Source organism: Chromobacterium vaccinii (assembly GCF_001855275.1).
GTDB classification, from domain to species: Bacteria; Pseudomonadota; Gammaproteobacteria; order Burkholderiales; family Chromobacteriaceae; genus Chromobacterium; species Chromobacterium vaccinii.
Genome location: NZ_CP017707.1, coordinates 1,908,383 through 2,017,982 on the forward strand (window position 1 = coordinate 1,908,383; position 109,600 = coordinate 2,017,982).

Below are 109,600 nucleotides of genomic sequence, written 5' to 3' on the forward strand. Positions count from 1 at the left end.
AGCGGCCGATGTCGGCGAACAGGCGCTCATAGCTGATGTCCTCTCCGGTGGCCCGGGCGAACTCCTCGTGGATGAACGGCGACTGGCTATGGGAGATCGGGTTGCCGATTACGGCGTAACGGTCGGTCATGTCCGGCTTTCCAAAATGCGATATGTTTTGTGCGGCCAAGGAACCGCCGACAAAGGCTCCCGGCGCGCCCTGAAACCGGGCGTGCGCCCATCGGGAACGCGCTGCGCGGCGCGCCATGGCTTTGTCGGCAGATCGAAGCTGCGGGTTCACCCCACACTTTGCCGCTTAACGCCGCAAACTTCAACCGCCTCGGACAAGGGAACAATCAGCCCTGCACCCACGGCAGGCCGCGCCAGCGCCAGCCGCCGACCGAGTTGCGGTGGCCGTCGCCGTCGCGGTCGCCCTCGAAGCCTTCCAGCACGTTGTACACCTCGCTGTAGCCGTTGTCCGCCGCCAGCCGCGCCACCTGGTCGGAACGGGCGCCGGAACGGCAGATCACCAGCAACACAGCCTCCGGGTCGACCTGGTGGGTCAGCTGGGCCAGAAAGTTGGGATTCGGCTCCATGCCGGGATAGCTGCGCCATTCGATGTTCACCGCGCCGGGCACGGTGCCGACGAATTGCCACTCGGCGTGGCTGCGCACGTCCAGCAGTACCGCCTTGGGCAGGCCTTGCATCAACTCATAGGCCTCGTCGGGCAGCACGGCTCCGCTGTAGGACAGGCTCAACTGTTCGGCGCGCTGGTGCGCAGCCTCCAGGATCAGGTTCATTCTGCTCATCTGTTTTCCTCCTGCAACATTCCGGGCTTATGTTGGCGATTATCGACCCACCCGGCATGGCTGGCAAATTGCACCATATCGGTGCGCCGCCCGGACCGAGGCACCAGATTGGTTCAAGTCCAGTCATTCCAGCCGGCTGGATAAGCCAAAGCGGCTATGACACAATGCAGCAGCAGCGTTTCAGAGGCTGGCACGCTTCCTGCTTACCGGGACGTACCAAAATTTTCACGCACTTGCCCTTGGGTGCACGTTGCCTTCCAGGAGATAAAACATGGCAGTAGCCGACGTAGTCAAACTGATCCAAGAAAACGACGTCAAATTTGTCGATCTGCGCTTCACCGACACCCGCGGCAAAGAACAGCACGTCTCCATCCCGGCGCATGTGCTGCTGGAAGACGCCGACGAGTGGTTCGAGCGCGGCCACGCCTTCGACGGCTCCTCCATCGCCGGCTGGAAAGGCATCCAGGCTTCCGACATGCTGCTGATGGCCGACCCGGCCACCGCCCGCCTCGACCCGTTCTTCGACGAGCCGACCGTGTTCATGCACTGCGACGTGATCGATCCGGCCGACGGCAAGGGCTACGACCGCGACCCGCGCTCCATCGCCAAACGCGCCGAAGCCTACCTGAAGGCATCCGGCCACGGCGACACCGCCTACTTCGGCCCGGAGCCGGAATTCTTCATCTTCGACAGCATCACCTGGGGCGCCGACATGTCCGGCTGCTTCGTCAAGATCAAGGCCGAGGAAGCCGCATGGGCGTCCGCCGAGGAATTCGAAGGCGGCAACATGGGCCACCGTCCGGGCATCAAGGGCGGCTACTTCCCGGTGCCACCGGTGGACTCCTCGCAAGACATCCGCTCCGCGATGGTGCTGCTGCTGGAAGAGCTGGGCGTGCCGGTTGAAGTGCACCACCACGAAGTGGCCACCGCCGGCCAGAACGAGATCGGCACCAAGTTCAGCACGCTGACCCAGCGCGCCGACTGGACCCAGATCCTGAAGTACGTGGTGCACAACGTCGCCCACAGCTACGGCAAGACCGCCACCTTCATGCCCAAGCCCATCGTCGGCGACAACGGCTCCGGCATGCACGTCCACCAGTCCATCTGGAAAGACGGCAAGAACCTGTTCGCGGGCGAAGGCTACGCCGGCCTGTCCGACACCGCGCTATACTACATCGGCGGCATCATCAAGCACGCCAAGGCGCTGAACGCGATCACCAACCCGGGCACCAACTCCTACAAGCGCCTGGTGCCGCACTACGAAGCGCCGGTGAAGCTGGCCTACTCGGCCAAGAACCGCTCCGCCTCGATCCGCATCCCGCACGTAGCCAGCCCGAAGGGCCGCCGCATCGAAGCCCGCTTCCCGGATCCGCTGGCCAACCCGTACCTGTGTTTCTCCGCGCTGCTGATGGCCGGCCTGGACGGCATCCAGAACAAGATCCACCCTGGCGACGCCGCGGACAAGAACCTGTACGACCTGCCGCCGGAAGAGGACAAGCTGATCCCGACCGTGTGCGCCAGCCTGGACGAGGCGCTGGCCGCGCTGGACAAGGACCGCGAGTTCCTGACCCGCGGCGGCGTGTTCTCCAACGAGTGGATCGATGCCTACATCGAGCTGAAGATGCAGGAAGTCAACCTGGCCCGCATGACCACCCACCCGGTGGAATTCGCGATGTACTACTCGCTGTAAGCAGAAAACGCGTCAATCGGAACGGCAGCCCAGGCTGCCGTTTTTCTTGCTCTCGCATAAATGACGCGACGGCCCGATTTGCTTATCATGCAAGGGCGATCCACACCCTGTATCCGGACGATGAAGACATTCGCACTCTGCCTGCTGCTCGCCTGCGGGGCGGCCCAGGCGGCCACCATCTACAAGTACGTCGACCCGCAAGGCAACGTCACCTACACCAATGTGCCGATTCGCGGCGCGCAGCCGATCAAGCTGAACCCGCTGTCCTCCTATCCCAGCCAGCGCGCCAAGAACAACGGCGCTTCCGCCGGCAAGCCCGCCGCGTCCGGCGGCTATCCCAATGTGGACGCCGACACCCAGAAGCAGCGCGACGGCGGCCGCAAAAAGATACTGGAGCAAGAGCTGTCCAACGAAGCCAAGGCGCTGGACGCCGCCAAGAAGGCGCTGGCCGACGGCAAGGCGGTGCGGCTGGGCGACGAGGCCCGCAACTACCAGAAGTATCTGGACCGGGTGCAAAAACTGCAGAACGAAGTCACCGACCGCGAAAAGAACGTCCAGGCTTTGAAGAAGGAGCTGGGCCTGCCATAGCCATGCGCACCATTATGGTGCACACTTGCGCCAGGATGCGCGCCCGCGCCCCGCGGCGCGGTCCTACGGGCTGGCGCGCTTATTGCTGCGTTCAGCGCGACACCACCATCCAAGCCATCCCATGACGATACCCAGCTTTGCCGGACTGGAGCTCCTGGACACCCCGGTGCTGATCTGCGACGCGGACGCCGCGCTGCGCTTCGTCAATCCCGCCTGCGAAAACCTGCTGGCGCTGGGCAGCCGCGAATTGCTGCGCCATGCGCTGCCCGACCTGTTCCAGCCCTGCCCCGAGCTGGTCCAGGCGCTCGCCACCGCGCTCGGCCAGGGCGCCAGCTACATCGAGCACGACCTGGAGCTGAAGCCGCTGCACAACGACGCGGCGCTGCACGTGATGCTGTCGATCACGCCGATCGATGTCGAAGGCTGCCAGGCGCTGATCGAGCTCAGGCCGCTGGACCAGCAGCTGAAGATCGCCAACGAAGAGCGCTCGCTGATGCAGCACCAGGCCAACCGCGAGCTGATCCGCAATCTGGCGCACGAGATCAAGAACCCGCTGGGCGGCATCCGCGGCGCGGCGCAGTTGCTGGAGCACGAGCTGGCCGACCGGCCGGAGCTGAAGGAGTACACCGAGGTGATCACCGAGGAGGCGCTGCGGCTGCAGACGCTGGTGGATCGGCTGCTGGCGCCGCACCGCAGCCACAATCGCGGGCCGATCAACATCCACGAGGTGCTGGAGCGGGTGCGCAGCATCGCGCTGGCCCAGCATCCGCAAGGCCTAACCGTGGTCCGCGACTACGACACCAGCCTGCCGCTGCTGTCCGCCGACAAGGAACAGCTGATCCAGGTGGTGCTCAACATCGTCAACAACGCGGTGCAGGCGCTGCGCGGCCAGGGGCGCATCACGCTGCGCACCCGGGTGGCGCGGCAGATCACGCTGGCGCGCAAACGCCACCAGCTGGCACTGAAATTGCAGATCGTCGACGACGGCCCCGGCATTCCCGACGACATCCGCGACCACATCTTCTACCCGCTGGTCACCGGCCGCGCCGAAGGCACCGGCCTGGGGCTGACCTTGGCCCAGGCCTTCGTCCACCAGCACGGCGGCAGCATAGAGTTCGACTCTCGGCCGGGCCAGACCTGCTTCACCGTGCTGCTGCCCTTCGGCGGCGAAGCCGGATAACGACAAAAGAACACGAGGAGAAACGCCATGGCCAAGCCGGTCTGGATCATAGACGACGACAAGGCGATACGCTGGGTGCTGGAAAAGGCGCTGACCCGCGCCGGCATCGCCTTCGACAGCTTCGCCAGCGCCGACGACGCGCTCAATGCGCTGTACGACGACAAGCCACAGGCCATCATTTCCGACATCCGCATGCCGGGCACCGACGGCCTGAAATTCCTGGCCAAGGTCAAGACCGAGCATCCGCAGCTGCCGGTGATCATCATGACCGCCCACTCCGACCTGGACTCCGCGGTGTCGGCCTTCCAGGGCGGCGCCTTCGAATACCTGCCCAAACCGTTCGACATCGACCAGGCGGTGCTGCTGATCGAGCGCGCGCTAGCCGAGAGCGAGGCGCAGGACGCCGGCGCGGATAGTCCGGAAGCGATGCCGGTGCTTCTGGGCCAGGCGCCGGCGATGCAGGACGTGTTCCGCGCCATCGGCCGGCTGGCCCAGTCCAACGTCACCGTGCTGATCACCGGCGAATCCGGCACCGGCAAGGAGCGGGTGGCCGAGGCGCTGCACCGCCACTCGGTGCGCGCCGGCAAGCCCTTCATCGCGCTCAATACCGCGGCGATACCGAAGGATCTGCTGGAGTCGGAGCTGTTCGGCCACGAGAAAGGCGCGTTCACCGGCGCGCTGGCCACGCGTCGCGGACGCTTCGAGGAAGCCGAAGGCGGCACGCTGTTCCTGGACGAGATCGGCGACATGCCGACCGAGCTGCAGACCCGGCTGCTGCGGGTGCTGTCCGACGGCCATTTCTACCGCGTCGGCGGCCACACGCCGATCAAGGCCAATGTGCGGGTGATCGCCGCCACCCACCAGAATCTGGAACAGCGGGTGCGCGACGGCCAGTTCCGCGAAGACCTGTACCACCGCCTCAACGTGATCCGGCTGCGGCTGCCGCCGCTGCGCGAACGGCGCGAGGACATCCCGCTCCTGGCCCGCCACTTCCTGGCCAAGAGCGCCGCGCAGCTGGGCGTCGAGTCCAAGCGCCTGTCCGAGGCGGCGATGGCGCTGATCCAGCGCAGCGCCTTCACCGGCAATGTCCGCGAGCTGGAAAACCTGTGTCAGTGGATTTGCGTGATGGCGCCGGGCCAGACCGTCGAAGTGGCCGACTTGCCGCCGGAGCTGCGCGAGCCGCAAGCCGAGGCCGCCGCATGCCCGGACGGAGACTGGAACCGGATGCTGGAGGAGGAAATCCGCCGCCGGCTGCGCGCCGGCGACGTCGGCATCGTCGACGAGCTGACCCGCCGCTTCGAAACCACCTGCATCCGCGCCAGCCTCGGCCATACCGGCGGCCGCCGGGTGGAAGCCGCCCACCTGCTGGGCTGGGGGCGCAACACGCTGACCCGCAAGATTCAGGAGCTGGGATTGGAGCGTGGCAGCTAGCACAGTCGATTGTTAATCAAACAATGATAAAACAATCAGAATATTTTCAATTAATTTTGATAAAATGGGCAGACCTATTCCCAGTTCGAATATCCGATGTCCCGTCTGCCCATCGCGCTGGCTTGTCTATGCCCTCTGTCGCTGTCCGCCGCGGAACCGCTGCGCGTCGGCATCAGCGACGCGCTGACCAGTCCCTATATGATCGAAGACCCGGCGGCCGACAGCCCGCCCCGCGGCCGGGCCATCGACTTGGCGCGGAGCGCGCTGCGCCGCTGCGGGCTGGACGCGCGCTTTTTGCGCCAACCGGGCAAGCGCCTGGTGCAGAACCTGGGCCTGGACCGGCTGGACGGCGCGCTGCTGCTGTCCTACCAAGCTCCTCGCCGCGGCCTGATGGCCTACCCGATGCGCGACGGCCAGGCGGACCCCAGCCGCCGCATGGCCACCTTCGACTATGCCTTCTACATCCGCGACGACAGCGACCTGAGCTGGAACGGCGCCCGGCTGCGCGGCCTGGAAGGACCGGTCGGCATCAATCGCGGCTGGTCCATAGAACGGGATCTGCGGGCGCTAGGCCTGCGGGTGGAAAACGGCAACGCCATCGGCGACAACTTCGCCAAGCTGCAAGCGGGCCGCATCCAGGCCTACGCGGTGCATCGGCAAGCCGGCGACCTCTACCTGCGACATCATCCGGAACTCAAGATCCGCCGGCTGTCGCCGCCCCTGCTCAGCAAAACCTATTACTGGGTGTTCAGCCGCGGCTACGCCCACCGCCACCCGCGGCAAACCGAATGCCTGTGGCGGCAATTGCCGCGGCTGCGCGCGGCCTATCTGCCGGATAACGGCTAAACGCCGCGGGCCAGCTCGCGCGCCCAATCCAGCCGGCCGTCGCCGGGCTCGCGGTCGCGCGCGTCCAGCGCAGCCTCCGGCACGAACCAGCACACCTCGAACAGCAAGCCGTCCGGGTCATGGCCGTACACGCTCTTGTGCACGCCGTGGTCTTCTTCCATGCCCAACTTTCCGATCTCGGCCAGATGGTCGCGTATCCGCTTCAGCTCCTGGATGGTGTCCACCTCCCAGGCCAGATGGTACAGGCCGGCCTTGGGCTGATGGAGAGCCGGCGTCTCGCCGCTCGGGCTGAACGGGCCCGAGCGCTGCTGGCCCAGATTGAGCTGGAACAGCGCCAGATCGTGGTCGTTGTCTGAATGCGCGGCCTGCGCGAACACCGCGCGGCGGGAAGCGGCGTCGCCCTTGGGGCGAAAGCCCAGCACATCGCGGTAAAAAGCCGCGCTGCCCGCCACGTCGCTGACGTAAAACACCGCGTGGTTGAGTCGTTTGATGCCCATCTGTCACCTGAATTCTGGATTGAAAAAGCCCGGCGCGGCCCAAGCCATGCCGCGCGGCATGCATACGAAATCCCGCCGGCCGCGTTTAAGCCAATCATGCCACGATATGGCCGATGGCCGTACACTGGCCCCATCCACTTTCTGCAGGAGTCTCTCCATCATGAACACGCGCCGCGCAGGATACGGCTTCTCTCTGGGCACGCTGATCGCGGTCGCCCTGTCATGGTCGGCCAATCATTCCATTCTATGGGCGATCATTCACGGTTTCCTGAGCTGGCTGTACATCGCCTACTACCTGCTGACCCACGCGTTGCGCTGAACCCGCCGGGACTCAAGGCTCCTTGCTGCGGCGCGGCGCTCAGGGCAGCGCTTCGTACACCTCGGCCAGCACCCGGCCATCCTCGCCCAGCATGTGATGGCTGCGCCCGTAATGCCGGTCGCAGCAGCGGCGGTAGGCGATGGCGCCGCTGGCGGCGAACAGCCCGGGCAAGGCGAAATACTGTCGGCCGGAGAACGACGGACGGATGCCCGCCCGCGCCAGGATGCTGCCGAACGGCAGGTCAGACTCCACCAGCTGGCGCTTCAGCCGCGGCTCGAACGCCAGCAGTTCTATCCTGATCCAGGCCGCCACGTGGCAGCGCTGCCGCTCGTCCAGCAACAGGATGCTGCGCTCCAGTCGCCGGGCGTCATGCCGCTGCCACAGCCGCCGGATGCGCAACGCGCAGCCGCGGCTGGCCTGCAGCGCGCCGGTCATGTATCCATGGTGGACCAGCGCCTCGCGGCTGCAGGCGCAGATTTCCTCCGGCGGCACCGGCCACGCCTCCCGCCAGGGAATCTCGATGGCCGGCCGCGCCTGCCCGGCGTCCGGCAGGGGCGGCGGGAGGCGAAGCGCCCCGGCGCTGGCCTGATGCAGCCTCACAGGCTGGTGACCATGTGCGAGGAGCAGACTGCGGCGATATCGCCGTCCACGCCGCGGCCGCGCAGCATGCGGGCGGCGGCGATCGCGGCGCCGGACGAAGGCCCCACCGGCTCGCCGCAGGCGGCCAGCGCCTCGCGCGCCGTCGACCAAGCCAGCTCCGACGCCACCGGCACGATGCCGGCCACCGCCTCGCGCCGGAACAGCCGCGTCGGCGCCGGCGGCGCCAGGCCCGGGATATTGTGCGGCCGCCACGGCTCGCCCGACAGCACCGCCGCCTCCGCCGGCTCCACCGCGTAAACCGGCACGCCGGCCGGCGCCAGCGCTTCGGCGATGCCCATCAGCGACGCGCAGGTGCCGGCCGACACCGTCACCGCCGCCAGCCCGGGTGCCTGGCGCAACAGCTCTTCCCCCACCTCCCGGTAATGGCCGATCAATTCCGGATCGCTCAATTGCTCGACCACATGGCTGCCCGGCATGCCGCGATGGGCGTCCAGCAGTTCCTGCAACTGCGGATGCGGGCGGCGCTCCACTTCCGCGCCCAGCCAGCGCGCGTAATTGACCACGCTGTCCGGCGCGCCGTCCGGCATCAGCAACAGCGCCTTGCAGCCTATCTGGCTGGCCGCCCAGGCGACGCTGACGCCGGCGCTGCCGGCGGTCATGATCACCAGCGTCGCGTCGCGGCTTATCCGGCCGGCGCTCGCGCGTTCAAGCAGAGTCTTGGGCAGCGAGCGATGCTTGATCGACAAGGAGGGGTTCAGGTATTCGAGCTTCAAGCTCAGGCCGGGCAGCAGGCCCGGCGCCGGCAGCAATGGCGTCATGGAAAATCCCTCACAGATAGGCATGGACGGGCAGCGGCAGGTCGATGAAGCGCGGTACCTTGACGCCGTTTCCGCTGGCCATCTTGTCCCGTTTCAGCTTCTGGACCAGATCGGACGGCACCAGGCGCAGGCTGGGCGCCACCGCCAGCCGCTGCAATAGCAACTCTCCGACCCGGCGGACGATGTCCGCGCCGCTGCCCGGCCCGGCGGACAGCCACACCTCCACCCGCTGGCCGCCCTGCTCGTCCGGACAGCGAACCACCAGTTCGTTGGTGATCCCATCCACCCGGCCCAGCACGTCGAAGATCAGGTCCGGGTAAACGGTCTGGCCCTGGATCTTCAGTTGGTGATCGACCCGGCCGATGATGGCGCCCAGCCGCGGGCTGCGGCGGCCGCAGTCGCAGGGGCTGTCGTCCAGCCAGCTGGCGATGTCGCCGGTGCCGTAGCGCACCGCGATGAAGCCCCGCGGCAGGGTCAGCGAAGTGACCACCACCTCGCCCGGCTGGCCCGGCGCGGCCGGCAGGCCGGTTTCGGGATCGATCAGCTCGACGTGGACCGCGTCGTCGTTGATGTGGAAGCCGCGGTGCTGCAGGCACTCGTGGCCGACCGAGCCCAGCTCGCTGCAACCGTATTCGTTGAGCGCATCCTTCAGCCCCCACAGCTCCATCACCTTCTGCGCCACCGGCGTCGGCCGGTTGTCGGCGTCGAAAGCGCCGCAGGCGCCGAAATAGGCGTAGTCGGGCAGGCACTCCGGCGCCGGGAAGTCCGCGCCCATGGTCTGCGCCAGCTCCAGCATCACCACCGGATTGCCGACCACGAAGGCCGGCTGGTGGTAATGCACCACGTCCAGAATGCGCCGCGTGCGCTGCGGCGAGCAGCGGAACGGCCCCAGCCCCACTTTCTTGGCCGCCTGCAGCACCAGCGGCCCCAGCGTGAACATGTCGTTGTTGCTGAGCAGATGCAGCATGCGGTCGCCGGGCTTCGCGCCCAGTTCGGTCAGCACCCGCGCCACGCAATCCACCCACACCATCTCTTGCAGCCGATGCACCGGCAGTTCCACCGGCCGGCCGGTGGTCCCGGAAGAGCTGACGACATCGGTGAAATCGCCGTACTCCATCAGTTCGTCCCAATGATTGGACAGGTCCTGCTTGCGGATCACCGGCACCCGGTGATACTCGCCGGCGCGCAGCCATTGCATGATCTGGCCGCGCTCCGCGCCCCAATGGCGCGGATAGAACGGACGCAGCGACGCCTGCTCGACGACGCGAGCAATCCTTGCTACAGGCAACATGGTTCGTTTCCTCGTTGGACTTGCAATCAGACGCCGGCCGCGCGGGCCGGCCACGACGCCGCAGCGGCCGCTAAGTCATGGCGGGCCCCAGGCGGCTGTTCAGATAGCGCTCGCTGACGCGGCGCAGCGGCGTCGGCACGCAGGCCAGCCACTGGTTGAAATGGATGCCCAGCAGGGTGTTGTTGCCGGCCCGGCTGGCCACGGCCTCGGCCAGCGTGGAAAACCGGGGGTTGTCCGGCGCGAGATTTCCCGGCTCGGCCTGGGAGAACGCGTCGCCGCGGCCGTTCCAATCGCAGGCCGCGCCCTGCCCCAGGCCGAAGCCGCGCTCCAAGCCGGCCGCGCGCAAGCGCGCCCGCTGCTGGCGAAAGCCCGAGCGGTCGAAGATATAGCTGTCGATATTGAGCTTCTGGCCGCCCAGCCTGACCTGGGTGACTGCGTGGAACAGCTTGGGCGGCAGGCAGAACAGCACTGGCGCCGGCACCGCGTAGCGCAGGATGCGCTTGTCCAAGGCGACGAAGCGCAGGCCGGCCTCGAAACCGGCGCCGCGCAGCAGCGCGCACAACAGGTCGGCCTGGGCGTTGCAATGCCCCCGCCCCAGCGCAAGCGTCTGCTCAGGCGTCACGCTTTCGAAACCGGTGGTGAAGCCGAAGCGCACCTGATCACGCACATAGTCGTGCAGGGCGACGCAATACTCGCGGTCGTCGGCCGGCAGGGCCTGACGGCGCACCGTTTCCAGCACGCCGGCTATCGTTTTTCCGCTCATGCCCAAGCCCTTCTTCCGATGGCGACGGCGCGCCGTTTTAGCAGCAAGGCCGCGGCGGCCAGCAGCGCGGGAAGAGACAGCAGCGCGAAAAACAGCGGCAGGCTCAGATGGAACTTCAGCAGCGTCGCGCCCAGCAGGGCGCCGGCGATGCCGCCGAAGCGGCCTATCCCCATCATCCACGCCACGCCGCTGGCGCGGCCCGCGGTCGGATAGTAGGCGGCCGCCAGCGACGGCATCGACGCCTGCGCGCCGTTCATCGCGATGCCGGCCAGACAGATGGTCAATGCCAGCAGGCCGTGGTTGTCCAGCGCCTGGCCGATGCAGAACACCAGCGCGCCGGTCAGCAGATAAGCCAGCGCCAGCACCCGGTGCGCGTCGTAGCGGTCCATCAGCCAGCCGGTCAGCGTGCTGCCCAGCAGGCCGCCGAACGGGAACAGCGCGGTCAGCAGCGCCGCCTGCCGCAGGTCCATGCCGCTGTCGCTGATCAGGATGGGCAGCCAGCTGGTCAGCAGGTAGAAGATCAGCAGCCCCATGAAATAGGCCGCCGCCAGCAGCAGCGTGCCAGTCCGGTAATCGGCGGACCAGACCAGCCGCAAGCCCGGCGTCCGGTCTGCCTCGCGCAGCACCAGCCTGTCGCCGTCGCCCAGCCGCACGCCGGGCAGCAGCCGCTTCAGGATGCGGCGGGCTTCGCCGTTACCGCCGCGCAGCAGCAGGAAGCGCAGCGACTCCGGCAGCAGCAGCCACATCGCCGGCAGCAGCAGCAAGGGCGCGACGCCGCCCAGCAGCAACACGCTGCGCCAGCCGGCGTGAGGCACCAGCCACGAAGCCAGCAGCCCGCCGCAAGCCGCGCCCAACGGAAAGCCGCAGAACATGGCGCTGACGATGAAGGCCCGCCGCGGCTCCGGAGAATACTCGGACATCAGCGTCACCGCGTTGGCCATCGCCGCCCCCAGGCCCAAGCCGGTGGCGAAGCGCAGCCAGGCCAGCGCCGACAGGTCGGCGGCGCCGGCCGCCGCGATGCTCATCGCGCCGAACAGCGACACCGCCCCCAGCAGCACGCGCTTGCGGCCGATCCGGTCGGCCAGGGGCCCCGCCAGCAGGGCGCCGGCGGCCAGTCCCCACAGCGCGGCGCTCATCACCGGCCCCAGCTGGGTGCGCGCCACGCCCCAGTCGCGGATCACGGCCGGCGCGATATAGCCGATGGCGGCGGTATCGAAGCCGTCGCACAGCACGATCAGGAAGCAGAGGATCAGGATGCGCCACTGCCGCGCGGAAAAGCGCTCGCGATTGATCAATTCGCCGACATCCAGTTGCCTGGCCGACATCAATTCCTCTCCCATATAATTTTAATTCATAAAAATATATTGATTTCAAATATATGGTGCGCAACAATGCCCGCCGAAGTCAAACGAAATATTCATTTTGGGAATAAGTTAATTGTTTATTTCCTTATGTCATTGATGTCGATCAAACCATAACTCAACCAGGACGCGGCCTACCGCGCAGCTCTGCCATGTCGCCAACAGGAAACAGACCATTTGAAAACCATATCGGCATCCTGACTTTCCCTGAGCCGCTGCGCGCCGAGCTGAAACCCATCGCCCTGGTCCGCGACGGCGAATGCCTGGGCCGGAGCCTGGATCTTGCCCGCCACCCTCTGGCCGATTGGCTGTCGCGGCAGCGCCACAGCGGCTGGCTGCTGGAGTCGATGCTGCCCGAGATTCGCACGTTGGCGATGCTGCTGGCCGCCCGACGCCCGCGCGTCAAGCCGACGCCGGCCCGCCTGAGCGACGAGGCCGATTGGCTGGCCGCCCGCATCTATCTGCTGCGGCTGGAAAAAGTGGAAATGGCAGAAGCGGAAAAAGACATCCTGGCGCGAGCCAACGATAGGCTGCGCGAACTGTGCGGCGCCGGCGCGCCCGCGGCGGCGGCCTGCCCGGCCCCTTCGCCCCAGCCGGCGTGGCTGCTGGCCGGCTGGGCGCCGTTCCAGCAAGCGGTGCGGGACATCGGCGGCGCCGCCGCGATGGCGTCCAACAGCCGCCGGCTGCGCCCGCAATGCCGGCAGCGGCTGGACGCCTTGCTGCCCATGCTGCGGACCGAAGCCGGCCGCTCAGGCCTCCAGCCGCGATAAGCCGGGCAAGGTCGCGAAGCTGCTGTCCCGCACCGTCTGCACGAAATCCTGCATATAGGCCCGATCGGCGTCGTCCTCGCGCAGCGCCGCGTACAACTCGCTGCGCAGCTTCTCCTCCCCCACCTGGCGGGCTACCACGTAGCCGCGCTCCAGATACGGTTGCACCGCCCAGTACGGCAGCACCGCCACCCCGCGCCGGCTGGCCACCAGCTGGATGATGGCGATGGTCAGCTCGGCGGTGCGGCGCGCGGGATTGACGCCGGCGGGCAGCAGCAGCTTGCGCAGCAGGTCCAGCATCTCGTCCGCCACTGGATAGTGGATCAGCGTCTCGGCGGCGAAATCCTCCGCCTTCCACGCCGTTTTCGCCGCCAATGGATGCTCGCGCGCGGCGATGCCCACCATCTCATAGGAAAACAACGGCAGATGGACCACCCCGGCCTGCGGCTCCGCCTCCGACACGATGGCGAGATCGGCGCGGTCGCTGAGCAACAGGCCGACAGGATCGGCGTGAAAGCCGGACACGATGTCCAGTTCCACCGCCGGCCAGTTGCGCCGGAACTGGTCCATCGCCGGCATCAGCCAGTCGAAGCAGGTATGGCACTCCACCGCCACCCTCACCTCGCCCGCCTCCCCCTGGCGGATGCGCGCCAGATCTCGCTCCGCCGCCGCCACCTGGGCCAGCAGATCCCGCGCCAGCCGCAGCAGCCGCTCGCCGGCCGGCGTGAAGCGCAAGGGCTGGGTCTTGCGCTCGAACAGCGTCAGGCCATAGGCGGCCTCCAGCTGCTTGAGCTGATGCGACAGCGCCGATTGCGTCAGGAATACCCGCTGCGCCGCCTGCGACACGCTGCCGGTTTCCGCCAATGCCAGCAGGCTCTTCAAATGCCTCAGCTCCAGCACGCTCATCATCGATTTCATTCATGTTGAACAGCAAAATAATGAGTTTGAATCATACACCGCAATGACAGATGCTTGTTTCATCACGACAAGACAAAACAGGAACGCACGCATGAGCCACCCCACCCACCTGCTAGGCTTCCCCCGCGTCGGCGCCAAGCGCGAACTGAAAACCCTGCTGGAAAACCATTGGAAGGGCGAGCTGGACGAGGCTTCGCTGCTGCAGGGCGCGAAGGAGCTGCGCCAGAAGCACTGGCTGCTGCAGAAAGGCGCCGGCGTCGAACTGAGCCCGGTCGGCGATTTCTCGCTGTACGACCACGTGCTGGACGCCCAGCTCCTGGTCGGCGCCGCGCCGCCGCGCTTCGGCTTCGATGCGGCGACGCTCACCACCGCGCAATATTTCGAACTGGCGCGCGGCAACGCCGCCCAGCCGGCGCTGGAAATGACCAAGTGGTTCGACACCAACTACCACTACCTGGTGCCGGAATGGCGAGCCGACACCGCCTTCGCCGCGCAGCCCGAGCGCCTGCTGTCCCAGATCCGCGAAGCGCGCGCGCTGGGCGTGGCAGCCAAGCCCGCGCTGCTGGGGCCGCTCAGCCTGCTGTGGCTGGGCAAGGCCAAGGGCGAGCCTTTCGACAAGCTGTCGCTGCTGCCCGGCCTGGTTGCCGCCTACCGCGAACTGCTGGCCGCGCTGCGCGCCGCCGGCGCGGAATGGGCGCAGATCGACGAACCCATCCTGGCGCTGGACCTGGAGCCGGAATGGCTGGACGCCTTCGCGCCGGCCTACGCGCAATTGAGCCAGAGCGCACCCAAGCTGCTGCTGGCCACTTACTTCGGCGACGTGTCCGCGCACGCGGCGCTGCTGAAGTCGCTGCCGGTGGCCGGCCTGCACCTTGACCTGGTCCGGGCACCGGAACAGATTTCCGCCTTCCTGCCGGACTATCCGGCCGACAAGATACTGTCCGCGGGCATCATAGACGGCCGCAACATCTGGCGCGCCGACCTGTCCGCCCTGTTCGCCCGCCTGCGGCCGCTGGCGGAAACGCTGGGAGACCGGCTGTGGCTGGCCCCCAGTTGCTCGCTGCTGCACAGCCCCTTCGACGCCGCCGCGGAAACCGCGCTCGATCCCGAATTGAAAACCTGGCTGGCTTTCGCCGTGCAGAAGCTGAACGAGCTGAAAACGCTGAAACGGGGGCTGGAGGAAGGGCGCGCCGCCATCTCGGACGAGCTGGCCGGCAGCGATTTCGCCCGCTCGCAGCGCCAAACCAGCCCGCGCATCCACAACCCGGCGGTGGCCGAACGGCTGGCGGCGTTGCCGGCGAACGCCGACCGCCGCGCCAGCCCCTACCCGGTCCGCGCCGAGCGGCAACAGGCCTGGCTCAAGCTGCCGCCGCTGCCCACCACCACCATCGGCTCCTTCCCGCAGACGCCAACCATCCGCGCCAGCCGCGCCGCGTTCAAGAAGGGCGAGCTGTCCGCCGCCGGCTACCGGCAGGCGATGGAGAAGGAAATCGAGCTGGCGATCCGCCGCCAGGAAGCGCTGGGCCTGGACGTGCTGGTGCACGGCGAGGCCGAGCGCAACGACATGGTGGAGTACTTCGGCGAACAGCTGGCCGGCTTCGCCTTCACCGCCGGCGGCTGGGTACAAAGCTACGGCAGCCGCTGCGTGAAGCCGCCCATCATCTTCGGCGACGTCGGCCGCCCGGCGCCGATGACCGTCGACTGGGCGCGCTACGCGCAAAGCCTGACCGCCAAGCCGGTGAAGGGCATGCTGACCGGCCCGGTCACCATCCTGCAGTGGAGCTTCGTCCGCGACGATCTGCCCAGAAGCGAAGTCTGCCGCCAGATCGCGCTGGCGCTGAACGACGAGGTGCTGGATCTCGAGGCCGCCGGCATCCGCGTGATCCAGATCGACGAACCGGCGATACGCGAAGGCCTGCCGCTGCGGCGCGCCGACCGCGACGGCTACCTGGCCTGGGCCGGCGAGGCCTTCCGCCTGTCCAGCCGCGGCGTGGACGACGCGACGCAGATCCACACCCATATGTGCTACTCGGAATTCGGCGACATCCTGCCGGCCATCGCAGCCTTGGACGCCGACGTGATCACCATCGAAACCTCGCGCTCCGACATGGAGCTGCTGACGGACTTCGGCCGCTTCCGCTACCCCAACGCCATCGGCCCCGGCGTCTACGACATCCACAGCCCGCGCGTGCCGTCCGCCGGCGAAATCCGGGCTCTGCTAGACAAGGCGCTGAAGGTGATCCCGGCCGAGAGGCTGTGGGTGAATCCGGACTGCGGCCTGAAAACCCGCGGCTGGCCGGAGGTGGACGCCGCGCTGACGGCGATGGTGCGGGTCAGCCAGGAGTTGAGGGAACAGCTGGCGCAAACCGCGTAGGCCGCGGCGCGAAAGACGACGCCCCGGCAAAGCGGGGCGTCGGACAGGGACTGGGGCAAGGTTCGGGGTTCACGGCTCGAGCATCCCCGGCGTCAGCATCAGCTTCAGCCTGATCTGCTCATAGCCGCCGCGCTCGCGGCGGTTCAGCCACCATACCGAGCCCTTCTTCACGCTCCACATCTGCTGCTGCTCCGACAGCAGCCGCGCCGCCAGCCAGCCGATATAGGGCTGATGGCCGGCCACCACCACTGTGCGTCCCGCCTCGGGCCAGCCCACGGCCTGCAATACCTCGTCCACGCTCGCGCCGGGGTTCAGTTCCGGCATCACTTCGTAGCTCTTGGCCAGATAGGCGGCCGTCTGCTGCGAACGCCGGGCCTCGGAGGCCAGCAGCAGGTAATCGTCCGGCAGCCTGTCGCGCAGCCAGGACGCCATGCGGCTGGCCTGCTGCTGTCCGCGCCGGGTCAGCGCGCGCGCCAGATCGTCGATGCCGTCCTCGGCCTCGGCGTGGCGCCACAAAATCAGATCCATATCGTTCTCCTTATGACTGCGCGCCGGTCTGTTCCGATGCCGGGCCCTGCGCGCCCCCGCATGCTAACCGAGCCCGAGCGCCCGCACCAGCCATGGCAGCGCCAGCGCGGTGAACACCCCGTTCAGCCCCATCGCCAACCCGGCGAAGGCGCCGGCGGTCTCGGATAGCTGGAACAGCCGGGCGGTGCCGATGCCGTGGGCGGAAACGCCGGTGGCCACCCCCAGCAGCATGTCGTCGTCCCAGCCCAGCAGCTTGAACAGCGGCGGCGCCATCACCGCGCCGACGATGCCCGACACAATGACGAACATCGCCGCCAGCTCGGGCGAGCCGCCCAGGCCGCCGGCCAGGCTCATCGCGATCGGCGTGGTCACCGCGCGGGTGGCCAGCGCCACCAGCACCGGCTGATCGAAGCCCAGCCACCAGCCCAGGCCGGCCGCGCTGATCATGCCGACCAGGCCGCCGGCGGCGATGCTGGCCAGCAAGGGAAACGCCGCCTTCTTCAAGCGCGCCAGATTGCCGTACAAAGGCACCGCCAGCGCCACCGTCGCCGGCCCCAACAACAACTGGATGAAACGGGCGCCGTTCATGTATTGCGGATAGGTGCTGCCGCTCAGCAGCAGCCAGGCCAGCACGAACAGCACGCCCAGCAACACCGGATTGGCCAGCGGATGGCCATGCCCGCGCCGATGGCCGGCCAACGCCAGCCGGTAAGCCAGCAAGGTGACGAAAACGCCGGTCAGCGGCGAGTCCAGCCAGGCCGCCGTCAATGCCGCCTCCCCCGCAGCAGCAGTTTCAGGACCAGCCCGGTGGCCAATAGCGTGGCCAACGAGGAAGCCAGCATGATCAGCGCCAGCTCCCAGCCATGCGCGCGCAGCATCGGCGCGTAGGCCAGCAGCGCGCCGCCGGCCGGGATGAACAACAGCGACATGTGGCTGAGAAAGCGAGGCGCCTCGCGCTGCAGGGTCTCAGGCACCGCGCGGCGCAGCCACAATGTGGCGAACAGCAGCAACAGGCCCATCACCGGGCCCGGCATCGGCCAGCCCATCCAGCGCACCAGCGCCTCTCCGGCCAGTTGGTAGCCCAGCAGCCACAACAGCAGGTCCAGCATACGCCCTCCCCTCCAATGCACGAAAAACCTGCCCGCAATCTTTTTCCGGCAACGGCCGCTTGCCGCCCGCGCATGCCCCGCCGGCCGGGTTGCGCCGCTCGACAAATACCGAGCACAGGCTCTGAGCATGATAACGGCAAGTTCCCGCGCCGGGTATCGCCGCAGGCGACAAGCCCCCGCGGCTTTTGGCATAATGCGCGCCATGGTAAACGATGCCCTGTGGCGCGCCGCGCCCCCCGCCCTGCCCGACTCCCTTCTGGACTGCCTGACCGAGCCCGCCTCGCTGAGCCTGCGGCTGCAGGCCGGCGGCCGTCGCTTCGCGGTGACCGTGCTGAGCCAGGGCGAGGACCGCGTCCAGGCCGACGAAGCCGAAGCGCTGGATTTGGCCGAAGGCGAGCCGGCATACGCCCGCCACGTGCTGCTGACCCTGGATGGCTCGCCGGTGGTGTTCGCCCGCAGCGCCGCCCGTCCCGACTGCCCGGCCTGGCTGCCGGTGCTGCGGCGCGGCAGCCGCTCCCTGGGCCTGACGCTGTTCGGCGAACTGCCCGAGCTCGTCCGCGAGCCGCTGCGCTACGCGCGGCTGGCCGACGGCCATCCGCTGGCCGCCGCCGCAGGCCGCGTCCAGCCGGCGGCCGGCTACCCGGCCCGCCGCTGCCGATTCCAGCTGGGCGGCTCCCCGCTGCTGCTGACCGAGCTGTTCCTGCCCGCCTTGGAGGATTTCCTGTGATCTCGATCGCCGCCGTCCGCGACCGCTACGAAAACTACCGGCAACTGATGCGCTGGGACAAGCCGATCGGCACCCTGCTGCTGCTATGGCCGACGCTGTGGGCGCTGTGGATCGCCACCCATGGCGCGCCCCACCTGTCCATCATCGCCATCTTCTGCCTGGGCACCTTCCTGATGCGCTCGGCCGGCTGCGTGATCAACGACTATGCCGACCGCGACTACGACGCCCACGTCGCCCGCACCAGCCAGCGCCCGTTCGCCCGCGGCGCGGTCAGCAAGAAGGAGGCGCTGCTGCTGGCCGCCCTGCTGGCCATACTGTCTTTCCTGCTGGTGCTGCCGCTGAACAATCTGACCAAGCTCCTGAGCGTGCCGGCGGTGCTGATCGCGGCCAGCTATCCGTTCACCAAGCGCTTCTTCCCGATGCCGCAGGCCTATCTGGGCGTGGCGTTCTCCTTCGGCATCCCGATGGGCTTCGCCGCCGAAACCGGCGAAGTGCCGCTGCTCGCCTGGCTGCTGCTGCTGGCCAACCTGTTCTGGGTGGTGGCCTACGACACCGCTTACGCCATCGCCGACAAGCCGGACGATTTGAAGATCGGCATCAAGACCTCGGCCATCACCATGGGCGAGTACGACGTCGCCGGCGTGATGCTGTGCCACGCCGCCTTCCTGGCCCTGATGTGCGGCATCGGCATCCACCTGGAGCTGGCCTGGCCCTACTACCTGGGCCTCGCCGCCGCCGTCGGCCTGATCGCGCAGCAATACTTCGAGATCAAGAACCGCGACCGCGCCAAGTGCTTCAAGGCCTTTCTCGACAACAACCGCGTCGGCGCGGCGGTGTTCGCCGGCGTGGTATTGAGCTACTGGCTGGGCTGACAGACTGGCCCATATGCCATTTACAATAAATTACGCATCCGTCAGCATCATGGGATGAACTTCGCCAGCCGGCGCGGCTCATAGCAAGGCCGGGCGTCAGCCCGGCGCCATAGCTTGGCTTTCCAATACCAATAAGCGTCTTCCTGGAAGGTAAATACCATGAAAAAACTGCTGACCGCTCTGATCGCTGCCGCTTTCGCCACTTCCGCCTTCGCCGCGCCGGCCGCTTCCGCCCCGGCCGCCGAGAAGAAAATGGAACACAAGGCCGAGCACAAGAAGCACCACAAGAAAAAAGCGCACAAGAAACACGCCTCCGGCGCCGCGCATCAAAAACACAAGGCAGCCTCCGCCGCCAAGTAAACCGCCCCTGGCGCGAAAAAGCTCCCGAAAGGGAGCTTTTTTCATGGGGCCGGCCAGCGCCTTCAGCGCACGCGGAATGGCAACAGATACGCCGCCTTGCCCGCCTTCAACTCCACCTGCCAGTCGCGGCTGCCGCTGACGCACATCGGCAGGATCGCCCGGGCCTTCCATCCCTCGCCGTCGCGAACGAAGGTGTAGCGGTTGAAGCCCATGTCCATGTCCGGCATCGTGAAGTCGGCGGTCGGCGCCGCCTCCGCCGCCACGCCGTCCAGCCGGATCTCGAAAGGCTGGCCGTGGGACGGGCGGGCGGAAAAACGCAGCGCGCCGCCGCCCGGCAGCGCGCAGGCGCCGCGCTCGATGTCGCATGACAGCGCCTGTGCCGCCGGAGCGGCCGGCTGCCTGTTATGCAGATACCAGTAGTAGATCAGGCCGAATTTGACGGCCCCGAAGGCCAGCAGCGCCGCGCCCAGGATCAGCAGCTTGCGCTGCTTGGCCGTCACCGCCACGCCCCCCGCATCAGCGCCACGCCATGGGCGCCGCGCAGGCGGGCCAGATCCAGATCCTCGACGCTCATGCCGCCCAAGGCGTACACCGGCAGCGGCACGCCGTCGGCCAGGCAGGCGGCGAAACCGTCCCAGCCCAGCAGCGCAGCGCCGGGATGCGTGACGGTGGGCGCCACCGGACTCAACAACGCGTAGTCCAGACCCAGCTCGCCGGCGCGCGCCAACTCGTCCGCGCCGTGTATCGACGCGCCCACCCAGTCGAACGCAGGCCGCTCCGTCAACGCGGCCAGGCGCGCGCCTGTCAGGTGCACGCCGTCCACCGGCCAGCCGGCCAGCCAGGCCGGATCGGCGTTGACCACCAGCTTGCCGCCGCGCGGACGGATGATGGCGGCGGCGAGGGCGACGAAATCGGCCAGCTCCTCGCGCCCCATCCCATGCTCGCGCACCTGCACCATGCCCCAGTCGCGCTCGGCCAGCCTAGCCAGCTGCGCCTCGACGCCGATCTCGGCGGCGCAGGTGATCGCATAGCAGGCCGGCAGTTCCAACGATTTCAGTATCGGCCCGTTGGCCGGCAGCATCGGCGCCACCGTGTAGCGGCCCGGCCGCTGCCAGGCGAAGGACTGCGCCTCGCGCGGCTGCGGCTCGCCCTGCCAATCCCAGATGCGGAAAAATCGCAGGTGGACCGAGGCGTGCTCGTAATGGTGGATCTTGGTCAGCCACGGCGTCGCGGCGGTGACGACGATGCCCATTTCCTCGTGGAACTCGCGCTTCAACGCCTCCAGCGGCGTCTCGCCCGGCTCCACCTTGCCGCCGGGAAACTCCCAGTAACCGGCGTAGGGCTTGCCCTCCGGGCGGCTGCCCAGCATGAAACTGCCGTCCGGCCGCATCAGCGCGCCGGCTACCACGTCTATGATCTTGTCGCTCGTCATGTCTTCAATCTGTGTATGGGCGCATGCCGCCCGGGTCATTTCCTGCCGGTCTTCTTGGCCAGTTTCTGGCTGCCCGCCCAGTGGCAGGCGAACTGCCAGGCCACCCGGCCGGAGCGGCTGCCGCGCGACAGGCTCCACTGCAGCGCCGCCCGCTCGGCCTTATCGCCGCACTTCAGGCCGAAATGGCCCAGCCATTCCTTGACCGCCGCCAGGTAGGCGTCCTGGTCGAACGGATAAAACGACAGCCACAGGCCGAAGCGGTCGGACAGCGACACCTTCTCCTCCACCGCCTCGCCGGGATGGATCTCGCCGTCATGCAGCCAGCCCTCGCGATTCTCGCTCATCTGCTCCGGCAGCAGGTGGCGGCGGTTGGATGTCGCGTACACCAGCAGATTGTCGCAGCGGCGGGAGAGGCCGCCGTCCAACGCGCTCTTCAGCGCCTTGTAGCCGGCGTCGCCGTGCTCGAACGACAAGTCGTCGCAAAACAGGATGAAACGCTCCCGCCGTCCGACCAGCAGTTCCACCAGTTGCGGCAGATCGGCCAGATGTTCGCGGTCGATCTCGATCAAGCGCAGGCCGTCGCGGCCGAACTCCGGCAGCAGCGCCTTGACCAGCGATGACTTGCCGGTGCCGCGCGCGCCGGTCAACAACACGTTGTTGGCCGGCAGGCCTTCGACGAACTGGCGGGTGTTGGCCAGCAGTTGCTCGCGCTGGACGTCCACGCTGGCCAGCCGGCCCATCTCCACCGAATGCGGCTCATGCACCGCCTCCAGCCAGCCCGCAAGGCCCTGGCGATGCCAGCGGAAGGCCTGCGCGCTCCAGTCCGGCTCGCGCCGCTGCGGCGGCAGCATCGGCTCCAGCCGGGACAGCACCGCCTCGGCGCGGCACAGAAAATCCTGCAGGGCGTCCATCATGCGTTCCTTTCTGCCGATAAGAAAACAGCCTGCCACAAAGGCGGCAGGCCGTTAAAACATTACATAAGCCAGGCGTTTTGTCGGCCGCGCCCCAATCAATCGCGCAACGAGATCACCGGCCAGCCATGCTCCTCGGCATAAGCCCGCAGCTTGTCGTCGGCGTCCACCGCCACCGGATTGTCCACCAGCTTCATCAGCGGCAGGTCGTTGTGCGAATCGCTGTAGAAGAAGCTCTCGGCATAGCTGTCCCAGCTCTCGCCGCGCTCGGCCAGCCACTGCTCGATGCGGGTGATCTTGCCTTCCTTGAAGCTCAAAACGCCGGTCGGGCGGCCGGTGTAGTTGCCGTCGCCATCCTGCTCCAGCTCGATCGCGATCAGGTGCTCGACGCCCAGCTCGCGGGCGATCGGTCCGGTGATGAAGCGGTTGGTCGCGGTGATGATGACGATCTGGTCGCCCTCGGCGCGGTGGGCGGCCAGGCGTTCGCGCGCCCTGTTGGGGATCAGCGGCTTGATGTGGTTTTCCAGATAGTCGGCGTGCAGCTCGTCCAGCTGATGGCGCGAGAAGCGCGTCAGCGGCGCCAGGATGAACGCCAGATACTCGTGCATGTCCAACGTGCCGTTCTGATACTGGCGGTAAAAATAGCTGTTGCGCTCGTCGTACTGGGCGGCGTCCAGAATGCCGCGCTTGATCAGGAAGCGCGGCCATTCGAAATCGGAGTCGCCAGCGATCAGAGTGTGGTCGAGGTCGAACAGGGCGAGCCTGCGTTTGGCGGGAGTGGCTGTCGTCATGATTCCGGAGTGGCGGTTTGCAAAACGTTTTTCACCAGCGGCACGGTGATCGGGCGCCTCAGCGCCAGCGAGTAGCGGTCCAGCATGTCTATCATCGAGATCAGGCTGGTCAGGTCGCGCCGCCAGTGGGTGAGCAAGTAGCGGTAGACGTCGTCGGGTATCGACAGCTGGCGGTTGGCGGCGTGGCTGCGCAAGGCGGCCAGCTTGTCGTCGTCGGACAAGGCTTTCACCTCCAGCACCAGGCCCCAGCCCAGGCGGGTGCGCAGGTCGTCGCGCACCGACAACGCCACCGGCGGCTTGCGCCCTGCCATCAGCAGCCGCCCCTCCCCGCCCTCCTTCAAGGAGTTGTAGAAGGAGAACAGCATGATCTGGTCGTCCGGCGCCAGGTCGTCGACGTGGTCCACCGCGATGAAGCTGGCCTCGCGCGCGAAATCCGGCAAGTGATCGCCCTTGCCGTCCAGATAGATGGCGGCGCGCCCCAGCCGCTCGGCGTGGGCGATCCAGGCCTGCAGCAGATGGGTTTTGCCGCAACCGGGCTCGCCCCATAAATAGATGAAGCGTTCGCCTTCGGTGGCGGTCAGTGCGGTGATCACTTCACGGTTGCGCTCGGCCAGGAAATTATCGAAGGCCGGCAGCGGCGTAGGCGTGAGATCGAGTACGAGCTGGTCCAAAGTTTGCTGTGCTGCGTTGCGTGCTGACATCAATAAGCACGATTTTACGACGATACGGCCCGCCGTTGGAACCGCCATTTTCCCGGACAAGATTGATGACATCGGCAAATCGAGGCCGCAAAGGAAAAAGCCTGTCCGCCGCATCAGCCTTTTTGCCGATTTTCAGTTAAAATACAGTGCTTTCGCACCGGCGAAAGCTTGATGTAAAAATATTTCAAGTTTGCAGAAAGCGAGATTATCTTGAACACCACGTCCCTCAGTTACCGTGATGCCGGCGTAGACATCGACGCCGGCGACGCGCTGGTCGAAAACATCAAGCCTTTTGCCAAGCGCACCATGCGCCCGGAAGTTCTCGGCGGCATCGGCGGTTTCGGCGCACTGGTGGAAATCTCCAAGAAGTACAAGGAGCCGGTGCTGGTTTCCGGCACCGACGGCGTGGGCACCAAGCTCAAGCTGGCTTTCGACTGGAACCGCCATGACACCGTCGGCATCGATCTGGTGGCGATGAGCGTCAACGACATCCTGGTGCAGGGCGCCGAGCCGCTGTTCTTCCTCGACTACTTCGCCTGCGGCAAGCTGGACGTGGCCCAGGCCACCGAGGTGATCAAGGGCGTCGCCGCCGGCTGCGAACAGGCCGGCTGCGCGCTGACCGGCGGCGAAACCGCCGAGATGCCGGGCATGTACCCGGCCGGCGAGTACGACCTGGCCGGCTTCGCCGTCGGCGTGGTGGAGAAGAGCAAGGTGATCAGCGGCCGCGACATCGTCGCCGGCGACGTCGTGCTGGGTCTGGCCTCCAACGGCGTGCACTCCAACGGCTACAGCCTGGTGCGCAAGATCATCGACCGCGCGCAGCCGGAGCTGGACGCGCCGTTCGACGGCGACAAGACGCTGCGCGACGCGGTGATCGCCCCGACCCGCATCTACGTCAAGCCGCTGCTCAAGCTGATGGAGACGCTGCCGGTCAAGGGCATGGCCCACATCACCGGCGGCGGCATCACAGAGAACACCCCGCGCGTATTGCCGGACAACACCGTCGCCCAGATCGACGCCGCCAGTTGGCAGCTGCCGAAACTGTTCCAGTGGCTGCAGCGCGAAGGCAATGTGGACATCCAGGAGATGTACCGCACCTTCAACTGCGGCATCGGCATGGTGGTGGTGGTGGCGCCGGAACACGCCGAACAGGCGATGGCGCTGCTGCGCGAAGCCGGCGAAACCGTCTACCGCATCGGCCAGGTGCGCGAGCGCGTGGGCGACGAGCACCAGACCCAGATAGCCTGAGGCTTTTCCGCAAGTAGCGCCCCGCGCCGCTGGCCCCGCCGGCGGCGCTTGTCGTTTATCGCCGGGCGGATTGAACCAAGCCGGCGCAATCGCAACGAACAGGAATGGCAAGCCATTCCGGACAAGAGCCATGAAAAACATCGTCATCCTGATTTCCGGCCGAGGCTCCAATATGCAGGCCATCGTCGACGCCGGCATTCCAGGCGCCCGCGTCGCGGCGGTGATCGCCAACCGCCCGGACGCGGCCGGCCTGGCCTGGGCGGCCGAACGCGGCATCGCCACCGCGGCGCTGGACCACAAGGCCTACGCCAGCCGCGAGGCCTTCGACGCCGCGCTGGCCGAGGCCATCGACGCCCATGCGCCCGATCTGGTGGTGCTGGCCGGCTTCATGCGCATCCTGACCGAAGGCTTCACCCGCCGCTACGAAGGCCGGATGCTCAACATCCACCCGTCGCTGCTGCCGGCCTTTCCCGGCCTGCATACCCATGAGCGGGCATTGGAAATGGGCTGCAAACTGGCCGGATGCACGGTACACTTCGTCACCGCCGAGCTGGATCACGGCCCCATCGTCGCCCAGGGCGCGGTGAGCGTGCTGGACGGCGACACGCCGGACAGCCTGGCCGCGCGCGTGCTGAAACTGGAACACCAGCTGTACCCAGAAGCGGTGCGCCGCTTCGCCGCCGGCGAGATCGCCGTCGTGGACGGCAAGGTGGCCGGCGGCCCGGGAGCCGCCGCCAGCCTGCTGTCGCCCGTACCCTCAAGCAAGGCCTAAATGACCCGTCGCCGTCTGCTGCTGATCGCTCTTGCCCTGTCGTTGCTGCTGCACCTCGCGTTGCTCGGCTCCGACTTGCTGCCTGCGATCAGCGCGCCGCCGGCGGACGAGCCCAGGCTCGAGAAGATAGACGTCAAGATGCAGGCGATGCGGCTGGACGAGACGCCGCCGCCGCGCGATCCGGCCGCCGCCGGCGTGAGCCTGCAACCGGCTGAGACGGCGAAGCCAAAACCGAAACCGAAACCCAGGCCGGCCCGCAAGCGCGAAGCCTCCAAGCCGGCGGAGCAGGCCAAAACGGATGCCTCTGCCCCGGCGGCCAAAACCGCCTCGGCGCCCCAAGCCAGCTCCGAACCCGCGGCGAAAGCCTCGCGGCAAGCAGCGGCGGAGCAGGCCTCCAGCGCGCCGGTCGCGGAAAGCGCGCCGCGCGAGAACAGCGCGGACAAGGCCGGCCTTATCCACCCGGACGCTCCGCTGCGGCAGTTCCCCGCCGCCGCCAAGATCCGCTACCAAGGGTACTGGAACAGCGCGATGCTCGGCTTCGGCGATCTGGACTGGCAGCGCAGCCAGGGCCGTTACCAACTGGACATCACGGTCAGTCCTTTCATCGGCCCCAAGCTGCGCTATCTTGCACTAGGGACGATAGGCAAGTCGGGGCTGCGGCCGGACAGCATGCAGTCATTCCGCGGCGGGGATCTGAAAGAGGCCGCCCGCTTCGACTACGACGCCGGCCTGCTGCGTTACGGCAGCGGCGAAGACAAGCAACTGCCGCTGAAGCCCGGCGCGCAGGACGCGTTCAGCCTGGCTTTCCAGCTGGCGCTGAAGGGCGGCGATCTGGGCCATGCGCCGATACAGATCACCACCGCCAAGAAGGTTTACGAATACCCGATGGCGCCGAACGGCGCCTTCGACTACGACACCGGCGCCGGCAAGATGCGCGTGATCGTGTTCCGCGCCCAGGGCGACGGAGACTTCACCGAATTTTGGCTGGCCCCGGATTTCGCCAATTTGCCGGTGCGCATCATTCGCGCCGACAAGGACAAGCGGATCGAGCTAAAAGCGATCCGCGTGGATGTGAACGGCAAGCGGCAGTGGGAATTGCCGCCGCAACCGACGATACGGAACAAGAATGCACATTAGCCATAGCCAACTGAAACACCTGGAAACCGTCATCGGCCAGATGACCCGCTTCGACCGCCCGGCCGACGCCGTGCTGTCCGCCTATTTCCGCGAGCACAACAAGCTGGGCAGCGCCGACCGCCACCTGATCGCCGAGACCGCGTTCGGCGCGTTGCGCCGCCTGATCCAGCTGCGCGCGCTGATCGCGCCGGAAAAGGCCACGCCGCGCCGCCTGGCGCTGGTGGCGCTGATGAAGTTCAACAAGCTGAACGTCAAGGAGCTGACCGAGGCCACCAGCGCCGGCGAGCGCGAATGGCTGGGCACGGTCAAGGGCAAGACGCTGGAAGACAGCCTGGAAATCCGCGCCGAGCTGCCGCAGTGGGTGATCGAGCGCCTGGGCGAGCAAACGCCGGAAGCGGTGGAGGCCCTGGGCCAGGGCCTGATGTCGATGGCGCCGCTGGATCTGCGCGTCAACACGCTGAAAATGAAGCGCGAGGAACTGCTGGACCGCCTGAACGCCGACGGCATCGCCTGCGAAGCCACGCCGTACTCGCCGCTGGGCATCCGCCTGAAAGACAAGCCGGCGCTGTCCAAGCACGAGCTGTTCAAGGCCGGCGCCTTCGAGGTGCAGGACGAAGGCAGCCAGCTCTTGGGTCTGATCACCGGCGCGCGCCGCGGCGAAATGGTGGTGGACTTCTGCGCCGGCGCCGGCGGCAAAACGCTGCTGCTGGGCGCGCAGATGTCATCCAGCGGCCGCCTGTACGCGTTTGATGTTTCTGAGAAGCGTCTGGCCAACTTCAAGCCGCGCCAGGCCCGCTCCGGCCTGTCCAACGTGCACCCGCAGCTGTTGGCGCACGAGAACGACTCCAAGGTGAAGCGCCTGGCCGGCAAGGCCGACCGCGTGCTGGTGGACGCGCCCTGCTCCGGCCTGGGCACCCTGCGCCGCAACCCGGACCTGAAATTCCGCCAGAACCCGGACAGCGTGGCCGAGCTGAACGCCAAGCAGACATCCATCCTCGCCTCCGCCGCGCGGCTGGTGAAGAGCGGCGGCCGCCTGGTCTACGCCACCTGCAGTCTGCTGCCGCAGGAGAACCAGGCCATCGTCGAAGCCTTCCTGGCCGAGCACGCCGATTTCAGGCTGGTGAAGATGGACGAGGTGCTGGCCGAGCAGAAGATCCCGCTGCAATGCGGCGACTACCTGGAGCTGAAACCGCATCTGCATAACACCGACGGCTTCTTCGCCGCAGTCCTGGAACGCAGCCAGGCCTAAGCGAAACAAGGGCTATGAGCCGCGGCCCGCTTGCCCTGCGCAGGCGGGCCGCGCTCGTATTCGAGGCTCGTTCGGAGTACATTAGACAAGAATGATTTTAAAACCGGCATTTCATGCCGCCCAGGAGCCGCCCGCCCGATGCAGGACCACCTACCCCGCCGTTCCAGGCGCCAGCGCGTCAACCGCCGCCTGCGCTATCTCTACCTGTCCGCCGCGCAATGGCGGCGCCAGGTGCCAGTCTGGATCGCGGCCATCCTGATCGGCCTGGTGGCCTATGTCTTCGCCCAAGGCAGCCACTGGTCGCACGACCTGTTCTTCAAGGCCTACGACGCGTCGCCGTACTGGAGCCTGCTGATCACCCCGGCCGGCCTGGCGCTGGCGATCTGGATCATGCACCGCTTCTTCCCCAGCTCCGCCGGCGGCGGCATTCCGCAGTCCATCGCGGCGCTGGAGCCCGGCATGCACAAGCTGCGCGAATACTGCTTCACGCTGAAAGCCGCCTTCGGCAAGGTGCTGCTGACCCTGATAGGCATCAGCTCCGGCGCCACCTTCGGCTACGAGGGGCCCATCGTCCAGGTGGGCGCGGCGATCAAGTACTCATTGAACCGCAAGGCCGCGCAGCGCCACGACGGCGCCGCCCGCAGCTTCATCCTGGCCGGCGCCGCCGCCGGCGTGGCCGCGGCCTTCAACGCGCCGCTGGCCGGCATCGTGTTCGCCATCGAGGAAATGGGCCGCACTTTCGACATGCGCGCCAGCTCCACCATCCTGCTGTCGGTGATCGTCGCCGGCCTCACCACTTTCGCCATCAACGGCAACTACAACTACTTCGGCATCGTCCACGTGGCGATGGACAGCAAGCAGGCCTGGCTGGCCATTCCCGTTTGCGGCGTCGTCGGCGGGCTGATCGGCGGGCTGGCCTGCCGCGTGCTGCTGACGCTGTCGCAACGGCTGCCCGGCCCGCTGCACGGCTGGCGCATCCGCTACCCGGTGCGCTTCGCCGCAGGCTGCGGCCTGGCGCTGGCCGTGATCGGCATCATCAGCCACGGCAGCACCTTCGGCACCGGCTACTTCCGCGCCCGCGACATCATCGAGGGCCACGGCGCGGCGCTGCAGGACTACGGCGTGCTGAAGCTGATCAGCATGTTCGTCAGCCACATCAGCGCGGTGCCCGGCGGCATGTTCGCGCCGTCGCTGGCCGTCGGCGCCGGCTTCGGCCTGAACATGTCGCAACTGATGCCCTTCCTGCCGCAGGCCATGGTGGTGCTGCTAGGGATGGTGGGCTTCTTCGCCGGCATGACGCGCGCGCCGATGACCGGCTTCGTCATCGTGATGGAGATGACCGACACTTCGGGCATGATCATCCCGCTGATGGCCACCGCGCTGGTGGCGGCCTCGGTGTCGCGGCTAGTGACCCGGCGCGCGCTGTACGAGGGCCAGGTGCGGCTGTTCCTGCCGCAGTGGCAGACCAAGGCCGGCCAAATTGACCAGCCTGCCGCCCGCACGTAAAATAACTTATTGAAATGATCGGGTATTTCCGGCGGAAATAGCGCCGGCCAACAGCAAGGATTCAATACATGTCGATTCAACAAGATATCCAGCAGACCGTCGCCGACAACTCGGTGGTGCTGTTCATGAAGGGCTCCGCCCAGTTCCCGCAGTGCGGCTTCTCCTCGCGCGCGGTGCAGATCCTGAAGGCCTGTGGCGTGGAAAACTTCCTGACCGTGGACGTGCTGCGCGATCCCGACATCCGCCAGGGCGTCAAGGATTTCTCCAACTGGCCGACCATCCCCCAGCTGTACGTGAAGGGCGAATTCGTCGGCGGTTCGGACATCATGTACGAGATGTTCCAGAACGGCGAACTGCAGGACCTGCTGAAAGACCTGTAAGCTTTTCCAGCAACCCGGCCCTGGCCGGGTTTTGCGTTTTGGAGGCCATCCGCGTTAGAATGATGCCCCATACCATCCACGGCAGCCTTGCGGCTGCCGCTGTCATATGTATTGAAAGCTGTTTGCCGCGCCCGGCAAGCAGCTTTTTGCCAAGGTAGGGAGCCGAAATTGAACATCACCATCGTTGATCATCCGCTGGTACAGCACAAGCTGGGCCTGTTGCGCGAAGCCGATACCAGCACCATGAAGTTCCGCCAGCTGACCCAGGAACTGGCCCGCCTGCTCGCCTACGAAGCCACTCGCGACTTCGAGCTGGAAGCCGTCACCATCGACGGCTGGTGCGGCAAGATCGACGTCAAGCAGATCAAGGGCAAGAAAGTCACCGTGGTCCCCATCCTGCGCGCCGGCATCGGCATGCTGGACGGCGTGCTTGACCTGGTGCCCTCGGCCAAGATCAGCGTGGTGGGCCTGGCCCGCAACGAGGAGACGCTGGAGCCGGTGTCCTACTTTGAAAAATTCGTCGGCAACCTGGACGAGCGCATCGCCATCATCATCGACCCGATGCTGGCCACCGGCGGCTCGCTGATCGCCACCATCGACCTTCTGAAGCGCAATGGCTGCAAAACCATCAAGGCCGTGGTGATGGTGGCCGCGCCGGAAGGCGTGAAGATCGTCAACGACGCCCACCCGGACGTGCAGCTCTACGCCGCCTCGCTGGACAGCCACCTGAACGAGCACGGCTACATCATCCCCGGCCTCGGCGACGCCGGCGACAAGATCTTCGGCACCAAGCAGGCCTGAGCGCCATGCATTCCGATCAGCCGCCCGTTGCTTCCGCAGCCGGCGGCTTTTTTGCAAGCCCGCAAGGATGAAGGATGAACGTCATGGATGACCGCTACGCCGCGATAGACGCTGACTTTCTCGCCCGCTTCCCGGGCGGCTTCCAGGACCCGGACTGGCAGACGCTGGCGCGCAGGCACAAAAGCTACGCCAAGGCCGAGGCGCTGTGCCAGAGCGAGCTGGCCCGCGACAAGCTGGACGCGGCGCTCGCCAGCGGCAAGCTGGCCGACGCCACACACACCTGCCGCCAGATCGTCTCGCTGGCCACCACGGTCAGCACTTTCGAGAAGATCGCCTTCCGCAACTACATGGACAACCGCGACCTGAACCTGCCCTTCATCCAGGCCTTGCGCGATGTGCTGCACGATTTCAGCCCGGACAGCTTCGCCGCCTATGTGGACACGCTGGCGATGGCGCGGATGGACCCCAAGGCCAATGCCGCCAAGTGGCCGATCGTCAGCTGTTTTCTGGCTTGCTTCGATCCGCAGCTGCATGTCTGCGTCAAACCGACAACGGTGAAGAAAGTGGCGGCGCGGCTGGGCGTGGACATCCATTACCAAGCCAAGCCCAACTACGAATGCTATCAAGCGGTACAGCGGATGGTGCTGGATTTCCGCAGCCGCAGCATGGTGGCCGCCGATGTGGACAACACGCTGGCGCAGGCGGTGATGTATTGCGCCGTGTGAAGCCGACAAGATTACAAAACGAAAACAAGGAAGAATGATGCTTCAACAACTCAAGCTGGCGGTGTCCGGCGCCCAGATCCTGTTCGTCGCCTTCGGCGCGCTGGTTCTGGTGCCGCTGCTCACCGGCCTGAATCCGGCTATGGCGCTGCTCGGCGCCGGCCTCGGCACCCTGCTGTTCCAGGCCTGCACCGGCCGCCAGGTGCCGATTTTCCTCGGTTCCTCCTTCGCCTTCATCGGCCCCATCATCTACTCCATCCATACCTGGGGCCAGGGCGCGACCATGTTCGGCCTGTTCGCCGCTGGCTTCATGTACTTCGTGTTCGCCGCGGTGGTGCGCTGGCGCGGCATGGCGCTGGTCAACAAGCTGCTGCCGCCGGTGGTGATCGGCCCGGTGATCATGATCATCGGCCTGTCGGTCGCCACCGCAGCCTCCGGCATGGCGATGGGCCAGGCCGGCGGCAAACAGGTGCTGCCGTATGAAACCTCGCTGCTGCTGGCGGCCATCTCGCTGGCCACCACCATCGTGGTATCCATCTACGCCCGCGGCATGTTCAAGCTGGTGCCGATTCTGGCCGGCGTCGTCGTCGGCTACATCGCCGCCGCCTTCCTCGGCGCGGTGGACTTCGCCAAGCTGGCCGCCGCGCCGTGGTTCGCCGCGCCCGCCTTCCACAGCCCGGAAGTCAACTGGGCGGCGGCGGCCTTCATGCTGCCGGTGGCCATCGCCCCGGCCATCGAGCACATCGGCGGCGTGATGGCCATCGGCGGCGTCACCGGCAAGGACTACACCCGCAGCCCTGGCCTGCACCGCACGCTGGCCGGCGACGGCCTGGGCGTGTGCGTGGCCGGCCTGATCGGCGGCCCGCCGGTGACCACCTACGCCGAAGTGACCGGCGCGGTGATGATCACCCGCAACTTCAACCCGGTGACCATGACCTGGGCGGCGGTGTTCGCCATCTGCATGGCCTTCTTCGGCAAGTTCAACGCGCTGCTGCAGTCCATCCCGATGCCGGTGATGGGCGGCATCATGGTGCTCTTGTTCGGCACCATCGCCTCCATCGGCCTGAAGACGCTGATCGAGGCCAAGGTGGACCTGATGGAGCCGCGCAACCTGGTGATCATCTCGGTGGTTCTGACCGCCGGCATCGGCGGCCTGACGCTGAAACTGGGCGACTTCGCGCTGGCCGGCGTCGGCCTGTGCTCGCTGCTGGCCATCATCCTGAACCTGATTTTGCCGCGCCAGGCGGCCAGCCACGACGGCATCGTCGAAGGGCAAGACATCTAGCGCAGCCTCAGCACATCAACATAAACTATTGGATTTAAAAATCTTTCACAACTGATCACACGTCAAAGTGTCTGACAAGGTCTACACTGCAAATCAGCGTCGCGGCCTCATGCCGCGGCGCGGTAGACCGTAGCCAAACTGCTGCCCAAACCAGCCTCACCTGCCCACAGCGGCTTGACGCGGCCTGATTCCAAGCCAAGAACAAGGAAGAAAGCCATGTTGAAAACCCTCGTTGTCACCGCTCTCGCGCTTTTGACGCTTTCCGGCTCCGTGATGGCCGGCGATGGCCTGTCCGTGATGTGGGCGATGCGCGGCAGGATGGACGCCCAGCTGCACGGCCAGCCCGCGCCGATGATTCCGCAGAACAATTCCATCCCGTCCAACAGCTGATCGCAGTCCCGCCGCCGGCCCGCCGGCGGCATTCTCAAACGTACAGCTCTCCCCGCTCCACCGCCAGCTCCAAGCGCTGGATGAACCACTGCATCGCCCGCCCCGGCTGTTCCTGCTTCCAGGCGAAGCACATCGGCGGGAAGCTTCCGTTTTCCTCCTCGGTTTTTTCCACCAGCTCGCCGCTGGCCAGATGGGCTCGCACGTGCGAACGCGGCAGGTGGCCGGTGCCCAGTCCCGCGACGATGGCCTTCAGTTTGGCCTGGCTGCTGTGCACCGTCAGCACCTGCTGTCCTTCCAGCAGCCCGCCGGTCCGCGCCGGCAGGCGGCGCGAGGTATCGCCCACCGCCACCGCCCGATAACGCCTCAGCGCGTGCGGCGGCACCGGCTCCGGCTCCGCGGCCAGCGGATGGCCGGCCGCGGCCACCAGCACGAAATCGTAGTCGCCGATATTGCGGGTGAAGTAATCGCCGGGCGGCGGCTGGTTGGGCGCGCCTATCACCAGGTCGGCGCGGTCGTCGTACAACGCGTCCCAGATGCCACCGAAGCTTTCGCGGATGAAATGCAGGCGGGTGTCGGACTGCAGCCGGTCGAAATCGACGATGGACGGCAGCAACTGCTCGAAGCCGATCAAGTCGCCCACCACGATGCGCAGCCGGTCCTCCCAGCCCTGCGCCTGCTTGCTGACCCTGAGTTCCAGTTGGCGCGCCGCATCCAGCAGGTGGCGGCCGTCCTTCAGCAGCCGCTCGCCGGCCGGCGTCAGCCGCGCCCTATGGCCGCTGCGGTCGTAAATGGCCACGCCCAGGCCCTGCTCCAGCTTCTGCACGGTGTACGTCAGCGCCGACGGCACTTTGAACAACGCCTCGGCCGCCGCGGCGAAGCTGCCGTGCTGTTCGATCGCATCCAGCACCTGGATCGCTTCCAGAGTCAGTTTCATTGCCATACCTGATTCAATTTTTTTGAACGTATTGTTCGGTTCTTTCCGATTTTATCGCAGAGATGTCCGTCCTAGAATGGGATCCGTAACAAGAAGCCAGCGATACTCGAAATAAGACATCAATATTTTTGATGCATAAGCGAAAGCTGGCAATCCACACACTGAAAGGAAACCACCATGCTGAAGCAAACCGCCATCGCCGCCCTGTCCCTGATCCTGCTGTCCGGCGCCGCCATCGCCGGCGAAGGCAACGACAATATGAAAGCCATGCGCGACCGCATGGATGCCCAGCTGCAAGGCCAGTCCCAACAGCAAGTGCAGCAACAGGCTCCGGCCCAGAAGTAATCGCCGCCTGCCGGCAAGAAAAAAGCGCCGTGGACTAGAAGGTCCACGGCGCTTTTTTTATTTCAGTTCAGGCTCGGTCGCCTCGCAAGCGGCCCATCAGCAAGGCATCGTGATAGGCGCCGTTGCGGAACGAGTGCGCGCGCAACCGCCCCTCCTCGACGAAACCGAAACGGCGGTACAAGGCCTGCGCCGCCAGGTTGTCGGGATAGACCGTCAATTCGACCCGCTCGAAGCCTATCCAGTTGTCGGCCAGATCCAGCAAAGCCGCCATCAGCAGCTTGCCGACGCCGCGCCCCTGCCAGCCGCGGTGAACGACGATGCCGAGGCCGGCGATATGCGACAGACGCTCATCATCGAGACGCCACAACCCGGCGCTGCCGACCATCTTGTCCCCGTCCGCTTCGCAAACCAGTTGATAGCGGCCGGCTCGCAGCAGGCCATCCATTCTCGCCCCCAGCTTCCACTCCGATGGATAGGGCAGTTGCAGCGTATTGCCGTAGACGCTGGCGTCTCCGTAAAGCTCGCTCAGGTCCGCCGCGTCGCCTGGCTCCAGATGGCGGATGCGGAATTCGCTCATCGCTCCCCCTCCCCTCGCAAGCGCGCCATCGCCAACACGTCGTGGTAGGCGCCGTCGCGCAGCGCGTAGGCGCGCATCCTGGCTTCCTCGACGAAGCCGAACTTGCGGTACAGACGCTGGGCGCGGGCATTGTCGGAAAACACCGTCAGCTCGACGCGGCGCAGGCCCAGCCAGTCGTCGGCCTGCTCCAGCGCCGCCGCCATCAGCAACGAGCCTATGCCCTGGCCATGCAGGCCGGCGTCGACGCCTATGCCCAGCTCCGCCGCGCGCAGCCGGCGCTCGCGGCCCGACGGTATCAATCCGGCCCAGCCCCGCGCCCGGCCGTCGCCGTCGACCGCCACCAGCACGACCCTGCCGTGCTCGTTTTTCTGCAGCCACTCGCGCCGCTTGCTCAAGGATGGCCAAGGCAGGCCCAGCATGGCGCCGAACACGGCGGGATCGCCGAACATCGCGTTCAAGGCCTCGGCGTCGGACGGTTCCGCATGGCGGATTCGATAGCCGTTCATGACTCAGCCCTCCGCGGCCAGTTCAGCCGGCCCATCACCAGCACGTCCTCCAGCTTGCCGGCGCGCAGCTGCTCCTGGCGCAGCCGGCCCTCGTACTCGAAGCCGAACTTCTCGTACAGCGCGATGGCGCGGGCGTTGTCGTGAATCACCTTCAACTCGATGCGGATCAGCCCCAGCCAGTTGTCGGCCAGATCGACGACGGCGCGCATCAAGGCCCCGCCGACGCCCTTGCCCTGCCAATCGTCGCGCACCACCAGGAACAGGTCGGCGCTGTGGCGCACCCGCATGCCTTCGTTGACGATCAGTCCGGCCGAGCCGACCACCTCGCCATCGGCACAGGCCGCCAGTTGATGGATGTTGGCCGGCCGCTCATTCAGCTGCTTCTCGGTGACGGACAGCGGCTGGTGCGGCAACTGCAAAGTATCGGGATAAACGCCCGGCGCGGTCTTGATGCGGTGGATGGCGGCGGCGTCGGACGGCTCGACGGAACGGATCAGGTAGGACTGGGACATGATGGTCTCCTGGGAGCCATGGCGGGCAGGCTCTGAGTTGATGGGCACAGGCGGGATCGCCGCCAGGCCCGGCAGATCATCATGCCAAATAACTATTGTGCATTGCAATATAATTTTTATGCAGACAAGTAATGCCCCGGCGTCTCCCCGAAGCATCGACGGAAGGCGACGATGAAGGCGCTGCTGCCGGCATAACCCAACTCCGCCGCGCAGTAGCTGACCGACCGCCCCTCGGCCAGCAGCGCCCTGGCCCGCAGCATGCGCAGCCGCTCGCGCCACTCGGCCACCCCCATGCCGGTTTCGGCGCGGAAATGGCGGATCAGGCTGCGCCGCGACATGCCGATGCGGCCGGCCCAGCGTTCCAGATCCCAATCCAGAGACGGGTCATCCAGCAAGGCTTCCGCCAGTTTGCGCAGCGCCGGATGACGCGGCCAGGCCAGGCTGGCTGGATAGGGCTCGGCCCAGGCCAGCTCGTCCGCCAGCACGCCGATCAGCCGCCGGGCGGCGTCCGCGCCGGCCTGCTCCGGCCACGCGCCCAGCCGCTGGAACACGCCCTGCAGCAGCGGCGAGGCCCGCCACACGCGCAGGTCCGGCGGCAGATCCGGCAGCCAGGCGGCATCCAGTTGCAGGCTCCAGCCGCGCAACTCGCCATGATAATGCGCGCCATGCGGCATGCCGGGCGGAATCCAGCCGACGCAGCCGCCCGGCAGCAGGACCTGCCGGCTATCCGCCTCCAGCTCCAGCGCGCCTTCGCTGGCCCATGCCAGCTGCCCCTCGACGTGGGCATGGCCCGCGGTCTGATCGCCGGCGCCGCGCCGCAGCGCCGCCACCGTCAATCCCGGCAGAATGGCTCGCTCCATATTGGCCCTTTATAGATATCTATTGGCACTATATTGAAAGCAGGCCAATCCCGCCAGCGCGATACTGGGCGCTCATTCCACGCAAGGAGTTAGCCATGAAGCACGTACAACACACCGAAGCCCTGTCCGCGATCAATCGCAAAGTCATCGCCGACGGCGAAACGCTGCCGGCGGTGAAGCTGCGCGACGGCAGCACGGTGCAAACCGGCACCGTCGCGACCATGCTGGTCAACATCGCCGCCTACAACCAGGGTGAGCGCGGCGAAGTGGAGCGCCAGCTGGAACTGGCGGTGCCGACACTGTTCAAGGTGGGCCTGTTCGATCTGTTCCCGCCCGAAGAATGGATCCGCGCGGGCAATCCCGGCCGCCAGCTGGTCGGCGAAATGGCCAGCCGCTGGCAAGCTGGCCAATCTGACAACACATAAGCATATTTTCGCGCCGCTCCAGCCCCTCGCCTCCGCTTTGGCGTTAAGCTGTAGCCTCGAATCGACAGGAGCGGAACATGCTGATGCAAAGACAGGAAGCCGGCCTCTTGGTGGTGGACATCCAGGACAAGCTGCTGCCGGCGGTGCATGATGCGGAAGGGCTGCTGGCGCGCAGCCGCTGGCTGATAGGCGTGGCGCGCGACCACGGCCTGCCCATCGTGTTTTCCGAGCAATATCCACGCGGTCTGGGCGGCACGCTGGCCGCGCTGCTGGAGGCCGCGCCCGGCGCGCAGACGGTCGACAAGCTGCATTTCTCCTGCGTGGCTGCCGACTGCCTGCCGCCGGCATTGACGGAAAAGAAACAGATCATCGTCTGCGGCATGGAGGCGCACGTCTGCGTGCTGCAGACCGTGCTGCAGTTGTTGGCCGTCGGCAAGCGGGTCTTCGTCGTCGCCGACGCGATCTCCAGCCGCAAGCCCGCCGACATCGAACTGGCGACGGCGCGGATGCGCGCGGCCGGCGCGGTCATCGTCAGCCGCGAGATGGTGCTGTTCGAACTGCTGGAAAAATCGGGCGGCGACCATTTCAAGGCGATGAGCCAGCGCTACCTGCTGGGCGATCAGCCCTAACGTCTGCTCGCGCTCTTTTAAAACGGCCCCAAACGCAAAAGCCCGCCGGAAACGGCGGGCTTGCTCATGGAAAGCGCGGATCGCGCCAGCGGGCTTACCAGATGCCCTTTTCCACCTTGCCGGCCAGTTCCGGATACTTGTCCGCCTTGAACTCGGGCGCGGCGACGCCGGCCTTCAACTGGCGCTGGTAATCGCCCAGCACGGTGAAGAAGTAGCGCGACAGCAGCACGATGGCCACCAGGTTGATCAGCGCCATCAGGCCCATCGCCAGATCGGCCATGTCCCACACCAGCGGCAGGCTTGCCAGCGCGCCGAACAGCACCATGGCCAGCACCACCAGGCGGAAGCCCAGCAGCGCGCGCTTGTTGCTGCGGATGAACTCGACATTGCCCTCGGCGTAGGCGTAGTTGCCCAGGATCGACGAGAACGCGAACAGGAACATCGCCACCGCCAAGAAGGACACGCCTATCGGGCCAAACTGCGACTCGACCGCCTTCTGCGTCAGCGCCACGCCGCTCAAGCCCTGGTCGTGCACGCCGGACAACAGGATGATGGCCGCGGTGGCGGTGCACACCACCATGGTGTCGATGAAGACGCCGAACATCTGGATCGCGCCCTGGCTGGCAGGGTGCTTGGAAGTGGCCGTCGCGGCGGCGTTCGGCGCCGAGCCCATGCCGGCCTCGTTGGAGAACAGGCCGCGCTTGATGCCCAGCATCATCGCCTGGCTGACCGCGTAGCCGGCCACGCCGCCGGCGGCCTGCTCCAGGCCCAGCGCGCTCTTGACGATCAGCGCCACCAGGCCCGGCAGCTCCGCCGCGTGGATGGCCAGCACGTAGAAGGCCATCAGCAGGTAGATCAGCGCCATCACCGGCACCAGCCATTCCGCCACGCGCGCCACCGAGCGCACGCCGCCGAAGATCACCGGCGCGGTCAACAGCACCAGGCCGATGCCCACCGCGTAGCGGTTCCAGCCCCAGGCGCCTTCCGTCGCGGCGACGATGGAGTTGGCCTGCACCGCGTTGAACACCAGGCCGAAAGCCAGGATCAGGCACAGCGCGAACAGCACGCCCAGCCAGCGCAGGCCCAGGCCTTTCTGGATGTAATAGGCGGGACCGCCGCGGAAGGTGTCGTCATGGTGGCTGGTCTTGAACAGCTGGGCCAGCGTCGACTCGACGAAGGCGCTGGACATGCCGAGCAAGGCGGTCAGCCACATCCAGAACACCGCGCCGGGTCCGCCGGCGGCGATGGCGATGGCGACGCCGGCGATGTTTCCGGTGCCCACCCGGCTGGCGAGGCCGGTGGCGAAAGCCTGGAACGGCGAGATGTCATTCTTGCTGACATGGCCGCCGCGGCCGCCCATCATTTCGCGCCAGCCGCGCGAGAACAGCCTCAGCTGCAGCAGGCCGGAGCGCAGCGAGAAATACAGGCCCACCGCCAACAGCAGGGCGATCAGCACCTTGCCCCACAGCACATCGTTGACGGCATTGATCAAAGAATGAAGCAACTCCATGGTTTTCCTTGTTGTCCTGAGCGTATCGGCGTCCCCGGCGCGAAGCCGCGGGACAGTCTCCCGGTCTGACGCCGGGTGAAATCATTGCGAGCGGCCGCAGGGCCCCCGTTTCATGCTGCGCCTAACGAAGTGGAAGGACAGGCAGGCCGGCGAAGGGCCGCGCGCGGAATGGCTCGAGTGGGGGGAAAGTCACACTGGCAGGGATGTCAGCCGCATCATTCCGCCCTGGGTGGGCGGGAATGCGCAAAAATCTAGCAATAAAGTTCCCATGCTGACAATCAAAAATAAGTAAACGAATTGCAAACAGACTGCCTGAAAAATGTATTCGGGGGAACGCTTGGCCGCCCTATCCAACTGCTAAGCTGAAGCATTCGGCCCGAATCCGGCCTTCCGGATGGCCCGCCGACACAGGAATCGAGGCTCGGATGAAGTCCCTGCTCTGGTGCGTGTTGCTATTGGCCGCCGCGGCCGCCCTTGCCGCCGACAAGCCGCCCTGGCGGCTGGCGGCGGACGCCAATTTCGAGCCATACAGCTATCTGTCCGACGATATGGAGCCCCAAGGGCTGGACGTGGAACTGGTCAGCGCGGTGATGCGCGAAACCGGCCAGCCTTTTCGCATCAGCCTGCTGCCCTGGGAACGGGTGAAACAGCAACTGGCGCTGAAGGAGGCCGACGCCGGCTTCGTGTTCACCGGCACCGCGGAACGCCGCGCGCAATACGATCTGGCCGGCCCGCTGCGCAAGGGCCAGACGGTGTTCGTCGCCATGAAGCGCAACCCGCTGCCGGATTGGCGCGGCCTGGACGATCTCAAGCCCTATGTGATCGGCCAGGTGCGCGGCTACAGCTACGACACCGAATTCGACAAGGCCCCGCTCACCCGCGACGACCACGCCGGCTCGCCGCGCCAGCTGGTGGCGATGCTGCTGGCCGGCCGGGTGGACGTCATCGTCGGCGACAAGGTGCAGCTGATGTACTTCGTCCAGGAGCGCAGGGCGGGCGGCCTGGTGAAAGTGCTGCCCAGGCCGCTGGTGGAGATGCCGCGCTACGTGGCCTTCGCCAAGGGCGATCCGCGCGCCCGGCAGTTCGAGGCGGCGCTGAAGCGGCTGCAGCAAAGCGGCGCGCTGCAGCCGATATTCCAGCGCTGGGCGCAGTGAGCGCTAGCCGCGCGCCGGCAACAGATCCAGCCTGTCGGTGCACAGGCTGTCCACGCCCCAGGCCAGCAGGCGGAGGGCATCGGCCGGATCGTTGACCGTGTAGCACAACAGCTGGTAGCCGGCGGCCTTGATATCGCGGGCCAGTTGCTCAGTCAGGGTCTGGTGGTCGCAATGCAGCGCCACGCAATCCAGCTCCGCCAGAATGGCGCGCCAGTTAGCCGGAATCTCCTCGCACAGGAAGGCGCGCGGCAGCGCCGGCTCGACGGCCTGGGCCGCGCGCAGCGCGTCGATCTCGAACGAGGACAGCAGCGGCGGCGCCGGCGCGCCGGCCCACAGCCGCGCGGCTTCTTGCGCCACCAGCCGGCCGGTTTCCTCGAAGCGCCCCGGGCAGGGCTTGATCTCGATGTTCAGCAGCATGCGCTGCGCCCGGCAGTAGGCCGCCACATTGGCCAGCGTCGGCAGCGCCTCGCCGGCGAAGGCCGCGCCCTTCCAGCCACCGGCATCCAGCTGCGACAGCTCGGCCATGGTCTTGGCCCGGGCAGCGCCCTTGCCGTTGCTGGTGCGGTCCACAGTGTCGTCGTGCAGCAGGAAGCAGACGTTGTCGGCCGACAGCTTCACGTCGCATTCGGCGGCGCGGTAGCCGTAGCGGACGCCCTCCCGAAAGCCGGCGACGGTGTTTTCCGGCGCCAGCGTGCCGCCGCCGCGGTGGGCGACGACCTCAGGATACGGCCAGGCTTGCTTGGGATGCTGCGGCATGCTCGATTCTCCTCTGTGTTTCCGCGTCGAACAGGTGCAGCGATTCGGCGCGCACCGTCACCTCCAGCCGGCTGCCCGGCTCCGGCCGGTGGCCGTGAGCCAGCCGCGCCGCCACGTTCTGCCCGGCCAGCAGGCCGTAGACATAATTATCGGCGCCCAGCATCTCCACGCTGTCCACCCGCAGGCTCAGCGCCTCGCCGCCCTCGCCCGCCGCGCGCAGATGCTCGGGGCGGAGGCCGGCCTTCAGCCGGCGTCCCGCCAGCGCCGGATTCGCCGCCGGCAGGGGCAGCGACACGCCGTCGCCCAGCAGCAGCCGCTCGCCGCGCGCGTCAGCCTGCGCGTCGAACAGGTTCATCCCCGGCGAGCCCATGAAGGCGGCGACGAAGGCGGTGGCCGGCCGGTCGTAGATATCGTCCGGCGCGCCGATCTGCTCGATATGGCCCTTGTTCAGCACGATCACCCGGTCGGCCAGCGTCATCGCCTCCACTTGGTCGTGGGTCACGTACAGGCTGGTAGTGGCCAGCCGGCGGTGCAGGCGCTGGATTTCCAGCCGCATCTGGCCCCGCAGCTTGGCATCCAGGTTGGACAGCGGCTCGTCGAACAGGAATACCGCCGGCTCGCGCACGATGGCGCGGCCCATCGCCACGCGCTGGCGCTGGCCGCCGGACAGCTCGCGCGGCCTGCGCTGCAACAGCTGCTCCAGCTCCAGCACCGCCGCCACCTTCAGCACCCGCTCCATCACCTCAGCCTTCTTCAGGCCCTTGAGCTTAAGCGCGTACCCCATGTTCTCCGCCACCGTCATGTGCGGATACAGCGCGTAGTTCTGGAACACCATCGCGATGTCGCGGTCCTTGGGCTCCAACTGGTTCACCAGCCGCTCGCCGATGCGGATCTCGCCGTCCTCGGTGCTCTCCAGCCCGGCCACCATCCGCAGCAGCGTGGATTTGCCGCAACCGGACGGGCCGACGATGACCACGAACTCGCCGTCGGCGATCTCCGCCGAAATCTCTTCCAGCACCCGGCGCTCGGCGCCGGGATAGCGCTTGGCGATATTCTTCAGACTCAGTTTTGCCATTTGGCGCTCTTTCTCATTTCTCGTTGTCCACCAGGCCCTTGACGAACCAGCGCTGCATGCCGATCACCACCAGCAGCGGCGGCAGCAGGGTCAGCAACGCGGACGCCATCACCAGGTGCCACTGCACCGCGCCCTCGCCCAGCATGCCCTTGATCGCGATCACCGAGGTGGACATCGCCGGATCGTGGGTGACCAAGAGCGGCCACAGATACTGGTTCCAGCCGTAGATGAAGGTGATCACGAACAAGGCCGCGATATTGGTGCGCGACAAGGGCAGCACCACGTCCACCATGAAGCGGATCGGCCCCGCGCCGTCCACCCGCGACGCCTCCATCAATTCCTTGGGCAGCGTCATGAAGAACTGCCGCAGCAGGAAGGTGGCGGTAGCGGACGCGATCAAGGGCAGCGTCAAGCCGGTATAGCTGTTGATCAGCCCCATCTTGGTCACCACTTCCACTGTCGGGAAGATGCGCACCTCCACCGGCAGCATCAGCGTGGCGAAGATCAGCGCGAAGCCGGTCTTGCGGAAAGGGAAGCGGAAATAAACGATGGCGTAGGCCGACAGGAAGGAAATGACGATCTTGCCGACGGCGATCAGCATCGCCATCACGAAGCTGTTCCACAGCGTGCGCGCCAACGGCACCGCCAATCCGCCGCTGCCGTTCCACAGCACGGTGTAAAGGTTGGTCCACAGCTGGCTGCCGGGCAGCAGCGACAGCGGCACCCGCGTCACCTGATCGGCGTCCTGGCTGGCGGCGGCGAACATCAGATACAAGGGGAAGGCCACCACCAGCATGCCCGCGATCAGCATCGCGTGGCAGAACAGGTCCAGCCCTTTGCGGTTCTCCACCATCAGTACTGCACCTTTCTTTCCACGTAACGGAACTGGATCAGCGTCAACAGGCCGACCACCGCCATCAGCACCACCGACTGCGCGGCCGAGCTGCCCAGATCCAGGCCTTTGAAGCCTTCAAGGTATACCTTGAGGATCATGGTCTCGGTCGACTTGCCCGGCCCGCCGCCGGTGGCCGCGTCGATCACTGCGAAGGTATCGAAGAAGGCGTACACCAGGTTGACCACCAGCAGGAAAAAGCTGGTCGGCGACAACAGCGGGAACACCAGGTCGCGGAAACGGCGCAAGGGGCCGGCGCCGTCTATCGCGGCGGCTTCGATCAAGGACGCCGGTATCGCCTGCAGGCCGGCGTAGAAGAACAGGAAGTTGTAGCTGATCTGCTTCCAGGCCGAGGCCAGCACCACTAGCAGCAGCGCCTGGCCGCCATTCAATGCGTGGTTCCACTCGTAGCCGGCCTCGCGCAGCAGATAGCTGATCCAGCCCAGGCTGGGGTTGAACAGGAACAGCCACAGCACCGCCACCACCGACGGCGCGATGGCGTACGGCGCGATCAGCACCGTCTGGTAAATGCGGCGGCCGCGGACGATCTGGTTGGCCATCACCGCCAGGATCAGCGCGCTGCCGGTGCCCAGCAAGGTCACCAGCGCGCTGAACAGCAGCGTGGTCTGGATGGTGCCCAGATACAGCCGGTCATGAAACAGCAGGCTGAAATTGGCCAGGCCGACGAACTGGCTGTCCAGGCCGAACGGGTCCTGCTGCTGCACCGACTGCCACAAGGCTTCCAGCGCCGGCCACAGGAAGAAGATCAAGGTGATCGCCAGCTGCGGCGCCATCAAGGCGAAGCCCAGCCAGCGATTGGAAAAATGAATGCGATTCTGCATGCGTGGACTCTATCGAGAAAAACGGGCGGCCTCGCGGCGCGCCCGTTTCCGGAGGGATCAGTTGGCGGTTTTCTCGAAGCGGCGCAGCAGCTCGTTGCCGCGCAGCACGGCGCTGTCCAGCGCGGCCTTGGCGCTCTTCTTGCCGGTCCACACCTCCTCCAGTTCCTCGTCCATCACGGTGCGGATCTGCGGCATATAGCCCAGGCGCAGGCCGCGGGTATAGGACTTGGGCGGCTTGTTCTGCATCTGGCGGGTGGCGATGTCGGCGCCCGGGTTCTTGTCGTAGAAGCCCTGCTTGCGCGACAGATCGTAAGCCGCGGTCACCACCGGCAGGTAGCCGGTGTCCTGGTGCCACTTGGCCATCACTTCCGGCGACACCAGCATCTTGAAGAATCGGGCCACGCCCTTGTACTCGGCCGGGGACTTGCCAGCCATCACCCACAGGCTGGCGCCGCCGATCAAGGCGTTCTGCGGCGCGCCCTTCACCGCCGGATCGTAGGGCATCATGCCCATGCCGAAGGCGAACTTGGCGTTCTTGCGGATATTGGCCAGCGAGCCGGAGCTGCCGGTCATGATGCCGCATTCGCCGCTATAGAACTTCAGCGTGGCCTCGTCCTTGCGGCCGGCATAGCTGAAGGTGCCGTCCTTGGCCATCTTGGCCAGGAATTCGATGTGCTTGACCTGGACCGGTCCGTTGAACTGCAGCGTGGCGTTGCTGCCGCCGAAGCCGTTGTCCTGGCTGGCGAACGGCAGGCTGTGCCAGGCGCTGAAGTTCTCCAGCTGCACCCAGCCCTGCCAGCCGGTGCTGTAGCCGCAGCGCATGCCGGAAGCCTTCAGCTTGGCGGCGGCGGCGGCCAGTTCGGGCCAGGTCTTGGGCGGCGCGTCCGGCAGGCCGGCCTTCTTGAACGCGTCCTTGTTGTAGTACAGCACCGGGGTGGAGCTGTTGAACGGCAAGGACAGCAGATGGCCGGTCTTGGCGTCGCTGTAATAGCTGGCTACCGCCGGGATGAAGGCTTTTTCGTCCAGCTTCTCGCCGGCGTCGGCCATCACCTGGTATACCGGCTTGACCGCTTTCTTGGCCTGGATCATGGTGGCGGTGCCCACTTCGAACACCTGGACGACGGCGGGCGCGTTGCCGCTGCGGTAGGCGGCGATGGCCGCGGCCAGAGACTCGTCGTACTGGCCCTTGTACACCGGCACCACCTTGTAACCCTTCTGGCTGGCGTTGAACTGGGCGGCGATGGCGTTGACGCGGTCGCCCAGCGAGCCTTCCATCGAATGCCAGAACTGGATTTCGGTGGCGGCCTGCGCCGGCAGGGACAAGGCCAGCGTCAGCGGCGCGAGCGCGGCGGCGCGGCGTAAGGCGGGGAACAGGGCTCGGGACATCGGCTTCTCCATTTATCGTTATGGCGGCTGGCATTCACGCGGCGGATTGTGGCCGGACAAAATGACAGTATCGTTACAATAATATGACATTAAATTTGCATCAAGACGCAAAAAAGGAATGAAGACGCAAAAAAAGCGCGCCGACATGGCGCGCTTTTTTGTTTTTCCCTCTCAACTACTGGTAGCTGAGCTTGTCGGCCTTGCCCCAGAACACCCGGTAGGCGAAGGCGGTGTAGCCGATGATGCAGGGCAGCACCACGATGGCGCCCCACAGTATCACCCACAGCGCTTCCGGGTCCGCCGCCGCCTGCCAGATGGTCATCCGGCCCAGCACCACCTCGGGAAACACGCTGTAAGTCAGGCCCCAGAACGACAGCAGCACGATGCCGACGCTGGCGGCGAACGGCAGCCAGCAGAAGCTGTCGTTGCCGGCGGCCTGGCGGCGGGCCAGCCTGGGCAGACAAGCGATCAGCAGCACGAACAGCGCCAGCGTGCCCAGCGGCAGCGGCAGCAACAGCAGGAATTGCGGCAGCGCGAACCACTTGGCGGCGATGGCCGGGTTGGCCAGCGGCGTCACCAGCGACACCGCCACCACCGCGGTGCCGGCGCCGTACAGGCTCAGCTGCGCCCAGCGTATCGCCTTGGCCTGCAAGCCGCCATGGGCCTTCATCACCAGCCAGCAGGCGCCGAGCAGCGCGTAGGCCAGCGCCAGGCCGATGCCCACCACCAGCGAGAACAGCCAGGAAGTGGAGGTATCGGCGAAGCCGGTCAGATAGCGGCCCAGCATCACGCCCTGGGCCAGCGCCGCCAGCATCGAACCGCCGGCAAAGGCCGCGTTCCACCACGGCTTGTGCGGGTCCTGCGCCTTGACGCGGAAGTCGAAGGCCACGCCGCGCAGGATCAGCCCCACCAGCATCGCCAGCACCGGCAGGTACAGCGCGCCGAACACCACGCCGTGCGCCAGCGGGAAGGCCACCAGCAGCAGGCCCGCGCCCAGCACCAGCCAGGTTTCGTTGGCGTCCCAGAACGGCCCGATGGACGCGATCATCAGATCCTTTTCCTCGTCGCTGGCCAGCGGCAGCAGGATGCCGACGCCAAGGTCGAAGCCATCCAGCACCACGTACACCAGCATCGCCAGCGCCATCAGCCCGGCGAATACCGCCGGCAGGTAATAAGCCTCGCTCATGCCAGTTTCTCCTTCAGTTGGGCGGCGGCCGCCAGTTCAGGCGCGCCGGCCTTGCGCGCCAGGTGGAACAGCACCGAGACATAGGCCACCAGCAGCAGCGCGTACAAGGTCAGATAGGTGCCAAGCGAGGTGAACAGCATGGGCGCGGTGGCCGCCCCCGCCGCCTGCGCGGTGGTGAGGATGCCGGTCACCAGCCAGGGCTGGCGGCCGATCTCGGTGACGAACCAGCCGGCCAGCGTGGCGATCCAGCCGGAAAAGGTCATCGCCACCAACAGGCGCGCCAGCTTGGGATTCAGTTCGCCGCGCTTCTTCAGCTGCCAGGCGGCCAGCCACGACGCCAGCAGCATCAGCCCGCCCATCGCCACCATCACGCGGAAACTCCAGAACACCTTGGCCACCGGCGGATGCTGCTCGAACTCGTTCAAGCCCTTGATCTCGCCGCCCCACTGGTGGGTGAGGATCAGGCTGCCCAACTGCGGCACGCCGATGGCGTAATCGTTGCTGCGGGTTTCGGCGTTGGGCAGCGCGAACAGCAGCAGCGGCACGTCCTTCTCGGTATGCCAGATGCCTTCTATCGCCGCCAGCTTGGCCGGCTGGTGCTTCAGGGTGTTGAGGCCATGCATGTCGCCGACGAACATCTGCAGCGGAATCAGCAACGCGGCCAGGAACACGCCGGTCTTCAAGGCCACCATCATGCCGCGGCCACGCTCGCCGCGCAGGTAGCGGTAGGCGGACAGGCCAGCGATCAGGAAAGCCACGGTCAGGCCGGAGGCCAGCAGCATGTGGGTCAGCCGGTACGGCATCGACGGGTTGAAGATCACGTCAATCCAGCTGAGCACATGGGCGCGGCCGTCGCGCATCACGTGGCCGGTCGGCGTCTGCATCCAGGAATTGAGCGCGATGATCCAGAACGCCGACAGCGTGTTGCCGCCCGCCACCAGCAAGGTGGACAACGTGTGCACCTTCTCCGGCACCCGGCTCCGCCCGAACAGCATGATGCCGAGGAAACCGGCCTCCAGGAAGAAAGCAGTCAGGATCTCGTAGGCCAGCAGCGGACCGGCGATATTGCCCACCGTCTGCATATAGCCCGGCCAGTTGGTGCCGAACTGGAAGCTCATCGTCACGCCGGACACCACGCCCAGCGCGAACGACAGCGCGAAGATCTTCACCCAGAAGCCGTAGGCGTCCATCCAGCCCTGGTCGCCGGTCTGGCGGAAACGCACCTTGAAGAACAGCAGCACCCAGGCCATCGCGATATTGATGGTGGGAAACAGGATGTGAAAGCTGATATTGGTGGCGAACTGGATGCGCGCCAGCGTGACGGGGTCGATTTCAGTCATCATTCGGCGTGCTCCCGGTCATGATCGCGGTTGCCCAGGCGGGACAGGGATTGGGTGAACTGCAGCACCTTCTGCACTTGCGAGCCCAGCTTCATCAGCCGCTGCAGGGTTTCCACGTCCATGTGCTGGATGTCGGAGAACCAGGTGGTGACCAGTTCGATCAGCTGGTACATCTCCTTCATCCTGGCCTGCGCGTGCTGCTCGGCCTCGCTGGCCGGGCTTTCCATGATGGCGCCGCGCAGCATGGTCAGCGTCGGCTCCACCTCGCGCTTCTTGCGCTCCTCGGCCAGGGTTTTGAAGATCAGCCACACGTCTTCCGGGGTGGAGAAGTATTCGCGGCGGTCGCCGGGAAAGTGCTGCAGCTTGACCAGCCGCCACGACTGCAGCTCCTTCAGCCCCATGCTGACGTTGGAGCGGGAACAGCCTATCGCCTCGCCGATCTCGTCGGCGTTCAGCGGTTTTTCCGATACGTACAACAAGGCGTAGATCTGGCCGACGGTGCGGTTGATGCCCCAACGGCTGCCCATCTCGCCGAAGTGCAGCACGAAGGCCTGCACCAGAGGTGGAATATTCATGACATTCTCAACTTTCAGGAATTTCTGAAACTTTGATATGAATCATAGTTGCCGAAGATAGTTCGGGTCAAGATGAACAAAGTCTGATCTGTAGGCTTGACCACAAGACATCGTCATGAGGAAGGCCGCAAAAAAGGCCATGCATGGCATGGCCTTGATCGTGTAAACCGGCGCCTTGATGCCATTGGCAACACGCCGAGCCCACGTTTCAGCGGCAGGCCGCGCGCGCCGGCCTGGCTTGATTGGCGGCGCTCCTCAACCCGTCCGCCGGACTCCCGATGGCACTCTTCTGCCGGATGCCCGCCTCGCAAACAGCGCGCCGCCGCGCCATCCTTCGAACAGGTTTCGACAATGCCAGCCGCCGGCGCAAACCGGAGCCGCTAAAATGAATCGGGGTTGTCGAAGCTTACCTCTTCGACAACCCCGTTCAAGGGCGGCTTTGCCGCTCTCATCCTCCCCTTTGCAGACTGGCGCGCGGGCCTCCCGACCCTGCTCACAGCTCCGGATGCATAAAGCAAACGGCGTGCCAGCCTGCATTGCATTTGAAAACATCGTTTCAAACAAGCATATCAAGATCTTGCGTCAAAAATGGCACCATTACGGTGCAATATGAATTGAAAACGCACCAATATGAAACATTCGTTAACACTTGCTGTCAGTTTAATGAATGCCGTCCACTAGAACTGTCATCTTTAGCCCTTATTCTAGACGGACAGGCAACACACATAACAAGGAGAATGACCATGACCCCGTTCCAGGACCTGCTGCAAACCCTGCCAGCCACCGACGGCATCGAAGCCATCGTCTTGCTCAACCCGGAAGGCGAAGCGATGCACCGGCTGGAAAACCTGCCCGGCACCGCCGGCTCGCTGCGCGTCTACCACGCGCTGGTCAAACGCCATGGCCACATCGACCGCAAGGCCGCGCGCGAGGGGCTGGAGCTGTTCGCCGAACACACCGCCTCCGCCCGCGCCCATCCCGGCAGCCATCCCAATATCGACCGCCTGCTGGCCATCGCCGAACAAGGCGCGCCCGGCTTGCGCGCCCGCGTGGTGCTGAAGACGGAAGACTGAATCACCGCAGCGCCATCAGCCCGAACCCCGCCGCGATCGACACCGCGGTGCTCACCAGGCCCGGCACGATGAAGCTGTGGTTGAACACCCAGCGCCCGATGCGGGTGGTGCCGGTGTAATCCATCTCCACCGCGGCGATCAGGCTGGGATAGCTGGGCAGCACATAGACGCCCACCACAGCTGGATAAATGGCGATCAGCACCGGCGCCGCGATGCCCAGCGACACCCCCAGCGGCATCATCACCTTGGTGGTCGCCCCCTGGCTGAACAGAATCACCGCCATCGTGAACACCGCGAAGGCGAACAGCCACGGCGCCGATTCGATAATGCCGACGATGTTGTGCTTGAACAGCGGCAGATTGGCCTGGATGAAGGTATCGCTCATCCACGCCGCGCCCAGGATGGTCACCGCCGCCACCGCGCCGGAACGGAACATGCTGCCGGACACCATGGCCTGCAGATCGGCCTTGCACGCCAATACCGCCAGCGCGGAATAAGCCAGCATGCACATCTGGATCACATCCACCATCGCCACCGGCTCCATGCCTTTGGCGCCGGGCCAGGCCGGCCGCAGCTGGGGCATGGCGGCCAGACATACGATCAGCGCCACGGTGAACAGGAAACCGTATACCGACCAGGCGGCGGTGCGCGGCAAAGCCTCGTCCGAGCTGGCTTGCGGCCGGCTGACCCGCCCTTCTTCCAGCCTGCGGCGGTAGACCGGATCGTCGGCCAGCTCGCAGCCGTAGCGCAGCATGACCGCGCCGCCCGCCAGCGCGCCCAGCAGCGTCGCCGGGATGCTGATCATGATGATGTCGGTCAGCGCGACACCGTGCGGCGCCAGCACCGTGGCCAGCGCCACCGTGGCGGCCGATACCGGGCAGGCGACGATGGCGTTCTGCGACGCCACGGTCAGCCCGGCCAGCGGCCGTTCCGGCCGGATGCCGGTCTTCTCGGCCACTTCCACCACGATGGGCATCAGCGCCAGCGCGATGAAGCCGGTGCCGGCGAGGAAGGTGGACAGCCAGCCCACCAGCGGCGCCAGCAGCACGATGTGGCGGGGATTGCGCCGCAACAGCCGCGCGGCCACGCCCACCATGTAGTCCAGCCCGCGCGCCGATTGCAGCGCCGCCGACGCGGTGATGACCGAGATGATGATCAGGATCACGTCTATCGGCGCGTGGCCTGGCTTGAGGCCGAAGGCGAAGGTAAGGATGAACAGGCCGGCGCCGCCGGTGACGCCCAGCCCGATGCCGCCCATGCGCACGCCGAGGAAGATCAGCCCCAGCACGACTACGAGTTGCAGGTATACCATGATGCGACTTTCTGCATTGTCAGGCTCATATTGTCGCAATAAGCCAACATCCGCGGATTGTCCATGATCAGGGTATTCTGATATTCCTACAAATCGCGCGCCATCGCGATCTCGCAAGCGCCATGGCCGGTATCGCCCCAGTGCGCGTCCAGCCGGACAAAGCCCTCGGACGCGTACAGCGCCGTCGCCTCGCCCAGCGCGGCGGTCGTTTCCAGATAACACTGCCGATAGCCCCGCGCTCTCGCCTCGTCCAGCAACAGCCGCAGCAAACGCCGTCCCAGGCCTCGTCCGCGCAGCGCCGCATCGAAATACATCTTCTGCAGCTCGCAAACACCGGCCGAGCCCCCCGCCAGCGGCGCGATGCCGCCGCCGCCGAGCAGCCGGCCGTCGGGGGCGATCACCGCCAGATAGCGCGAGCCCGGCCGGTCGTAAACCGGATGCAGCGCGTCCAGCTGCGGATCGAGAAAGCTGCAGCCCTCCCCCAGGCCGTATTCGGCCGACACCCGCCCGATCAGCGCCGCCAGCGCGCCGTTGTCCGCCACGGCCAGCGGCCGGATCGCGTAGCCGCGCTGCCGGTCGGCATGCAGCAACGCCCGGCGATAGACGCGCAAGCCGTCCTCCAGCGCCGCCCGCTCTGGCGGGTCCAGTTGCTCCAGCACCCGCGCCATGTCGGCGTCCATCGCCGCATGCAGGCGCCGCAGCCAGTCGCGGCCTTGGCCGGTCAGCTCGGCCTGCTTGCTGCGGCCGTCTGCCGGGTCCGCCAGCCAGGCGATCAGCCCGCGCTCGGCCAGCCGCTGCAGCGGCCGGCTGCTGTTGGACTTGTCCACCCGCAGACGGCTGGCCAATTGCTGATTGCTGGCCGGTCCCGCCTCCAGCTCGATCAGCAGATGCGCCTCCACCGGGCTCAGCTCCACCTCGCCGCAGCGGCCGGCCAGCATGCCCAGCTCCCTGACGATGTCGCGCGACAAGGCGCGCAGCTCCCGTTCGTCCATCATGCGTCTCTTTACAGTTGCGATACGCAACCATAAGCGATATAGGTTGCGCTACGCAACCATATTTTCGCCAGACGCGAAAAAGCCCGCCGAAGCGGGCTTTTCTCGAAGATTCCTGAAACAGGAATTAAGCTTCGCCGACCACAACGATCTTGATCGGGGTAACCACGTCGTGGTGCAGGGCGATCTCGATGTCGTACTCGCCGATGGCCTTGAACGGGCCGTTCGGCAGGCGAACTTCGAAACGCTTCACTTCCACGCCGAACGCGGTCACGGCTTCAGCCACGTCCACGTTGGTCACGGAGCCGAACAGACGACCGTCCACACCAGCCTTCTGGGCGATGGTGATCACGGCTTCGTTCAGCTTCTCGGCGCGAACCTTGGCGTCGGCCAGGATTTCGGCTTGCTTGGCTTCCAGTTCGGCGCGGCGAGCGTCGAACTCTTTCAGGTTGGCTTCGGTAGCGCGCTTGGCTTTGCCTTGCGGGATCAGGAAGTTGCGGGCGAAGCCGTTCTTCACGTTGACCACGTCACCCAGTTGACCCAGGTTGGCAACTTTTTCGAGCAGAATGATTTGCATCTTTTAAGTTCCTTTCCCGGTCTTAGTGCTGGTCGGTGTACGGCAGGAAAGCCAGGAAGCGAGCACGCTTGATAGCGGTGGTCAGCTGACGCTGGTAGCGAGCCTTGGTACCGGTGATGCGAGCCGGGATGATTTTGCCGTTTTCGGCGATGAAATCTTTCAGGAGATCAACGGATTTGTAGTCGATTTCCTTGATGCCTTCTGCCGTGAAGCGGCAGAACTTCTTGCGCTTGAAGAGTTGACGAGCCATTTTGACTAACCTTTTACAAATTCAACATATTCGATATTGAGTACCAACCGCGGATTGCGCAGACTGCGCTGGCCGAGGAATCCGGTGACGTTGATCACCTGTCCCGCCAGTTTCCCGGAATGCTTCCGGGCGTCGTCGCCGATCCACACGGCCTGTATATCGCAGGCCACATCGCGTTCGAATCCGCCAGCTGTCTGTCTAGACTGATGCTTGAGCCACATTTCCACTACCGGCAAGCCGGCGGGCGTGTATCTCAGCGCATCCTCGCGTTCAACCGTGACGGTCAATACCAGACGGTTCTGCAAGTCCGTTACCTCTGCCTATTAGGCAGAAGCTTCGGCCTCGGCTGCCGGCTGCTGGGCGTCCAGCAGGTTTTTAGCCTTTTCGTCCTTCATCATCGGGGACGCGTCGGTGATGGCGCGGTCCAGCTTGATGCTGAGGTGACGCAGAACAGCGTCGTTGAACTTGAAGGCGTGCTCGATCTCGGCCAGGGTTTCCGACTGGCACTCAACGTTCATCAGAACGTAGTGAGCTTTGTGCAGCTTTTGGATCGGGTAAGCCAGTTGGCGGCGGCCCCAGTCTTCCAGACGGTGGATCTTGCCTTCGGCGGCCAGAACCATACCCTTGTAGCGTTCGATCATGGCCGGGACCTGTTCGGACTGGTCCGGGTGCACGATGAACACGATTTCGTAATGGCGCATGTGAACTCCTTTTGGCTATTCGTAGCCTTCCGCCATGCGATTGCGAAAGGCAAGGTAGTAAACCGCAGCATTCTACGCACTTTGCCGCGGCCAGGCAAACTTTAGGCGCATTTATTCAGAAACATCAACGCGCTGCGCCGGCAAACCGCGGCGGATTTACAACTTCTTGTCGCGCTTGATATCCACCACCACCCCGTCGCGCAGCGTGACGATGGTGGTGTAGGGAATCTGGCCGTTGGCCAGCCAGGACAACTGGCGGGTGGTGGACACTGTGGTCACGCCGCTGGCGAGCCTGCCCTGATTGCTGTCGCTGCCGTAATCCGGCGCGCCCACCATGGACACGACTTCGGCTTCCAGCATGCCATTGTGCAGCTTGATGTAGGTTTCGAACGGAATCGGCGCCGCGTGGGCGGCGCCGGCGAACAACAGCGCGATACAGGCCAGTTTTTTCATTTCCGACTCCCGGTTAAAGAAACGAAAGCCCGCCAATGCGGGCTTTCTCAAGGCTTTGTTTCAACGCACCTTCTTCACCACATCGATCAGCTCGGTCACCATGCCGGTGGCGTCGCCCTGCTGCAGCGCGCGCGAAACGCAGCCCTTCATGTGGTTCTCCAGCAACTGCAGCGCCACCGCGTCCAGCGCCGACTTCACCGCCGCCACCTGGGTCAGCACGTCCACGCAGTAGCGGTCGGACTCGATCATGCCGCTGATGCCGCGCACCTGGCCCTCGATCCGCGCCAGGCGCTTCAGCAGCGCGGCCTTGCCGGGCTGCACCACGCTGCGCTCGGCCTGCGCCGCCTCATGGCAGCACTCCTGGGGAGAATGTGTATCGCCCATGACGGTTCCTGGATTTTTCATATCGGCATTATCGCCCATCCCATCGCGCTAGGCACGGACATCCAGCGTCCCCATCATGCCGGCGTCCTCGTGCTCCAGGATGTGGCAGTGGAACATCCGCGGCCCCGGCATGTCCTGGCGGAAGCGCAGCCTCACCTTCTGCTCCGGCGGCACGTTGACCACATCGCGCCAGGCGAGGTAGGGCTCGCGCCGCCAGCCCTTGCCGTCATGCCGTTCCGTCACCTGGAACTGGGTGCCGTGCAGGTGGAAGGGATGGTCCATGTCGGCCCGGTTGTCGATTTCCCACTCTTCCACCACGCCGACCTTGCCGGTGAAATCCATCCGGTCCATGTCGAAGGTCTTTCCGTTGATCAGGAACATCGCCGCCGGATTGGCCATATCCTCGCTGAAGACCACGCGTCGCGTCACCGAGGGCTTGAGCAGCGGAATGATCCGGCGCAGACTTGCCGGCAAAGAGGCGGTGACTGCCGCGCTCCCGGCCTCAATGTCCAGCAAGGGCAATGCCTTGTCCTGCTCCGGCCCCATCATCTTGCCGCGCGCGTACGGCAGCGCGACCAGGCCGGCCGGCTTGCCGGCGGCGAAGCGGCCGGTGACGGCCAGCTCGGCGCGCGCGCCCGGCGGCAGCACGAGAGATTCGATGCGGCGCGGCTTTTCGATCAGCCCGCCGTCGGTCCCGACCAGCCAGACCTCGTGCGCCGGCAGCGCCAGCTTCAGCACCCGCGCGCTGGTGGCGTTCCAGATCCGCCAGCGCTGGCGCTCGCCGCGCCCCAGTTCCAGCCTGGGATGCCACGCGCCATTGACCAGCACGAACTGTCCCTCGCGGCCATCCATCTTGTCGGCGTCGCTGTTGGCGGCGATCTTGCCGTCTTCGTCCAACTTGAGGTCCGACAGCACCAGCCAGCGCTCCGGCAGATGGGCCAGCGGATCGTCGCGGCCTCTCACCACGAACACGCCGGCGAGGCCGCGGTATACCTGCTCGGCGGTGTGGCCGTGCGGATGCGGGTGGTACCAGTAGCTGCCGGCGCTGCCGGCCGGCAGAGAGAAACGATAGTCTCGGCCCTGGCCGGGTTGAACCGGATCATGCGGATTGCCGTCCTGGTCGGCCGGAATCGGCAGGCCATGCCAATGCACGGTGGTAGGCTGCGGCAGGCGGTTGTCGAAGCGCAGGGCCAGCGTCTCGCCCTCAGACAACTCGATCGCCGGGCCCGGCACGCTGTCGTTGTAAGCCCAGAACGCCGTCGCCGGCTTGCCGGGCAGCAAGGGCAAGCTCACCGCGGCCGCGGTCAGGCAGCCCTGCAACGCGCCGTCCTTGCGCTCCAGCGGCAGCCGCTTCAGCTCCGGCAGCGGCAAGCCCCTGGCCAAACCCAGGGCCGTCGCATCCGGCGTCGCCTCTCCCATCGCCATCGCCCCGTGGCCGGCATGGGCGGACTCGGCCGCCGCCGGCCTGAGCCACCACGGCGCCAGGGCCAGCGCAGCCCCCCATCGCATCATTTGACGTCTTTGCATCGCGCGCTCCATTCAGAGCCTGTCTAAGGCCTTAAATACCCCCATTGGGTATATTGAACCTAGAGTCGCGGCGATGGCAACAGTTCCGCTCTCTGTGCTTGCGGGCATAAAAAAACGGCAGACCGGGCGGTCTGCCGTTTGTTTGGATCATCTATCCGCTTACTTGCTTACGTGCGGCGCCAGCAGATGCAGCAACTGGGCCAGCACCTTCGGGCTGCCGGCGACGATGTCGCCGGACTCGAACCAGCCCTGCTCGCCGGTGGGGTCGGTGACGATGCCGCCCGCTTCCTGCACGATCAGGCTGCCGGCCGCGATGTCCCACGGCTTCAGGTTCAGCTCGAAGAAGCCTTCGGTGCGGCCGCAGGCGACGTTGCACAGGTCCAGCGACGCGGCGCCTTCGCGGCGCACGCCGGCGGTCTTGCCGATCACATCTTTCAGCATGCCCAGGTATTGGTCGAGGTAACTCTGGTCGGAGACCGGGAAGCCGGTGCCGATCACGCATTCATTCATCATGAAGCGCTTGGAGACGCGGATGCGGCGATCGTTGAGGAAGGCGCCGACGCCGCGCGAGGCGGTGAACAGATCGTTGCGGTTCGGGTCGTAGACCACCGCCTGCTGGACCTGGCCCTTGTGCGCCAGCGCGATCGAGATGGCGTACTGGGGATGGCCGTGCAGGAAGTTGGTGGTGCCGTCGATCGGGTCGATGATCCATTCGTATTCGGAAGAACCCACGCCTTTGGCGCCGGACTCTTCTGCTAGAATCGCGTGCTTCGGATAGGCTTCGAGAATGACGCTGATGATCGCGTCTTCGGCGGCGCGATCCACCTCGGTCACAAAGTCATTGTGCTTTTTCTTCTCTACGCGGATGGCGTCGAGGTTGAGCGACGCGCGCTGGATAACACTGCCTGCGCGGCGAGCGGCTTTAACCGCGACATTGAGCATCGGATGCATTGACGGCCTCTACACTTGAACGATGGGCGGGTGTCCGTCGATGACGCGACACCCGCCGGTAACAATCTGGGTTAAGGAACAAAAAAACCCGACGCCTGGGCGCGGGCTTTTGGTATATGCCCGCTATTTTAATGTGAAAACGCCAATGAATAAACCCCAAGTACCTGATTTTCTGAAAAACATCCGCGTGGTGCTCGCCCGCCCCAACCATCCGGGCAATATCGGCTCTGCCGCGCGCGCGATGAAAACCATGGGTTTGAGCCGCCTGTACCTGGTCGAACCCAAGGTGTTTCCCAGCGACGAGGCCAACACGCTGGCCTCGGGCGCGGTGGATCTGCTGGAAAACGCCGCCGTGGTTTCCACGCTGGCCGAGGCCCTGTCCGACGTCACCGTCGCCTGCGCGCTGACCAGCCGCCGCCGCGAATTGACCACGCCGCTGTCCACCCCGCGCCAGACCACGCCGGAATTGATCGCCCGCGCCCGCGACGGCGAACAGGTGGCCCTGGTGTTCGGCAACGAGACCTTCGGCCTGTCGATCGAGGAAGTCGAGCAATGCAACCGCCTGGTGACCATCCCCGGCAATCCCGACTACTTCTCGCTGAACCTGGCGATGGCGGTGCAGGTGATGACCTACGAACTGTTCAGCCACACCGGCGTGGACGTGGAATACCTGCGCGCCGAGGGCGAGGCGGCGACCCAGAGCGAGGTGGACGGCATGTGCGGCCACCTGGAACAGGCGATGGACGAAATCGGCTACTTCCAGCGCCGCAACAGCGAGCGGCTGATGCGCCGGATGCGCACCATGTTCCACCGCGCCGGGATGTTGCGCGAGGAGATCGACATCCTGCGCGGCTTCTACAAACAGGTGCAGCGCACCGCCTCCGGCCGGCCCGGGGATGCCGACTGAGTCCGGCCTCGCCCTGCCCTACGCGCGCCCGGCGGTGCGCGACCTCGCCTTTCTGCTGACCTCTCCTTCGCCCTGGCTGTGCGGCGCCGATCTGCCGCCGGAACGATTGCTGGGGCCGGACGGCGAGGCGCTGCTGGCCCGGCTGGACCATGCGCCAGCCGAGCTCGAGGCCTGGCTGGCCGCCGCCCCCGCCAAACGGCTGGGACAATATGCCGAACGGCTTTTCTCCTTCTGGTTTCGCCAGGTAAAACACATCGACCTCATCGCTGAAAATCTGAAAGTCATAAACCGGGAGCGCCGGACGATCGGAGAGTTCGACTTCCTGCTGCTGCTGGACGGCGAGCCCTGGCATCTGGAAACAGCCAGCAAGTTTTACCTTTCGCTGGGCGAAACCGCCGACGATCTGGTCGGTCCCGGCCTCAATGACGCCTGGCGTTTGAAAGCGACCAAAACCACAACACAATTGCGGCTTTCCCGCCATTCCGACGCGCTTGCCATCCTGCCGGACGGTTTTCAGGACTGCCGCGCCGCGGCCCGGCTCTGCGGCTGGTTCTTCTATCCGGCGGATCAGTTTCCGCCCGCGCCGCTCAATCCCCATCAACTGCGCGGCTGGCTCGCGCCGAGGGACGCCCCCTGGCCGCGCGCCGGCGGCGATTCGCGCTGGGCCTGGCTGCCCAGGCTGTCATGGCTCGCCCCCGCGCTGCTGTCCGAAGCCGATACGCAGGACGAGGCCACCCTGCGCGCGCGGCTGCAAACGATGCCGGCGCCGCAGTTGCTGGCCGAACTGCGAGCGGTAGGCGGCGGCCTGTGGCGCGAGGTCGCGCGCGGCTTCGCCGTCCCGCCCGGCTGGCCGGACCCCGAGCGTCTTGCGGCGCTGAAGCTCAAAATCTCGCGGACATGAAAAAAGGCAGGCGTCGCGCCTGCCTTGATTGCCGATTCCGGACAGCCTTAGTGGCCGTCGGCGTGCATGCAGCCTGAAATCAGGTTTTTCAGCTCGTCTACCAGCACCAGCTGAATGTGCTTGTGATCGACGGTGATCCAGCCCTGCTGCTGGAACTTGGACAGCGTGCGGCTGACCGTTTCCAGCTTCAGGCCGAGGAAGCTGCCGATCTCTTCCCGGCTCATGCGCAGGATGAAGTCGTTGGCGGCGAAGCCCCGGGTGGACAGCCGCTGCGACAAGTTCAGCAGGAAGGCGGCGATGCGCTCCTCCGCCTTCATATTGCCCAGCAGCAGCATCACGTTCTGGTCGCGCACGATCTCGCGGCTCATCAGGCGGTAGAAGTGGTGCTGCAGGCTGGGGATGTCGCGGGACAGCGACTCCATCCGGGTGAACGGCAGCTCGCATACTTCGCTGTCCTCCAGCGCCACCGCGTCGCAGCTGTGGTTGCTGGAAGAAATGCCGTCCAGCCCCATCAGCTCGCCCGACATCAGGAAGCCTGTCACCTGCTCGCGGCCATCCTGGCTGGCGACACAGGTTTTGAAGAAGCCGGTGCGAATCGCGTACAGCGACTTGAAGGACTCGCCGCTGCGGAACAGGTATTCGCCGCGCTTCAGGCGGCGGCTCTGGCGGATCACCGCGTCCAGCTGGCCCATTTCCTCGCGGTTCAGACCGACAGGCAGGCATAGCTCGCGCAGGCTGCAGCTGGAGCAGGAAATTTTCAGCGTATGCAGGGAGGTTTGGTTTTGTTCAGACATGCTGTATGTGCAAGCCGGCGAAGCTTGACCCTTATCAAGGCGGAATTCACTAATTTTTCGCAAATTTACCAGTCCTCCAGAAGTTTTACCATCCGAATACGACATGAAAACTACCCACCCCTTCTCTCCCGCCCATTTTGTCTTCGATCGCGAGTTGATCGAGAGGCTGGATGGCGCGGGGCCTAGATACACATCCTACCCGACGGCAGATCGTTTTACGTCTAATTTCTCGACGCAAGACTATCTGGACAAATTGCGTCAGCGCCAGATCGGCGCCAACCGCAAGCCTCTATCATTGTACGCTCATATACCTTTTTGCAACACCATCTGTTATTACTGCGCCTGCAACAAGATCATCACCAAGGATAGCGGCAAGGCGGACCAGTATCTGGACTATCTGGAGAAGGAAATCCGCCTGGTATCCGCGGAACTGGGCATCCGGGAAAAAGTGATACAGCTGCACTTCGGCGGCGGCACGCCCACCTTCCTGTCCGATGCCCAGCTTGAGCGGCTGATGGGCATCCTGAGCACCCACTTCGAATTCCTGATCGACGGAGAATATTCCATAGAGATTGATCCGCGCAAGGTAAAACGTGAAACCATGCTGAAATTGGCAGGATATGGTTTCAACCGCGTCAGCGTGGGCATACAGGATTTCGATCCCGCGGTGCAGCGCGCGGTAAACCGGATTCAGACCGAAGAGGAAACCCGCGCGGTGATCGAAGCGGCGCGCGAAGGCGGATTCAAATCAGTCAGTCTGGACCTGATCTACGGCCTGCCGCTGCAAAGCCGCGAAACCATGCGCGACACGCTGCAGAAGGCGCTGGCGCTGGATCCGGACCGGCTGTCGCTGTACAACTACGCCCACCTGCCCAGCGTATTCATGCCGCAGCGGCGCATCAATGAGGCGGATCTGCCGCCCGCCGCGGTCAAGCTGGACATCCTGCAAGACGCGGTGAAGACGCTGACCGACGCCGGCTACGTGTTCATCGGCATGGATCATTTCGCCAAGCCCGACGACGAGCTGGCCATCGCCCTGCGCCAGGGCCGGCTGCAACGCAACTTTCAGGGCTATTCCACCCATTCCGATTGCGACATGCTGGCCTTCGGCGTCTCCTCCATCGGCAAGGTGGGCTCCTGTTACAGCCAAAACGACAAGACGCTGGATGGCTATTACGCGGCGCTGGACCAAGGCCGGCTGCCGGTGGTTCGCGGACTGACGCTGGACAACGACGACGTGCTGCGCCGGACCATCATCCAGAGCCTGATGTGCCGTTTCGCGCTATCGGTGGAAGCGATAGAAGAAATCCACGGCATCAATTTCGCCCAATATTTTGCGGCGGAAATGCCACAGATACGCGAATTCCAGCAACAGGGCCTGCTCTCCTTCGACGGCGACTTCCTGATGGTGGAGCCCCAGGGCCGCTTTCTGATCCGCAATATCGCGATGATCTTCGACCGCCATCTGCGCGAACGCGAAACCCGCGCCCGCTACTCCAAGACCATCTGACCCCCTTCTTGGCGCCGGGCTTTCCCCCGGCGCGCTCCTTCGTTCCGGGCGAGACTGCCCATAAGGCGGGTAGCGGATATTTTTCCCTGTGTGATAAGCAAAATCACTTATACAAAGGGTATGCAAGCGTGCCGGGCGAAAATTGGCGCGGCAGCCCGCTTTCGCAAGGAGCCGCTCCATGTCCACGCCCATCGTCAGGCTGATGCAGCGCCTGAGCTACCCGCAACGCTTCGCCGTGATCGGCGTGCTGTTCGCCGCGGCGCTGTTGTATCTGGTCTACGGCCTGTACCGCAGCAACCAGGACAATATAGAATCCACCGCCAAGGAAAAAGTGGGCGTCGCCTACATGCAGCCGCTGACCGCGATGCTGGCCCAGACCCAGCATAGCCAGGAGTTGGCGGTGCGCGCGGCGCTGGGCGAGGCCCAGGCCAGAAACGACTTTCCCGCCGCCGCCCAGCAGTTGCAAGCCAAATGGCAGGCGCTGCAGGACGCCAACGGCCGGCTGGGCCCGGAACTGGCCAGCGACGCCGCCTGGAAAGACGCCGCCGCCGCCTGGGACAAGCTGAAGGCCACGCAGTCCGTCCAGCCTACACAATGGATCGCCGCCTACGGCAATCTCAGCGACAAGCTGAACAATCTGATCGGCGTCATCAGCGACAACTCCAACCTGACGCTGGACCCGGACATCGACACCTATTATCTGATGGACGCCGCCACCGCCAAGCTGACCACGCTGGTCAGCCATCTGGGCGAAGCCAACGCCATCGCCTCGCTGGCCGAGGCCAACCATCTTCTAGATCCCGCCCAACGCGACCGCCTGGTGGAGCTGCGGCCGCTGATCGCCGAGGTCAATGACGGCCTGGCCAGCGACATCACCAAGGCCGTGGCCTACAACGCCAGCCTGAAGCCGGACATGTCGGCCCAGGCGGACAAGCTGGCGGCGACGCTCAAAAGCCAGCTGCCGGCGATAGACGACGCTGTCGGCGGCAAGACCGGCGCCGCCGGCCTGAAAGTGGCGGGACACAGCGCCGCCGGCGCCGAAACGGTGTCCGTCTACATCTCCGCCGGCCTGAAACAGCTGGACCAGTTGCTGCAGGCGCGGATAGACCGCACCGCCAGCCAGCGCGACACCTATATCGCCATCGGCGTCGCCTCCATGCTGCTGGCCATCTTCCTGTTCCACCAACTCTACCTGTCCATCACGCTGCAGTTGGGCGGAGAGCCGCTTTATGTGCAGCAAGTGGTGGAACAGCTGGCGGCGGGCCGGCTGGACACCCGCATCCATCTTCGCGACCGGGACGACCTCAGCCTGCTGGCGGCGATCCGCCAGATGCGCAACCAGCTGCGCGAGACCGTGACCCAGTTGCTGGACACCTCGAGCGAGGTCAATCGGGCCGCCGACGCGATGGCGCACAGCGCGCAGAGCATCACCGCCGGCAGCGCCCGGCAGAACGAGGCGGCCGCCAGCATGGCCGCGTCGATAGAGCAGTTGAGCACCAGCTTGTCGGAATGCGCGACGCAATCCGAACAGGCCGACCGGTTGTCCACCGACGCCGCCAGCCGCTCGTCGGACGGCAACCGGGTCATCGCCGCCACCGCCAGCAGCATGGACGGCATCGTGCGCGACGTCTCATCGGTGTCGGACACCATCACCGATCTGGGCAAGCAATCCGAATCCATCGCCGGCATCGTCGACGTGATCCGCGACGTGGCCGAACAGACCAATCTGCTGGCGCTGAACGCGGCGATCGAGGCGGCGCGCGCCGGCGAGATGGGCCGCGGCTTCGCCGTGGTCGCCGACGAAGTGAGAAAGCTGGCGGAACGCACCGCGCTGTCCACCACCGAGATCAGCAATATCGTCAACCAGATCCAGAACACCGCGCAAAAAGGCAACGACAGCATGCAGCTGGGCATGAAGGCCATCATGGACGGCCAGCAGCGCGCCCGCGAGGCCGGCACCAGCATGGACAATATCCGCCACTGCGTGGACGACGTGCTGGACAGCATCCACCAGATCACGTCCTCGCTGCGCGAGCAAAGCAGCGCCAGCCAGACGCTGGCGCAGAGCGTGGAGCAGGTGTCGAAGATGTCGGAACAGAACAGCATGGCGGTCAGGGACAGCGCGGAAACCGCAGGAGAGCTGCAGGCCATCGCGCAGCGGCTGGTGGGCCTGGCCGGGCGCTTCAAGGTCTGAAAAGCGGTTCAATGCCTGCTGCGCGCCAGCGGCGCGGCGTTGAGTCCGCCCCCCTCTCGCCATTTGCCTACTCAGCTCCCTAGTTTCGCTGTTCAAACATCTTGAACAGGCGATTACAGCAGCAGAATCGCGCGGAAATCGTTGACGTTGGTATGCGTAGGGCCGGTGATCAATAGATCGCCCAGCGCGGCGAAGAAGCCATAGCCATCGTTGTCCGCCAGCCGCGCGCCGGCATCCACGCCCAACGCCGCCGCCCGCGCCAGCGTGTCCGGCGCCATCAACGCGCCGGCGTTGTCCTCGCTGCCGTCTATGCCGTCGGTGTCAGCCGCCAGCGCGTAAACGCCCGGCAGGCCGTTCAGCGCGATGGCCAGCGAGAGCAGGAACTCGCTGTTGCGCCCGCCCCTGCCCTTGCCGCGCAAGGTCACCGTGGTTTCGCCGCCGGACAGGATCAGCGCCGGTCTGGCCACCGGCGAGCCATGCGCTGCGATCTGACGCGCGATGCCGGCGTGGACCTTGGCCGCCTCGCGCGCTTCGCCCTCTATGCTGTCGCCCAGCAGCAGCACGTTCAAGCCCAGCCGCTCCGCCTCGGCCGCCGCCGCCCGCAAGGCCAGCTGCGGCGTCGCGATCAGCCGGTATTCGGCATGCGACAGCCTGGCGTCGCCGGGCTTGGGCGTCTCGTCCGGCTCCGCCGCCAGCAATGCCGTTGCGGCGGGCGGCAAGGTCAAACCATATTTGGCGACCACCGCGCGGGCGTCTGCATAGGTGCTTGGGTCCGCCGCGGTCGGCCCGGAGGCGATCACCGCCGGATCGTCGCCGATCACGTCGGAAATCGCCAGCGTCACCAGCCTGGCCGGCGCGCAGGCCAGCGCCAGCCGCCCGCCCTTGATCGCGGATAGATGCTTGCGCACCGTATTCATCTCGTCGATGCCGGCGCCGCAGGCCAGCAATTGCCGGCTGACCTCCTGCTTGTCCTCCAGGCTGACGCCATCGGCCGGCAAGGTCAGCAAGGCTGATCCCCCGCCGGACAGCAGGCAGATCACCAGATCGTCGGCTGTCAGCCCGCTCACTGCTTCCAGTATCCGCCGCGCGGCCGCGCCGCCCGCCTCGTCGGGCACCGGGTGCGACGCCTCCAGCACCGCGATCCGTTCGGTCGCCACAGCGTGGCCGTAGCGCGTCGCCACCACGCCGGACCATTCTCCCGGCCACACCCGCTCCAACTCCCGCGCCATCGCCGCTGCGGCCTTGCCGGCGCCGACAACCACGGTGCGCCCTATCGGAGGAGGCGGCAAATGATCGGCCAGCCGTTCCGGCATCGCGCTGGCGACGGCGGCGTCGAACAGGCGGCGGAGCGTGGATTGCGGGTCGAGATCGGACATGACGGGTTCTCCAATGGCGATGACGCCATTCTGCCGCAGCCGGCGGCGGCTGACACCCCCGCCGCCGCGCGTTAGAATGGCGGCGATTCCAACGCCCCGCCTTCACCGGGGCGTTACGCATTTTTCCAGACAGACCAAGAGCAGAGCCCGACACCCGATGAGCACGCCCCAGCACACCCCGATGATGGCCCAATATTTCTCCCTGAAGCGCGACCACGCAGACAAGCTGCTGTTCTACCGCATGGGCGACTTCTACGAGCTGTTCTACGAGGATGCGGAAAAAGCGGCGCGGCTGTTGGACATCACGCTGACCGCGCGCGGCGCCAGCGCCGGCGTGCCGATCAAGATGGCCGGCATCCCCTACCACGCCGCCGAAGGCTACCTGGCGCGGCTGGTGAAGATGGGCGAATCGGTGGCCATCGCCGAGCAGATCGGCGACCCCGCGCTGGCCAAGGGGCCGGTGGAGCGCAAGGTGGTGCGCATCGTCACGCCGGGCACGCTGACCGACGCGGCGCTGCTGGACGACAAGCGCGACAACCTGGTGCTGGCGGTCAACATGGTCAAGGGCGTGCTGGGCCTGGCCTGGCTGTCTCTCGCCAGCGGCGAATTCAAGGTGATGCAGGCCGATGTGGAAGACCTTTCCAGCGAGCTGGAGCGGCTGAAGCCGGCAGAGCTGGTGATCCCGGACGACACCGGCCTGGCCGCCTTCGAAGGCATCTCGACGCCGAAGAAAAAGCTGCCGCCGTGGCAGTTCGACATCGAATCGTCCAAGCTGGCGCTGACCCGCCACTTCGGCACCCGCGACCTGGCCGGCTTCGGCGCCGACACGCTGCCGGTGGCCGTCGGCGCCGCCGGCGCCTTGCTGGAATACGTGAAGTCCACCCAGGGCGTGAACCCGGCCCACATCGCCGCGCTGTCGGTGGAGGAAGCCGGCGAGCTGATCCGCATGGACGCCGCCACCCGCCGCAACCTGGAGCTGACCGAAACCATACGCGGCGAAGCCTCGCCGACGCTGGCCTCCCTGCTCGACACCTGCGCCACCAGCATGGGCAGCCGCCTGCTCGGCCACTGGCTGCACCACCCGATGCGCAACCACGGCAAGCTGGCCCGCCGCCACGGCGCGGTGCGCGCGCTGCTGCCGCGCTACCAGGACGTGCATGCCGAGCTGGACCAGGTATCCGACATCGAACGCATCACCTCGCGGGTGGCGCTCCGCTCCGCCCGCCCGCGCGACCTGTCGGCGCTGCGCGACTCCTTGACCGCGCTCTCCGGCGTCAAGGCGCTGGCGGCCTCGCTGGATTCCGCGTTGCTGAACGAGCTCTCCGGCGTGCTGCCGGTCGATTCGCCGGTGCAAAAGATGCTGGCCGCCGCCATCCTGCCGGAGCCGGCCACCTTCCTGCGCGACGGCGGCGTGATCAACGACGGCTTCAGCCCGACGCTGGACGAACTGCGCGCCATCCAGACCGATTGCGGCGACTTTCTGCTCAAGCTGGAAGCGCGCGAGAAGGAGCGCACCGGCATCACCACGCTGAAAGTGGAGTTCAACCGCGTCCACGGCTTCTACATCGAGGTGTCCAAAGCGCAGTCGGACAAGGTGCCGGACGATTACCGCCGCCGCCAGACGCTGAAGAACGCCGAGCGCTACATCACGCCGGAACTGAAGGAATTCGAGGACAAGGCGCTGACCGCGCAGGACCGCGCGCTGGCGCTGGAAAAGCAGCTGTATGAGACGCTGCTGGACGAGTTGGCGCCGCACATCGCCGAACTGAAGCTGATCGCCCAGGCCGTCGCCGCCTTGGACGTGCTGTCGGCCTTCGCCCAGCGCGCCGCCATCGGCAACTACGCCGAGCCGCAATTCGTGCCCGAGCCCCGGCTGGACATCGTCGCCGGCCGCCACCCGGTGGTGGAGGCCGAGGTGGAACGCTTCATCGCCAACGACACCAAGCTGTCGGCCGAACGCAAACTCTTGCTGATCACTGGCCCGAACATGGGCGGTAAATCCACTTACATGCGGCAAAACGCGCTGATCACGCTGTTGGCCCACGTCGGCAGCTTCGTGCCGGCAGACTCGGCGGTGATCGGCCCGATCGACCGCATCTTCACCCGCATCGGCGCGTCTGACGACCTGGCGGGCGGCCGCTCCACCTTCATGGTGGAAATGACCGAGACCGCCAACATTCTCAACAACGCTAGCGAGCACTCGCTGGTGCTGATGGACGAGGTGGGCCGCGGAACATCCACTTTCGACGGCCTGGCGCTGGCCTGGGCCATCGCCCGCGCGCTGATCGAAAAGAACCGCGCCTACACGCTGTTCGCCACCCACTATTTCGAGCTGACCACGCTGGCCGGCGAATACCCGGCGGTGGCCAACGTGCACCTGTCCGCGGTGGAGCACAAGGACCGCATCGTGTTCCTGCACCACGTCGAAGACGGCCCGGCCAGCCAAAGCTACGGCCTGGCGGTGGCGCAGCTGGCCGGCGTGCCGGGCAAGGTGATCCGCGATGCCCGCCGTCACCTGGCCGACCTGGAAAACCAGTCCGCCGCCCGCGTGCAGCCGGACCTGTTCGCCGCTCCGGCGCCGGCTCCCGAACCGGAACTTAATCCGGCGGTAGACCGTCTACACGAAATTGATCCCAATGAGTTGAGCCCGCGCCAGGCGCTGGATCTGCTGTTCGAGCTCAAAAAACTGGCCAATTGACCAGCTCACTCGAGGAATCGTTTCCTATTATTACTAGATGGTAACGTTCAGAAGAGGAGCAAGTGATGTCGTTTGAAACCACCTCCGCCATTCCCAGCTTGAGCCAGCTGCTTGGCCACATCGGGGACGACGGGTCCATTGCCCTTTCCGATATCCGGGAAAAGGCCAACCTCGAACTGTCCAGCTTCGCCGAGCTGGCGCAAAAGGAATTGAGCCAGTTCGACATCAGCATGCCGCCGGCAATCAGTCTGATCAGCGGTGAAGGCTTCCAGCTCTCGCTGGAAAACCAGCACCCGCATTCGGACGAGATCCAAAATTGGCTGGACGGCAATCTGATCCTGGCGCGCAAGTTCAAGGAAGTTGAAGTGCTGTTCGAATTCGTACGGGCCGCCGAAAGCGCCGGCGAAGTGTTCTCGGAAAGCTCGAACTTCCATATTGGCCTAACCAGCGCGGGTCCGATCGCTTATTTCGAGGATCATCATAACCACTAGCTGTTTGGTCCGTGACCCAAATAGATCGGCGCGCGGCATCGGCGCCGCAACACCCCAGCGGGAAAGCGATAGCTTTCCCGCTCCGCATTTCAGTCCGGCAAACACGGCAATCGCGGTCGGCGCCGCGCAGGCTTCCCTGCGCCAACAGCCATTCCCGCCAAAAAACCGCCCCGTCGGCTTAAGGCTTCTTGCCGCGCGCGAAACGGAAGACAGGGGCTTTTCCCGTCTTGGCACGACTCTGCGCCTGAGGCGCGTTGGTCCGCGGCTTCCCGCCGCGGCCGGCGGACTGCGCCCGCGGCAAATCCTGAAGCGAAACCTCGATCTCGCGCGCCTCGCCGGGCTGCAATCCATCCAGCGCCCATGGACCGATCGCCACCCGCACCAGGCGCAGCGTGGGCAGGCCAGCCTTGGCCGTCATTCGCCGCACCTGGCGGTTCTTGCCTTCGCTGATGATGATTTCCAGCCAGCAGTCGGGCACCGTCTTGCGAAAACGCACCGGAGGATTGCGCGGCCACAGTTCCGGATTGTCGATGCGCCTCACCTGAGCCGGCTGCGTGACGAAATCGCCCAGGTCCACGCCCTGGCGCAGCATTTCCAGCTGCTCGACCTTAGGCTCTCCCTCTACCTGCACCCAATAAGTCTTGGGCAGCTTCCAGCGCGGATCCGCGATGCGGTGCTGCAGCGCGCCGTCGCCGGTCAGCAGCAGCAGCCCCTCGCTGTCGGTGTCGAGCCGGCCGGCCGGGTAGACGCCGGACTGCGCCACGCAGGACTTCAGCGTAGGATGGGTGGGGTGTTCGGAGAACTGGCAGATCACGCCGTAAGGCTTGTTGAGCAGGATGAGCTGGGGCATGCGGACGACACGGCTAAACATAAGGTAGGCGAATGATAGCAAGCCCGGGGCGCGCCGTGATCGATATCATGCGCCGGGCGCCGCCATTCGGCGGTTCGAACAAGCGTTTTATTCGCATCCGAACGTCCATCCGCCAGTTATCAGGCATAAAAGTTTCAGTTACGTCGCCAACCAAGCCGATGAGAAGGGGTATAATTCGCTTTTGAAAATTGCCCAAGAGCCGCCAGACGCCCGCGTCAGGCCGGCCGCCCGCTCCGATGTTCCCCGGGATGTCGTCCGAGCGTTGAACTCTTCGCGCAATCGTTCTGTCGTCACAAGATCAACATGGAGATAGAGTAATGCCAGCAGAACAATCGAAAATCATCTACACCCTCACCGACGAAGCGCCGGCGCTGGCCACCAGTTCTTTCCTGCCTATCGTTCAGGCCTTCGCGGGCTCGGCCGGCGTCCAGGTGGATACCGCCGACATCTCCGTAGCCGCGCGCGTGCTGGCCGAATTCCCCGACTATCTGACCGACGAACAGAAAGCGCCGAATACCCTGGCCGAACTGGGCAAGCTGACGCTGCAGCCGGAAGCCAACATCATCAAGCTGCCCAACATCAGCGCCTCGGTGGCGCAGTTGGCCGCCTGCGTCAAGGAACTGCAGTCCAAGGGCTACAAGCTGCCCGACTACCCGGAAAATCCGGCCAACGACGAAGAAAAGGCGATCAAGGACCGCTACGCCAAGTGTCTGGGCTCGGCAGTCAACCCGGTGCTGCGCGAAGGCAACTCCGACCGCCGCGCGCCGCTGGCGGTGAAAAACTACGCCAAGAAGCACCCGCACTCGATGGGCGAATGGAAGCAGTGGTCGCAGACTCATGTCTCCCACATGCACCACGGCGATTTCTACCACGGCGAAAAGTCCATCACGCTGGACAAGGCGCGCGACGTCAAGATGGAGCTGGTGACCAAGAGCGGCCAGACCATCGTGCTGAAGCCCAAGGTGGCGCTGCAGAACGGCGAAATCATCGACTCGATGTTCATGAGCAAGAAAGCGCTGTGCGAATTCTACGAGCGCGAGATGGAAGACTGCCGCGAGGCCGGCATCCTGTTCTCCCTGCACGTGAAGGCCACCATGATGAAGGTGTCTCACCCCATCGTGTTCGGCCACTGCGTCAAGATCTACTACAAGGACGCGTTCGAGAAGCACGGCAAGCTGTTCGACGAGCTGGGCGTCAACGTCAACAACGGCATGGCAACGCTGTACGAGAAGATCGAAACCCTGCCTGCCTCCAAGCGCGAAGAGATCATCCGCGACCTGCACGCCTGCCAGGAACACCGTCCACGCCTGGCGATGGTCGACTCCGCCAAGGGCATCACCAACTTCCACTCGCCGAACGACGTGATCGTGGACGCCTCGATGCCGGCGATGATCCGCGCCGGCGGCAAGATGTGGGGCGCCGACGGCAAGCCTTACGACTGCAAGGCAGTGATGCCGGAATCGACTTTCGCCCGCATCTACCAGGAGATGATCAACTTCTGCAAATGGCACGGCAATTTCGACCCGCGCACCATGGGCACCGTGCCCAACGTCGGCCTGATGGCGCAGAAAGCCGAAGAATACGGCTCGCACGACAAGACCTATGAAATCCAGGCCGACGGCGTCGCCAACATCGTCGACCTCGCCACCGGCGAAGTGCTGCTGAGCCAAAACGTGGAAGCCGGCGACATCTGGCGCATGTGCCAGGTCAAGGACGCGCCGATCCGCGACTGGGTCAAGCTGGCCGTGACCCGCGCCCGCAACTCCGGCATGCCGGCGGTGTTCTGGCTGGACCCGTATCGCCCGCACGAGAACGAACTGATCAAGAAGGTGCAAACCTACCTGAAGGATTACGACACCAACGGCCTGGACATCCACATCATGTCCCAGGTTCGCGCGATGCGCTTCACGCTGGAGCGCGTGGCTCGCGGCCTGGATACCATCTCGGTCACCGGCAACATCCTGCGCGACTACCTGACCGACCTGTTCCCGATCATGGAGCTGGGCACCTCGGCCAAGATGCTGTCCATCGTGCCGCTGATGGCTGGCGGCGGCATGTACGAAACCGGAGCCGGCGGTTCCGCGCCCAAGCACGTGCAACAGTTGCTGGAAGAGAACCACCTGCGCTGGGACTCGCTCGGCGAATTCCTGGCGCTGGCGGTGTCTCTGGAAGATCTGGGCATCAAGACCGGCAACGCCAAGGCCAAAGTATTGGCCAAGACGCTGGACCTGGCCACCGGCAAGCTGCTGGACGAGAACAAGTCCCCGTCCCGCCGCACCGGCGAGCTGGACAACCGCGGCAGCCAGTTCTACCTGTCGATGTACTGGGCCCAGGCGCTGGCCGCGCAAGCCGACGACAAGGAGCTGCAAGCCCGCTTCGCGCCTGTCGCCAAGCAACTGGCCGACAACGAGCAGAAGATCCTGGCCGAACTGAAGGCCGTGCAGGGCAAAGCGGCCGATATCGGCGGCTACTATCTGCCGGACCCAGCCAAGTGCGCTGCGGTGATGCGCCCCAGCGCCACCTTCAACGCGGCGATCTCCTCCGTGCAGGCCTAAAACCTGGCCCGCAGACCACAAGCCCCCGGTTGTCGGGGGCTTTTTTCATGCCCGCGCTCGCGGCCAATCAACGCCAATCGCCGGCGAGCGCCCGCGCCGCCTCCAGCGTCATCGTCTTCGCCGCATCCGGCCGCTTGCCTCCGCGCCAAGCCATCATCAGCCGCCAATGGCCCAGTTCCGGCTCCTGCAACGGCAATTCCCGCAGCGCGCCCCACTCCAGCTCCTGCCTCACCGCCAGGCGCGGCACGAAGGCCACATAACCGTGCCAGAGGGCCAGATCGCGCGCGGCCGAGGCCGGTTGCGGCAGATGGATGGGCCTGCTCGCCGCGCGCAGCCGCCTCAGACGGCGAACCAGTTCCTCGGCGCCGTTTCCCCAGTTCTGCGGCGCCAACGGATATTCCGCCAATCGGCCAAGCGGTAGTTCCCGTCCCACACCCGCCAACGGGTGGGAAGGAGCCGCCACCGCCACAATCGGCGAATCGCACAATGCTTCCAGCTCCAATCCGGAAACAGCGGGACCTTGCAACACAAAACCGATATCCAGCTCGCCGCCCAGCAATTGCTGCAGGATTTGGGGCGAATGATCGGTATCGCAGCGGATTTCCAGCGGCGCCTCGGCCAGCTTCGCCAGCAAGGGACCAAACACCACCCCAGCCAAAGAAGGCAGACAAGCCACCCGGACTCTCGGCAGCCCTTCCGCCCCGGCCAAACGCTCCCGTCCCTCGGCCAGCGCGTCCAATGCCGCTCGCGCCGCGGGAAGAAAAGCCATGCAGGCCGCAGTCGGCTCCGCGCCGCGGCGATGCCGGCTGAACAGCCTCGCGCCCAGCCGCGTCTCCAGCAAAGCGACTCGCTGGCTGGCCTGCGGCTGCGACCAGCCTCTGCGCGCAGCCGCCTGGCTGAAACTGCCCAATTCGGCCACGTCCAGCAGCAACTCCAGATCATCCAGACTCACAGACATAATAAAAATCCATGGCAAATATTTTAGCCAACGCGTTACATGATAGCTCTCAGCCTCCGACAATGGACTCACTCCCATTCGACGGAAAAAAGAGAAAGACATGCGGCATATCCAGACCGAACGACTGCTGCTGCGCGCCGTCGGCGCCGGCGACGCCGAAGCGCTGTACGCGATCTTCGGCGATCCCGAAACCAACCGCTACAACCCGCATGGCCCCTACCCTTCTCCCGAGCATGCCCGCATGACGCTGGCCGGCTGGACGGAAGAGTGGGAGCGGCATGGTTTCGGCCGCTGGGCAGTCGCCGACAAAGAAGAGCCGAATAGGATCATCGGCTTTGGCGGTCTCAACTACAGCGACTACGGCGGGCAAGACAGGCTGAGCCTGGGCTATCGCTTCGCGCCTTCAGCCTGGGGGCGGGGATTGGCCAGCGAAATGGCCCGGCAAGCGCTGCGCTGCGCGTTCGAGGCCCTGGTCGCGCCTGCCGTGTTCGCCAAGGTCCGTCCGGCCAATCTGCCCTCGATCCGAGTATTGCAGCGGCAGGGCTTCAGCCATCACGGCAGCCTGCGCGACATTCCCGCCGCGCCGGCGTCATTGGTCTATATTTCGCGTGCGCCAGCCAAGTAGGCCGCCACGAAAATGAAAAGCCCGCCATAGGCGGGCTTTGAAATATGCCTTGCAGCCCACCACGCGGCGGGACTGAATCCAGAACTGACTTACGCGTTCTGAATATTGGACGCTTGCTTACCTTTCGGGCCGGACACCACTTCAAAGCTCACACGCTGACCCTCTTTCAGGGTCTTGAAGCCTTGCATGTTGATGGCCGAGAAATGGGCGAACAGATCCTCGCCACCTTCGTCCGGGGTAATAAAGCCGAAGCCTTTTGCGTCATTGAACCACTTCACGGTACCAAATGCCATTTAACTTCCTTGCGAAAAAAAGGCTGGTGAAGCCGACCAACTTAGAGCTTAATAGAGTTTGACAAAATGCTGTGCTGCAAAATGCCAAACAGTTAAGCCAAGCACCAGCTGCATTTCTACGCAAGCACGGCGACGGCGTCAAGTGATTGCGATCTTGAGAGCCCCCTTGAAAAAAAGTCTGGGGGAACCAAAATTGAAGTGAGGCACCGTTTCAGTGAAAGTCGACATGTCCACCTCGGTCAAAGACGATGCCCAGCTTGAGGCGTCACGGGTTAGGGAAAACCCACCCCCGATGTATAAGGTGTTGTTATTGAACGATGATTTTACCCCAATGGACTTCGTGGTGCAGGTTCTCCAACAGTTCTTCTACATGAACAGAGAGAAGGCCACCCAGATCATGCTGCAAGTCCACACGCAAGGTCACGGCGTGTGTGGCGTTTATACCAAAGACGTGGCTGCAACGAAGGTCGAGCAGGTGTTGCAATATGCGAAAGCGCATCAGCATCCGCTTCAGTGCGTAATGGAGGAAAACTGATGATTGCCCAGGAGCTTGAAGTAAGCCTGCACATGGCGTTCATGGACGCACGGCGCAAGCGCCACGAGTTCATCAGCGTGGAGCATTTGCTGCTCGCGATGACCGACAACCCGTCGGCCGCAGAAGTCTTGCGGGCCTGCGGCGCCAATATCGACCAACTCAAGAAGCAGCTGACCGACTTCATCGATGAGCACACTCCCACCGTGCCCGGCGAGGCGGAAGTCGAAACCCAGCCGACGCTTGGATTCCAACGCGTGATCCAGCGCGCGATCCTGCACGTGCAGTCGTCGGGCAAGAAGGAAGTGTCCGGCGCCAACATTCTGGTCGCCATCTTCGGCGAGAAGGATTCGCACGCGGTGTACTACCTGCACCAGCAAGGCATCTCGCGGCTGGACGTCGTCAACTTCATCTCGCACGGCATCACCAAGCAGCGGTCGCAGCAGCCGCCGCAGGAGCCGCGCGACAGCGGCAACAACGACGCTGACGGCGAGGAGCAGGCCACCGGGCCTGGAGGGGCGCTGGAAAACTACACCCAGAACCTCAACCAGATGGCCCGCGACGGCAAGATCGATCCCTTGATCGGCCGCGAGCACGAGCTTGAGCGCACGGTGCAGATCCTGTGCCGCCGCCGCAAGAACAATCCGCTGCTGGTCGGCGAAGCCGGGGTCGGCAAGACCGCCATCGCCGAAGGCCTGGCGCGCCGCATCGTCGGCGGCGAGGTGCCGGAGATCCTGTCCAAATCCACCGTTTACGCGCTGGACATGGGCGCCCTGCTGGCCGGCACCAAGTACCGCGGCGATTTCGAGCAGCGGCTGAAGGCGGTGATCAAGCAACTGACCGAGGACACCAACGCGATCCTGTTCATCGACGAGATCCACACGCTGATCGGCGCCGGCGCGGCGTCTGGCGGCACGCTGGACGCGTCCAACCTGCTGAAGCCGGCGCTGTCCAACGGCAGCCTGCGCTGCATAGGCGCGACCACGTACAACGAGTATCGCGGCATCTTCGAGAAGGACAACGCGCTGTCCCGCCGTTTCCAGAAGATAGACGTCACCGAGCCGACGGTGCAACAGACGGTGGAAATCCTGAAGGGCCTGAAGTCGCGCTTCGAAGCCCACCACGGCGTCAAGTACACGCAATCGGCGCTGTCCACCGCGGCGGAGCTGTCGGCGCGCTACATCAACGACCGCCACCTGCCGGACAAGGCCATCGACGTGATCGACGAGGCCGGCGCCGCGCAGAAGATCCTGCCCAAGTCGCGGCAGAAGAAGGTGATCAACAAGTCGGAGATCGAAGAGATCGTCGCCAAGATCGCCCGCATTCCGCCGAAGACGGTCTCCAGCGACGACAAGAACGTGCTGAAGAACCTTGAGCGCGATCTGAAGAACGTGGTGTTCGGCCAGGAGAAAGCGATCGAAGGCCTGGCCAGCGCGATCAAGATGACCCGCTCCGGCCTTGGCAACCCGCAGAAGCCGATCGGATCGTTCCTGTTCTCCGGCCCCACCGGCGTCGGCAAGACCGAGCTGGCGCGCCAGCTGGCCTACATCCTCGGCGTCGAGCTCATCCGCTTCGACATGTCCGAGTACATGGAACGCCACGCGGTGTCGCGGCTGATCGGCGCGCCTCCGGGCTATGTCGGCTTCGAACAGGGCGGCCAGTTGACCGAGGCCATCAACAAGCATCCGTACGCGGTGGTGCTGCTGGACGAGATCGAAAAAGCGCATCCGGACATCTACAACGTGCTGTTGCAGGTGATGGACCACGGCACGCTGACCGACAACAACGGCCGCAAGGCGGATTTCCGCAACGTGGTGCTGATCATGACCACCAATGCCGGCGCCGAATCGTTGTCCAAGCCTTCGCTGGGCTTTACCCAGACCAAGGCCGCCGGCGACGAGATGGGCGACATCAAGCGGCTGTTCAGCCCCGAGTTCCGCAACCGTCTGGATGCCATCATCCCGTTCGGCGTGCTGGACGAGCAGATCATCCTGCAGGTGGTGGACAAGTTCCTGATGCAGCTGGAACAGCAACTGTCGGAGAAGCACGTCGACATCCACTTCACCGACGAGCTGCGCCGCTACCTGGCGAAGAACGGCTTCGACCCGCTGATGGGCGCGCGTCCGATGGCCCGACTGATCCAGGACACGCTGCGCAAGGCGTTGGCCGACGAGCTGCTGTTCGGCCGGCTGGTGGCTGGCGGCGAAGTCACCATCACCGTGGCCGACGACAAGGTGGAGCTGTTGTTCGACCAGAGCGCGCTGGCGGCGGAACCCGTCTGATCGCGATCAACCTGCCCGCAACAGAAGACCCGGCCATGCCGGGTCTTTTTATTTCCCACGCCGAGGAAAGAAAATCCGGCCTCAGCCGCGCGGATGGTGGCGCGCGTGCAGCTGCTTCAGCCGCTCCCGCGCGACGTGGGTGTAAATCTGGGTGGTGGAGATGTCGGAATGGCCCAGCAGCAGCTGCACCACCCGCAGGTCGGCGCCGTGGTTGACCAGATGGGTGGCGAAAGCGTGGCGCAGAACGTGCGGACTGACCTTGGACAGGCCCTGGCGGCTGGCGTATTGCGAAATCAGGTGCCAGGCCATCTGGCGCGTCATTCCGGCCTTGCGCTGGGTGACGAACACCGCGTCGCACGGGCGCCCGGCCAGCAACAGCGGCCGCGCCTCCTTCAGGTAGCGCAGCAACCAGTCCTGAGCGATTTCGCCGAGCGGCACCAGCCGCTCCTTGCTGCCCTTGCCCATCGTCTTCACCACGCCATCCAGCAGGTTCAGTTGGTTCAGCGTCATGCCCACCAGTTCCGACACCCGCAGGCCGCTGGCGTACAACACCTCCAGCATCGCCCGGTCCCGCAGGCCGAGCGGCGTCTCCGTATCCGGCGCGTCCAGCAGCGCTTCGACGTCGACCTCGGACAGCGATTTGGGCAGACGCTGCCCGCGTTTGGGCGACGCCAGCCTGGCGCTGGGATCGTCGGAGCGGATGCCGCTGCGCAGCAGGTGCTGGCAATAGCGGCGCAGGGCCGAAATCAGCCGCGCGCGGGTGGCCGGCTTCTCGCTGGCCACGCCGGCCAGCAGCGCCCGCTCGAGATCCGCCGGCCCGGCCGCCTCCAGCGTCGCGCCCTGCTCGGCCAGCCTGGCGGCCAGCTTGGACAAATCGCGCCGGTAGGCGGCCAGCGTGTTCTGCGACAGTCCGTCCTCCAGCCACAGCTGGTCGAGGAAGCCGTCGATGCTGTCCTTATCCGAGCTCATGCCGCAGCAGCCATTTCTTGATGTCCAGCGTCTCGTCGCCGGTAGACTGGTTGAAGCCGCCTAGGCCGGCGCTCGCCACAACACGGTGGCAGGGCACGATGACGGGGATGGGGTTGCGGCCGCAAGCGCCGCCCACCGCGCGCGGCGACGACGACAGGTCCCGGGATAGATCCAGGTAGCGACGGGTTTGGCCGCAGGGGATCGCCGAAATCCGCTCCCACACCCGCAGTTGGTACGGCGTGCCGTCCAGCCGCCACGGCACGGTGAAGACATGGCGCGGATCGGCGTAATAGGCGTCCAGCTGCCTCGCCACCTCCGCTTCCAGGCTGCCCGGCTCAGGCGGACGCAAGACCGCGTCCGCCGGCAGGAAACGCAGCTCGCGCAACGCGCCGGCTTCGCTGCGCACGCCCAAGCGCCCGAACGGCGCCGCGATCACCACCCGATAGTCCATTTCCCTTCCCCCAATAAAAAAAGCGCAAGGCCAGGCCTTGCGCTTTGATGATAGCGGCTGTCGCCGGCAGGATTAACCCTGCTTGCGGGCCGGCAGCTTTTCTTTGATGCGTGCGGACTTGCCGGTACGACCACGCAGGTAGTACAGCTTGGCGCGACGCACGTCGCCGCGGCGCTTCACTTCAACGGAAGCCACCAGCGGGGAGTAGGTCTGGAAGGTACGCTCAACGCCTTCGCCGGCGGACATCTTGCGCACGGTGAACGCGCTGTTCAGGCCGCGGTTACGCTTGGCGATCACAACGCCTTCGTAAGCCTGCAGACGCTCGCGGTTGCCTTCCTTTACCTTGACTTGAACCACGACGGTATCGCCCGGGGCGAATGCCGGCAGGGTCTTGCCCAGGCGTGCGATTTCTTCTTGCTCGAGTTTCTGGATCAGATCCATGTTTTACTCCGGTTTTTTACGGATATCTTGTTCCTGCTGGTACTCCGCCAGCAGCCGAGATTCCTGTTTTGTCAAAACGCGGTCTTGCAGCAGCTCGGGCCGACGTTTCCACGTCCGCCCCAGCGATTGCTTGAGCCGCCATTTGGCGATCAGGGCATGATTACCGGACAACAGCACGTCCGGCACCCGCATGCCTCGATACTCTTCGGGTCGGGTGTAATGCGGGCAGTCCAGGAGACCGTCCACAAATGAGTCTTCGTACGCCGATTGGGCGTCATTCAATACGCCCGGCAGCAGCCGGACCACCGCGTCGGCCAGCACCATCGCCGGCAATTCGCCGCCCGACAGCACGTAATCGCCGATCGAGATTTCCTCATCGACCTGGGTGGCGATCAGCCGCTCGTCTATGCCTTCGTAGCGGCCGCACAGCAGGATCAGGCCTTGCCGTTGCGACAGCTCCGCCGCCTTGGCGTGGCTGAGCCTGACGCCTTGCGGCGACAGGTAGACCACGTGGCTGGCTTCGACGCCGGCTTCGCGCTGGCGCGCGCGCGCGGCGTCTATCGCCTGCTCCAGCGGCTCGATCTGCATCACCATGCCGGGACCGCCGCCATAAGGCCGGTCGTCCACCCGACGATAATTGTCGTGGGTGAAGTCGCGCGGATTCCAGGCTTTGAAATGCCAGAGCCCCAAGTCAAGCGCCCGCTGGCTGACGCCAAAGCGGGCAATCGAATCGAACATCTCCGGGAACAGCGTCACCGCGTCGATCTGCATCAGTAATCCAGACCCCAGTCCACCAGGATGCGGCCTTCGGCCGGCACCACGTCCAGCACATACTGTTCCACGAACGGAATCAGCCGCTGCTGGCCATCGTCGCCCTTCACCACCAGCACGTCGTTGGCGCCGGTTTCGAGCAGATTGTCCACCTTGCCAAGCGTTTCGCCCTGCTGATTGACCACGGCCAGACCCATCAGGTCGTTCCAGTAGTACTCGTCATCGGCGGGGGCCGGCAGTTCGCTGCGCGGAACCGCGATCTGCGAACCGCGCAACAACTCGGCGGCATCTCTGCCTTCGACGCCTTCCAGCTTGGCGGCGAGCGCCTTGGGCTGGACAGCGCCGTTCTCAAATGTATACGGCTTCCAGCTGCCGTTCTTGCCCAGCCACCAGACCGGGTAATCGAACAGGCCGTCAGCGTATTCGGTATCGGCGTGGATTTTCACCCAGCCCTTGATACCGAAGGCGCCGCGCACAAAGCCCATTACTACGAGATCTTCGTCGCGCATGCGCCCAATTCCGTCTTGATGTCGGATAGCCGGATTAAGCGGCTACGACTTTCTGCTCTTTCAGCAGCTTGGCAACGGAGTCGGACAGCTGTGCGCCAACGCCGACCCAGTAGTTCAGACGGTCCATGGTGAAGCGGACGCGCTCTTGCTTCTCGTTGGCTACCGGGTTGTAGAAGCCAACGCGCTCGATGAAGCGACCGTCACGACGGTTGCGGGAATCGGTCACCACGATGTTGTAGAACGGACGGTTCTTGGCGCCGCCGCGGGCCAGACGAATCACTACCATTGTCGATTGTCCTTGAAAAAAACGGGATATAGAAAAGCCCACGATTTTATGGCAGATTTCCCTTATCTTGCAAGCGCTTAATGCAAGACCGTCCCGAAGCGCCCGCTTACAGCGTCTTCAGCACCAGCGTCAGCGCCCTATCCTCGGGGTGCGGCTCGACGCTAAATCCCAGTTTATGCATCAGTTTCAGCATGCCCTTGTTGCCGGCCAGGACTTCGCCGCGCATCAGCTTCAGCCCTTGTTCGCGCGCCGCGTCGAACAAGGCCTGCAGCAGCAAGGTGCCGATGCCGCGCCCCTGCCAGTCGTCGGCCACTTCCAGCGCGAACTCGCAGGCCTCGTTGTCCGGATCGGTGATGAAGCGCGCGACCGCCAGCATCTCCTCGCCGCCATCGCCTTCGCGCGTCATCGCCAGCGCCATCTCGCGGTCGTAGTCCAGCTGGGTGAAGCGGACCAGCATGCTTTGCGACAGCTGCTTGATGCTGGAAAGGTAGCGGTTGTAGCGGCTCTCCTCCGACAGGTTGCGGACGAAGGCCTGCTGCATGTCCGCGTCCTCGGGCCGGATCGGCCGTATCATCACCGGCGTGCCGTCGCGCAGCTTGGCGCACACCACCATATGAGTGGGATAAGGCATGATGGCCATGTGGCCGTAGCGTTTCTGGTCCGCGCGCGCCGGGCCGACGAAGATGCGCGCATCCAGCGCGATCACGCCCTGCTCGTCAGCCACCAGCGGATTGATGTCCATCTCCCGCAGTTGCGGCAGCTCGCACACCATCTCCGATACCTGCAGCAGCACGTGGCGCAGCTCGTCCACGTCCACCGGCGGCAGGTTCTTGAACGGCCCCAGCAATTGGCCGATGCGGGTTTGCCCTATCATGCTGTCCACCAGGTAGCCGTTCAGCGGCGGCAGCGACAGCGCCAGGTCGCGCATCACCTCCACCGCGATGCCGCCGGCGCCGAAGGCGATCACCGGACCGAGGCCGGCGTCGCGCGCCACGCCCACCATCAGCTCGCGCGCGAAGCGGCGCTTGCGCATCGGCTGCACCGACACGCCGTCGACGCGGGCATCCGGCCGCGCCTGGCGGGTACGGGCGATGATGGCGTCGAAGGCGGCGCGCAGCGTCTCCTCATTGCTGATATTGAGCTCAACCCCGCCGACGTCGGACTTGTAGATGATGTCCGGCGAATCGATCTTCAGCACCACCGGATAGCCGATCTTGGCTGCCTGCTTGACCGCCTGGTCGGCGGTGCGGGCCAGCGTGGTCGGATTGACCGGGATATGGAAGGCCGCCAGCACCTGCTTTGACTCCCGCTCCGACAGCACGGTGCGGCCTTCGGCCAGCGCCGCGTCCATCACCTTGCGCGCGGTGTTGACGTCCGGATCGTTCCGCAGCCCCTCCAGCGGCCCCGGCGTCTGCAACAGCAGTTGCTGGTTGCGCTGGTAGTCGGCCAGATGGCGGAACACCTCGATGCCGTATTCCGGCGCGCGGAAGTGGGCGCACTTGGCCTTGGAGAACAGCTCGCGGCTTTCCGACACCTTGGCGTCGCCCAGCCAGGACAGGAACAGCGGCTTGGTGGTCTCGCGCTGCAGGCCTATCATCAGCTGCGCGGTGGTCAGGTGGTCGGTGCCGGCCTGCGGCGTGAAGATCACCATCACGCCGTCCACGCCGGGATCGTCGACGCAGGCCTTGACCGCGGTGCGGAAGCGCATCGGGCTGGCGTCGCCGATGATGTCCAGCGGATTGCCGTGCGACCAATTGCGCGGCAGCACGCTGTCCAGCAGCTTGACCGTGCCGTCGCTCAGCTTGGCCAGTTCCACGCCGTAGTCGACGGCGCTGTCGGCGGCCAGCATGCCGGGGCCGAAGCCGTTGGTGACGATGGCCAGCCGCCGGCCGCCGACGCGGTAATTGGCGGCCAACACCTTGGCGGCGGTGAACAGCTGGGCGATGGACGACACCCGCAGCACGCCGGCGCGCGCCAGCGCGGCGTCGAAGGCGTCGCCGCTGGCCACCAGATTGCTGGCGTGGGTCAGGCCGCTGGCGTCGTTTTCGAAGCGGCCGGACTTGATCACCACCACCGGTTTGGTGCGGGCCGCGGCGCGCAGCGCCGACATGAAGCGGCGGGCGTCGTGGATGTGGTGAACATGCAACAGAATGCCCTGGGTGGCGTTATCCGCCACCAGGTAATCGAGAATTTCGCCGAAGCCGACGTCCAGCGCCCCGCCCAGCGGCACCACGCTGGAAAAGCCGATCTCCTTGCTGTCGGCCCAGTCCAGCATCGCCGCGCACAAGGCCGACGACTCCGACACCAGCGCCAGATTGCCCGGCCGCACCTTGCCGTTGTAATTGCTGGCGTTGAAGCCGGCCACCGGGCGCATCAGGCCCAACACGTTGGGGCCGAGGATGCGGATGCCGAAATGGCGGGCGATGGACAGGGCCTCGTTGATCAGCTCCTGCTCCAGCTGCTCGCTGTCGGAAAACTCCTTGGCCAGCAGCACCGCCTTGACGCCCTTCTTGCCGCAATCCTTGATCACGGCCGGCAGAGAGCGGATCGCCGTCACCACCACCGCCAGGTCCACCGGCTCCTCGATCTGCCGCACCGAGGCCACCGCCGGCAGGCCGCCCACCACCTTGTGATTGAGATTGACCGGGAACAGCTTGCCCTGGAAGGAGCTGGCCAGCAGATTGGCAAACACCGCCTGGCCGATCGAGCCCGTCCGGTCGCTGGCGCCGACCACGGCCACGGTGCGCGGGGAAAACAGCGGGGTCAGGTAATGCGGCCTCATGGGTGCTTGTCCTCGGAGATGATATCTATCGGTACCGGCTTGCCGGCGGGCGCGGATGCCGGCCATTCCGCCTGCAAGGTTACGTGATCTATGCAAAATTCGCGCGACAGCATCAGCTGGCATGCGGCCAGGATGCGCGGCCAGTCCTGCGGCGCGGCGATGCGCACATGGGCGGACAGCGCCGCCCGCTCGGCCGACATCGTCCACACGTGCAGATCATGGACCGAGCGGACGCCGGCGATGCCCGACAGCGCCTCGCCGATGCGGTTGTAGTCCAAATGCGCCGGCACGCCCTCCATCAACACGATCACCGCCTGGCGGATCAGGCGCCAGGCCGCCGCCAGCAGCAGCAACGCCACCAGGATGGACAGCAATGGGTCCGCCGCCGTCCAGCCGGTGAGGTAGATGATCACGCCGGACGCGATGGCGGCCACCGAGCCGAACAAATCGCCCAGCACATGCAACAGCGCCGCCCGGCTGTTCAGCGAATGCGCGCCGCGGCTGAGCACCCAGGCCGCCAGCACATTGACCGCCAGGCCGATCGCGGCGATCAGCATCACGCCCATCCCGTTCACCGCCTGCGGCCGCAGCAGCCGCTCCGCAGCCTCCGCGACGATGAAGACCGACAGCCCGAACAGCAGCAGGCTGTTCAGCAGCGCGCCCAGCACCTCGGCCCGGCCATGGCCGAACGACAGCCGGTCGGTGGCCGGCCGGCTGCCGATGCGGGCCGCCCACAGCGCCAGCAGCAGCGACAGCGAATCGGTCAACATGTGGCCGGCGTCGGACAACAGCGCCAGCGAGCCGCTCCACCAGCCTCCCAGCGCCTCCACCAGCGCGAAGCCGCAAGTCAACGCCAACACCTTGGCCAGCGCGCGGCTGCTCAGCCGCCGGCCGTCTCCGCCCTCCGGACCGCCGTGGCGGTGCAGATGCGAGTGGTTGGCGTCGTGATCGTCGTCGTGGGCGTGATCCACGCCGTCCTCATCATGCAGATGGAAACCAGGCGTCATTTTGACCTCCGACAAACCACTGACAGATGCATTTCAGCCACGGCGCCCGGTGAAATTAACCCAGTGCGATACCCAGCCAGTGGCGCAAGCTTTACAATATTGCTAACCTTTACAGTTTCGCAACAAACGTTTATTGCGCCGCAGCATTCAACCGGCCGGGGCCCTTCTCCCGGTCTGGCAGGAGCCGAAACACCATGACGAAACGCGTCGTCACCCTCGCTCATTATTACACCCAGCCGGAAATCCAGCAGATGGCCGACAAGGTGGGAGACAGCCTGGAACTGTCCTTGTACGCCAAGGAGGCCCAGGCCGACATCATCGTGTTCGCCGGGGTGCGCTTCATGGCCGAGACCGCGAAGATCCTCAACCCCGAAGCCACGGTGATCCTGCCGGACGCAGGCTCCACCTGCTCGCTGGTGACCCAGACCGACGTCGCCGAACTGACCTTGTGGCGCAAGCGCTATCCTGACCACGTGCACGTGTCCTACATCAACTCCAGCGCCGAACACAAAGCGGTGTCGGACTGGATCGTCACCAGCCGCAACGTGGACGACATCATCGCCCACCTGTACGCCGAAGGTAAGCAGGTGATCTTCTCGCCTGACCGCAATATGGGCGGCTACCTGAACGACCAGTACGGCTACGACATGCCGCTGTGGTCGGCGGTGTGCGAAGTGCACGACAAGTTCAACGAGGCCGCGCTGAACGAGGCTTTCGAGGCCGTCCCCGGCGAGAAATACCTGATCGCCCACCCGGAAAGCCCGCTGCCGGTGCTGAAGAAAGCCGATTACGTCGGCTCCACCTCCGGCATGCTGAACTGGGTGAAGGCCTACCAGGGCGGCGCCAAGGCGGTGATCTTCGTCGCCACCGAGGACGGCATCCTGTACAACATGGGCCTGGCCCGTCCCGACCTAGACCTGCGCCAGGCGCCGATTTACGCCGGCTGCCAGTGCAACTCCTGTCCTTACATGAAGATGAACACCATCGAGGCGGTGAAGCGCGCGCAGCAGGGAGAAGGCCTGGCCATCGACTACCTGAGCCCGGAACAGATGGACGCCGCGCGCGTGCCCATCGAACGGATGCTGGAATTCAGCAAACGCTACTACGCCTGAACAGGCTAGACAAACCCGCCTTCCGCGGGTTTTTTTACGCTCCCCGCGCCCACGCCGCGCTATCCGCCGTCATGCTGGCGGCGCTACAATCGGGCGATAAACACGGAAAGACAGTATGAAGTTTCTGCTCAGCAACGACGACGGTTATTTCGCGCCTGGACTGGCCATGCTGGCCCAGACGCTGCAGCGCTACGGCGAAGTGGCGGTGGTGGCGCCTGAGCGCGACCGCAGCGGCGCCAGCAACTCGCTGACGCTGGACCGCCCGCTGACGGTGCGCAAGGCTGCCAACGGCTTCCATTACGTCAACGGCACCCCGACCGACTGCGTCCACCTAGCGGTCACCGGCTTCCTCGATTTCAAGCCGGACATGATCTTCACCGGCATCAACCACGGCCCGAACATGGGCGACGATACGCTGTATTCCGGCACCGTCGCCGCCGCCACCGAGGGCTTCATGCTGGGCATTCCCTCCATCGCCGTCTCGATGGCCGGCCACAGCGGCAAGCATTTCGCCAGCGCCGGCAAAGTGGTGGAGCAGTTGGTGGAGCGCTGCCAGGCAGATCCGTTCCAACAGCCGGTCCTGCTCAACGTCAACGTTCCCGACTTGCCGCCGGAGGAACTGGGTTCCATCCAGGTCACCCGCCTGGGCCGCCGCCATGCCGCCCAGCCGGTCATCAAATCACAGAATCCCCGCGGCGAGACGATATACTGGGTAGGACCGGTCGGCGCGGTGCAGGATGCCGGCGCCGGCACCGACTTCGGCTGCGTCGCGTCCAAACAGGTGTCCGTCACGCCGCTGATGCTGGATCTGACCGCCTACGGGCAACTGGACAGGATTTCCACATGGCTGCACCGCTGACCCCGAACGCCCAGGCCTACGGCATGCTGTCCGAGCGCACCCGCCGCCGCATGAGCGACCGCCTGCGCCAGCACGGCATCAGCGACGAGCGGGTGCTGTCGGCGATGCACGAGGTGCCGCGCCATCTGTTCGTCGACCAGGCGCTGGCCACCCGCGCCTACGACGACGTGTCGCTGCCCATCGGCCACGGCCAGACCATCTCCCAGCCGCTGACCGTGGCGCGGATGACCGAGCTGCTGATCCAGGGCCGGCAGCCCGGCAAGATACTGGAGGTCGGCACCGGCTGCGGCTACCAGACGGCGGTGCTGCTGAAGACCGGCGCCGAGGTCTATTCGATTGAACGACTGGGCGCGATTCTTGACCAAGCAAGACGCAATCTGCGCGCCGCCAAGCTGGTCCATGCCCGGCTGGTGCACGGAGACGGCAATGCCGGCCTGCCCGAAGCCGCGCCCTTCGACGGCATCATCATCACCGCGGCCGCGCGGGCGGTGCCGGCGCCGCTGGTGGACCAGCTGGCCGACGGCGGCCGCATGGTGCTGCCGCTGGGCGAGGCCGAGCAGCACCTGTGGCTGCTGGAAAAAACAGCTCAAGGCCTGCAAAAGACCCGGCTCGACCCGGTCAAGTTTGTTCCGCTGCTGAACGGACGCAGTTAAGACTGCAAAAACGCAACACTTGATCTGTCAGACAATCAATCAAAACACTTATTCAACATTTGAACAAAAAAAACATGCTAAAAATGCATTGCAGGTATGCGCATATATTAGTCGCCGCAATAGCGGCCGGTTTGGCCGGTTGCAGCAGCATGGTGCAACAGGCGGCTCCGGTGGAAAGCGCCGCGCCGGCGCGGGTCGCCCAGGCGGCTCCGGCCAAGGTTGAAACGCCGTCCGCCCCGCACGACGCCACCGTGGCCGCCCCCTATCGGGACCAGGGCAGTCTGAAAGTCCAGCCGGTGGCGGATGACGCGGCGGCTGAAAACGGCAACACTTACGTGGTGAAACCCGGCGACAACCTGTTCCGGATTTCCCTGAACCACGGGCTGAAGTACAAGGACGTGGCGGCATGGAACAATCTGCCCGACAACAGCATCAAGGTCGGCCAGGTGCTGCGCTTGTCTCCTCCGGGCGGAGGCGCGGCAAGCCCCGCGGCGGACAAGCCGTCAGCCGCGCCGATCGTGGCGGCGGGCGAGACGGCGAAGAATGCCGGCGGCTCCAGCGTCAAGGCTTATCCGAAGGCGTTGAAGCTGCCGTACAGCAGCGAAGCGGTGAAGAATCTGCCGGCCCAGAGCGAGGGACGCGCAGCCAACAACAACAACGCTCAAACATCCGCTCCCGCGGTTGCCACGCCGCCGGCGAAGAAGCCGGAAGCCAGCGCAGTCGTCGCGCAGGCCCCGGTACCGGCCAAGGAAGCCAGCGCACCCAGCGCCAAGCAGGAAGAAGACGCGGTGCCCTGGGCCTGGCCTACCGAAGGCAAGATGACCAAGGGATATTCGGACAGCAACAAGGGCATCGAGATTACTGGCCGGATGGGCCAGCCGGTGCTGGCGGCCGGCGACGGCAAAGTGGTGTACAGCGGCGCCGGACTGAGGGGTTACGGCAAGCTGATCATCATCAAACATAACAAGACCTTCCTGTCCGCATACGCGCACAACAGCCAGTTGCTGGTCAAGGAAGGACAGTCTGTCAAGAAAGGGCAGAAGATTGCCGAAATGGGCAATTCCGATGCCGACCAAGTCAAGCTGCATTTCGAGATCCGCCGCTTCGGCAAGCCGGTGGACCCGATGCAGTATCTTGAACACAAGTCCTGACCGGGCGTGGCCACCCACCCCCGTCGGGACAAGACAGCGACGGGGGTAGAGAGATGAGCAACGAAATAGACATCCTCGACGAGGATGACATTCTTGACGAAGACAATGGCGAAGAAAACGCAGCCGAAGCCGAGGCAGAGGAAAGCGCCGAAAGCCCAGCAGTCTTCGAGGACGTGGTAGCCGACGTCACCCAGATCTATCTGAACGACATCGGCAACAACGCGCTCTTGACGCCGCAGGAAGAACTGGCGCTGGCCAGGCGGGTGGTGGCCGGCGAGTTCGAAGCCCGGCAGAAGATGATCGAGCACAATCTTCGGCTGGTGGTGAACATCGCCAAGCACTACATCAACCGCGGGCTGGCCCTGCTCGACCTGATAGAGGAAGGCAATATCGGCCTGATGCACGCGCTGGAGAAGTTCGATCCCGAACGCGGCTTCCGCTTCTCCACCTATGCCACCTGGTGGATACGCCAGAGCATAGAGCGTGCGATCATGAACCAGTCCCGCACCATCCGCCTGCCGGTGCACGTGATCAAGGAGCTGAACGTCTACCTGCGCGCCTCGCGCCACCTGGAAAGCCAGATCGGCCGCGAACCCAGCGTGGAGGAGATCGCCCACTTGGTCGGCAAGCCGGTGGAGGACGTGCGCAAGGTGCTGAACCTCAACGAGCGCATGGCCTCGCTGGACGCGCCGCTGGACATCGATCCGATGCTGTCGATCGGCGAGTCCATTCCCGACGAGCAGCACGAGGAGCCTGAGCTGCAGCTGCACAACAGCCAGCTGGAGATGTTCGTCCACGACTGGCTGAGCCAGCTGAACGAGAAGCAGCGGCTGGTGATCGAGCGCCGCTACGGCCTCAACGGCTACGAGATCTGCACGCTGGAGGAGCTGGCCGCCTCGCTGAACCTGACCCGCGAACGCGTGCGCCAGATTCAGATCGAAGGCTTGGAGCAGCTGCGCCGCATCTTGCGCCGCAAAGGCATCTCCCGCGACTTCCTGCTCTGAAGTCCGCCAGACGCAGCCCCGGCCCGGCCTCCCGCCGGGCTTTGTCATTTCCAGCGCCGCGCCCGCCTCAGCCACCGTTTTTCGCGCGCGCCGTCGGCAACGGTTCGCCGATAACGCAGTTCGATATATTCATCGACCAACGCTTTCAGGCGATTGAAATCGTCGCGCGGCAGCCCGCGCGCCGCCTTCAGCCGCTCCAGCGGCCCCTGCGCGCGCGGCGCCGCGATGCCCCTCTTCTCCAGCCGCCTGCGCAATGCCTCCCAGCCTGCGGGCAGCGGCTCCGCCGCCGGCCTCCTCCGCCACCACAGGGCCAGCGGCATCATCGCCAGCGCCATCGCGGCCGCCAGCGCGCGCAACACGCTGGCGGCATCCACCCGTTCGCCCAGTCCCAGCCATCGGAACAGCCCCTGCTGGCGTTCCGCGTCATAGCCGACCACCCACTGCTGCCAGGCGAAGTTGGCCGCAAACCATTGCTGGCGGGCGCGCCTCAGCCACTGGGGCGGCAGTGCCGCCGCCATGCCGCTTTCCGTCCTCAGCGCGGGCAGCGCCTGCTCCGCGCCCAGCGCCAGCCGTCCCGGCGATACCGCGGCCGTCGGATCCACCCGCTGCCATGCGCCATCCAGCCAGACCTCCACCCAGGCGTGCGCGTCCGACGAGCGCAACTGCCAGAAACGGCCGACCGGGTTGTATTCTCCCCCCTGATAGCCAACCACCACCCGCGCAGGAAGCCCCGCCGCCCGGGCCAGAAAAGCGAACGAGGACGCGTAGTGCTCGCAGAAGCCCTGGCGGCTGGCGAACAGGAAATGATCCACCGCCTGCTCGCCCAGCAGCGGCGGCTGCAGGGTGTAGCGGAAGCCGCCGCGCCTCAGAAAGTCCAGCGCTGCGCGCAGGAATCCGCGGCCGTCCCCTCCCGCCGCTGCCAATTGGACGGCCAGCGCCCGGCTTTGTGAATTCCCAGGCGGCAAACGCAGATAGAAGGCCCGCCGGGGCGGACTCAACGCTGCCGGGCTGCGCGCGCCCAGCCGGCTTTCCTGCGCATAACCGAGCAGCTCGTCGCTGCGCGAGTCTTGGCGCAACAGCCCGCCGCCCTCCAGATGACTGCCCGGTCCGGCTCCGGACGCCAGCTCCAGCGCCGGCAAGCGCCCGCGGTCGGCCCGCAGCGTCAGGCGGTAGCGCAGAATGCGTCCCGCCGCCGGCTCATCCCGCTCATCCCGCTCGCCTCCCAATCCTTGCCAGCGGCGGCCGTCGAAATCGTCCAGCAGCGCCACCCGCCAGTACAATTGATCCTGCCGCGGCGCGGCGCCGTCGAACACTGCGGAAAACGCCGGCTCCCGGTTCAGGATCAGCCGGCTGATGCTGCCCGGCTCCATATCGTCGCCCAGGCCGCTGGAAGCGGTTTGCGGCGGAACGCTCAGACTCCACAACGGCTGCGGCAATCGCGGCATCGCCACGAACAGAGCCAGCATCAGCGGCAGCGACAACGCCAAGGCTTGCCAGGCGTGCCGCCAGCTGCCGCGCGGCAGCGCGCCGGCCAGCCTCGCGGCGGCCCAGGTCAGCAACAGCATGGCCAGCGCCAGCCAGGCCGCCATCAACGGCGACTGGTCGAACAGCAGCGGCGTCGCCGCCAGGAAAAAACCCAAGGCCGTCAGCACACGCCAATCGCGCAGCGTGCGGGTCTCGAAGGCTTTGAAAGCGATCAGCATGGTCAGCAAGGCGACGCCGCCCTCCCGCCCCACCAGCGTGCCCAGATTCATCCACAGCGCCGCGGCCGCCATCGGCAGCGCCGGCAGCAGCAGCCAGCGCGGCGGCAACGCCGGCCGCCAGCCGCGCCACAGCAGGGCCAGCGCGCTGCCTGCCGGCAGCCAGAACGGCAGATGCCAGGCCAGCGGCGACACGATCCACAGCAGGGCCAGCAGCACCGGCCAGCGGTTCGGCTCCTGCCCGGCCGCCGCCGTCACCGCGCGCTCCCGAACAGCGCCAGCGCGCCCAGCGCCAGCTCGCGCTGGCGCGGCTGCGGCCCGATCTCGCCATCCGGCAGGCACAGCCGGTAGCGCTGGCGGCGGCGCTCGCACTGCTCCACTCGCCAGGCCAGACGGGACAACCTCCGCTCGGGATCGGACTCGCCGGCGTAATCGTCCCAGCCCAGGCGCTGCAGCCCCGCGCCGGCCTCGGCGGAAAAACGCTTGCTGGCCAGCAGATCGCGCCGCGCCATCACCTTCCAGGCGATCTGCCTGGGCGTATCGCCGTAGCGATAGGCGTCCAGATGGGAAAAATCCTCATCCCCGACACCCTCGCCTCCCCCCTTGCCGGCTTCCGCCTCCCGGCGTCCCCTGGCCGCATCCGGCAGCGGGGCCGGATAAGCCAGCACCCGCGCGCGCAGCTTCAACACCGCCCACGCGCGCACCAGGCCAAACGGCGCGTCGCTTTCCACCACGCAGGCCGGCAAAAGCAGCCAGCCTCGCCTAGGCGAAAGCACCTCCAGCGTCAACCGGGCATCGCCCATGCCCTCCAGCTCGCACGCCTGCGGCTCGCCTCCCTCGGCGGCGACCCGCAAGCGCCTGGCGGCGGGTGTCCGGTTCTCCAGCAGCAGGGAAAACCGCGCGGCCTCGCCGGCGAATACGGCTGGGCCTCCGTCGGCGCTCAGCCTCAGCCCGGCCAACTGCCGGTAGGCCATCAGCACCGCCACCAGCAGCAAGCCCGCGATCCAGAACGCCAGCGCGTAAGCCAGGCTGACCTGGTAGTTGAGCGCGCCCAGCCAGACGGCCAGGGCCACCGCCATCAACAGCAGGCCGAAACGGGTGGGCAGCAGATAGATGCGACGCTGCGACAACTCGCAGCGGTCTTCCTGCGGCAGACGCGACCACCACCAGCGCCGCAGACGCTCACGGAATGGCGACATGGGCGAGCAGCTTGTCCAGTTCCGGCTCGACCGGCGCGCCGGACGCCGACTGCAAGCGATGAGCCGCCACCGGCGCGAAAATCGCCTTCACATCCTCCGGCAGCAGATGGTCCCGCCCCGCCAGCAGCGCCCAGCCGCGCGCGGCGGCGGCCAGCGCCTGCCCTGCGCGCGGACTCAGCCCGGTGGCGAACAGACCCGGCCTGCGCGTCGCCTCCAGCAGCGCCAGCAGGTAATCGGCCAGCGCCGGCGACACCGTGACCGCGGCGGCCTTCTGCTGCAGCGCCAGCAGCTCGCCTGGCGCCATCGTCGCCCGGAAACGCTCCAGCAGCGCGCGGCGGTCCTCGCCCATCAGCAGCGCGCGCTCGGCCTCGCGCGGCGGATAGCCGAGCGAGATCCGCATCAGGAAACGGTCCAGCTGGGACTCCGGCAAGGGAAAGGTGCCCATCTGCTCGCCGGGGTTCTGGGTGGCGATCACGAAGAACGGCGCCGGCAACGGGTGGGTGTCGCCGTCTATCGAGGCTTGGCGCTCTTCCATCGCCTCCAGCAGCGCCGACTGCACCTTGGGCGACGCGCGGTTGATCTCGTCAGCCAACAACACCTGGGTGAACACCGGCCCCTTGTGCAGCTCGAAGCGGCCGCTGTCGCGCTGGTAGATGCTGACGCCCAGGATATCGGCCGGCAGCAGGTCGCTGGTGAACTGCACCCGCCGGTATTCCAGCCCCAGCACGGCGGCCAGACCGTGCGCCAGCGTGGTCTTGCCCACGCCGGGCACGTCCTCGATCAGCAGATGGCCCCGCGCGATCAGGCAGGCGAAAGCCAGCCGGATCGCCTGCGGCTTGCCCAATATCAGCGTGTTCAGTTGCCGGTAGGCCTGGGAGAGTGATTGCATTTGACCCCGCTTGCGCGCAGTATTTATCAAATTCACATATCGCAATCCCATTGTAAGCACGCGGGGAGCATTCGTGTTCACTTGGCTGAAAAACCGCCTGCAGCGGAACGGGCTGACCGCCTACGTCACCCATCCCGACTGTCTGCAACACAATATGGGGGCGGGCCACCCGGAGTGCCCGGAACGCTTGACCGCCATCCGCGACCAGTTGATGGCCTCGCAGATCTTCGACTCTCTTCAGGAAGTGGAAGCGCCCGAAGTCGGCTACGAGCAGCTAGCCCGAGTGCATCCGCCGCGCTACGTCGAATATCTGGAAGCCTGCGCGCCCAGCGTGGGCACCTTCCGCATGGACCCGGACACCGCGATGTCGCCGGGCACGCTGCAGGCGGCCCGCCGCGCGGCCGGCGCGGTGGTGAAGGCGGTGGAGCTGGTGGCCGAAGACAAGGCGCCCAACGCCTTCTGCGCGATCCGCCCGCCCGGACATCACGCCGAAAGCGACAAGGCGATGGGTTTCTGCTTCTTCAACAACATCGCCGTCGGCGTCGCCCACGCGCTGGCCCACTACAAGTTCGAGCGGGTGGCGGTGGTGGATTTCGACGTCCACCACGGCAACGGCACCGAAGAAATCCTGCGAGACGATCCGCGGGTATTGATGGTGTCCATTTTCCAGCATCCGTTCTATCCGTACAGCGGCGACGAGCCGATGGGGCCGAACATGCACAATGTGCCGCTGAAGGCAGGCAGCGGCGGACGCGAATTCCGCGAAGCGGTGGAAAATGTCTGGCTGCCGCTGCTGCATGAATTCCAGCCGCAGATGCTGTTCATCTCGGCCGGCTTCGACGCCCACCGCGAGGACGACATGGGTTCGCTTGGATTGATCGAGTCCGACTATGAGTGGGTGACCCGCCACTTGGTGGGAATCGCCGACCAATACTGCGCCGGTCGCATCGTGTCGGTGCTGGAGGGCGGCTACGACCTGTCGGCGCTGGGCCGCAGCGTCGCCGCCCATATCCGCGTGCTGTCCGATGGCTGAACCTCCTGCCTCCGCCCGGTTCCAGCCAGGCTCCGGCGCGGAAGCGACCCGGTTTCGGCCTGCGCCGCCTCACGGTCCGGGACAGTATTTCAAACTTCGACATGACTGGAAAAAAGCATGAGCCGTTGGCTGCGCAATAACCGCGGATTCCTGGTTTTCCTTTTGGTTTTTGGCCTGTTCCGCACCGCCGTCGCGGACTGGAACCCCATTCCGACAGGCTCGATGCGCCCCACCGTCCTGGAAGGAGACGTGGTGCTGGTCAACCGGCTGGCCTACGACCTGAAGCTGCCGCTGACCCACGTCATCCTGCATCGCACCGGCGAGCCCCAGCGCGGCGACATCGTCACCTTCTCATCGCCCAAGGACGGCATGCGGCTGATCAAGCGCCTGGTCGGCCTGCCGGGCGACACGGTGGAAATGCGCGATGAGCGGCTGATCATCAATGGCCAAGCCGCGCGCTACCAGCCGCTGGAGCGGCTGACCGAGACCGTGGCGGACAATGTGGCGCTGCCCGCGCTTCGCCTGCGGGAAAGCGGCGCGCTGCCGCCGCACCGCGTGCAGTGGCTATCCGGCGTCAACGCCCGCAGCAATTTCGGCCCCATCGCCATTCCGGCCGGACAATACCTGATGCTAGGCGACAACCGGGACGACAGCGCCGACTCCCGCTACTTCGGCCTGGTGCCGCGCGAGCTGCTGATCGGCCGCGCCGTCGGCGTGATCGCCTCCGCCGACATCACCGCCAGCTGGATGCCGCGCTGGAGCCGTTTCGCCAGCAACTTTCATTGACAGAGACGCCGGACAAACAAAAAGCCGTCCAGAAGGACGGCTTTTTTCATTCCCGACGCGCGGCTCATCCGGCGTCGCCCTTATTGCCTATCTTGTCTTCCTTGCCGGTCATCAGCTTGATCAGGTTGGACTTGTGCCGATGAACCACCGCGATGGCGATGATGATGCAGGTGCCGAAATACACGCTCTGCGGCCCCAGAATGAAAAAGGCGTACACCGGCACCAATACGCAGGCGATGATGGCCGACAGCGAAGAAATCTTCACCACGAAGGCCATGAACAGCCAGGTGGCCAATGCGGCCAGCGCCAGCCAGGGGTTGATGCCGAACAGGATGCCCACCGCGGTGGCCACGCCCTTGCCGCCCTTGAAGCCGAAGAACACCGGCCACATATGGCCGAACAGCACGGCCAGCGCGCACAAGGCGATGCCCTGCTCGCCCAGGCCGTAGCGCGGCCCCAGCCAGGAGGCCAGCGCCACCGCCACCCAGCCCTTGACGCCGTCGCCCAGCAGCGTCAGCGCGGCGGCGAGCTTCTTGCCGGTGCGCAGCACATTGGTGGCACCGGGGTTGCCGGAGCCGTAGCTGCGCGGATCGGCCATGCCCATCGCCTTGCTGACGATCACGGCGAAAGACAGCGATCCGATCAAATAGGCCGCCAGAACAAAAGCGAATGCGGTCGTGGTCATGGTGGAGCGGTATCCGTTGCATTAGAATAGAGAGCTTCGGATTTTACGGTATCGGGCGCCAAAGCCCAACCACCTGACTGACAGATGGACATCATATTCCTGCGCGAAGTGCGCGCCGACACCGTGATCGGCGTGTACGACTGGGAGCGCACAGCCGCCCAGACCATTGAAATAGACCTGGAAATCGGCATTCCCAGCGACACGCCCTGCCACAGCGACGACATCGGCGACACCATACACTACGGCGTGGTGGTGGAGCGGCTGCGCCAGTCGCTGGAGGAGCAGCACTTCCTGCTGCTTGAGGCGCTGGCCGAGCACATCGCGAAGATGGTGCGCGAGGAGTTCGGCGCGCCGTGGGTGAGAGTGGCGGTCACCAAGCTGGGGATATTGCCCGGCGTGAAGCGCGTGGGCGTGCAGATCGAGCGCGGCCATCGGCCAAGCTGAGCCCGGTGCCTAATCGGTATTGAATTTCAGCCTCAGACCGACGTCTTTGTGATGCATGCGCACCGACAGGTGGGTGCGCTTGCCCATATCCAGCGCCGGCGTCAGCCTGAGGCTCTGGCTGCCCGGCTCGCGCTCCAGCCTCAAGGGGCCCAATTGCAAACCTTGCTCGGCCAATTCCGGCCGCTTCACCTCCGGGTCGCGCGGCGACGCGCACATCATCGCCTGCGGCAAACATCCCGCCAGGGCGGACTCTCCGCCCAATCCGATGACGAGCAGCAGCAGCAGACGGCGGCCCATGTCCAGACTCCAAGTATGGATACTTTAATCATGGACAAAGAGACACCGACTTCAAGCATCTCTTTCAACAGCTGCCAGCAATGCAGAAACAATCGCCCAAACGCCGCCCCCGACGCGTGCGGCTCAGCGATTGCGCATGAAATCCGCGGTGTTGTAGAACGCCTCCAGCAACTTGTCCTTCAGCCAATCCTCCGCCACCAGTTCGCTCACCGCCTTGCGCATGCAGAACATCCACTGGTCGCGCGCAGCTTCGTCCACCGCGAACGGCATGTGGCGCATGCGCAACCGAGGGTGGCCGAAGGCTTCCATATACAGCGAAGGGCCGCCTAGCCAGCCGGACAGAAACATGAACAGTTTCTGGCTCGAGCCGGCGAGATCGGCCGGATGCATGTCGCGCAGCGGCTTCACCGAAGGCTCGCTGTCCATGATGTCGTAGAACCGGTCGCACAGCCAGCGGACCACTCCCTCGCCGCCCAATAGCTGGTACGGCGTCATTTCCTGCACTTCGCTCATTCACGCTCCAAGCGCCGGCGCAAGACACGCCGGCCAAAACCATTCATCAATCGCTTCGCGGCCTCAGTGCCCGCAAAACGCGAAATCCAGCTGCGGCGTCCTGCCGCTGATGATCTCCGCCAGCGCCCTCCCCGACCCCGCGCCCTCGGTCCAGCCCAAGGTGCCGTGGCCGGTGTTCAGGAACAGCCTGCCGATTCCGCTCCTGCCTATCAAGGGCACGTTGCCCGGCGTCGCCGGCCGCAATCCGCTCCAGAAGCGCGCGGCCTCCCAGTCGCAGGCCGAGGGAAACAGCGTCCTGGCCCGCCGCAGCAAGGCCTCGCAGCGCAGCGGATCGAGGCTGGACGAATAACCAGACAGTTCAGCGGTGCCGGCGATGCGCAGTTCGTCGCCCAAGCGGCTGAACACCAGTTTGTGGGATTCGTCGGTCAGGCTGACCATGGGCGCGGCGATCAGGCTCTTCACCGGCGCGGTCGCCGAATAGCCCTTGGCCGGATAGACCGGCAGCCGCAACCCCAGCGGCGCGGCCAGCAACGGCGAGTGGCTGCCCAGCGCCAGCACGTAGGCGTCCGCCGTCACCCGCTGGTAGCCGCCGTCCGGTCCCGTCACCGATACCGCCGACACGCCGCCATCCGCCGTTTCCAGCGCGTTGATCCGGGTATTGTAATGGAACTCCACCCCCAGGCCCGCGGCGGCCTCGGCCAACCCGCGGGTGAACAGATGCACGTCGCCCGACTCGTCGTCCGGGCACCAGCTGGCGCCGGCCAAGCTAGGCAACGTCGGCTCCAGCGCCGGCTCCAGCGCCAGCGCCTGCATCGGGCTGAGCACCCGCTTGTCCACCCCCAGCGCCTGCAGCCGCTCGGCCGAGCGCCGGGCATGGCGCAGCTGGCAGGCGTCGTAATGCAGACTGAGAATTCCGCGCGACAGGCGGCGGTAGGAAATGCCGGTTTCCTCGCGCAGCTGGCGCATCGCGTCTCGGCTGTACAACCCCAGCGCCACCATTTGCCGCATATTGCGCTGATGGCGGCCAGGCAGGCACTCTGCCAGGAATCCGGCGATCCAGCGCCATTGCGACGGGTCCATTCTCGGCCGGAACAGCAACGGCGCGTCGTCGCGCCAAAGCCAGCGCAGCACCTGCCACGGCGCGCCCGGGTTCGCCCAAGGTTCGGACTGGCTGACCGACAACTGGCCGCCATTGGCGAAACTGGTCTCCCTCGCCGCGCCGCAGGCGCGCTCCAGCACCACCACCTCGTGTCCCATCCTGGCCAGGAACCAGGCGGTGGACACGCCCACCACGCCGGCCCCGAGAACCGCCACTCGCATACCGCCTCCCCGCGCAAAGACAACGGGCAAGACTCGCTTGCCCGTTAGAGACGAAATGGTAATGGCAATCGCGCGGCGCGGCGACTGTTTTGTCGGACAAATGCCTACTTTTTCGCGTGCTCGTACACGGTCTTGCCGCGCAGATGGAAGTAATCGGACGCGAAATAGAAGTTTTCCGAGTGGCCGACAAACAGCAATCCATCCGGCTTCAGCAGCGGCGCGAAGCGCTTGAGCACGGCGAACTGGGTGTCGCGGTCGAAGTAGATCATCACGTTGCGGCAGAAGATCGCGTCGTACTGCTTGCGCACGCTCCAGTTGCTTTCGACCAGGTTCAAGCGCTGGAAAGTGATCATATTGCGCAGCGCCTGCTTGGCCTGGTAGCTGCCGTCGGGCTGCTTGTCGAAATACTTGACCGCATGGCCGGCCGGCAGGCGGGCGATCTTCTCCGCCGGATAGATGCCCTTGCGCCCGGTCTCCAGCACGCTGGTGTCCAGATCGGTGGCGAGCACGGAAATATTGGGCCGCGTGGTGCCCGGAAAGGATTCAAGCGCCGTAATCGCCAGCGAGTAAGGCTCTTCGCCAGTGGACGCCGCCGCGCACCAGATCGCCAGTTCGCCGCTGGCCGCCGCCTTCTTCTTCAGATGCTCCGACAGAATGGGAAAGTGGTGCTCCTCGCGGAAGAAGAAGGTCAGATTGGTGGTCAGCGCGTTGACGAACTGCTCGAATTCGCGCTTGCCGCCAATCGATTCCAGGAAATCGACATAGGCGGCGAAGCCGGGCAGCTTGAGCTCGCGGATGCGCCGCACCAGCCGGCCGTAAACCATGTCCTTCTTGGACGGATTCAGGGAAATCCCCGCCTCCTTGTAGATCAGCTTGCGGATGCGCTCGAAGTCGGCATCCGTGAAAGAGAATTCACGATTGAATTCGATCTTGGGCAATACCACCGGCGGCAGCTTATTCATGTTCTGGATTCCACAGCAAAAAGGCCCGGGGCAAGGGCCCGGGCCTGGTTCTTACCTGCGTTCAGTATCACACCGAGAACGAAGAACCACAACCGCAAGTGGTGGTGGCGTTCGGATTGCGGATCACGAACTGCGAGCCTTCCAGACTTTCCTGGTAATCGATCTCGGCGCCGACCAGGTACTGGTAGCTCATCGGATCCACCAGGAAGGTCACGCCCTGGCGCTCGATCGCGGTATCGTCCTCGTTGGCGATTTCATCGAACGTGAAACCGTACTGGAAGCCGGAACAGCCGCCGCCGGTGACGAACACGCGCAGCTTCAGGTCGGGATTGCCCTCTTCAGCGATCAGATCCTGCACCTTGGCGCAGGCGCTTTCGGTGAAGTTGATCGGGCACGGCATTTCGGTAGCAGCTTCTGTCATGTGTAACCTCGCAATTCAATCGGGCCGGTCGCGGCCATTCACCCACTATTTTAGTCGGATATCAGGGCGAATGGCGAGCCTTCAAGCCCCTGCCCTGCGATCACGGCAACAGCGGCACCACATCGAGGCCATCCGTCTCCGGCAGGCCGAACATCAGGTTCATGTTCTGCACCGCTTGGCCTGCCGCGCCCTTGACCAGGTTGTCTATCACCGACAGCACCACCACGGTGTCGCCGCCTTGCGGCCTGTGCACCGCGATCCGGCACAGATTGGCGCCGCGCACCGAGCGCGTTTCGGGATGGCTGCCCGCCGGCAGCACATCGACGAAGGCTTCCCCGGCATAGCGGCTCTCGAACAACTGCTGCAGATCGGCATCCTTGGAAAGCCTAGCGTACAGCGTGGCATGGATGCCCCGTATCATCGGCGTCAGGTGCGGAACGAAAGTCAGCCCCACCGGCTTGCCGCTGGCGCGCGCCAAACCCTGGCGGATTTCCGGCAAGTGGCGGTGGCCGGCCACGCCGTAAGCCTTGAACGAGTCGCCGGCCTCGGCCAGCAGCGCGCCGATCTCGCCCTTGCGGCCGGCCCCGGACACGCCGGACTTGCAGTCGGCGATCAGGCTGGAAGCGTCGATCACGCCGGCTTCGATCAGCGGCAGATAACCCAGCTGCACCGCGGTCGGATAGCAGCCCGGGTTAGCTACCAGCCGCGCGCCGCGGATGGCCTCGCGGTTCACTTCCGGCAGGCCGTAGACGGCGTCGGCCACCAACTGCGGCGCGGCGTGCGGCATGCCGTACCACTTCTCCCACTCGAACACGTCCTTGATGCGGAAGTCCGCCGCCAGGTCCACCACCCGCACGCCGGCATCCAGCAGCGCGGCGGCCTCCTGCATCGCGATGCCGTTGGGCGTGGCGAAGAACACCACGTCGCAGTCCTGCAGCCTGGCCTCGTCCGGCGTGCTGAACGCCAAATCGATGCAGCCGCGCAAGCTGGGAAACATCTCGTCGACGCGGATGCCGGCATCCTTGCGCGAAGTCACCGCCGTCACGCGCGCCTGCGGATGCTTGGCCAGCAAACGCAACAACTCGACGCCGGTGTAACCGGTGCCCCCGACGATCCCAACCTTGATCATGTGGACTGCCCTTTATGTAAAAAAATGTCGCAAAAGCGACAGTTTAGGCAGTAGACGCTGTGGCGGCAAGTGCACAGCAAAAGAAAAAACCGCCGGGCCGAAGCCGGGCGGTTTTTCGAGCAGTAATCCCCGATTAACGCTTGGAGAACTGCTTGGCGCGGCGAGCTTTGCGCAGGCCGACCTTCTTACGTTCAACTTCGCGAGCGTCGCGGGTCACGTAGCCAGCTGCCGACAGAGCGGACTTCAGAGCAGCGTCGAAGTCGATCAGGGCGCGGGTGATGCCGTGGCGGATCGCGCCGGCTTGGCCGGTTTCGCCGCCGCCGACAACGTTCACCTTGATGTCGAAGGATTCGACGTTTTCGGTCAGAACCAGCGGCTGGCGGATAACCATGCGACCGGTTTCACGGGCGAAATACTCGTCAACAGGCTTGCCGTTAACGATGATCTGGCCGGAACCCTTCTGCATGAACACGCGAGCAACGGAGCTCTTGCGACGACCAGTGCCGTAGTAGTATTTACCGTTCATTGTTAAGCCTTAAAATCAGATTTCCAGCACTTTGGGCTGTTGGGCGACGTGCGGGTGCTCAGCGCCGGCGTATACCTTGAGCTTCTTGATCATGGCGTAGCCCAGCGGACCCTTCGGCAGCATGCCTTTCACGGCCTTTTCCAGAACGCGCTCCGGGAACTGGTTTTGCAGTTCGGTGAAGGTGCGTTCGTAGATGCCGCCCGGGTAACCAGAGTGACGGTAGTACTTCTTGTCTTGTGCCTTGGTACCGGTCACGCGCAGCTTGTCGACGTTCACTACGACGATGAAATCGCCAGTGTCAACGTGCGGGGTGAATTCCGGCTTGTGTTTGCCACGCAGACGGCGGGCGATTTCGGCAGCCAGGCGACCCAGCACCTTATCGGCGGCGTCGACCACGTACCATTCGCGCTTTACCTCATGCGCCTTGGCAGAAAAGGTCTTCATGGAACTCTTCCATCGTAATTCTTGAAAGTTACGGATTCTAGTGCAGTGGCCGGGTAGCTGTCAAACCCTTGTGACACAACAGATTTCCAGCAAGCAGGAAACGGTGGAATCCGGGCGAAAAACGGCGGCAAAAAAAAAGCGCAACGCTCAAGCGTGTTGCGCCAAGTTCCACCTAAAGAAGGAGGATGGAGGAGACAACACCAGGAACGCCACAGTGCGCAACGCCCTGATGCAATACCGATTATCGGTATCCCATCTGGATTAGGCAAGCATTTTTTGTGCACTGCACGATAAACGATGTGCGCGCATGCCACACTCCGTTCCGCAATGCGAAGACGGACGCCGTCCGGCGCCCGTTTATTCATGGCGATCAGTGGCTTACAGCTTGATCGCAGCGTCCAGCGCCACTTCCATCATGTCGCGGAAGGAGGTCTGGCGCTCCTCCGCGCTGGTGGCCTCGCCGGTCGGGATAATGTCGGACACGGTCAGAATGCCGACCGCGCGCGCGCCGTACTGAGCGGCCACGCTGTAGATGCCGGCCAGCTCCATCTCGATCACGTTGACCTGCATCTTGGACAGCACATGCAGCATGTTCGGCTGCACGCCGTAGAACAGGTCGGCGGAAAAAACGTTGCCGACGGTGACCCGCTTGCCCTGCTCGGCCGCGGTGTCCACCACGGTGCGCAGCAGCGTGTAATCGGCGATGGCCGCGTAGTCGTGGTCGTTGAAGCGCATGCGGTTGACCTTGCTGTCTGTGGACGCGCCCATGGCGACGAACAGCTCGCGCAGCTTGATGTCAGGCGTCACCGCGCCGCAGGAGCCGATGCGGATGATGTTCTTGACGCCGTAGTCCTTGATCAGCTCGGTGGTGTAGATGCTGGCGGACGGAATGCCCATGCCATGGGCCATCACCGACAGGCGCTTGCCCTTGTAGGTGCCGGTGTAGCCAAACACATTGCGCACATTGGTCACCTGCTCAGCGCCTTCCAGGAAGGTCTCGGCGATCATCTGGGCGCGCAGCGGATCGCCCGGCATCAGTACGGTTTCGGCGAAGGCGCCGTCTTTGGCGTTGATATGCGGGGTTGCCATTCAAGGTCTCCTCTAGATGACTCTGTTCCCGCCCGATTCGCTCGGACGGGGAAAAAGACGCCGGGCCGCGCGCGGCGGCCCGGTCTGGCGGCATCAGTCCAGGAAGGACGTGCCGTAGTCCATATTGGGCAGGCCCAGGTGGCTGGCGACGCTCTGGCCGATGTCGGCGAAAGTCGCGCGCTCGCCTATCGGACCGGCCTTCACCTTCTTGCCGTAGCACAGTACCGGGATGTGCTCGCGGGTGTGGTCTGTGCCGGGCCAAGTGGGGTCGCAGCCGTGGTCGGCGGACAGGATCAGAATATCGTCCTCGCCCATCGAGGCCATCACCTCGGGCAGGCGCGCGTCGAACTCTTCCAGCGCCGCGGCGTAGCCGGCGGTATTGCGGCGATGGCCGTAGCTGGAGTCGAAATCGACGAAGTTGGCCATGATGATGGCCGGCTTGTCCTGATGCTGGTCCATCGCCGTCAGGGTGGCGTCCCACAACTGGTCAAAGCCGGTGGCCTTGTGCTTGTGGGTGATGCCGACGTGGGCGTAGATGTCGGCGATCTTGCCGATCGACACCACGTCGCCGCCGGCATCGGCCAGCTTCTTCAACACCGTGGCCGCCGGCGGCTCCACCGCCAGGTCCTTGCGGTTGCCGGTGCGGGCGAACTTGCCCTTGCCTTCGCCGACGAAGGGCCGGGCTATCACGCGGCCGATATTGTAAGGCTCCAACAGCTCGCGCGTGATCTTGCACAGTTCGTACAAGCGCTCGAGGCCATAGGTTTCTTCGTGGCAGGCGATCTGGAACACCGAGTCGGCCGAGGTGTAGAAGATCGGCTTGCCGCTCTTCATGTGCTCCTCGCCCAGGCGGTCCAGTATCTCGGTGCCGGAAGCGTGGCAATTGCCCAGGTAGCCCGGCAGGCCTGCCTTCTCGACGATGGCGTCCAGCAGCGCCTGCGGAAAACTGTTGTCGTGGTCGGAGAAATAGCCCCAATCGAACAGCACCGGCACGCCGGCGATCTCCCAGTGGCCGGACGGAGTGTCCTTGCCGCTGGAGATTTCGCGGGCGTAGCCGTAGGCGGCCACCGGATCGGCCGGGTCCATGCCTTCCGGGAAATAGCCGGACGACAGCCGGCAGGCGTGGCCCAGGCCCACCTTGGACAGGTTGGGCAGCTTAAGCGGGCCGCTGCGGCCGACGTTGGCGCGGCCGGCGGCCGCCTCCATCGCGATGTGGCCCAGCGTGTTGCTGCCGGCGTCGCCGAACGCCGGCGCGTCGGCCGCCGCGCCGATGCCCAGCGAGTCCAAGATCAAGATGATTGCGCGTTTCATGATGCCTCCCCGGCCTTATTCGCCGCGGATGATCTGGTAAACCAGCGGCAGCTCGGACGGCGCGGCTTCGTCAACGCGGATGGCGGCCTTGACGCGGCGCGCCGCGTCTTCGAAGCTCGCCTCGTCGGCGGCGTGGATCATCATCAGCGGTGTGTCTTTGCCGATATTCTGGCCCAGTTCGACGAACTGCGACAGTCCTACGCGGAAATCCAGCACGTCGGTGGCCAAGCGGCGTCCGCCGCCCAGCGCGCACACCGCCATGCCGATGCCGCGGGTGTCCATCGCGCCGACATAGCCGGCGCGGTCGGCGTACACCGGGCGCACGATGGGGGCCGGCGCCAGATGGCGGTCGTAGTTTTCCATGAAATCGGCCGGACCGCCCAGCGCGGTCACCATGCGGCCGAAAATCTCGGCGGCGCGGCCGGAATCCAGCGCGGCCTGCAGCTTGGCGCGGGCGTCGGCCTCGTCGGCGGCCAGCTTGCCGCCGATCAGCATCTGCGCGCACAGCGCCATCGTCACTTCGTGCAGGCGCGGGTTGCGCTCGTCGCCTTTCAGGTAACGCACCGCCTCGCGGGTTTCGATGCTGTTGCCGGCGGTGGAGGCCAGCGGCTGGCTCATTTCGGTGATCAGCGCGGTGGTGGCCACGCCGGCGCCGTTGCCCACCTTGACGATGCGCTCGGCCAGTTCGATGGACTTCTGCATGGTCGGCATGAAGGCGCCGCTGCCGGCCTTCACGTCCATCACCAGCACGTCGAGCCCCGCCGCCAGCTTCTTGGACAGGATGGACGCGGTGATCAGCGCGATCGACTCAACCGTGGCGGTGACGTCGCGGGTGGCGTAGAAACGGCGGTCGGCCGGAGCCAGGTCCGAGGTCTGGCCGATGATGGCCACGCCGACGTCCTTCACCACCTTGCGGAACAGCTCCGGCTCGGGGAACGGGTTATAGCCGGGCACCGCGGACAGCTTGTCCAGCGTGCCGCCGGTGTGGCCCAGGCCGCGGCCGGAAATCATCGGCACGAAGCCGCCGCAGGCGGCGACCATCGGCCCGAGCATCAGCGACACCACGTCGCCGACGCCGCCGGTGGAGTGCTTGTCTACGATGGGGCCCGGCAGGTTCAGGTCTTTCCAGTGCATGCGCCGGCCGGAATCGCGCATCGCCAGCGCCAGGTGGACGTTCTCGTCCAGCTCCATGCCGTTGAAGTAGATGGCCATCGCCAAGGCGGCGATCTGGCTGTCGGCGACGCTGTTGTCGGTGATGCCGGCGACGAATTGCTGGATATCCTGCTGCGACAGCGTCAGGTTGTCGCGTTTCTTGCGGATGATTTCCTGCGGCAAAAACATGGCATTCTCCTGCCTGAAACCCATTGCGCTGCAGAATGAGACGGCAATGGGCGGTGCGGCCGGGAAATCGCCCGGCCAGAGTGCGGTAACCCCGCGAATTCTTGAATGGATCAGTAGCCGGAAGTCGGCTTGGCCACGCCGCCGGCGATCTCGATCTGCAGATTGGCCAGCAGGCTGGACGCGCCGAAACGGAAATGGCGGGCGTCCGCCCAGCCCTCGCCCAGCAGGCGCGCGGCCAGGGCCAGGTATTCGGCGGCCTCGGTGGCGCTTTTGACGCCGCCGGCGGCCTTGAAGCCGCATTCGCCGCCCTGCTCCTTGATCACGGCCAGCATGGTTTCGGCCGCCGCCAGCGTAGCGTTGACCGGCACCTTGCCGGTGGAAGTCTTGATGAAGTCGGCGCCGGCGCGGATGGAAATCTCGCTGGCTGCGCGGATCAGCGCCGCGTCCTTCAGCTCGCCGCTCTCGATGATCACCTTCAGCAGCTTGCCGCCGCAGGCTTCCTTGCAAGCCTTGACCAGCTCGAAGCCGATATCGCGGTTACCGGCCATCAACGCGCGGTACGGGAACACCACGTCCACTTCGTCGGCGCCGTAGGCGATGGCGGCGCGGGTTTCGGCCACCGCGATCGAGATATCGTCATTGCCGTGCGGGAAGTTGGTGACCGTGGCCACCCGCACTTCCGGACAACCCGCTTCGCGCAGCGTTTTCTTGGCGATGGGCACGAAGCGCGGGTACACGCATACCGCCGCCACGGTGCCGTCCGGGCTCTTGGCCTTGCGGCACAGCGCGGCCACCTTCTCGTCGGTGTCGTCGTCGTTGAGGGTGGTCAGGTCCATCAGGGACAGCGCGCGGCGCGCGGCTTCAATCAGTGCAGACATATCGATCTCTCTCGTATGCGTCCAAAAGGCGCAAACCGCATGACGGCGGTTTACCCAGGGCAATGCCCACGATTATGAAAATTTCTTCACATGAAAGCAAATTGCGAATCGATGCGACTTGCTTAAACGCAAACCGTCCGGCGCCGGCCACTTGCCCGCGCCAAAAGCGAAACCGGCCGCAACGCCCGTCCCGCGGGCATTCCAGCCGGCTTCTCCGTTACCGCTCAGACCCGGCGCGCCTCCTGCACGCCGGACAATTCCATCAGGCGCGACAGCACGCGGCTGATGTCCTGAACCTGGCGCACTTCCACCGTCAGCCGCAAGCGGCTCTTCTGGTCGCGCGACAGGGTGTTGACGCCGATCAGGTTCAGTTTCTCGCGCGACAGCACGTCGGAGATGTCGCGCAGCAGGCCAGGCCGGTCCTGCGACATCACCTCGATGTCGATCGGGAACACGCTGTTCTTCTGCTCGCCCCACTCGGCGGCGATCAGCCGCTCCGGCACTTCCTGCGACAGCTTTTTCAAGGTCAGACAGCTGCTGCGGTGGATGGAGATGCCGCGCCCCTTGGTGACGAAGCCCATCACCTGGTCGGGCGGCGCCGGCTTGCAGCACTTGGCCAGCACCGTCATCAGATTGTCCACGCCCTCGATCAGCACGCCGCCGGCGTCGTGGCCGCCCTTGCTGGCGCGGATCAGGCTTTCCGGCTGCACCTCCACCGCCGGCGGCGGCGCGAAGCTGGTGATCGCGTTGCTGACCGCGCGTATCGTCAGCTCGCCGTGCCCCAGCGCGCCGTAGACTTCGTCCAGCTTGTCGTAGCCCAGCTTCTCCGCCAGTTGCTGCAGATTGGGCTGGATGTGCGGCCGCCGCGCCAGCTCGCGCTCGAACAGCGCCTTGCCGGTCTCGCGCACGGTGTCGGCGTTCTGCAGGCGGATGTACTGGCGGATCTTGGAGATGGCGCGGTGGCTCTTCACCCAGCCGTCGTGCAGCCAGTTGACCGACGGGCCGCCTTCCTTGGCCACCAGCACTTCCACCCGCTGGCCGTTCTGCAGCGGCGTGGACAGCGGCACGATCTGCCCCTCCACCTTGGCGCCGCGGCAGCGGTTGCCGAGGCCAGAGTGGATGGCGTAGGCGAAGTCGATCGGCGTCGCGCCTTGCGGCAGCGCCAGCACCTTGCCCTGCGGCGTCAGCACGTAGATGGTGTCGGCGAACAGCTCGGTCTTGAACGCCTCGGCCAAGCCTTCGCGGTCGGACATTTCCTCGCGCCAATCGAGCAGCTGGCGCAGCCAGGAAATCTTCTCTTCGTAGGCGGCGTCGCCCTTGCCGCCTTCCTTGTAGCGCCAGTGCGCGGCGACGCCGAATTCGGCGTGCTCGTGCATCTCGAAGGTGCGGATCTGCACCTCCAGCGCCTTGTCCTCGGGGCCGACCACCGCGGTGTGCAGGCTGCGGTAGTTATTGGCCTTGGGATGGGAGATGTAGTCGTCGAACTCGCCGCGGATCGGCTGCCACATGCCGTGGATGATGCCGAGCGCGGTGTAGCAGTCCGGCAGCTTGTCCACCAGGATGCGCACCGCGCGGATATCGTAAAGCTCGGTGAAATCGAGCCTTTTCTTCTTCATCTTCTTCCAGATGGAATAGATGTGCTTGGGCCGGCCGGCCACCTCGGCCCTGACGCCGGCCTTTTTCAATTCCTCGCGCAAGACATCCAGCACCCGCTCGATATAGTCGATGCGCTCCAGCCGGCGCTCGTCCAACAACTTGGCGATCTTCTTGTAGGTGTCCGGCTCGGTATGCCTGAGGCCCAGGTCCTCCAGCTCCCACTTGATCTGCCAGACGCCCAGGCGGTTGGCCAGGGGCGCGAACAACTCCAGCGTCTCGCCGGCGATGCGGCGGCGCACCGCCTCGTCCTGCACGTTGGCCAGGTAGTGCATGGTCTGGGTGCGCCAGGCCAGCTTGATCAGCACCACGCGGATGTCCGCCACCATCGCCAGCAGCATCTTGCGCATGGTCTCGGCCTGGCGCGCGCAGTCTTCGGGCGTGGCCATCCTGTCGATGCGGGCGAACTCGGTGATGCGGCGCACGCCGCCGACGCCGTCCACCAGCATCGCCACGGTCGGGTTGAAGGCCTCGGTCAGCCAGGCCTGCCATTCCGGCTGGTAGTCCGGCGCCGAGAACAGCAAGGTGGCGACGATGGCGTCGGGCAGCAGGTTCAGATCGGCGACCACCGCGGCGGCGGCCACCGCGTGGGTGAACAGGTCTTCTCCGGTGGAGGGAACGGCCTTGCCGGCGTACAGCTCCCGCGCGGCGTGGAAGGCGCGCGCCAGCAGCGCGCCTTCCTCATGGGGAAAGACGGCGGACATGCGCTCCAGCCAGCGCGCCGGGTCGGCGGCGTCGGCCAGGGTATCGGCAACGGTGCGGACTACGGAAACCATATCAGTTCTATCTGGACGGACTCGCCGTCTTAAAACCGCGGCCGGGCTCGCCCGGCCAGCGGATTGGCCACGCGGACAGGGCTAGCCTGCCCTCTTTCAATCATGCGCCGCCAGCCTCAGCAGCAATCGGCGCACAGGAGCCGGCACGCCGGCGTCCACCGCCTGATCGATGTCCAGCCACTGGCCATCGGCCTCGGCGACTCCAGCCGCGGCCAGGCGGTCGATCCGGACCGGCTGCGGGGTGATGATCAGGCGAAAATGGGTGAATACATGTTCCAGCTCCGGCCAGGCGGGCAGCATGTCGCCATCTCCCCGGCCGCTCAGCCAGCCTTCCATCTCTAGCGTGGTGCCGAACTCCGGCAGCGACAGCAATCCGCCCCAGATGCCGGTGGGCGGCCGGCGCTCAAGCCATACCTTGTTTTCGTGCCGCGCCAGCAGCATCGCGGTGTGGCGCGTCGGCACCGCTTTCTTCGGCCGCGGCGTCGGCAGCTCGCCGGTGCGGCCCTCGCGCGCGGCCACGCAGCCATCCGCCATCGGGCAGACGGTACAGGCTGGCTTGCCGCGGCTGCATACCGTGGCGCCCAAGTCCATCAGACCCTGCACATAGGGGCCGATGTCGGCGGCGTCGGCCGGCAGGATCTGCTCGGCCAGCGACCACATCCGTTTCTCGATGGCCTTGTCGCCGGGAAAGCCGTCTATGCCGAAACAGCGCGCCAGCACGCGCTTGACATTGCCGTCCAGGATGGTTTCGCGCCGGCCGAAGGCGAAGGCCGAAATCGCGGCGGCGGTGGACCGCCCGACGCCGGGCAAGCGCTCCAGCCGCTCGCGCTCGGGCGGAAACTCGCCGCCGAACGCGTCCATCACCATCCGCGCCGCCTTGTGCAGATTGCGCGCCCGGCTGTAGTAACCCAGGCCGCTCCACTGCGCCAGCACGTCGTCCGCCGGCGCTGCGGCCAGCGCCGCCACATCCGGAAAACGGGCCAGGAAGCGCGGATAATAATCGAGCACGCTCTTCACCTGAGTCTGCTGCAGCATGATCTCGGACAGCCAGACGCGGTATGGATCCTTCACCTGCCAGGGCAGGTCGTGGCGGCCGTGCCGCCGTTGCCAGGCCACCAGCCGGGAGGCGAAACTGCTGTGCAACATCGCAATCCAATATCCAATCGAACCGGTTATGGTAGCGGAAAGCCGCAGCGTCACCAAGCAGGCGGCGGCCAAATACGTTAAAATTAAAGGATTACTTATTTTAGCTTGTCCATTCGAGGTCGTTTCATGTCCAGTTTCCGCTCCCGCCAACGCGCCAGCCAGCGCCGCGATCAAACCAGCCGCGAACGCGCGGCCAACTCGCCGGCAGGCGGAAACCCGAGCGCCCCCGATCGGCAGCCTCAGGACGGCAAGCCGCGCGCGCCCTATTCCGGCCAGCGGCCCGGTCCGGGCAAGCCTGACTGGAAGCCCGGCCAGGAGCAGCGCCGCTTCGACAAGCGCCCCGACGACCGCGGCGACGGCCAGCAAAAACGCTTCAACCGCGACGGCGACAAGCCGGCCTGGCAGCCGCGCCAGGACGATCGTCGTTTCGACAAGCGCCCCGACGACCGCGGCGAAGGCCAGCAGAAGCGTTTCAGCCGCGACGGCAACAAGCCGGCCTGGCAACCGCGCCAGGACGATCGCCGCTTCGACAAGCGCCCTGACGACCGCGGCGAAGGCCAGCAGAAGCGTTTCAGCCGCGACGGCGACAAGCCGGCCTGGCAGCCGCGCCAGGACGATCGCCGCCTCGACAAGCGCCCTGACGACCGCGGCGAAGACCAGCAGAAGCGTTTCAACCGCGACGGCGACAAGCCGGCCTGGCAGCCGCGCCAGGACGATCGCCGCCTCGACAAGCGCCAGCCGGAAGCCGGCCATGAGCGCCGCTACGACCGCGACCGCGGTCCGTCCAATCGCAAGCCGCTGCCGGAAGGCGTGGAACGCGCTTCCGAATTCCGCCGCGACGGCGCGCCGCAGGACAAGCGCTACAGCCGCGACCGCGGCCCGTCCGGCCGCAAGCCGCTGCATACCGAAGACGCCCCGCCGCGCGAATTCAAGCCGCGCGCCGAAGGCGACTTCCGCCGCGATGACAAGCCGCAGTGGCAAGCCCGCGAGGACCGCGCCTCCTACGGCGACAACGGTCCGCGCAAGGTGTTCGCCAAGCGCGAGGGCGGCGACAGCCATTCCCGCCGCGACGACAAGCCGCAGTGGCAACCGCGCGAAGAACGCGCTCCGCGCCACGACGGCGACGCGCCGCGCAAGCCCTTCGCCAAGCGTGAGGACGGAGAGCGCGACAACCGCTTCCGCCGCGACGACAAGCCGCAA

The 109,600-nt window shown here is 65.5% G+C and carries 116 protein-coding genes (1 of these 116 only partly in view); 44 read left to right on the top strand and 72 right to left on the bottom strand.

The window, feature by feature from the left end; genetic code table 11:
- Positions 1-130, bottom strand: partial view of a shikimate dehydrogenase gene (gene aroE / locus BKX93_RS08805; RefSeq protein ID WP_046158170.1) — the beginning only. Its footprint begins 692 nt before the window's first position; the window shows 130 of its 822 coding nt (coding positions 1-130); the start codon lies at positions 128-130; its stop codon lies beyond the left edge, outside the window.
- Positions 131-335: 205 nt separating this feature from the next.
- A complete protein-coding gene (locus BKX93_RS08810) occupies positions 336-788 on the bottom strand; it encodes a rhodanese-like domain-containing protein (RefSeq protein ID WP_046158171.1) in 453 nt (150 codons plus the stop codon).
- Positions 789-1,059: 271 nt separating this feature from the next.
- On the opposite strand from BKX93_RS08810, the gene glnA reads away from it, so the two are divergent.
- The 5 genes from glnA (at position 1,060) to BKX93_RS08835 (ending at position 6,523) form a co-directional block, all read left to right on the top strand.
- On the top strand, positions 1,060-2,478 hold the full coding sequence (gene glnA, locus BKX93_RS08815; RefSeq protein WP_021479022.1) for a type I glutamate--ammonia ligase: 1,419 nt from the start codon (positions 1,060-1,062) through the stop codon (positions 2,476-2,478).
- A gap of 120 nt (positions 2,479-2,598) precedes the next feature.
- Positions 2,599-3,066, top strand: a complete 468-nt coding sequence (locus tag BKX93_RS08820; protein ID WP_021479023.1) for a DUF4124 domain-containing protein — start codon at positions 2,599-2,601, stop codon at positions 3,064-3,066.
- A gap of 121 nt (positions 3,067-3,187) precedes the next feature.
- Entirely contained in the window at positions 3,188-4,246 is a 1,059-nt protein-coding gene (gene glnL / locus BKX93_RS08825; RefSeq protein WP_046158172.1) for a nitrogen regulation protein NR(II), read from the top strand.
- A 27-nt stretch (positions 4,247-4,273) separates the two neighbouring features.
- Positions 4,274-5,677 carry a nitrogen regulation protein NR(I) gene (gene ntrC / locus BKX93_RS08830; protein WP_070979548.1) on the top strand — a complete coding sequence of 468 codons (1,404 nt, stop codon included), beginning with the start codon at positions 4,274-4,276 and terminating at the stop codon, positions 5,675-5,677.
- Between the two features lie 96 nt (positions 5,678-5,773).
- Positions 5,774-6,523: a substrate-binding periplasmic protein gene (locus tag BKX93_RS08835; protein ID WP_070979549.1), complete on the top strand. Its 750-nt coding sequence runs from the start codon at positions 5,774-5,776 to the stop codon at positions 6,521-6,523.
- Here the strand turns inward: BKX93_RS08835 and BKX93_RS08840 are convergent.
- Entirely contained in the window at positions 6,520-7,020 is a 501-nt protein-coding gene (locus tag BKX93_RS08840; protein ID WP_070979550.1) for a VOC family protein, read from the bottom strand. The two genes, BKX93_RS08835 and BKX93_RS08840, sit on opposite strands and share 4 nt — an antisense overlap.
- Positions 7,021-7,180: 160 nt before the next feature.
- On the opposite strand from BKX93_RS08840, the gene BKX93_RS25095 reads away from it, so the two are divergent.
- On the top strand, positions 7,181-7,339 hold the full coding sequence (locus tag BKX93_RS25095; protein ID WP_186009511.1) for a hypothetical protein: 159 nt from the start codon (positions 7,181-7,183) through the stop codon (positions 7,337-7,339).
- Positions 7,340-7,378: 39 nt separating this feature from the next.
- Here BKX93_RS25095 and BKX93_RS08845 read toward each other — a convergent pair whose 3' ends face one another.
- The 5 genes from BKX93_RS08845 to BKX93_RS08865 all read right to left on the bottom strand — a co-directional run bounded on the left by BKX93_RS08845 (position 7,379) and on the right by BKX93_RS08865 (position 12,136).
- Complete coding sequence (locus tag BKX93_RS08845) at positions 7,379-7,939, bottom strand: hypothetical protein (protein WP_046158176.1); 561 nt, start codon at positions 7,937-7,939, stop codon at positions 7,379-7,381.
- Positions 7,936-8,757 (bottom strand): pyridoxal-phosphate dependent enzyme, encoded by an 822-nt coding sequence (locus BKX93_RS08850; protein ID WP_070979552.1) that lies wholly within the window; start codon positions 8,755-8,757, stop codon positions 7,936-7,938. Before BKX93_RS08850 ends, BKX93_RS08845 begins: the two co-directional genes overlap by 4 nt.
- A gap of 10 nt (positions 8,758-8,767) precedes the next feature.
- Positions 8,768-10,048, bottom strand: coding sequence for a phenylacetate--CoA ligase family protein (locus BKX93_RS08855; protein WP_070979553.1), 1,281 nt, complete (start codon positions 10,046-10,048; stop codon positions 8,768-8,770).
- A gap of 70 nt (positions 10,049-10,118) precedes the next feature.
- Positions 10,119-10,811, bottom strand: coding sequence for a transglutaminase-like domain-containing protein (locus BKX93_RS08860; protein ID WP_070979555.1), 693 nt, complete (start codon positions 10,809-10,811; stop codon positions 10,119-10,121).
- Positions 10,808-12,136, bottom strand: a complete 1,329-nt coding sequence (locus tag BKX93_RS08865) for an MFS transporter (protein WP_046157401.1) — start codon at positions 12,134-12,136, stop codon at positions 10,808-10,810. Before BKX93_RS08865 ends, BKX93_RS08860 begins: the two co-directional genes overlap by 4 nt.
- A 188-nt stretch (positions 12,137-12,324) precedes the next feature.
- On the opposite strand from BKX93_RS08865, the gene BKX93_RS08870 reads away from it, so the two are divergent.
- The gene (locus BKX93_RS08870) at positions 12,325-12,942 is read left to right on the top strand and encodes a hypothetical protein (protein ID WP_052729279.1); all 618 of its coding nucleotides are present in this window, start codon (positions 12,325-12,327) and stop codon (positions 12,940-12,942) included.
- Here the strand turns inward: BKX93_RS08870 and BKX93_RS08875 are convergent.
- Positions 12,922-13,848, bottom strand: a complete 927-nt coding sequence (locus BKX93_RS08875; RefSeq protein WP_046157348.1) for a LysR family transcriptional regulator — start codon at positions 13,846-13,848, stop codon at positions 12,922-12,924. The genes BKX93_RS08870 and BKX93_RS08875 overlap by 21 nt on opposite strands.
- 100 nt (positions 13,849-13,948) lie before the next feature.
- Here BKX93_RS08875 and metE point away from each other — a divergent pair, with 100 nt between their 5' ends.
- Positions 13,949-16,231: a 5-methyltetrahydropteroyltriglutamate--homocysteine S-methyltransferase gene (gene metE / locus BKX93_RS08880; RefSeq protein ID WP_070979557.1), complete on the top strand. Its 2,283-nt coding sequence runs from the start codon at positions 13,949-13,951 to the stop codon at positions 16,229-16,231.
- A gap of 69 nt (positions 16,232-16,300) precedes the next feature.
- On the opposite strand, the gene BKX93_RS08885 is transcribed toward metE, so the two are convergent.
- The 3 genes from BKX93_RS08885 to BKX93_RS08895 form a co-directional block, all read right to left on the bottom strand.
- Positions 16,301-16,759 (bottom strand): SixA phosphatase family protein, encoded by a 459-nt coding sequence (locus BKX93_RS08885; protein ID WP_046157350.1) that lies wholly within the window; start codon positions 16,757-16,759, stop codon positions 16,301-16,303.
- Between the two features lie 63 nt (positions 16,760-16,822).
- On the bottom strand, positions 16,823-17,527 hold the full coding sequence (locus tag BKX93_RS08890) for an LrgB family protein (RefSeq protein WP_046157351.1): 705 nt from the start codon (positions 17,525-17,527) through the stop codon (positions 16,823-16,825).
- Entirely contained in the window at positions 17,524-17,868 is a 345-nt protein-coding gene (locus tag BKX93_RS08895) for a CidA/LrgA family protein (RefSeq protein ID WP_046166798.1), read from the bottom strand. The genes BKX93_RS08890 and BKX93_RS08895 overlap by 4 nt, the downstream gene beginning before the upstream one ends.
- Before the next feature lie 193 nt (positions 17,869-18,061).
- Here BKX93_RS08895 and BKX93_RS24620 point away from each other — a divergent pair, with 193 nt between their 5' ends.
- The 3 genes from BKX93_RS24620 (at position 18,062) to BKX93_RS08910 (ending at position 19,827) form a co-directional block, all read left to right on the top strand.
- Positions 18,062-18,595 (top strand): chorismate--pyruvate lyase family protein, encoded by a 534-nt coding sequence (locus BKX93_RS24620; protein WP_070979559.1) that lies wholly within the window; start codon positions 18,062-18,064, stop codon positions 18,593-18,595.
- The gene (gene ubiA, locus BKX93_RS24625) at positions 18,592-19,467 is read left to right on the top strand and encodes a 4-hydroxybenzoate octaprenyltransferase (RefSeq protein ID WP_260799906.1); all 876 of its coding nucleotides are present in this window, start codon (positions 18,592-18,594) and stop codon (positions 19,465-19,467) included. Before BKX93_RS24620 ends, ubiA begins: the two co-directional genes overlap by 4 nt.
- A gap of 159 nt (positions 19,468-19,626) precedes the next feature.
- Positions 19,627-19,827, top strand: a complete 201-nt coding sequence (locus tag BKX93_RS08910) for a hypothetical protein (RefSeq protein ID WP_021476637.1) — start codon at positions 19,627-19,629, stop codon at positions 19,825-19,827.
- 62 nt (positions 19,828-19,889) lie between these two features.
- On the opposite strand, the gene BKX93_RS08915 is transcribed toward BKX93_RS08910, so the two are convergent.
- The 5 genes from BKX93_RS08915 to hda all read right to left on the bottom strand — a co-directional run bounded on the left by BKX93_RS08915 (position 19,890) and on the right by hda (position 23,632).
- Positions 19,890-20,327, bottom strand: a complete 438-nt coding sequence (locus tag BKX93_RS08915; protein ID WP_046166840.1) for a hypothetical protein — start codon at positions 20,325-20,327, stop codon at positions 19,890-19,892.
- On the bottom strand, positions 20,324-21,259 hold the full coding sequence (locus tag BKX93_RS08920; protein ID WP_046166796.1) for a Nudix family hydrolase: 936 nt from the start codon (positions 21,257-21,259) through the stop codon (positions 20,324-20,326). The genes BKX93_RS08915 and BKX93_RS08920 overlap by 4 nt, the downstream gene beginning before the upstream one ends.
- A 35-nt stretch (positions 21,260-21,294) precedes the next feature.
- On the bottom strand, positions 21,295-22,170 hold the full coding sequence (locus tag BKX93_RS08925) for an ATP-binding protein (RefSeq protein WP_070979560.1): 876 nt from the start codon (positions 22,168-22,170) through the stop codon (positions 21,295-21,297).
- 98 nt (positions 22,171-22,268) lie between these two features.
- Positions 22,269-22,961, bottom strand: a complete 693-nt coding sequence (locus BKX93_RS08930) for a histidinol-phosphatase (RefSeq protein WP_046157356.1) — start codon at positions 22,959-22,961, stop codon at positions 22,269-22,271.
- Positions 22,958-23,632: a DnaA regulatory inactivator Hda gene (hda, locus tag BKX93_RS08935; RefSeq protein ID WP_011137161.1), complete on the bottom strand. Its 675-nt coding sequence runs from the start codon at positions 23,630-23,632 to the stop codon at positions 22,958-22,960. Before hda ends, BKX93_RS08930 begins: the two co-directional genes overlap by 4 nt.
- A gap of 240 nt (positions 23,633-23,872) precedes the next feature.
- Here hda and purM point away from each other — a divergent pair, with 240 nt between their 5' ends.
- From purM to BKX93_RS25100, 10 genes are all read left to right on the top strand, one after another.
- Positions 23,873-24,910 (top strand): phosphoribosylformylglycinamidine cyclo-ligase, encoded by a 1,038-nt coding sequence (purM, locus tag BKX93_RS08940; RefSeq protein ID WP_046157357.1) that lies wholly within the window; start codon positions 23,873-23,875, stop codon positions 24,908-24,910.
- Positions 24,911-25,040: 130 nt separating this feature from the next.
- Positions 25,041-25,682, top strand: coding sequence for a phosphoribosylglycinamide formyltransferase (purN, locus tag BKX93_RS08945; protein WP_046157358.1), 642 nt, complete (start codon positions 25,041-25,043; stop codon positions 25,680-25,682).
- A complete protein-coding gene (locus BKX93_RS08950; protein ID WP_070979562.1) occupies positions 25,683-26,819 on the top strand; it encodes a DUF3108 domain-containing protein in 1,137 nt (378 codons plus the stop codon).
- On the top strand, positions 26,815-28,068 hold the full coding sequence (locus BKX93_RS08955) for an RsmB/NOP family class I SAM-dependent RNA methyltransferase (protein ID WP_200896014.1): 1,254 nt from the start codon (positions 26,815-26,817) through the stop codon (positions 28,066-28,068). Before BKX93_RS08950 ends, BKX93_RS08955 begins: the two co-directional genes overlap by 5 nt.
- A 138-nt stretch (positions 28,069-28,206) precedes the next feature.
- Positions 28,207-29,574, top strand: coding sequence for a chloride channel protein (locus BKX93_RS08960; protein ID WP_046157361.1), 1,368 nt, complete (start codon positions 28,207-28,209; stop codon positions 29,572-29,574).
- Between the two features lie 68 nt (positions 29,575-29,642).
- Positions 29,643-29,954, top strand: a complete 312-nt coding sequence (gene grxD / locus BKX93_RS08965; protein WP_046157362.1) for a Grx4 family monothiol glutaredoxin — start codon at positions 29,643-29,645, stop codon at positions 29,952-29,954.
- 168 nt (positions 29,955-30,122) lie between these two features.
- Complete coding sequence (upp, locus tag BKX93_RS08970) at positions 30,123-30,755, top strand: uracil phosphoribosyltransferase (protein WP_021476648.1); 633 nt, start codon at positions 30,123-30,125, stop codon at positions 30,753-30,755.
- Between the two features lie 74 nt (positions 30,756-30,829).
- Positions 30,830-31,480, top strand: a complete 651-nt coding sequence (locus BKX93_RS08975) for a hypothetical protein (RefSeq protein ID WP_244887255.1) — start codon at positions 30,830-30,832, stop codon at positions 31,478-31,480.
- Positions 31,481-31,517: 37 nt separating this feature from the next.
- The gene (locus BKX93_RS08980) at positions 31,518-32,762 is read left to right on the top strand and encodes a uracil-xanthine permease family protein (protein ID WP_046166794.1); all 1,245 of its coding nucleotides are present in this window, start codon (positions 31,518-31,520) and stop codon (positions 32,760-32,762) included.
- 216 nt (positions 32,763-32,978) lie between these two features.
- Complete coding sequence (locus BKX93_RS25100) at positions 32,979-33,152, top strand: hypothetical protein (RefSeq protein WP_186009512.1); 174 nt, start codon at positions 32,979-32,981, stop codon at positions 33,150-33,152.
- A gap of 34 nt (positions 33,153-33,186) precedes the next feature.
- Here BKX93_RS25100 and BKX93_RS08985 read toward each other — a convergent pair whose 3' ends face one another.
- A complete protein-coding gene (locus BKX93_RS08985) occupies positions 33,187-34,086 on the bottom strand; it encodes a LysR family transcriptional regulator (RefSeq protein WP_083340485.1) in 900 nt (299 codons plus the stop codon).
- A 177-nt stretch (positions 34,087-34,263) separates the two neighbouring features.
- Here BKX93_RS08985 and BKX93_RS25105 point away from each other — a divergent pair, with 177 nt between their 5' ends.
- Positions 34,264-34,431: a hypothetical protein gene (locus BKX93_RS25105; RefSeq protein ID WP_166440142.1), complete on the top strand. Its 168-nt coding sequence runs from the start codon at positions 34,264-34,266 to the stop codon at positions 34,429-34,431.
- 67 nt (positions 34,432-34,498) lie between these two features.
- On the opposite strand, the gene BKX93_RS08990 is transcribed toward BKX93_RS25105, so the two are convergent.
- The 4 genes from BKX93_RS08990 to BKX93_RS09005 form a co-directional block, all read right to left on the bottom strand.
- Positions 34,499-35,008 (bottom strand): GNAT family N-acetyltransferase, encoded by a 510-nt coding sequence (locus BKX93_RS08990; RefSeq protein WP_070979565.1) that lies wholly within the window; start codon positions 35,006-35,008, stop codon positions 34,499-34,501.
- A complete protein-coding gene (locus BKX93_RS08995) occupies positions 35,005-35,514 on the bottom strand; it encodes a GNAT family N-acetyltransferase (protein ID WP_046166792.1) in 510 nt (169 codons plus the stop codon). Before BKX93_RS08995 ends, BKX93_RS08990 begins: the two co-directional genes overlap by 4 nt.
- Positions 35,511-36,026, bottom strand: coding sequence for a GNAT family N-acetyltransferase (locus tag BKX93_RS09000; protein WP_046166791.1), 516 nt, complete (start codon positions 36,024-36,026; stop codon positions 35,511-35,513). The genes BKX93_RS08995 and BKX93_RS09000 overlap by 4 nt, the downstream gene beginning before the upstream one ends.
- A 116-nt stretch (positions 36,027-36,142) precedes the next feature.
- Positions 36,143-36,886 (bottom strand): helix-turn-helix transcriptional regulator, encoded by a 744-nt coding sequence (locus BKX93_RS09005; RefSeq protein ID WP_046157377.1) that lies wholly within the window; start codon positions 36,884-36,886, stop codon positions 36,143-36,145.
- Positions 36,887-36,981: 95 nt separating this feature from the next.
- On the opposite strand from BKX93_RS09005, the gene BKX93_RS09010 reads away from it, so the two are divergent.
- Both BKX93_RS09010 and BKX93_RS09015 read left to right on the top strand, forming a co-directional pair.
- Positions 36,982-37,311, top strand: coding sequence for a DUF7709 family protein (locus BKX93_RS09010; protein ID WP_046157378.1), 330 nt, complete (start codon positions 36,982-36,984; stop codon positions 37,309-37,311).
- Between the two features lie 77 nt (positions 37,312-37,388).
- A complete protein-coding gene (locus BKX93_RS09015; RefSeq protein WP_046157379.1) occupies positions 37,389-37,940 on the top strand; it encodes a hydrolase in 552 nt (183 codons plus the stop codon).
- A 94-nt stretch (positions 37,941-38,034) separates the two neighbouring features.
- Here BKX93_RS09015 and BKX93_RS09020 read toward each other — a convergent pair whose 3' ends face one another.
- Positions 38,035-39,450, bottom strand: coding sequence for an alanine/glycine:cation symporter family protein (locus BKX93_RS09020; RefSeq protein WP_046166790.1), 1,416 nt, complete (start codon positions 39,448-39,450; stop codon positions 38,035-38,037).
- 425 nt (positions 39,451-39,875) lie between these two features.
- Between BKX93_RS09020 and BKX93_RS09025 the strand changes: the two genes are divergently transcribed.
- The gene (locus BKX93_RS09025; protein ID WP_046157382.1) at positions 39,876-40,604 is read left to right on the top strand and encodes a substrate-binding periplasmic protein; all 729 of its coding nucleotides are present in this window, start codon (positions 39,876-39,878) and stop codon (positions 40,602-40,604) included.
- Positions 40,605-40,607: 3 nt separating this feature from the next.
- Here BKX93_RS09025 and ugpQ read toward each other — a convergent pair whose 3' ends face one another.
- The 8 genes from ugpQ to BKX93_RS09065 form a co-directional block, all read right to left on the bottom strand.
- On the bottom strand, positions 40,608-41,360 hold the full coding sequence (ugpQ, locus tag BKX93_RS09030; RefSeq protein WP_070979567.1) for a glycerophosphodiester phosphodiesterase: 753 nt from the start codon (positions 41,358-41,360) through the stop codon (positions 40,608-40,610).
- Positions 41,323-42,435, bottom strand: a complete 1,113-nt coding sequence (locus BKX93_RS09035; protein WP_070979569.1) for a sn-glycerol-3-phosphate import ATP-binding protein UgpC — start codon at positions 42,433-42,435, stop codon at positions 41,323-41,325. Before BKX93_RS09035 ends, ugpQ begins: the two co-directional genes overlap by 38 nt.
- A gap of 13 nt (positions 42,436-42,448) precedes the next feature.
- On the bottom strand, positions 42,449-43,288 hold the full coding sequence (gene ugpE / locus BKX93_RS09040; RefSeq protein WP_046157385.1) for a sn-glycerol-3-phosphate ABC transporter permease UgpE: 840 nt from the start codon (positions 43,286-43,288) through the stop codon (positions 42,449-42,451).
- Positions 43,288-44,169 (bottom strand): sn-glycerol-3-phosphate ABC transporter permease UgpA, encoded by an 882-nt coding sequence (gene ugpA / locus BKX93_RS09045; RefSeq protein WP_046157386.1) that lies wholly within the window; start codon positions 44,167-44,169, stop codon positions 43,288-43,290. Before ugpA ends, ugpE begins: the two co-directional genes overlap by 1 nt.
- A gap of 57 nt (positions 44,170-44,226) precedes the next feature.
- The gene (ugpB, locus tag BKX93_RS09050) at positions 44,227-45,555 is read right to left on the bottom strand and encodes a sn-glycerol-3-phosphate ABC transporter substrate-binding protein UgpB (protein ID WP_070979571.1); all 1,329 of its coding nucleotides are present in this window, start codon (positions 45,553-45,555) and stop codon (positions 44,227-44,229) included.
- A gap of 175 nt (positions 45,556-45,730) precedes the next feature.
- Positions 45,731-46,741: a cytochrome d ubiquinol oxidase subunit II gene (locus BKX93_RS09055; protein WP_011137204.1), complete on the bottom strand. Its 1,011-nt coding sequence runs from the start codon at positions 46,739-46,741 to the stop codon at positions 45,731-45,733.
- Positions 46,738-48,084, bottom strand: coding sequence for a cytochrome ubiquinol oxidase subunit I (locus BKX93_RS09060; protein ID WP_046157389.1), 1,347 nt, complete (start codon positions 48,082-48,084; stop codon positions 46,738-46,740). The genes BKX93_RS09055 and BKX93_RS09060 overlap by 4 nt, the downstream gene beginning before the upstream one ends.
- Positions 48,081-48,656, bottom strand: a complete 576-nt coding sequence (locus tag BKX93_RS09065) for a GbsR/MarR family transcriptional regulator (protein WP_021476669.1) — start codon at positions 48,654-48,656, stop codon at positions 48,081-48,083. The genes BKX93_RS09060 and BKX93_RS09065 overlap by 4 nt, the downstream gene beginning before the upstream one ends.
- Before the next feature lie 743 nt (positions 48,657-49,399).
- Here BKX93_RS09065 and BKX93_RS09070 point away from each other — a divergent pair.
- Positions 49,400-49,729: a DUF2322 family protein gene (locus BKX93_RS09070; protein WP_070979572.1), complete on the top strand. Its 330-nt coding sequence runs from the start codon at positions 49,400-49,402 to the stop codon at positions 49,727-49,729.
- 1 nt (position 49,730) lies between these two features.
- Here BKX93_RS09070 and BKX93_RS09075 read toward each other — a convergent pair whose 3' ends face one another.
- The 10 genes from BKX93_RS09075 to BKX93_RS09120 all read right to left on the bottom strand — a co-directional run bounded on the left by BKX93_RS09075 (position 49,731) and on the right by BKX93_RS09120 (position 56,876).
- Positions 49,731-51,041, bottom strand: a complete 1,311-nt coding sequence (locus BKX93_RS09075; RefSeq protein WP_070979574.1) for an anaerobic C4-dicarboxylate transporter family protein — start codon at positions 51,039-51,041, stop codon at positions 49,731-49,733.
- Between the two features lie 86 nt (positions 51,042-51,127).
- Entirely contained in the window at positions 51,128-52,036 is a 909-nt protein-coding gene (locus BKX93_RS09080; RefSeq protein ID WP_222103298.1) for a MarR family transcriptional regulator, read from the bottom strand.
- Between the two features lie 124 nt (positions 52,037-52,160).
- The gene (rplI, locus tag BKX93_RS09085) at positions 52,161-52,610 is read right to left on the bottom strand and encodes a 50S ribosomal protein L9 (RefSeq protein WP_021476673.1); all 450 of its coding nucleotides are present in this window, start codon (positions 52,608-52,610) and stop codon (positions 52,161-52,163) included.
- Between the two features lie 22 nt (positions 52,611-52,632).
- A complete protein-coding gene (rpsR, locus tag BKX93_RS09090) occupies positions 52,633-52,860 on the bottom strand; it encodes a 30S ribosomal protein S18 (RefSeq protein WP_011137185.1) in 228 nt (75 codons plus the stop codon).
- 5 nt (positions 52,861-52,865) lie between these two features.
- A complete protein-coding gene (gene priB, locus BKX93_RS09095; protein WP_021476674.1) occupies positions 52,866-53,165 on the bottom strand; it encodes a primosomal replication protein N in 300 nt (99 codons plus the stop codon).
- Positions 53,166-53,183: 18 nt separating this feature from the next.
- Positions 53,184-53,561: a 30S ribosomal protein S6 gene (rpsF, locus tag BKX93_RS09100; protein ID WP_021476675.1), complete on the bottom strand. Its 378-nt coding sequence runs from the start codon at positions 53,559-53,561 to the stop codon at positions 53,184-53,186.
- Between the two features lie 156 nt (positions 53,562-53,717).
- A complete protein-coding gene (locus BKX93_RS09105; RefSeq protein WP_046157393.1) occupies positions 53,718-54,014 on the bottom strand; it encodes a hypothetical protein in 297 nt (98 codons plus the stop codon).
- A 60-nt stretch (positions 54,015-54,074) separates the two neighbouring features.
- Positions 54,075-54,398, bottom strand: a complete 324-nt coding sequence (locus BKX93_RS09110; protein ID WP_021476678.1) for a metal-sensitive transcriptional regulator — start codon at positions 54,396-54,398, stop codon at positions 54,075-54,077.
- Positions 54,399-54,446: 48 nt separating this feature from the next.
- Positions 54,447-55,925, bottom strand: coding sequence for a multicopper oxidase family protein (locus tag BKX93_RS09115; RefSeq protein ID WP_186009513.1), 1,479 nt, complete (start codon positions 55,923-55,925; stop codon positions 54,447-54,449).
- 159 nt (positions 55,926-56,084) lie between these two features.
- On the bottom strand, positions 56,085-56,876 hold the full coding sequence (locus BKX93_RS09120) for an inositol monophosphatase family protein (RefSeq protein WP_046157395.1): 792 nt from the start codon (positions 56,874-56,876) through the stop codon (positions 56,085-56,087).
- Positions 56,877-57,021: 145 nt separating this feature from the next.
- Here BKX93_RS09120 and BKX93_RS09125 point away from each other — a divergent pair, with 145 nt between their 5' ends.
- A complete protein-coding gene (locus BKX93_RS09125) occupies positions 57,022-57,783 on the top strand; it encodes an RNA methyltransferase (RefSeq protein WP_021476681.1) in 762 nt (253 codons plus the stop codon).
- Positions 57,773-58,684: a DUF1853 family protein gene (locus BKX93_RS09130; protein ID WP_083340486.1), complete on the top strand. Its 912-nt coding sequence runs from the start codon at positions 57,773-57,775 to the stop codon at positions 58,682-58,684. The genes BKX93_RS09125 and BKX93_RS09130 overlap by 11 nt, the downstream gene beginning before the upstream one ends.
- A 47-nt stretch (positions 58,685-58,731) precedes the next feature.
- On the opposite strand, the gene fnr is transcribed toward BKX93_RS09130, so the two are convergent.
- On the bottom strand, positions 58,732-59,478 hold the full coding sequence (gene fnr / locus BKX93_RS09135; RefSeq protein WP_021476683.1) for a fumarate/nitrate reduction transcriptional regulator Fnr: 747 nt from the start codon (positions 59,476-59,478) through the stop codon (positions 58,732-58,734).
- 103 nt (positions 59,479-59,581) lie between these two features.
- Here fnr and hemN point away from each other — a divergent pair, with 103 nt between their 5' ends.
- Positions 59,582-60,988 carry an oxygen-independent coproporphyrinogen III oxidase gene (hemN, locus tag BKX93_RS09140; protein WP_070979579.1) on the top strand — a complete coding sequence of 469 codons (1,407 nt, stop codon included), beginning with the start codon at positions 59,582-59,584 and terminating at the stop codon, positions 60,986-60,988.
- A gap of 178 nt (positions 60,989-61,166) precedes the next feature.
- Positions 61,167-63,182, top strand: a complete 2,016-nt coding sequence (locus BKX93_RS09145) for a methyl-accepting chemotaxis protein (RefSeq protein WP_070979581.1) — start codon at positions 61,167-61,169, stop codon at positions 63,180-63,182.
- A 113-nt stretch (positions 63,183-63,295) separates the two neighbouring features.
- Here BKX93_RS09145 and BKX93_RS09150 read toward each other — a convergent pair whose 3' ends face one another.
- Positions 63,296-64,558, bottom strand: coding sequence for a glycerate kinase type-2 family protein (locus BKX93_RS09150; RefSeq protein ID WP_046157399.1), 1,263 nt, complete (start codon positions 64,556-64,558; stop codon positions 63,296-63,298).
- A 157-nt stretch (positions 64,559-64,715) separates the two neighbouring features.
- Between BKX93_RS09150 and mutS the strand changes: the two genes are divergently transcribed.
- Together mutS and BKX93_RS09160 are read left to right on the top strand one after the other, a co-directional pair.
- Positions 64,716-67,256: a DNA mismatch repair protein MutS gene (gene mutS, locus BKX93_RS09155; protein WP_046168684.1), complete on the top strand. Its 2,541-nt coding sequence runs from the start codon at positions 64,716-64,718 to the stop codon at positions 67,254-67,256.
- Positions 67,257-67,321: 65 nt separating this feature from the next.
- Positions 67,322-67,747 (top strand): hypothetical protein, encoded by a 426-nt coding sequence (locus BKX93_RS09160; RefSeq protein WP_046158980.1) that lies wholly within the window; start codon positions 67,322-67,324, stop codon positions 67,745-67,747.
- Positions 67,748-67,925: 178 nt separating this feature from the next.
- Here BKX93_RS09160 and BKX93_RS09165 read toward each other — a convergent pair whose 3' ends face one another.
- Positions 67,926-68,597 carry a pseudouridine synthase gene (locus BKX93_RS09165; protein WP_070979583.1) on the bottom strand — a complete coding sequence of 224 codons (672 nt, stop codon included), beginning with the start codon at positions 68,595-68,597 and terminating at the stop codon, positions 67,926-67,928.
- 338 nt (positions 68,598-68,935) lie between these two features.
- Between BKX93_RS09165 and BKX93_RS09170 the strand changes: the two genes are divergently transcribed.
- The gene (locus tag BKX93_RS09170; RefSeq protein WP_046158982.1) at positions 68,936-71,173 is read left to right on the top strand and encodes an NADP-dependent isocitrate dehydrogenase; all 2,238 of its coding nucleotides are present in this window, start codon (positions 68,936-68,938) and stop codon (positions 71,171-71,173) included.
- A gap of 67 nt (positions 71,174-71,240) precedes the next feature.
- Here the strand turns inward: BKX93_RS09170 and BKX93_RS09175 are convergent, their stop codons facing one another.
- Positions 71,241-72,131, bottom strand: coding sequence for a LysR family transcriptional regulator (locus BKX93_RS09175; RefSeq protein ID WP_070979585.1), 891 nt, complete (start codon positions 72,129-72,131; stop codon positions 71,241-71,243).
- A gap of 100 nt (positions 72,132-72,231) precedes the next feature.
- On the opposite strand from BKX93_RS09175, the gene BKX93_RS09180 reads away from it, so the two are divergent.
- Positions 72,232-72,756, top strand: coding sequence for a GNAT family N-acetyltransferase (locus BKX93_RS09180; RefSeq protein WP_070979587.1), 525 nt, complete (start codon positions 72,232-72,234; stop codon positions 72,754-72,756).
- Between the two features lie 89 nt (positions 72,757-72,845).
- On the opposite strand, the gene BKX93_RS09185 is transcribed toward BKX93_RS09180, so the two are convergent.
- Positions 72,846-73,049 carry a cold-shock protein gene (locus BKX93_RS09185; RefSeq protein WP_011137214.1) on the bottom strand — a complete coding sequence of 68 codons (204 nt, stop codon included), beginning with the start codon at positions 73,047-73,049 and terminating at the stop codon, positions 72,846-72,848.
- Between the two features lie 226 nt (positions 73,050-73,275).
- Between BKX93_RS09185 and clpS the strand changes: the two genes are divergently transcribed.
- Together clpS and clpA are read left to right on the top strand one after the other, a co-directional pair.
- Positions 73,276-73,584 carry an ATP-dependent Clp protease adapter ClpS gene (gene clpS, locus BKX93_RS09190; protein WP_021476693.1) on the top strand — a complete coding sequence of 103 codons (309 nt, stop codon included), beginning with the start codon at positions 73,276-73,278 and terminating at the stop codon, positions 73,582-73,584.
- The gene (clpA, locus tag BKX93_RS09195) at positions 73,584-75,863 is read left to right on the top strand and encodes an ATP-dependent Clp protease ATP-binding subunit ClpA (protein WP_070979588.1); all 2,280 of its coding nucleotides are present in this window, start codon (positions 73,584-73,586) and stop codon (positions 75,861-75,863) included. The genes clpS and clpA overlap by 1 nt, the downstream gene beginning before the upstream one ends.
- Positions 75,864-75,944: 81 nt before the next feature.
- Here clpA and xerD read toward each other — a convergent pair whose 3' ends face one another.
- The 8 genes from xerD to BKX93_RS09235 all read right to left on the bottom strand — a co-directional run bounded on the left by xerD (position 75,945) and on the right by BKX93_RS09235 (position 83,079).
- Positions 75,945-76,832 carry a site-specific tyrosine recombinase XerD gene (gene xerD, locus BKX93_RS09200; RefSeq protein WP_070979590.1) on the bottom strand — a complete coding sequence of 296 codons (888 nt, stop codon included), beginning with the start codon at positions 76,830-76,832 and terminating at the stop codon, positions 75,945-75,947.
- On the bottom strand, positions 76,819-77,283 hold the full coding sequence (locus BKX93_RS09205; RefSeq protein WP_046166406.1) for a methylated-DNA--[protein]-cysteine S-methyltransferase: 465 nt from the start codon (positions 77,281-77,283) through the stop codon (positions 76,819-76,821). The genes xerD and BKX93_RS09205 overlap by 14 nt, the downstream gene beginning before the upstream one ends.
- Positions 77,284-77,355: 72 nt before the next feature.
- Positions 77,356-77,724, bottom strand: coding sequence for a 50S ribosomal protein L19 (gene rplS / locus BKX93_RS09210; protein ID WP_021476697.1), 369 nt, complete (start codon positions 77,722-77,724; stop codon positions 77,356-77,358).
- 3 nt (positions 77,725-77,727) lie between these two features.
- Positions 77,728-78,495 (bottom strand): tRNA (guanosine(37)-N1)-methyltransferase TrmD, encoded by a 768-nt coding sequence (gene trmD / locus BKX93_RS09215; protein ID WP_046155480.1) that lies wholly within the window; start codon positions 78,493-78,495, stop codon positions 77,728-77,730.
- Complete coding sequence (gene rimM / locus BKX93_RS09220) at positions 78,495-79,004, bottom strand: ribosome maturation factor RimM (RefSeq protein ID WP_052717293.1); 510 nt, start codon at positions 79,002-79,004, stop codon at positions 78,495-78,497. Before rimM ends, trmD begins: the two co-directional genes overlap by 1 nt.
- Before the next feature lie 34 nt (positions 79,005-79,038).
- Complete coding sequence (gene rpsP, locus BKX93_RS09225) at positions 79,039-79,290, bottom strand: 30S ribosomal protein S16 (protein ID WP_011137222.1); 252 nt, start codon at positions 79,288-79,290, stop codon at positions 79,039-79,041.
- 106 nt (positions 79,291-79,396) lie between these two features.
- A complete protein-coding gene (locus BKX93_RS09230; RefSeq protein WP_046155482.1) occupies positions 79,397-82,072 on the bottom strand; it encodes a bifunctional acetate--CoA ligase family protein/GNAT family N-acetyltransferase in 2,676 nt (891 codons plus the stop codon).
- Positions 82,069-83,079, bottom strand: a complete 1,011-nt coding sequence (locus BKX93_RS09235; protein ID WP_070979592.1) for a cation diffusion facilitator family transporter — start codon at positions 83,077-83,079, stop codon at positions 82,069-82,071. Before BKX93_RS09235 ends, BKX93_RS09230 begins: the two co-directional genes overlap by 4 nt.
- A 194-nt stretch (positions 83,080-83,273) precedes the next feature.
- On the opposite strand from BKX93_RS09235, the gene nadA reads away from it, so the two are divergent.
- The 5 genes from nadA to rpoS all read left to right on the top strand — a co-directional run bounded on the left by nadA (position 83,274) and on the right by rpoS (position 87,858).
- The gene (nadA, locus tag BKX93_RS09240) at positions 83,274-84,191 is read left to right on the top strand and encodes a quinolinate synthase NadA (RefSeq protein ID WP_046155484.1); all 918 of its coding nucleotides are present in this window, start codon (positions 83,274-83,276) and stop codon (positions 84,189-84,191) included.
- Positions 84,192-84,306: 115 nt separating this feature from the next.
- Positions 84,307-85,050 (top strand): 5'/3'-nucleotidase SurE, encoded by a 744-nt coding sequence (gene surE, locus BKX93_RS09245; RefSeq protein ID WP_046166408.1) that lies wholly within the window; start codon positions 84,307-84,309, stop codon positions 85,048-85,050.
- Positions 85,035-85,703 carry a protein-L-isoaspartate(D-aspartate) O-methyltransferase gene (locus tag BKX93_RS09250; protein WP_046155486.1) on the top strand — a complete coding sequence of 223 codons (669 nt, stop codon included), beginning with the start codon at positions 85,035-85,037 and terminating at the stop codon, positions 85,701-85,703. The genes surE and BKX93_RS09250 overlap by 16 nt, the downstream gene beginning before the upstream one ends.
- A gap of 149 nt (positions 85,704-85,852) precedes the next feature.
- Positions 85,853-86,854: a peptidoglycan DD-metalloendopeptidase family protein gene (locus BKX93_RS09255; protein WP_186009514.1), complete on the top strand. Its 1,002-nt coding sequence runs from the start codon at positions 85,853-85,855 to the stop codon at positions 86,852-86,854.
- Between the two features lie 53 nt (positions 86,855-86,907).
- Entirely contained in the window at positions 86,908-87,858 is a 951-nt protein-coding gene (gene rpoS / locus BKX93_RS09260) for an RNA polymerase sigma factor RpoS (RefSeq protein WP_021475108.1), read from the top strand.
- A 44-nt stretch (positions 87,859-87,902) separates the two neighbouring features.
- Here rpoS and BKX93_RS09265 read toward each other — a convergent pair whose 3' ends face one another.
- Genes BKX93_RS09265 through BKX93_RS09275 form a run of 3 tightly spaced genes read right to left on the bottom strand, consistent with a single transcriptional unit; the run spans position 87,903 to position 91,646 of the window.
- Positions 87,903-89,816 (bottom strand): transglutaminase TgpA family protein, encoded by a 1,914-nt coding sequence (locus tag BKX93_RS09265; protein WP_046166409.1) that lies wholly within the window; start codon positions 89,814-89,816, stop codon positions 87,903-87,905.
- A complete protein-coding gene (locus tag BKX93_RS09270) occupies positions 89,813-90,757 on the bottom strand; it encodes a DUF58 domain-containing protein (protein ID WP_070979593.1) in 945 nt (314 codons plus the stop codon). Before BKX93_RS09270 ends, BKX93_RS09265 begins: the two co-directional genes overlap by 4 nt.
- Positions 90,741-91,646: an AAA family ATPase gene (locus BKX93_RS09275; protein ID WP_046166411.1), complete on the bottom strand. Its 906-nt coding sequence runs from the start codon at positions 91,644-91,646 to the stop codon at positions 90,741-90,743. Before BKX93_RS09275 ends, BKX93_RS09270 begins: the two co-directional genes overlap by 17 nt.
- A 73-nt stretch (positions 91,647-91,719) precedes the next feature.
- Between BKX93_RS09275 and BKX93_RS09280 the strand changes: the two genes are divergently transcribed.
- A complete protein-coding gene (locus BKX93_RS09280; protein ID WP_070979595.1) occupies positions 91,720-92,679 on the top strand; it encodes a histone deacetylase family protein in 960 nt (319 codons plus the stop codon).
- A 117-nt stretch (positions 92,680-92,796) separates the two neighbouring features.
- Positions 92,797-93,465, top strand: coding sequence for a signal peptidase I (lepB, locus tag BKX93_RS09285; RefSeq protein WP_070979596.1), 669 nt, complete (start codon positions 92,797-92,799; stop codon positions 93,463-93,465).
- Positions 93,466-93,529: 64 nt separating this feature from the next.
- Here the strand turns inward: lepB and plsY are convergent, their stop codons facing one another.
- Complete coding sequence (plsY, locus tag BKX93_RS09290; RefSeq protein WP_070979598.1) at positions 93,530-94,150, bottom strand: glycerol-3-phosphate 1-O-acyltransferase PlsY; 621 nt, start codon at positions 94,148-94,150, stop codon at positions 93,530-93,532.
- An 84-nt stretch (positions 94,151-94,234) separates the two neighbouring features.
- Between plsY and BKX93_RS09295 the strand changes: the two genes are divergently transcribed.
- Positions 94,235-94,594 (top strand): dihydroneopterin aldolase, encoded by a 360-nt coding sequence (locus tag BKX93_RS09295; protein WP_021475188.1) that lies wholly within the window; start codon positions 94,235-94,237, stop codon positions 94,592-94,594.
- A gap of 9 nt (positions 94,595-94,603) precedes the next feature.
- On the opposite strand, the gene BKX93_RS09300 is transcribed toward BKX93_RS09295, so the two are convergent.
- The 14 genes from BKX93_RS09300 to mutY all read right to left on the bottom strand — a co-directional run bounded on the left by BKX93_RS09300 (position 94,604) and on the right by mutY (position 108,397).
- Complete coding sequence (locus BKX93_RS09300; protein WP_046166413.1) at positions 94,604-94,891, bottom strand: hypothetical protein; 288 nt, start codon at positions 94,889-94,891, stop codon at positions 94,604-94,606.
- 123 nt (positions 94,892-95,014) lie between these two features.
- Positions 95,015-95,404, bottom strand: coding sequence for a group II truncated hemoglobin (locus tag BKX93_RS09305; protein WP_186009515.1), 390 nt, complete (start codon positions 95,402-95,404; stop codon positions 95,015-95,017).
- A 63-nt stretch (positions 95,405-95,467) separates the two neighbouring features.
- Positions 95,468-96,724, bottom strand: coding sequence for a D-amino acid dehydrogenase (locus tag BKX93_RS09310; RefSeq protein ID WP_070979600.1), 1,257 nt, complete (start codon positions 96,722-96,724; stop codon positions 95,468-95,470).
- A 104-nt stretch (positions 96,725-96,828) separates the two neighbouring features.
- Entirely contained in the window at positions 96,829-97,686 is an 858-nt protein-coding gene (locus BKX93_RS09315) for a CheR family methyltransferase (RefSeq protein WP_046155495.1), read from the bottom strand.
- Positions 97,687-97,753: 67 nt separating this feature from the next.
- A complete protein-coding gene (erpA, locus tag BKX93_RS09320; RefSeq protein WP_369826569.1) occupies positions 97,754-98,086 on the bottom strand; it encodes an iron-sulfur cluster insertion protein ErpA in 333 nt (110 codons plus the stop codon).
- A gap of 121 nt (positions 98,087-98,207) precedes the next feature.
- Positions 98,208-99,236, bottom strand: a complete 1,029-nt coding sequence (gene argC, locus BKX93_RS09325; RefSeq protein ID WP_070979601.1) for an N-acetyl-gamma-glutamyl-phosphate reductase — start codon at positions 99,234-99,236, stop codon at positions 98,208-98,210.
- Positions 99,237-99,369: 133 nt separating this feature from the next.
- On the bottom strand, positions 99,370-99,762 hold the full coding sequence (gene rpsI / locus BKX93_RS09330; protein ID WP_021475776.1) for a 30S ribosomal protein S9: 393 nt from the start codon (positions 99,760-99,762) through the stop codon (positions 99,370-99,372).
- A gap of 15 nt (positions 99,763-99,777) precedes the next feature.
- Positions 99,778-100,206 (bottom strand): 50S ribosomal protein L13, encoded by a 429-nt coding sequence (rplM, locus tag BKX93_RS09335; RefSeq protein WP_021475775.1) that lies wholly within the window; start codon positions 100,204-100,206, stop codon positions 99,778-99,780.
- 378 nt (positions 100,207-100,584) lie between these two features.
- Positions 100,585-101,295, bottom strand: coding sequence for a purine-nucleoside phosphorylase (gene deoD, locus BKX93_RS09340; protein WP_046155497.1), 711 nt, complete (start codon positions 101,293-101,295; stop codon positions 100,585-100,587).
- A 93-nt stretch (positions 101,296-101,388) separates the two neighbouring features.
- The gene (locus BKX93_RS09345; protein ID WP_070979603.1) at positions 101,389-102,606 is read right to left on the bottom strand and encodes a phosphopentomutase; all 1,218 of its coding nucleotides are present in this window, start codon (positions 102,604-102,606) and stop codon (positions 101,389-101,391) included.
- Between the two features lie 15 nt (positions 102,607-102,621).
- Positions 102,622-103,947: a thymidine phosphorylase gene (deoA, locus tag BKX93_RS09350; protein WP_046155499.1), complete on the bottom strand. Its 1,326-nt coding sequence runs from the start codon at positions 103,945-103,947 to the stop codon at positions 102,622-102,624.
- A gap of 110 nt (positions 103,948-104,057) precedes the next feature.
- On the bottom strand, positions 104,058-104,825 hold the full coding sequence (gene deoC, locus BKX93_RS09355) for a deoxyribose-phosphate aldolase (RefSeq protein ID WP_046166417.1): 768 nt from the start codon (positions 104,823-104,825) through the stop codon (positions 104,058-104,060).
- A 224-nt stretch (positions 104,826-105,049) separates the two neighbouring features.
- A complete protein-coding gene (locus tag BKX93_RS09360; RefSeq protein WP_046155501.1) occupies positions 105,050-107,254 on the bottom strand; it encodes a RelA/SpoT family protein in 2,205 nt (734 codons plus the stop codon).
- 96 nt (positions 107,255-107,350) lie between these two features.
- Positions 107,351-108,397, bottom strand: a complete 1,047-nt coding sequence (mutY, locus tag BKX93_RS09365) for an A/G-specific adenine glycosylase (protein ID WP_070981759.1) — start codon at positions 108,395-108,397, stop codon at positions 107,351-107,353.
- Between the last annotated feature and the right edge of the window lie 1,203 nt (positions 108,398-109,600).

What these genes read in the sequence shown, in the direction of transcription:
- ugpB (WP_070979571.1), bottom strand. Translation starts at nt 45,555, where the DNA reads ATGTCCCGAGCCCTGTTCCCCGCCTTACGCCGCGCCGCCGCGCTCGCG.
- BKX93_RS09060 (WP_046157389.1), bottom strand. Translation starts at nt 48,084, where the DNA reads ATGATGACTGAAATCGACCCCGTCACGCTGGCGCGCATCCAGTTCGCC.
- BKX93_RS08960 (WP_046157361.1), top strand. Translation starts at nt 28,207, where the DNA reads ATGCAGGACCACCTACCCCGCCGTTCCAGGCGCCAGCGCGTCAACCGC.
- BKX93_RS09230 (WP_046155482.1), bottom strand. Translation starts at nt 82,072, where the DNA reads ATGAGGCCGCATTACCTGACCCCGCTGTTTTCCCCGCGCACCGTGGCC.
- trmD (WP_046155480.1), bottom strand. Translation starts at nt 78,495, where the DNA reads ATGCAGATCGACGCGGTGACGCTGTTCCCGGAGATGTTCGATTCGATT.
- BKX93_RS08925 (WP_070979560.1), bottom strand. Translation starts at nt 22,170, where the DNA reads ATGGACGCCCTGCAGGATTTTCTGTGCCGCGCCGAGGCGGTGCTGTCC.
- BKX93_RS09130 (WP_083340486.1), top strand. Translation starts at nt 57,773, where the DNA reads ATGCCGACTGAGTCCGGCCTCGCCCTGCCCTACGCGCGCCCGGCGGTG.
- BKX93_RS09145 (WP_070979581.1), top strand. Translation starts at nt 61,167, where the DNA reads ATGTCCACGCCCATCGTCAGGCTGATGCAGCGCCTGAGCTACCCGCAA.
- rpsF (WP_021476675.1), bottom strand. Translation starts at nt 53,561, where the DNA reads ATGCGCCATTACGAAATCGTGTTCATCGTGCACCCGGACCAGTCCGAA.
- plsY (WP_070979598.1), bottom strand. Translation starts at nt 94,150, where the DNA reads ATGACCACGACCGCATTCGCTTTTGTTCTGGCGGCCTATTTGATCGGA.
- argC (WP_070979601.1), bottom strand. Translation starts at nt 99,236, where the DNA reads ATGATCAAGGTTGGGATCGTCGGGGGCACCGGTTACACCGGCGTCGAG.
- BKX93_RS08855 (WP_070979553.1), bottom strand. Translation starts at nt 10,048, where the DNA reads ATGTTGCCTGTAGCAAGGATTGCTCGCGTCGTCGAGCAGGCGTCGCTG.
- rplS (WP_021476697.1), bottom strand. Translation starts at nt 77,724, where the DNA reads ATGGATCTGATCCAGAAACTCGAGCAAGAAGAAATCGCACGCCTGGGC.
- BKX93_RS08850 (WP_070979552.1), bottom strand. Translation starts at nt 8,757, where the DNA reads ATGACGCCATTGCTGCCGGCGCCGGGCCTGCTGCCCGGCCTGAGCTTG.
- rpsI (WP_021475776.1), bottom strand. Translation starts at nt 99,762, where the DNA reads ATGAACGGTAAATACTACTACGGCACTGGTCGTCGCAAGAGCTCCGTT.
- purN (WP_046157358.1), top strand. Translation starts at nt 25,041, where the DNA reads ATGAAAAACATCGTCATCCTGATTTCCGGCCGAGGCTCCAATATGCAG.
- BKX93_RS08860 (WP_070979555.1), bottom strand. Translation starts at nt 10,811, where the DNA reads ATGAGCGGAAAAACGATAGCCGGCGTGCTGGAAACGGTGCGCCGTCAG.
- BKX93_RS08835 (WP_070979549.1), top strand. Translation starts at nt 5,774, where the DNA reads ATGTCCCGTCTGCCCATCGCGCTGGCTTGTCTATGCCCTCTGTCGCTG.
- BKX93_RS09065 (WP_021476669.1), bottom strand. Translation starts at nt 48,656, where the DNA reads ATGAATATTCCACCTCTGGTGCAGGCCTTCGTGCTGCACTTCGGCGAG.
- BKX93_RS09360 (WP_046155501.1), bottom strand. Translation starts at nt 107,254, where the DNA reads ATGGTTTCCGTAGTCCGCACCGTTGCCGATACCCTGGCCGACGCCGCC.
- BKX93_RS09160 (WP_046158980.1), top strand. Translation starts at nt 67,322, where the DNA reads ATGTCGTTTGAAACCACCTCCGCCATTCCCAGCTTGAGCCAGCTGCTT.
- BKX93_RS08865 (WP_046157401.1), bottom strand. Translation starts at nt 12,136, where the DNA reads ATGTCGGCCAGGCAACTGGATGTCGGCGAATTGATCAATCGCGAGCGC.
- clpS (WP_021476693.1), top strand. Translation starts at nt 73,276, where the DNA reads ATGTCCACCTCGGTCAAAGACGATGCCCAGCTTGAGGCGTCACGGGTT.
- BKX93_RS08950 (WP_070979562.1), top strand. Translation starts at nt 25,683, where the DNA reads ATGACCCGTCGCCGTCTGCTGCTGATCGCTCTTGCCCTGTCGTTGCTG.
- rpsP (WP_011137222.1), bottom strand. Translation starts at nt 79,290, where the DNA reads ATGGTAGTGATTCGTCTGGCCCGCGGCGGCGCCAAGAACCGTCCGTTC.
- deoA (WP_046155499.1), bottom strand. Translation starts at nt 103,947, where the DNA reads ATGTTTTTGCCGCAGGAAATCATCCGCAAGAAACGCGACAACCTGACG.
- BKX93_RS09125 (WP_021476681.1), top strand. Translation starts at nt 57,022, where the DNA reads ATGAATAAACCCCAAGTACCTGATTTTCTGAAAAACATCCGCGTGGTG.
- BKX93_RS09115 (WP_186009513.1), bottom strand. Translation starts at nt 55,925, where the DNA reads ATGCAAAGACGTCAAATGATGCGATGGGGGGCTGCGCTGGCCCTGGCG.
- BKX93_RS09150 (WP_046157399.1), bottom strand. Translation starts at nt 64,558, where the DNA reads ATGTCCGATCTCGACCCGCAATCCACGCTCCGCCGCCTGTTCGACGCC.
- BKX93_RS08995 (WP_046166792.1), bottom strand. Translation starts at nt 35,514, where the DNA reads ATGAACGGCTATCGAATCCGCCATGCGGAACCGTCCGACGCCGAGGCC.
- hemN (WP_070979579.1), top strand. Translation starts at nt 59,582, where the DNA reads ATGAAAACTACCCACCCCTTCTCTCCCGCCCATTTTGTCTTCGATCGC.
- BKX93_RS08895 (WP_046166798.1), bottom strand. Translation starts at nt 17,868, where the DNA reads ATGCTGGACCTGCTGTTGTGGCTGCTGGGCTACCAACTGGCCGGAGAG.
- glnA (WP_021479022.1), top strand. Translation starts at nt 1,060, where the DNA reads ATGGCAGTAGCCGACGTAGTCAAACTGATCCAAGAAAACGACGTCAAA.
- BKX93_RS08930 (WP_046157356.1), bottom strand. Translation starts at nt 22,961, where the DNA reads ATGACGACAGCCACTCCCGCCAAACGCAGGCTCGCCCTGTTCGACCTC.
- mutS (WP_046168684.1), top strand. Translation starts at nt 64,716, where the DNA reads ATGAGCACGCCCCAGCACACCCCGATGATGGCCCAATATTTCTCCCTG.
- rpsR (WP_011137185.1), bottom strand. Translation starts at nt 52,860, where the DNA reads ATGGCTCGTCAACTCTTCAAGCGCAAGAAGTTCTGCCGCTTCACGGCA.
- BKX93_RS09270 (WP_070979593.1), bottom strand. Translation starts at nt 90,757, where the DNA reads ATGTCGCCATTCCGTGAGCGTCTGCGGCGCTGGTGGTGGTCGCGTCTG.
- BKX93_RS09310 (WP_070979600.1), bottom strand. Translation starts at nt 96,724, where the DNA reads ATGCGAGTGGCGGTTCTCGGGGCCGGCGTGGTGGGCGTGTCCACCGCC.
- BKX93_RS09300 (WP_046166413.1), bottom strand. Translation starts at nt 94,891, where the DNA reads ATGGGCCGCCGTCTGCTGCTGCTGCTCGTCATCGGATTGGGCGGAGAG.
- clpA (WP_070979588.1), top strand. Translation starts at nt 73,584, where the DNA reads ATGATTGCCCAGGAGCTTGAAGTAAGCCTGCACATGGCGTTCATGGAC.
- BKX93_RS25100 (WP_186009512.1), top strand. Translation starts at nt 32,979, where the DNA reads ATGTTGAAAACCCTCGTTGTCACCGCTCTCGCGCTTTTGACGCTTTCC.
- fnr (WP_021476683.1), bottom strand. Translation starts at nt 59,478, where the DNA reads ATGTCTGAACAAAACCAAACCTCCCTGCATACGCTGAAAATTTCCTGC.
- BKX93_RS08820 (WP_021479023.1), top strand. Translation starts at nt 2,599, where the DNA reads ATGAAGACATTCGCACTCTGCCTGCTGCTCGCCTGCGGGGCGGCCCAG.
- BKX93_RS09255 (WP_186009514.1), top strand. Translation starts at nt 85,853, where the DNA reads ATGGTGCAACAGGCGGCTCCGGTGGAAAGCGCCGCGCCGGCGCGGGTC.
- lepB (WP_070979596.1), top strand. Translation starts at nt 92,797, where the DNA reads ATGAGCCGTTGGCTGCGCAATAACCGCGGATTCCTGGTTTTCCTTTTG.
- BKX93_RS09175 (WP_070979585.1), bottom strand. Translation starts at nt 72,131, where the DNA reads ATGTCTGTGAGTCTGGATGATCTGGAGTTGCTGCTGGACGTGGCCGAA.
- xerD (WP_070979590.1), bottom strand. Translation starts at nt 76,832, where the DNA reads ATGAGCTCGGATAAGGACAGCATCGACGGCTTCCTCGACCAGCTGTGG.
- metE (WP_070979557.1), top strand. Translation starts at nt 13,949, where the DNA reads ATGAGCCACCCCACCCACCTGCTAGGCTTCCCCCGCGTCGGCGCCAAG.
- BKX93_RS24620 (WP_070979559.1), top strand. Translation starts at nt 18,062, where the DNA reads ATGCGCGCCATGGTAAACGATGCCCTGTGGCGCGCCGCGCCCCCCGCC.
- BKX93_RS09035 (WP_070979569.1), bottom strand. Translation starts at nt 42,435, where the DNA reads ATGGCAAAACTGAGTCTGAAGAATATCGCCAAGCGCTATCCCGGCGCC.
- BKX93_RS09180 (WP_070979587.1), top strand. Translation starts at nt 72,232, where the DNA reads ATGCGGCATATCCAGACCGAACGACTGCTGCTGCGCGCCGTCGGCGCC.
- BKX93_RS08975 (WP_244887255.1), top strand. Translation starts at nt 30,830, where the DNA reads ATGAACGTCATGGATGACCGCTACGCCGCGATAGACGCTGACTTTCTC.
- BKX93_RS08840 (WP_070979550.1), bottom strand. Translation starts at nt 7,020, where the DNA reads ATGGGCATCAAACGACTCAACCACGCGGTGTTTTACGTCAGCGACGTG.
- rpoS (WP_021475108.1), top strand. Translation starts at nt 86,908, where the DNA reads ATGAGCAACGAAATAGACATCCTCGACGAGGATGACATTCTTGACGAA.
- BKX93_RS08980 (WP_046166794.1), top strand. Translation starts at nt 31,518, where the DNA reads ATGCTTCAACAACTCAAGCTGGCGGTGTCCGGCGCCCAGATCCTGTTC.
- surE (WP_046166408.1), top strand. Translation starts at nt 84,307, where the DNA reads ATGAAGTTTCTGCTCAGCAACGACGACGGTTATTTCGCGCCTGGACTG.
- BKX93_RS09005 (WP_046157377.1), bottom strand. Translation starts at nt 36,886, where the DNA reads ATGGAGCGAGCCATTCTGCCGGGATTGACGGTGGCGGCGCTGCGGCGC.
- BKX93_RS09075 (WP_070979574.1), bottom strand. Translation starts at nt 51,041, where the DNA reads ATGGTATACCTGCAACTCGTAGTCGTGCTGGGGCTGATCTTCCTCGGC.
- BKX93_RS09185 (WP_011137214.1), bottom strand. Translation starts at nt 73,049, where the DNA reads ATGGCATTTGGTACCGTGAAGTGGTTCAATGACGCAAAAGGCTTCGGC.
- BKX93_RS08910 (WP_021476637.1), top strand. Translation starts at nt 19,627, where the DNA reads ATGAAAAAACTGCTGACCGCTCTGATCGCTGCCGCTTTCGCCACTTCC.
- BKX93_RS09055 (WP_011137204.1), bottom strand. Translation starts at nt 46,741, where the DNA reads ATGAGCGAGGCTTATTACCTGCCGGCGGTATTCGCCGGGCTGATGGCG.
- BKX93_RS09120 (WP_046157395.1), bottom strand. Translation starts at nt 56,876, where the DNA reads ATGCATCCGATGCTCAATGTCGCGGTTAAAGCCGCTCGCCGCGCAGGC.
- BKX93_RS08990 (WP_070979565.1), bottom strand. Translation starts at nt 35,008, where the DNA reads ATGAGCGAATTCCGCATCCGCCATCTGGAGCCAGGCGACGCGGCGGAC.
- BKX93_RS09080 (WP_222103298.1), bottom strand. Translation starts at nt 52,036, where the DNA reads ATGATGGACGAACGGGAGCTGCGCGCCTTGTCGCGCGACATCGTCAGG.
- BKX93_RS09305 (WP_186009515.1), bottom strand. Translation starts at nt 95,404, where the DNA reads ATGAGCGAAGTGCAGGAAATGACGCCGTACCAGCTATTGGGCGGCGAG.
- BKX93_RS08810 (WP_046158171.1), bottom strand. Translation starts at nt 788, where the DNA reads ATGAGCAGAATGAACCTGATCCTGGAGGCTGCGCACCAGCGCGCCGAA.
- BKX93_RS09235 (WP_070979592.1), bottom strand. Translation starts at nt 83,079, where the DNA reads ATGACGCCTGGTTTCCATCTGCATGATGAGGACGGCGTGGATCACGCC.
- BKX93_RS09070 (WP_070979572.1), top strand. Translation starts at nt 49,400, where the DNA reads ATGACCCCGTTCCAGGACCTGCTGCAAACCCTGCCAGCCACCGACGGC.
- ntrC (WP_070979548.1), top strand. Translation starts at nt 4,274, where the DNA reads ATGGCCAAGCCGGTCTGGATCATAGACGACGACAAGGCGATACGCTGG.
- ugpQ (WP_070979567.1), bottom strand. Translation starts at nt 41,360, where the DNA reads ATGCCGCAGCATCCCAAGCAAGCCTGGCCGTATCCTGAGGTCGTCGCC.
- BKX93_RS09025 (WP_046157382.1), top strand. Translation starts at nt 39,876, where the DNA reads ATGAAGTCCCTGCTCTGGTGCGTGTTGCTATTGGCCGCCGCGGCCGCC.
- erpA (WP_369826569.1), bottom strand. Translation starts at nt 98,086, where the DNA reads ATGCCGTGCCCGATCAACTTCACCGAAAGCGCCTGCGCCAAGGTGCAG.
- BKX93_RS09020 (WP_046166790.1), bottom strand. Translation starts at nt 39,450, where the DNA reads ATGGAGTTGCTTCATTCTTTGATCAATGCCGTCAACGATGTGCTGTGG.
- ugpA (WP_046157386.1), bottom strand. Translation starts at nt 44,169, where the DNA reads ATGCAGAATCGCATTCATTTTTCCAATCGCTGGCTGGGCTTCGCCTTG.
- BKX93_RS09015 (WP_046157379.1), top strand. Translation starts at nt 37,389, where the DNA reads ATGCTGATGCAAAGACAGGAAGCCGGCCTCTTGGTGGTGGACATCCAG.
- BKX93_RS09295 (WP_021475188.1), top strand. Translation starts at nt 94,235, where the DNA reads ATGGACATCATATTCCTGCGCGAAGTGCGCGCCGACACCGTGATCGGC.
- BKX93_RS09275 (WP_046166411.1), bottom strand. Translation starts at nt 91,646, where the DNA reads ATGCAATCACTCTCCCAGGCCTACCGGCAACTGAACACGCTGATATTG.
- nadA (WP_046155484.1), top strand. Translation starts at nt 83,274, where the DNA reads ATGACGAAACGCGTCGTCACCCTCGCTCATTATTACACCCAGCCGGAA.
- BKX93_RS25105 (WP_166440142.1), top strand. Translation starts at nt 34,264, where the DNA reads ATGCTGAAGCAAACCGCCATCGCCGCCCTGTCCCTGATCCTGCTGTCC.
- BKX93_RS09345 (WP_070979603.1), bottom strand. Translation starts at nt 102,606, where the DNA reads ATGAAACGCGCAATCATCTTGATCTTGGACTCGCTGGGCATCGGCGCG.
- BKX93_RS09010 (WP_046157378.1), top strand. Translation starts at nt 36,982, where the DNA reads ATGAAGCACGTACAACACACCGAAGCCCTGTCCGCGATCAATCGCAAA.
- BKX93_RS08885 (WP_046157350.1), bottom strand. Translation starts at nt 16,759, where the DNA reads ATGGATCTGATTTTGTGGCGCCACGCCGAGGCCGAGGACGGCATCGAC.
- glnL (WP_046158172.1), top strand. Translation starts at nt 3,188, where the DNA reads ATGACGATACCCAGCTTTGCCGGACTGGAGCTCCTGGACACCCCGGTG.
- grxD (WP_046157362.1), top strand. Translation starts at nt 29,643, where the DNA reads ATGTCGATTCAACAAGATATCCAGCAGACCGTCGCCGACAACTCGGTG.
- BKX93_RS08985 (WP_083340485.1), bottom strand. Translation starts at nt 34,086, where the DNA reads ATGAAACTGACTCTGGAAGCGATCCAGGTGCTGGATGCGATCGAACAG.
- BKX93_RS25095 (WP_186009511.1), top strand. Translation starts at nt 7,181, where the DNA reads ATGAACACGCGCCGCGCAGGATACGGCTTCTCTCTGGGCACGCTGATC.
- deoC (WP_046166417.1), bottom strand. Translation starts at nt 104,825, where the DNA reads ATGTCTGCACTGATTGAAGCCGCGCGCCGCGCGCTGTCCCTGATGGAC.
- deoD (WP_046155497.1), bottom strand. Translation starts at nt 101,295, where the DNA reads ATGGCAACCCCGCATATCAACGCCAAAGACGGCGCCTTCGCCGAAACC.
- BKX93_RS09165 (WP_070979583.1), bottom strand. Translation starts at nt 68,597, where the DNA reads ATGCCCCAGCTCATCCTGCTCAACAAGCCTTACGGCGTGATCTGCCAG.
- rimM (WP_052717293.1), bottom strand. Translation starts at nt 79,004, where the DNA reads ATGCGCGACGAAGATCTCGTAGTAATGGGCTTTGTGCGCGGCGCCTTC.
- BKX93_RS09170 (WP_046158982.1), top strand. Translation starts at nt 68,936, where the DNA reads ATGCCAGCAGAACAATCGAAAATCATCTACACCCTCACCGACGAAGCG.
- BKX93_RS09250 (WP_046155486.1), top strand. Translation starts at nt 85,035, where the DNA reads ATGGCTGCACCGCTGACCCCGAACGCCCAGGCCTACGGCATGCTGTCC.
- BKX93_RS08870 (WP_052729279.1), top strand. Translation starts at nt 12,325, where the DNA reads ATGTCGCCAACAGGAAACAGACCATTTGAAAACCATATCGGCATCCTG.
- BKX93_RS09000 (WP_046166791.1), bottom strand. Translation starts at nt 36,026, where the DNA reads ATGTCCCAGTCCTACCTGATCCGTTCCGTCGAGCCGTCCGACGCCGCC.
- BKX93_RS09110 (WP_021476678.1), bottom strand. Translation starts at nt 54,398, where the DNA reads ATGGGCGATACACATTCTCCCCAGGAGTGCTGCCATGAGGCGGCGCAG.
- BKX93_RS09205 (WP_046166406.1), bottom strand. Translation starts at nt 77,283, where the DNA reads ATGGACTATCGGGTGGTGATCGCGGCGCCGTTCGGGCGCTTGGGCGTG.
- rplM (WP_021475775.1), bottom strand. Translation starts at nt 100,206, where the DNA reads ATGAAGACCTTTTCTGCCAAGGCGCATGAGGTAAAGCGCGAATGGTAC.
- rplI (WP_021476673.1), bottom strand. Translation starts at nt 52,610, where the DNA reads ATGCAAATCATTCTGCTCGAAAAAGTTGCCAACCTGGGTCAACTGGGT.
- BKX93_RS09105 (WP_046157393.1), bottom strand. Translation starts at nt 54,014, where the DNA reads ATGAAAAAACTGGCCTGTATCGCGCTGTTGTTCGCCGGCGCCGCCCAC.
- BKX93_RS09315 (WP_046155495.1), bottom strand. Translation starts at nt 97,686, where the DNA reads ATGAATAAGCTGCCGCCGGTGGTATTGCCCAAGATCGAATTCAATCGT.
- BKX93_RS08875 (WP_046157348.1), bottom strand. Translation starts at nt 13,848, where the DNA reads ATGATGAGCGTGCTGGAGCTGAGGCATTTGAAGAGCCTGCTGGCATTG.
- ugpE (WP_046157385.1), bottom strand. Translation starts at nt 43,288, where the DNA reads ATGGTGGAGAACCGCAAAGGGCTGGACCTGTTCTGCCACGCGATGCTG.
- BKX93_RS08920 (WP_046166796.1), bottom strand. Translation starts at nt 21,259, where the DNA reads ATGACGAGCGACAAGATCATAGACGTGGTAGCCGGCGCGCTGATGCGG.